123 protein-coding genes and 4 tRNA genes (2 of these 127 running past the window's edge) are annotated in these 111482 nt (G+C 69.7%); 99 read left to right on the forward strand and 28 right to left on the reverse strand.

What is annotated here, in order from left to right; all coding sequences use genetic code 11:
• From nuoB to NE234_RS14625, 6 genes are all read left to right on the forward strand, one after another.
• On the forward strand, positions 1-637 hold the 3' portion of the coding sequence (gene nuoB / locus NE234_RS46250) for an NADH-quinone oxidoreductase subunit B (RefSeq protein ID WP_305886691.1). 620 nt of this gene lie to the left of the window's left edge; only the last 637 of its 1257 coding nucleotides appear in the window; the start codon falls outside the window, past its left edge; the stop codon is at positions 635-637.
• The gene (locus NE234_RS14605) at positions 627-1289 is read left to right on the forward strand and encodes an NADH-quinone oxidoreductase subunit C (RefSeq protein WP_252780003.1); all 663 of its coding nucleotides are present in this window, start codon (positions 627-629) and stop codon (positions 1287-1289) included. Before nuoB ends, NE234_RS14605 begins: the two co-directional genes overlap by 11 nt.
• A complete protein-coding gene (nuoH, locus tag NE234_RS14610) occupies positions 1282-2247 on the forward strand; it encodes an NADH-quinone oxidoreductase subunit NuoH (RefSeq protein ID WP_252780005.1) in 966 nt (321 codons plus the stop codon). Before NE234_RS14605 ends, nuoH begins: the two co-directional genes overlap by 8 nt.
• 458 nt (positions 2248-2705) lie before the next feature.
• Positions 2706-3632 (forward strand): hypothetical protein, encoded by a 927-nt coding sequence (locus NE234_RS14615; RefSeq protein WP_252780007.1) that lies wholly within the window; start codon positions 2706-2708, stop codon positions 3630-3632.
• 10 nt (positions 3633-3642) lie between these two features.
• A complete protein-coding gene (locus tag NE234_RS14620) occupies positions 3643-4008 on the forward strand; it encodes a DUF6317 family protein (protein ID WP_252780010.1) in 366 nt (121 codons plus the stop codon).
• A gap of 109 nt (positions 4009-4117) precedes the next feature.
• The gene (locus NE234_RS14625) at positions 4118-5074 is read left to right on the forward strand and encodes a hypothetical protein (RefSeq protein ID WP_252780031.1); all 957 of its coding nucleotides are present in this window, start codon (positions 4118-4120) and stop codon (positions 5072-5074) included.
• A 119-nt stretch (positions 5075-5193) separates the two neighbouring features.
• Here the strand turns inward: NE234_RS14625 and NE234_RS14630 are convergent, their stop codons facing one another.
• Positions 5194-6078, reverse strand: coding sequence for a LysR family transcriptional regulator (locus tag NE234_RS14630; RefSeq protein ID WP_252780053.1), 885 nt, complete (start codon positions 6076-6078; stop codon positions 5194-5196).
• A 95-nt stretch (positions 6079-6173) separates the two neighbouring features.
• On the opposite strand from NE234_RS14630, the gene NE234_RS14635 reads away from it, so the two are divergent.
• From NE234_RS14635 to NE234_RS14645, 3 genes are all read left to right on the forward strand, one after another.
• A complete protein-coding gene (locus tag NE234_RS14635) occupies positions 6174-7580 on the forward strand; it encodes an MFS transporter (RefSeq protein WP_252780055.1) in 1407 nt (468 codons plus the stop codon).
• A 66-nt stretch (positions 7581-7646) separates the two neighbouring features.
• Complete coding sequence (locus NE234_RS14640) at positions 7647-8480, forward strand: alpha/beta fold hydrolase (RefSeq protein WP_252780058.1); 834 nt, start codon at positions 7647-7649, stop codon at positions 8478-8480.
• A 40-nt stretch (positions 8481-8520) separates the two neighbouring features.
• Positions 8521-9102, forward strand: a complete 582-nt coding sequence (locus NE234_RS14645; protein WP_252780070.1) for a TetR/AcrR family transcriptional regulator — start codon at positions 8521-8523, stop codon at positions 9100-9102.
• 9 nt (positions 9103-9111) lie between these two features.
• Here the strand turns inward: NE234_RS14645 and NE234_RS14650 are convergent, their stop codons facing one another.
• From NE234_RS14650 to NE234_RS14665, 4 genes are all read right to left on the reverse strand, one after another.
• Positions 9112-9750 carry a response regulator transcription factor gene (locus tag NE234_RS14650; protein ID WP_252780072.1) on the reverse strand — a complete coding sequence of 213 codons (639 nt, stop codon included), beginning with the start codon at positions 9748-9750 and terminating at the stop codon, positions 9112-9114.
• 10 nt (positions 9751-9760) lie between these two features.
• Complete coding sequence (locus NE234_RS14655; RefSeq protein ID WP_252780085.1) at positions 9761-11062, reverse strand: sensor histidine kinase; 1302 nt, start codon at positions 11060-11062, stop codon at positions 9761-9763.
• Positions 11050-11511 (reverse strand): hypothetical protein, encoded by a 462-nt coding sequence (locus NE234_RS14660; RefSeq protein WP_252780088.1) that lies wholly within the window; start codon positions 11509-11511, stop codon positions 11050-11052. Before NE234_RS14660 ends, NE234_RS14655 begins: the two co-directional genes overlap by 13 nt.
• Before the next feature lie 118 nt (positions 11512-11629).
• On the reverse strand, positions 11630-12316 hold the full coding sequence (locus NE234_RS14665) for a ComEA family DNA-binding protein (RefSeq protein ID WP_252780091.1): 687 nt from the start codon (positions 12314-12316) through the stop codon (positions 11630-11632).
• 107 nt (positions 12317-12423) lie between these two features.
• On the opposite strand from NE234_RS14665, the gene NE234_RS14670 reads away from it, so the two are divergent.
• Genes NE234_RS14670 through htpX form a run of 7 tightly spaced genes read left to right on the forward strand, consistent with a single transcriptional unit; the run spans position 12424 to position 19917 of the window.
• A complete protein-coding gene (locus NE234_RS14670; RefSeq protein WP_252780093.1) occupies positions 12424-12915 on the forward strand; it encodes a NuoI/complex I 23 kDa subunit family protein in 492 nt (163 codons plus the stop codon).
• Complete coding sequence (locus NE234_RS14675; protein ID WP_252780096.1) at positions 12912-13574, forward strand: NADH-quinone oxidoreductase subunit J family protein; 663 nt, start codon at positions 12912-12914, stop codon at positions 13572-13574. The genes NE234_RS14670 and NE234_RS14675 overlap by 4 nt, the downstream gene beginning before the upstream one ends.
• Entirely contained in the window at positions 13574-13939 is a 366-nt protein-coding gene (gene nuoK / locus NE234_RS14680; protein ID WP_252780099.1) for an NADH-quinone oxidoreductase subunit NuoK, read from the forward strand. Before NE234_RS14675 ends, nuoK begins: the two co-directional genes overlap by 1 nt.
• Positions 13936-15978 carry an NADH-quinone oxidoreductase subunit 5 family protein gene (locus tag NE234_RS14685; protein WP_252780131.1) on the forward strand — a complete coding sequence of 681 codons (2043 nt, stop codon included), beginning with the start codon at positions 13936-13938 and terminating at the stop codon, positions 15976-15978. The genes nuoK and NE234_RS14685 overlap by 4 nt, the downstream gene beginning before the upstream one ends.
• 43 nt (positions 15979-16021) lie before the next feature.
• Complete coding sequence (locus NE234_RS14690; protein WP_252780143.1) at positions 16022-17545, forward strand: complex I subunit 4 family protein; 1524 nt, start codon at positions 16022-16024, stop codon at positions 17543-17545.
• Positions 17542-18999, forward strand: coding sequence for an NADH-quinone oxidoreductase subunit N (locus NE234_RS14695; RefSeq protein WP_252780145.1), 1458 nt, complete (start codon positions 17542-17544; stop codon positions 18997-18999). Before NE234_RS14690 ends, NE234_RS14695 begins: the two co-directional genes overlap by 4 nt.
• Positions 19000-19059: 60 nt before the next feature.
• Positions 19060-19917 carry a zinc metalloprotease HtpX gene (gene htpX / locus NE234_RS14700; protein ID WP_252780148.1) on the forward strand — a complete coding sequence of 286 codons (858 nt, stop codon included), beginning with the start codon at positions 19060-19062 and terminating at the stop codon, positions 19915-19917.
• 257 nt (positions 19918-20174) lie between these two features.
• Here htpX and NE234_RS14705 read toward each other — a convergent pair whose 3' ends face one another.
• Positions 20175-20666, reverse strand: coding sequence for a YajQ family cyclic di-GMP-binding protein (locus NE234_RS14705; RefSeq protein WP_252780151.1), 492 nt, complete (start codon positions 20664-20666; stop codon positions 20175-20177).
• A gap of 159 nt (positions 20667-20825) precedes the next feature.
• Here NE234_RS14705 and NE234_RS14710 point away from each other — a divergent pair.
• Positions 20826-20907 (forward strand) — tRNA-Tyr (locus NE234_RS14710).
• 211 nt (positions 20908-21118) lie between these two features.
• Here NE234_RS14710 and NE234_RS14715 read toward each other — a convergent pair.
• Complete coding sequence (locus tag NE234_RS14715; protein ID WP_252780153.1) at positions 21119-21307, reverse strand: site-specific integrase; 189 nt, start codon at positions 21305-21307, stop codon at positions 21119-21121.
• A gap of 647 nt (positions 21308-21954) precedes the next feature.
• On the opposite strand from NE234_RS14715, the gene NE234_RS14720 reads away from it, so the two are divergent.
• The 3 genes from NE234_RS14720 (at position 21955) to NE234_RS14730 (ending at position 25053) form a co-directional block, all read left to right on the forward strand.
• Positions 21955-22806, forward strand: a complete 852-nt coding sequence (locus tag NE234_RS14720) for a maleylpyruvate isomerase family mycothiol-dependent enzyme (RefSeq protein WP_252780164.1) — start codon at positions 21955-21957, stop codon at positions 22804-22806.
• A gap of 653 nt (positions 22807-23459) precedes the next feature.
• A complete protein-coding gene (locus tag NE234_RS14725) occupies positions 23460-23741 on the forward strand; it encodes a hypothetical protein (RefSeq protein WP_252780174.1) in 282 nt (93 codons plus the stop codon).
• A 958-nt stretch (positions 23742-24699) separates the two neighbouring features.
• A complete protein-coding gene (locus tag NE234_RS14730) occupies positions 24700-25053 on the forward strand; it encodes a hypothetical protein (RefSeq protein WP_252780177.1) in 354 nt (117 codons plus the stop codon).
• A gap of 103 nt (positions 25054-25156) precedes the next feature.
• On the opposite strand, the gene NE234_RS14735 is transcribed toward NE234_RS14730, so the two are convergent.
• Positions 25157-26143, reverse strand: coding sequence for an alpha/beta fold hydrolase (locus NE234_RS14735; protein ID WP_252780179.1), 987 nt, complete (start codon positions 26141-26143; stop codon positions 25157-25159).
• A 1054-nt stretch (positions 26144-27197) separates the two neighbouring features.
• Between NE234_RS14735 and NE234_RS14740 the strand changes: the two genes are divergently transcribed.
• Positions 27198-27746: a YciI family protein gene (locus NE234_RS14740; RefSeq protein WP_252780181.1), complete on the forward strand. Its 549-nt coding sequence runs from the start codon at positions 27198-27200 to the stop codon at positions 27744-27746.
• 19 nt (positions 27747-27765) lie between these two features.
• Here NE234_RS14740 and NE234_RS14745 read toward each other — a convergent pair whose 3' ends face one another.
• On the reverse strand, positions 27766-28128 hold the full coding sequence (locus tag NE234_RS14745) for an STAS domain-containing protein (protein WP_252780184.1): 363 nt from the start codon (positions 28126-28128) through the stop codon (positions 27766-27768).
• Positions 28129-28248: 120 nt separating this feature from the next.
• On the opposite strand from NE234_RS14745, the gene NE234_RS14750 reads away from it, so the two are divergent.
• Both NE234_RS14750 and NE234_RS14755 read left to right on the forward strand, forming a co-directional pair.
• Positions 28249-28602, forward strand: a complete 354-nt coding sequence (locus tag NE234_RS14750; RefSeq protein WP_252780187.1) for a helix-turn-helix transcriptional regulator — start codon at positions 28249-28251, stop codon at positions 28600-28602.
• Positions 28599-29054 (forward strand): response regulator, encoded by a 456-nt coding sequence (locus NE234_RS14755; protein WP_252780191.1) that lies wholly within the window; start codon positions 28599-28601, stop codon positions 29052-29054. Before NE234_RS14750 ends, NE234_RS14755 begins: the two co-directional genes overlap by 4 nt.
• A gap of 6 nt (positions 29055-29060) precedes the next feature.
• Here NE234_RS14755 and NE234_RS14760 read toward each other — a convergent pair whose 3' ends face one another.
• Positions 29061-31511, reverse strand: coding sequence for a HelD family protein (locus NE234_RS14760; RefSeq protein ID WP_252780202.1), 2451 nt, complete (start codon positions 31509-31511; stop codon positions 29061-29063).
• Positions 31512-31743: 232 nt separating this feature from the next.
• The gene (locus NE234_RS14765; protein WP_252780204.1) at positions 31744-32964 is read right to left on the reverse strand and encodes an MFS transporter; all 1221 of its coding nucleotides are present in this window, start codon (positions 32962-32964) and stop codon (positions 31744-31746) included.
• 106 nt (positions 32965-33070) lie between these two features.
• Between NE234_RS14765 and NE234_RS14770 the strand changes: the two genes are divergently transcribed.
• On the forward strand, positions 33071-33562 hold the full coding sequence (locus tag NE234_RS14770; protein ID WP_252780206.1) for an Lrp/AsnC family transcriptional regulator: 492 nt from the start codon (positions 33071-33073) through the stop codon (positions 33560-33562).
• Positions 33563-33711: 149 nt separating this feature from the next.
• Here the strand turns inward: NE234_RS14770 and NE234_RS14775 are convergent, their stop codons facing one another.
• Positions 33712-34623: an amidohydrolase family protein gene (locus NE234_RS14775; protein ID WP_252780209.1), complete on the reverse strand. Its 912-nt coding sequence runs from the start codon at positions 34621-34623 to the stop codon at positions 33712-33714.
• 126 nt (positions 34624-34749) lie between these two features.
• Positions 34750-35562 (reverse strand): MerR family transcriptional regulator, encoded by an 813-nt coding sequence (locus tag NE234_RS14780; RefSeq protein ID WP_252780230.1) that lies wholly within the window; start codon positions 35560-35562, stop codon positions 34750-34752.
• A 110-nt stretch (positions 35563-35672) separates the two neighbouring features.
• Here NE234_RS14780 and NE234_RS45315 point away from each other — a divergent pair, with 110 nt between their 5' ends.
• The 7 genes from NE234_RS45315 to NE234_RS14815 all read left to right on the forward strand — a co-directional run bounded on the left by NE234_RS45315 (position 35673) and on the right by NE234_RS14815 (position 39455).
• Positions 35673-36800: an acyl-CoA dehydrogenase family protein gene (locus NE234_RS45315; RefSeq protein WP_252780239.1), complete on the forward strand. Its 1128-nt coding sequence runs from the start codon at positions 35673-35675 to the stop codon at positions 36798-36800.
• Positions 36801-36880: 80 nt separating this feature from the next.
• Positions 36881-36953: transfer RNA gene (locus tag NE234_RS14790), tRNA-Thr, on the forward strand.
• A gap of 102 nt (positions 36954-37055) precedes the next feature.
• Positions 37056-37132, forward strand: a tRNA-Met gene (locus NE234_RS14795).
• A 73-nt stretch (positions 37133-37205) separates the two neighbouring features.
• A complete protein-coding gene (gene rpmG, locus NE234_RS14800) occupies positions 37206-37370 on the forward strand; it encodes a 50S ribosomal protein L33 (RefSeq protein ID WP_252780260.1) in 165 nt (54 codons plus the stop codon).
• Between the two features lie 146 nt (positions 37371-37516).
• Positions 37517-37954, forward strand: coding sequence for a MaoC family dehydratase N-terminal domain-containing protein (locus NE234_RS14805; protein WP_252780273.1), 438 nt, complete (start codon positions 37517-37519; stop codon positions 37952-37954).
• A 2-nt stretch (positions 37955-37956) separates the two neighbouring features.
• A complete protein-coding gene (locus NE234_RS14810; RefSeq protein WP_252780275.1) occupies positions 37957-38382 on the forward strand; it encodes a MaoC family dehydratase in 426 nt (141 codons plus the stop codon).
• A complete protein-coding gene (locus NE234_RS14815; protein ID WP_252780278.1) occupies positions 38382-39455 on the forward strand; it encodes a UDP-N-acetylmuramate dehydrogenase in 1074 nt (357 codons plus the stop codon). The genes NE234_RS14810 and NE234_RS14815 overlap by 1 nt, the downstream gene beginning before the upstream one ends.
• A 50-nt stretch (positions 39456-39505) precedes the next feature.
• Here NE234_RS14815 and NE234_RS14820 read toward each other — a convergent pair whose 3' ends face one another.
• From NE234_RS14820 to NE234_RS14840, 5 genes are all read right to left on the reverse strand, one after another.
• Positions 39506-40519: a sensor histidine kinase gene (locus tag NE234_RS14820; RefSeq protein ID WP_252780281.1), complete on the reverse strand. Its 1014-nt coding sequence runs from the start codon at positions 40517-40519 to the stop codon at positions 39506-39508.
• Positions 40516-41715, reverse strand: a complete 1200-nt coding sequence (locus NE234_RS14825) for a DUF418 domain-containing protein (RefSeq protein ID WP_252780284.1) — start codon at positions 41713-41715, stop codon at positions 40516-40518. Before NE234_RS14825 ends, NE234_RS14820 begins: the two co-directional genes overlap by 4 nt.
• 73 nt (positions 41716-41788) lie before the next feature.
• Positions 41789-42433 (reverse strand): LuxR C-terminal-related transcriptional regulator, encoded by a 645-nt coding sequence (locus NE234_RS14830; RefSeq protein WP_252780286.1) that lies wholly within the window; start codon positions 42431-42433, stop codon positions 41789-41791.
• Positions 42434-42446: 13 nt separating this feature from the next.
• Positions 42447-43367 (reverse strand): GNAT family N-acetyltransferase, encoded by a 921-nt coding sequence (locus tag NE234_RS14835; RefSeq protein WP_252780289.1) that lies wholly within the window; start codon positions 43365-43367, stop codon positions 42447-42449.
• A 9-nt stretch (positions 43368-43376) separates the two neighbouring features.
• Positions 43377-44432 carry an adenosine deaminase gene (locus NE234_RS14840; protein WP_252780292.1) on the reverse strand — a complete coding sequence of 352 codons (1056 nt, stop codon included), beginning with the start codon at positions 44430-44432 and terminating at the stop codon, positions 43377-43379.
• A 163-nt stretch (positions 44433-44595) separates the two neighbouring features.
• On the opposite strand from NE234_RS14840, the gene NE234_RS14845 reads away from it, so the two are divergent.
• From NE234_RS14845 to NE234_RS14855, 3 genes are all read left to right on the forward strand, one after another.
• Positions 44596-45543: a hypothetical protein gene (locus NE234_RS14845; protein WP_252780296.1), complete on the forward strand. Its 948-nt coding sequence runs from the start codon at positions 44596-44598 to the stop codon at positions 45541-45543.
• Between the two features lie 81 nt (positions 45544-45624).
• Complete coding sequence (locus NE234_RS14850; RefSeq protein WP_252780298.1) at positions 45625-46140, forward strand: SigE family RNA polymerase sigma factor; 516 nt, start codon at positions 45625-45627, stop codon at positions 46138-46140.
• 3 nt (positions 46141-46143) lie between these two features.
• Positions 46144-46896 carry a hypothetical protein gene (locus NE234_RS14855; RefSeq protein WP_252780300.1) on the forward strand — a complete coding sequence of 251 codons (753 nt, stop codon included), beginning with the start codon at positions 46144-46146 and terminating at the stop codon, positions 46894-46896.
• Positions 46897-47257: 361 nt separating this feature from the next.
• On the opposite strand, the gene NE234_RS14860 is transcribed toward NE234_RS14855, so the two are convergent.
• Complete coding sequence (locus tag NE234_RS14860) at positions 47258-48460, reverse strand: pyridoxal phosphate-dependent aminotransferase (RefSeq protein WP_252780302.1); 1203 nt, start codon at positions 48458-48460, stop codon at positions 47258-47260.
• 187 nt (positions 48461-48647) lie between these two features.
• Here NE234_RS14860 and NE234_RS14865 point away from each other — a divergent pair.
• The 60 genes from NE234_RS14865 to truA all read left to right on the forward strand — a co-directional run bounded on the left by NE234_RS14865 (position 48648) and on the right by truA (position 100392).
• Positions 48648-48721, forward strand: a tRNA-Trp gene (locus tag NE234_RS14865).
• A gap of 101 nt (positions 48722-48822) precedes the next feature.
• Complete coding sequence (gene secE / locus NE234_RS14870) at positions 48823-49065, forward strand: preprotein translocase subunit SecE (RefSeq protein ID WP_252780304.1); 243 nt, start codon at positions 48823-48825, stop codon at positions 49063-49065.
• Positions 49066-49114: 49 nt separating this feature from the next.
• Positions 49115-49846 carry a transcription termination/antitermination protein NusG gene (nusG, locus tag NE234_RS14875; protein ID WP_252780308.1) on the forward strand — a complete coding sequence of 244 codons (732 nt, stop codon included), beginning with the start codon at positions 49115-49117 and terminating at the stop codon, positions 49844-49846.
• 209 nt (positions 49847-50055) lie between these two features.
• Entirely contained in the window at positions 50056-50487 is a 432-nt protein-coding gene (gene rplK, locus NE234_RS14880) for a 50S ribosomal protein L11 (RefSeq protein ID WP_252780321.1), read from the forward strand.
• A gap of 113 nt (positions 50488-50600) precedes the next feature.
• Positions 50601-51323 (forward strand): 50S ribosomal protein L1, encoded by a 723-nt coding sequence (gene rplA, locus NE234_RS14885; RefSeq protein WP_252780323.1) that lies wholly within the window; start codon positions 50601-50603, stop codon positions 51321-51323.
• Between the two features lie 224 nt (positions 51324-51547).
• Positions 51548-52384: an LppX_LprAFG lipoprotein gene (locus NE234_RS14890; protein ID WP_252780332.1), complete on the forward strand. Its 837-nt coding sequence runs from the start codon at positions 51548-51550 to the stop codon at positions 52382-52384.
• A gap of 227 nt (positions 52385-52611) precedes the next feature.
• Positions 52612-53448: a LolA-like protein gene (locus NE234_RS14895; protein ID WP_252780333.1), complete on the forward strand. Its 837-nt coding sequence runs from the start codon at positions 52612-52614 to the stop codon at positions 53446-53448.
• 327 nt (positions 53449-53775) lie between these two features.
• Positions 53776-54351 carry a 50S ribosomal protein L10 gene (gene rplJ / locus NE234_RS14900; protein WP_252780334.1) on the forward strand — a complete coding sequence of 192 codons (576 nt, stop codon included), beginning with the start codon at positions 53776-53778 and terminating at the stop codon, positions 54349-54351.
• Between the two features lie 75 nt (positions 54352-54426).
• Positions 54427-54813, forward strand: a complete 387-nt coding sequence (rplL, locus tag NE234_RS14905) for a 50S ribosomal protein L7/L12 (RefSeq protein ID WP_252780336.1) — start codon at positions 54427-54429, stop codon at positions 54811-54813.
• Between the two features lie 532 nt (positions 54814-55345).
• Complete coding sequence (locus NE234_RS14910) at positions 55346-56368, forward strand: ABC transporter ATP-binding protein (RefSeq protein ID WP_252780339.1); 1023 nt, start codon at positions 55346-55348, stop codon at positions 56366-56368.
• Positions 56368-57162 (forward strand): MlaE family ABC transporter permease, encoded by a 795-nt coding sequence (locus NE234_RS14915; protein ID WP_252780343.1) that lies wholly within the window; start codon positions 56368-56370, stop codon positions 57160-57162. The genes NE234_RS14910 and NE234_RS14915 overlap by 1 nt, the downstream gene beginning before the upstream one ends.
• Positions 57162-58013, forward strand: a complete 852-nt coding sequence (locus tag NE234_RS14920; RefSeq protein WP_252780356.1) for an MlaE family ABC transporter permease — start codon at positions 57162-57164, stop codon at positions 58011-58013. The genes NE234_RS14915 and NE234_RS14920 overlap by 1 nt, the downstream gene beginning before the upstream one ends.
• A 50-nt stretch (positions 58014-58063) precedes the next feature.
• On the forward strand, positions 58064-59371 hold the full coding sequence (locus NE234_RS14925) for an MCE family protein (protein ID WP_252780369.1): 1308 nt from the start codon (positions 58064-58066) through the stop codon (positions 59369-59371).
• Entirely contained in the window at positions 59368-60387 is a 1020-nt protein-coding gene (locus NE234_RS14930) for an MCE family protein (protein WP_252780371.1), read from the forward strand. The genes NE234_RS14925 and NE234_RS14930 overlap by 4 nt, the downstream gene beginning before the upstream one ends.
• A 40-nt stretch (positions 60388-60427) precedes the next feature.
• A complete protein-coding gene (locus NE234_RS14935) occupies positions 60428-61507 on the forward strand; it encodes an MCE family protein (protein ID WP_252780374.1) in 1080 nt (359 codons plus the stop codon).
• 1 nt (position 61508) lies between these two features.
• On the forward strand, positions 61509-62783 hold the full coding sequence (locus tag NE234_RS14940) for an MCE family protein (protein WP_256528768.1): 1275 nt from the start codon (positions 61509-61511) through the stop codon (positions 62781-62783).
• A complete protein-coding gene (locus tag NE234_RS14945) occupies positions 62780-64216 on the forward strand; it encodes an MCE family protein (protein ID WP_252780377.1) in 1437 nt (478 codons plus the stop codon). Before NE234_RS14940 ends, NE234_RS14945 begins: the two co-directional genes overlap by 4 nt.
• On the forward strand, positions 64180-64704 hold the full coding sequence (locus NE234_RS14950; protein WP_252780380.1) for a hypothetical protein: 525 nt from the start codon (positions 64180-64182) through the stop codon (positions 64702-64704). The genes NE234_RS14945 and NE234_RS14950 overlap by 37 nt, the downstream gene beginning before the upstream one ends.
• A complete protein-coding gene (locus NE234_RS14955) occupies positions 64701-65327 on the forward strand; it encodes a hypothetical protein (RefSeq protein ID WP_252780383.1) in 627 nt (208 codons plus the stop codon). The genes NE234_RS14950 and NE234_RS14955 overlap by 4 nt, the downstream gene beginning before the upstream one ends.
• 372 nt (positions 65328-65699) lie before the next feature.
• A complete protein-coding gene (gene rpoB / locus NE234_RS14960) occupies positions 65700-69170 on the forward strand; it encodes a DNA-directed RNA polymerase subunit beta (protein ID WP_252780386.1) in 3471 nt (1156 codons plus the stop codon).
• A gap of 139 nt (positions 69171-69309) precedes the next feature.
• A complete protein-coding gene (locus tag NE234_RS14965; RefSeq protein WP_252780388.1) occupies positions 69310-73185 on the forward strand; it encodes a DNA-directed RNA polymerase subunit beta' in 3876 nt (1291 codons plus the stop codon).
• Between the two features lie 274 nt (positions 73186-73459).
• Positions 73460-76096, forward strand: a complete 2637-nt coding sequence (locus tag NE234_RS14970; protein ID WP_252780391.1) for a hypothetical protein — start codon at positions 73460-73462, stop codon at positions 76094-76096.
• 457 nt (positions 76097-76553) lie between these two features.
• A complete protein-coding gene (gene rpsL / locus NE234_RS14975; RefSeq protein WP_019632621.1) occupies positions 76554-76928 on the forward strand; it encodes a 30S ribosomal protein S12 in 375 nt (124 codons plus the stop codon).
• A 1-nt stretch (position 76929) separates the two neighbouring features.
• On the forward strand, positions 76930-77400 hold the full coding sequence (gene rpsG / locus NE234_RS14980) for a 30S ribosomal protein S7 (protein WP_252780395.1): 471 nt from the start codon (positions 76930-76932) through the stop codon (positions 77398-77400).
• Between the two features lie 42 nt (positions 77401-77442).
• Complete coding sequence (gene fusA / locus NE234_RS14985) at positions 77443-79554, forward strand: elongation factor G (RefSeq protein ID WP_252780397.1); 2112 nt, start codon at positions 77443-77445, stop codon at positions 79552-79554.
• 80 nt (positions 79555-79634) lie between these two features.
• Complete coding sequence (tuf, locus tag NE234_RS14990) at positions 79635-80828, forward strand: elongation factor Tu (protein WP_252780400.1); 1194 nt, start codon at positions 79635-79637, stop codon at positions 80826-80828.
• A gap of 89 nt (positions 80829-80917) precedes the next feature.
• The gene (gene rpsJ / locus NE234_RS14995; RefSeq protein WP_141956729.1) at positions 80918-81226 is read left to right on the forward strand and encodes a 30S ribosomal protein S10; all 309 of its coding nucleotides are present in this window, start codon (positions 80918-80920) and stop codon (positions 81224-81226) included.
• Between the two features lie 14 nt (positions 81227-81240).
• The gene (rplC, locus tag NE234_RS15000; RefSeq protein WP_252780411.1) at positions 81241-81888 is read left to right on the forward strand and encodes a 50S ribosomal protein L3; all 648 of its coding nucleotides are present in this window, start codon (positions 81241-81243) and stop codon (positions 81886-81888) included.
• Entirely contained in the window at positions 81889-82500 is a 612-nt protein-coding gene (rplD, locus tag NE234_RS15005; protein ID WP_252780423.1) for a 50S ribosomal protein L4, read from the forward strand.
• A complete protein-coding gene (gene rplW, locus NE234_RS15010) occupies positions 82497-82796 on the forward strand; it encodes a 50S ribosomal protein L23 (RefSeq protein ID WP_252780425.1) in 300 nt (99 codons plus the stop codon). Before rplD ends, rplW begins: the two co-directional genes overlap by 4 nt.
• Positions 82797-82834: 38 nt before the next feature.
• Positions 82835-83668, forward strand: a complete 834-nt coding sequence (gene rplB / locus NE234_RS15015) for a 50S ribosomal protein L2 (RefSeq protein ID WP_252780427.1) — start codon at positions 82835-82837, stop codon at positions 83666-83668.
• A 9-nt stretch (positions 83669-83677) separates the two neighbouring features.
• Entirely contained in the window at positions 83678-83959 is a 282-nt protein-coding gene (rpsS, locus tag NE234_RS15020; RefSeq protein WP_252780430.1) for a 30S ribosomal protein S19, read from the forward strand.
• Positions 83960-83987: 28 nt separating this feature from the next.
• Positions 83988-84368: a 50S ribosomal protein L22 gene (gene rplV, locus NE234_RS15025; protein ID WP_252780443.1), complete on the forward strand. Its 381-nt coding sequence runs from the start codon at positions 83988-83990 to the stop codon at positions 84366-84368.
• Complete coding sequence (gene rpsC / locus NE234_RS15030) at positions 84368-85213, forward strand: 30S ribosomal protein S3 (protein WP_252780446.1); 846 nt, start codon at positions 84368-84370, stop codon at positions 85211-85213. Before rplV ends, rpsC begins: the two co-directional genes overlap by 1 nt.
• A gap of 8 nt (positions 85214-85221) precedes the next feature.
• Positions 85222-85641 carry a 50S ribosomal protein L16 gene (gene rplP / locus NE234_RS15035; RefSeq protein WP_252780460.1) on the forward strand — a complete coding sequence of 140 codons (420 nt, stop codon included), beginning with the start codon at positions 85222-85224 and terminating at the stop codon, positions 85639-85641.
• Positions 85641-85889 carry a 50S ribosomal protein L29 gene (gene rpmC / locus NE234_RS15040; protein ID WP_252780978.1) on the forward strand — a complete coding sequence of 83 codons (249 nt, stop codon included), beginning with the start codon at positions 85641-85643 and terminating at the stop codon, positions 85887-85889. Before rplP ends, rpmC begins: the two co-directional genes overlap by 1 nt.
• Positions 85882-86154 carry a 30S ribosomal protein S17 gene (rpsQ, locus tag NE234_RS15045; RefSeq protein ID WP_252780482.1) on the forward strand — a complete coding sequence of 91 codons (273 nt, stop codon included), beginning with the start codon at positions 85882-85884 and terminating at the stop codon, positions 86152-86154. The genes rpmC and rpsQ overlap by 8 nt, the downstream gene beginning before the upstream one ends.
• A gap of 79 nt (positions 86155-86233) precedes the next feature.
• Positions 86234-86602: a 50S ribosomal protein L14 gene (rplN, locus tag NE234_RS15050; RefSeq protein WP_252780494.1), complete on the forward strand. Its 369-nt coding sequence runs from the start codon at positions 86234-86236 to the stop codon at positions 86600-86602.
• Positions 86602-86916, forward strand: a complete 315-nt coding sequence (gene rplX, locus NE234_RS15055) for a 50S ribosomal protein L24 (protein WP_252780505.1) — start codon at positions 86602-86604, stop codon at positions 86914-86916. The genes rplN and rplX overlap by 1 nt, the downstream gene beginning before the upstream one ends.
• Complete coding sequence (gene rplE, locus NE234_RS15060; RefSeq protein ID WP_252780508.1) at positions 86916-87488, forward strand: 50S ribosomal protein L5; 573 nt, start codon at positions 86916-86918, stop codon at positions 87486-87488. The genes rplX and rplE overlap by 1 nt, the downstream gene beginning before the upstream one ends.
• Positions 87489-87491: 3 nt before the next feature.
• Complete coding sequence (locus NE234_RS15065) at positions 87492-87677, forward strand: type Z 30S ribosomal protein S14 (protein ID WP_252780511.1); 186 nt, start codon at positions 87492-87494, stop codon at positions 87675-87677.
• Between the two features lie 110 nt (positions 87678-87787).
• A complete protein-coding gene (rpsH, locus tag NE234_RS15070; protein WP_252780523.1) occupies positions 87788-88186 on the forward strand; it encodes a 30S ribosomal protein S8 in 399 nt (132 codons plus the stop codon).
• 16 nt (positions 88187-88202) lie between these two features.
• Complete coding sequence (rplF, locus tag NE234_RS15075) at positions 88203-88739, forward strand: 50S ribosomal protein L6 (protein WP_252780526.1); 537 nt, start codon at positions 88203-88205, stop codon at positions 88737-88739.
• Between the two features lie 2 nt (positions 88740-88741).
• Positions 88742-89128 carry a 50S ribosomal protein L18 gene (gene rplR / locus NE234_RS15080; RefSeq protein WP_252780529.1) on the forward strand — a complete coding sequence of 129 codons (387 nt, stop codon included), beginning with the start codon at positions 88742-88744 and terminating at the stop codon, positions 89126-89128.
• 46 nt (positions 89129-89174) lie between these two features.
• Positions 89175-89783: a 30S ribosomal protein S5 gene (gene rpsE / locus NE234_RS15085; protein ID WP_252780543.1), complete on the forward strand. Its 609-nt coding sequence runs from the start codon at positions 89175-89177 to the stop codon at positions 89781-89783.
• The gene (gene rpmD / locus NE234_RS15090) at positions 89780-89962 is read left to right on the forward strand and encodes a 50S ribosomal protein L30 (RefSeq protein ID WP_252780546.1); all 183 of its coding nucleotides are present in this window, start codon (positions 89780-89782) and stop codon (positions 89960-89962) included. The genes rpsE and rpmD overlap by 4 nt, the downstream gene beginning before the upstream one ends.
• Before the next feature lies 1 nt (position 89963).
• A complete protein-coding gene (gene rplO, locus NE234_RS15095; RefSeq protein WP_252780548.1) occupies positions 89964-90416 on the forward strand; it encodes a 50S ribosomal protein L15 in 453 nt (150 codons plus the stop codon).
• A gap of 156 nt (positions 90417-90572) precedes the next feature.
• Positions 90573-91874 (forward strand): preprotein translocase subunit SecY, encoded by a 1302-nt coding sequence (secY, locus tag NE234_RS15100; RefSeq protein ID WP_252780551.1) that lies wholly within the window; start codon positions 90573-90575, stop codon positions 91872-91874.
• The gene (locus tag NE234_RS15105; protein ID WP_252780554.1) at positions 91874-92527 is read left to right on the forward strand and encodes an adenylate kinase; all 654 of its coding nucleotides are present in this window, start codon (positions 91874-91876) and stop codon (positions 92525-92527) included. Before secY ends, NE234_RS15105 begins: the two co-directional genes overlap by 1 nt.
• 236 nt (positions 92528-92763) lie before the next feature.
• Positions 92764-93564, forward strand: a complete 801-nt coding sequence (map, locus tag NE234_RS15110; protein WP_252780556.1) for a type I methionyl aminopeptidase — start codon at positions 92764-92766, stop codon at positions 93562-93564.
• Positions 93565-93800: 236 nt separating this feature from the next.
• The gene (locus NE234_RS15115; protein WP_252780558.1) at positions 93801-94238 is read left to right on the forward strand and encodes a DUF1707 domain-containing protein; all 438 of its coding nucleotides are present in this window, start codon (positions 93801-93803) and stop codon (positions 94236-94238) included.
• A gap of 176 nt (positions 94239-94414) precedes the next feature.
• Complete coding sequence (locus NE234_RS15120; RefSeq protein WP_252780560.1) at positions 94415-94978, forward strand: HD domain-containing protein; 564 nt, start codon at positions 94415-94417, stop codon at positions 94976-94978.
• A 330-nt stretch (positions 94979-95308) separates the two neighbouring features.
• Entirely contained in the window at positions 95309-95530 is a 222-nt protein-coding gene (gene infA, locus NE234_RS15125) for a translation initiation factor IF-1 (RefSeq protein WP_067912209.1), read from the forward strand.
• 106 nt (positions 95531-95636) lie between these two features.
• Positions 95637-95750: a 50S ribosomal protein L36 gene (rpmJ, locus tag NE234_RS15130; protein WP_252780562.1), complete on the forward strand. Its 114-nt coding sequence runs from the start codon at positions 95637-95639 to the stop codon at positions 95748-95750.
• 164 nt (positions 95751-95914) lie between these two features.
• Entirely contained in the window at positions 95915-96295 is a 381-nt protein-coding gene (gene rpsM, locus NE234_RS15135; protein ID WP_252780566.1) for a 30S ribosomal protein S13, read from the forward strand.
• Positions 96296-96355: 60 nt separating this feature from the next.
• Positions 96356-96757, forward strand: a complete 402-nt coding sequence (gene rpsK, locus NE234_RS15140; RefSeq protein ID WP_252780568.1) for a 30S ribosomal protein S11 — start codon at positions 96356-96358, stop codon at positions 96755-96757.
• A gap of 16 nt (positions 96758-96773) precedes the next feature.
• Positions 96774-97403 (forward strand): 30S ribosomal protein S4, encoded by a 630-nt coding sequence (rpsD, locus tag NE234_RS15145; RefSeq protein ID WP_252780715.1) that lies wholly within the window; start codon positions 96774-96776, stop codon positions 97401-97403.
• 94 nt (positions 97404-97497) lie between these two features.
• Positions 97498-98511, forward strand: coding sequence for a DNA-directed RNA polymerase subunit alpha (locus NE234_RS15150; RefSeq protein ID WP_252780730.1), 1014 nt, complete (start codon positions 97498-97500; stop codon positions 98509-98511).
• 149 nt (positions 98512-98660) lie between these two features.
• Positions 98661-99182 carry a 50S ribosomal protein L17 gene (gene rplQ / locus NE234_RS15155; RefSeq protein WP_252780745.1) on the forward strand — a complete coding sequence of 174 codons (522 nt, stop codon included), beginning with the start codon at positions 98661-98663 and terminating at the stop codon, positions 99180-99182.
• A 358-nt stretch (positions 99183-99540) separates the two neighbouring features.
• Entirely contained in the window at positions 99541-100392 is an 852-nt protein-coding gene (truA, locus tag NE234_RS15160) for a tRNA pseudouridine(38-40) synthase TruA (protein WP_252780759.1), read from the forward strand.
• 88 nt (positions 100393-100480) lie between these two features.
• On the opposite strand, the gene NE234_RS15165 is transcribed toward truA, so the two are convergent.
• From NE234_RS15165 to NE234_RS15175, 3 genes are all read right to left on the reverse strand, one after another.
• On the reverse strand, positions 100481-101851 hold the full coding sequence (locus NE234_RS15165) for a hypothetical protein (protein WP_252780762.1): 1371 nt from the start codon (positions 101849-101851) through the stop codon (positions 100481-100483).
• A 221-nt stretch (positions 101852-102072) separates the two neighbouring features.
• Entirely contained in the window at positions 102073-103284 is a 1212-nt protein-coding gene (locus tag NE234_RS15170) for a hypothetical protein (RefSeq protein ID WP_252780984.1), read from the reverse strand.
• Positions 103285-103322: 38 nt separating this feature from the next.
• Positions 103323-103682 (reverse strand): CAP domain-containing protein, encoded by a 360-nt coding sequence (locus tag NE234_RS15175; protein WP_252780777.1) that lies wholly within the window; start codon positions 103680-103682, stop codon positions 103323-103325.
• Between NE234_RS15175 and NE234_RS15180 the strand changes: the two genes are divergently transcribed.
• The 5 genes from NE234_RS15180 (at position 103669) to NE234_RS15200 (ending at position 107192) form a co-directional block, all read left to right on the forward strand.
• Positions 103669-103812, forward strand: coding sequence for a hypothetical protein (locus tag NE234_RS15180; RefSeq protein ID WP_252780780.1), 144 nt, complete (start codon positions 103669-103671; stop codon positions 103810-103812). The genes NE234_RS15175 and NE234_RS15180 overlap by 14 nt on opposite strands.
• A 536-nt stretch (positions 103813-104348) precedes the next feature.
• A complete protein-coding gene (gene rplM / locus NE234_RS15185; protein WP_252780793.1) occupies positions 104349-104792 on the forward strand; it encodes a 50S ribosomal protein L13 in 444 nt (147 codons plus the stop codon).
• Between the two features lie 34 nt (positions 104793-104826).
• Positions 104827-105333 carry a 30S ribosomal protein S9 gene (gene rpsI, locus NE234_RS15190; RefSeq protein ID WP_252780809.1) on the forward strand — a complete coding sequence of 169 codons (507 nt, stop codon included), beginning with the start codon at positions 104827-104829 and terminating at the stop codon, positions 105331-105333.
• Positions 105334-105515: 182 nt separating this feature from the next.
• On the forward strand, positions 105516-106856 hold the full coding sequence (gene glmM / locus NE234_RS15195) for a phosphoglucosamine mutase (protein ID WP_252780821.1): 1341 nt from the start codon (positions 105516-105518) through the stop codon (positions 106854-106856).
• A 129-nt stretch (positions 106857-106985) separates the two neighbouring features.
• Positions 106986-107192, forward strand: a complete 207-nt coding sequence (locus tag NE234_RS15200) for a dodecin family protein (protein WP_252780824.1) — start codon at positions 106986-106988, stop codon at positions 107190-107192.
• Positions 107193-107246: 54 nt separating this feature from the next.
• On the opposite strand, the gene NE234_RS15205 is transcribed toward NE234_RS15200, so the two are convergent.
• The 6 genes from NE234_RS15205 to NE234_RS15230 all read right to left on the reverse strand — a co-directional run.
• Complete coding sequence (locus NE234_RS15205) at positions 107247-107927, reverse strand: ABC transporter permease (protein WP_252780834.1); 681 nt, start codon at positions 107925-107927, stop codon at positions 107247-107249.
• Between the two features lie 32 nt (positions 107928-107959).
• Positions 107960-108871, reverse strand: coding sequence for an ABC transporter ATP-binding protein (locus NE234_RS15210; protein WP_252780835.1), 912 nt, complete (start codon positions 108869-108871; stop codon positions 107960-107962).
• 46 nt (positions 108872-108917) lie between these two features.
• Positions 108918-109808 carry an ABC transporter permease gene (locus NE234_RS15215; protein WP_252780837.1) on the reverse strand — a complete coding sequence of 297 codons (891 nt, stop codon included), beginning with the start codon at positions 109806-109808 and terminating at the stop codon, positions 108918-108920.
• On the reverse strand, positions 109805-110695 hold the full coding sequence (locus NE234_RS15220) for an ABC transporter ATP-binding protein (RefSeq protein WP_252780839.1): 891 nt from the start codon (positions 110693-110695) through the stop codon (positions 109805-109807). The genes NE234_RS15215 and NE234_RS15220 overlap by 4 nt, the downstream gene beginning before the upstream one ends.
• A gap of 205 nt (positions 110696-110900) precedes the next feature.
• Positions 110901-111170, reverse strand: a complete 270-nt coding sequence (locus NE234_RS15225) for a DUF6295 family protein (RefSeq protein WP_252780853.1) — start codon at positions 111168-111170, stop codon at positions 110901-110903.
• A 1-nt stretch (position 111171) separates the two neighbouring features.
• A protein-coding gene (locus NE234_RS15230) for a dienelactone hydrolase family protein (protein ID WP_252780855.1) crosses the window boundary here: on the reverse strand, positions 111172-111482 show its final stretch. 433 nt of this gene lie beyond the right edge of the window; the window shows 311 of its 744 coding nt (coding positions 434-744); its start codon lies beyond the right edge, outside the window — the gene reads right to left on this strand; the stop codon is at positions 111172-111174.

Consider the following 111482-nt stretch of genomic DNA (forward strand, 5'->3'; position numbering starts at 1 on the left):
CGAGCAGCCCACGCAGAAGTTCACCGCGCTGAGTGAGGACGTCGCGGTGACGGGAACACAGGAGCTCCCGCTGGCCGCCGTACCGGCGCCCGAGGAGGATCGGGCCGTGACCCGGGACTCCACCGAGACGCAGGACCTGCCCGTCCCCGAACTCCCGGCCTCCGGCGAGTCCTCCTCCGCTGCGGCGGAGACCCAGGAGCTCCCGACGGTGGATCCCGATCCCACCCCGGCTCCGCCTTCGCCGGGCGATCCCGACGTCGCGGACAGGCCGACCGAGGTACTGCCGCCGGTCCCCGACGCGAGCACCACCCAGGACCTCCCCACGCCGAAGGATCCGGGGACGACCCAGGAGCTGCCGGTCCCGGACGAACCCGACCGGCCGGCCGAGACGCCGCCGTCCGCGAAGGGCCCCGACGAGCCGACCGAGGTCCTGCCCACGGTCGACGAGACCGCAGCGGAAGAGCCGGCCGCCGACGCCGTACGCGACGGAGCGGGGACGGAGCGACCCTCCGGCGGTTCACCGGCCGAGGGGCGGAGACGTCGGCTGGGCGGCCGGTTGCGGAGGATCGCCGAGCCGCCCCCCGTACTGGGCGACACCGACCACACCATCATTCCGGGGTTGAGCGATGACGATTGAGCTCGCGGTGTCGTGGGCGCGCCGGTTCGGCGACGACGTCCGCGCGGAGGAGTCCTTCGGCCTGCTGACCGTCGATGTCCCGCCGGAGCTGTGGGAGGAGGCGCTGACGTTCGCGCGCGACGAGCTGGGATGCGGCTTCTTCGACTGGCTCAGCGCCGTGGACGAGCTGGAGCGCGGATTCGCGATCGTGACGCACCTCCACTCGCTCGAGCAGGGGCATCACCTGCTGATACGTACGACGGTGCCGCGAGAGGACCCGCGGCTGGTGAGCGCGACCGCGGTCTACCGTGGCGCGAACTGGCACGAGCGGGAGACGCACGAGATGTTCGGCGTGATCTTCGACGGGCATCCGGACCTGACTCCGCTGCTGCTTCCGGATGAGTTCGAGGGACATCCGCTCCGCAAGGAGTTCGTCCTGGCGGCGCGGGTGGCCAAGCCCTGGCCGGGCGCGAAGGAGCCCGGCGAGTCCGGGCACGGGGCGCCGAGCCGCCGCCGCATGCTGCCGCCCGGCGTACCCCAGGACTGGGGCCCGGCGGCCCGTGCCGCCGCCGAGGCGCGCCAGGGCGCACGCCGCAGCGCGGGAGAGGCCCCCGGAGACCAGCCGGCGCGCCGCCGGGCGCGCGGCATCGACCCGGAGGGCGGCGATGTCTGACGTCCTGGTCGTCGTCGTCAAACTGCTGCTGGTCGTCGGCGCGTTCGCCGTGCTGCCGCTGCTGGTGGGGCAGGCCGAACACAAGGTCATGGCCCACATGCAGGGCCGCCTCGGCCCGATGTACGCGGGGGCGTTCCACGGCTGGGCGCAGCTCGTCGCGGACGGGGTGAAGTTCGCCCAGAAGGAGGACGTGGTCCCGGCCGCCGCCGACCGGCGGATCTTCTCGCTCGCGCCGGCGGTCGCGCTCATCCCGTACCTCGTCGTGCTGATCGTGATCCCGGTCGGACCGGGCGGTCAGGTGGCCGTGTCGATGGACCCGGGGCTGTTCTTCGCCCTGGCGATGATCGGCGTCGGCGTGCTGGGCGCGATCATGGCGGGCTGGGCGAGCGCGAACAAGTACAGCCTGCTCGGCGGCATGCGGGTCGCCGCGCAGCTGCTGTCGTACGAGCTGCCGATGGTGCTGGCCGCCTCCTCGGTGGCGATGGCGGCGGGCAGCCTGAACCTGTCCACGATCGTCGACCAGTGGCGGTGGTGGTGGCTGCCCTGGCAGGTGATCGGCGGAGTGGTGTTCTTCGTCGCGGGCCTCGCCGAACTGCGCCGCCCGCCGTTCGACATGCCGGTCGCCGACTCCGAGATCATCTTCGGCCCGTACACCGAGTACGCCGGACTGCGGTTCGCCCTGTTCCTGCTGGCGGAGTACGCCGGGATCGTCGTGCTGTCCGCGCTGACGACCGTGCTGTTCCTCGGCGGCTGGAAGGGGCCGGTACTCGACACACAGCTCGGCTGGCTCTGGACGCTGATCAAGGTGTTCGTGCTGTCGTTCGTCGTGATCTGGCTGCGGGTGAGCTACCCCCGGCTGCGCGAGGACCAGCTCCAGAAGCTCGCCTGGGCAGGCCTCGTCCCCCTCGCCCTCGTCCAGCTGGCCCTCACCGGCGTCCTCAAAATCGCCATCGGCTGACCGCCCGACCAGCCAGGCGTGGTCGGCGTAGCGGCCGCCAAGGCCTCGGCCCGGTAGGGAGCTCTCGCAGCAGAGTGACTCGGAACAGCGCACCGGTCAGGGACTGGCTGGTCGATGCCGCGAGGGCGGGAGTCCTGTGCCGTGTTCAGTCGGATTCGGCCGGCTCTGCCCTGACTACTAACCCGGTGGGGTGGTGCTGTCAGGGTGTGGTCAGCGTTGTGGCGGGCGCAACGCTCGGTGAAGCCGCAACGAGTCCTAATTCCGGGGCAGAATGCGTCGATAGTCAGATACCGACAGAAACGTCTGCGACGTAGTTGGTTGACGAGCACTTTACGGAGAACTACTGTGAGCTTCACTCATTCAAAGTGATGACCTGCGATGAGTCACGGGGATGAAAGAGCAGGTCTGGGCGCTGATGGGCGGGGTGACTGTGACGTGCGTTGGCTCTCCCTGCCTCGGTGCGCGACTCGGCAATCCGTGAGTTGATGTCCTCAGCGGCGTCGATGGAAGCTAGCGAAGTCGTTCCAGAGTGGACAGTGGGCGCATTGGATCACGATAACGGTATTGGAATGGCCGATAATCTAGAAACGGCCTGGCGCGAATCCGAATGCAGAGAGTCTGCCACCTCCTCGTCTCTGGCTACCGGCGCCGCGCGGCGCGCTGGCGGTCGACGTTCTCGAAGGATGGCCGCGTCGATCGCCATGGTGGGTGCCTTAACGTCGGGCATGCTCGCCTCTTGCTCGGATGATCCCTCGCGGCACGGAACCTCTCCGACGCCCACCCCGACCGCCCTGAAGACCACGGGAGTGGCCCTCCCGCTGAAAGCGACACACGACGCCCACGGGCTGATCGTCACACTGCCCGAGATCACCAGTGTGCTCGGACGTACACCGCTTCCCGACGTGACCCTGTTCGCTGATCGGACATATCCCGAGAATCTTAACGGCATTCAAGTGATCAAGGAAGAAGGTGGTGGCCTCAGCCGAACCTCGGAGAAATACAGGATGCTAAATATAACATTGCTCAGGTATCCGTCAGCTGGATTGATTGGTAAGTCATGGGGCATCGAAGGTCCGGGCCCGTATCGCGAGGATGCGCATCATTGGTACGGGGTGTCGGGTCATATCGCTAACCTCGGTGATGCGGCCATCGTCTTCCAGACGGGGGATGCTTCGTCCGGTTATGTCGCCGGACGGTCGATTGACTTCGACGTCATCGGCGGGAAAATAGAAGCGCGATACAAGAATGTAATGATCGATATTGCTCTAAACGGTGCTGATTATGATGTTTCGGTGAATGGGAAGGTTCGCGTTACTCACGAATCATTCGCGCAAACGAAAAGGAAACTGATGATGGTGGCCAAAGAAATAGTCGAACATCTCTAGGGCGGATATCGTGTCGGAGCCGAAGGGGCGTCTCCATGTCGTGGTGGAGGATCTCGACGCGGCGAGCGGCGAATTCTCAAAGCTGGCGGGGGAGTACAGTCAAGGAATGCCCTATGACGGCGCCCAGTGTCCATTCGGGTGCCCCCGGGGCGGGACTGAGCTTTTCGATAAGATCCTCGAAAATACGCTTCGCTTGATCGGCCAAGTCCACGTCGAGATCGGTCAGGCCATGGGTAATCACGGTGTGAAACTGGGGCAGGCCGCCGCGCGCTATGCTTCGAGCGAAGCGCAGGCGTTGGGGATCATCGCCGACGTGTTCTTGGCTGCCGACACCGCTCCCCTTCCGCCGGATCAACCACTAGATGGTGGGCATTAAGGGGATTCTAATGACGGGCAATACACCTGGCCCTGCGGATTATCCTTATAGGGCCACACTCAACTTCCCGCCGCCTAAGATCGCGAAGGCTCGGCCGACCCTCTATCCCATGCAGGCGAATTTTATATCCGGTGACCCGCAAGGTCTTTATCGGTTGGCGGGAGAGATGTATGGCTATGTCGCAGGGCGGTCGGGTGACACGGTCCGGCTCTTAGCGCGGACGGTCGACCACCTGGTGAAGGACGACGGCCAGCCAGGCGGCTACACTCCGGGGCCGGATGGTAAAGGGTGGATCGGGTACACCGCGTTCGTCTTCCGTCAGACGTTCATCTCGGACGCTGCGATGATGAACGGCCTCAACTCGGTGATATGCTCGATCGCGAAGACAGTCGATGATCTGGCGGTCGGTCTCTCTTATCACGAACTTCAGCTCGAGCTGGCGTTGGAGAAGTTCGCGAAGGGAAATCCGCACGCCGCCGGTTTCAGCCTCAATTGGCTCGCTACCTCCGGGAAGGGAACGAGCCCTACGTTCGATTTCACCAATCTCGCCCCTCCCGCCGTACGTAACGACTCGACGGGCTTCTATAACTTCATCGGCAACTGTAACGTCATCGGCCAAGTCTTCTTCACTCGGGCGGACAAGCTGCGGCACACTGCGGCGTCGCAGCTCGTCGCGGTCGGGAAGGTGCTGGAAGAGGCGCTCAGCTATTACGCGAACTACTCCGCATCTCCTGGCTCTCCCACGGCGATGGACCCGAGCGTCCTGATCACCTCGAGTCAGGCCAAATCGAACTCTCAGGCACAGAAGGACCTGGAAGGCCAGTACGACAAGCTCGTGGGGCAGCTGAACGCGTCCTCGCTCAACCAGGACTCCGCCGAGAAGGTGCTGAAGGATCTCAACCTCGGTCAGGAGAAGGCGACCAAGATCGTCGGAAGCATCAAGAGTGCCAAGGGTGACCTCGACGACCTTAAGGGCGCCAAGGATGTGCTGGGCAAAGGGAATGCGCTCCTCTCCTTCGTCGGCAACGCCATGCCGCTGCTGATGGAGATCGGGTTGCTCGGATGACGCCTGCCGGATCACTCGAGGGTCTCGTCGGCTGAGTTCCGGAGGCGGTGGCTCCCGCCCCTGCGGCCGCAGATGATCGCCCCGGATCCGTTCGTGACTCCGGCCCCTGCCGTGTGGACTCAGGCGAGGGCGCGGGCGTGCTCCACGAACCGGTGGACGGTGGGGTCCGGGTCGTCGCGTCGCCAAGCCACGCCGACGGGGACGGTCGGCACGGGGTCGGCGAAACGCCGAATGGCGACGCCGGGCATCCGCAGGTTGTGCGCCCGGCCCTCGGTGACGAGGGTGAGGCCACGTCCCTGGGCGACCGCCTGGAGCATGCGCTCCTCCTCGGGTTCCCAGTGTGCGACAGGCGGGCGTACGCCCTCACCGAAGACCTGGTCGAGCATCCGGTCCCACATTCCCGGACCATGCTCGCGCGGCCACCAGATGAGCGGCTCGCCGGCCAGGTCGCCGCGTCGGATGCGGCGCTTGCGGGCCAGCGGATGTGTCGAGTGCACGGCCGCCACGATCGGCTCCAGGCCGATCTGCACGCAGGCCAGGTCGTCACGCAGGTCGATGGGCGGGCGGACGAAGGCGATGTCGATCTCGCGGTCGCGTAGCCGCTGTTCGTGCAGGGCCGTGTAACCGCTGGTGAGCTGCAGCTCCACGGCGGGATGGCGGTCACGGAACCGCTCGATGAGGTCCGTGACGACCCCGCCGGGAGCCGACCGGGTCAGGCTGACGACCAGACGGCCGGCCTGGCCCGCGCCGTGGCGCCGCGCCAGTGCCACGGCCGCGTCCGCGCGGGCGATGACGTCCTTAGCCGCGGGCAGGAGCGCCGTGCCGGCCTCGGTGAGCGAGACGCCGCGCCGGTTGCGGTCGAACAGGGTCACCCCGAGCTCGCGTTCGAACGCCTTGATCTGCTGACTGAGGCCCGGCTGTGCGACGTGCAGGCGCTGCGCCGCTCGCCCGTAGTGCAGCTCCTCGGCGACAGCCACGAAATACCGCAGATGCCGCAGTTCCATAGGACTACAGGCTACCAGCGGTGAGAAGTCCCGCTTATCACAGCAGAACATCCTGGACTTGGACGGTGCGGCCGGCCGTCTGGCCGAATGAGGTCATGGCTGTTCTGACGACACTTCCGACCACGCCGGCCCGGGTCGGCGCGAAGCAGTGGATCGCGCTGGCGTCGGTGTTGCTGGCCACGTTCATGGGGCTGCTCGACGCGAGCATCGTGACGGTCGCCGCTCCCTCGATCCAGCGGAGCCTGGGGGCGTCGTTCGGCGAGGCGCAGGCGGTGATGGCGGGTTACACGCTCGCGTACGCCGTCGGCCTGGTCACGGGCGGCCGGCTCGGCGATCTGTACGGCCGCCGGCGGATCTTCCTGACCGGCGTACTGCTGTTCATGATCATGTCGGCCGCGTGCGCGGCGGCTCCCACGGCACCGGTTCTGATCCTCGCCCGGGTGGCGCAGGGGCTGGCCGCCGCCGTGATGCTGCCGCAGGTGCTGGCGATCATCCAGAGCTCGTTCACCGGCCCCGAGCGGTCGAGCGCACTCGGCCTGTACGGCGCCACCATCGGCCTCGCCTCGATCGCGGGCCAGATCGTTGGGGGCGCCCTCCTCGCCTGGAACCCGCTGGGGCTCGGCTGGCGCGGGGTCTTCCTCGTCAATCTGCCGATCGGTCTGGCCGCCATCGTGGTGGCGCGATGCACGGTCGGCGAGAGCCGGGGGCCGAGGGCCCGTCTGGACCTCGCGGGTGCGGCGGTCCTCGCGCTCGCGCTGACGGGGCTGCTGCTGCCCGCGGAACTCGGCTGGCCGCTGTGGGGCTGGCCGGTCCTCCTCGCGGGCGCCGGGCTGCTGGCGGGATTCGGGTTCCTGGAGCGCGGCAGGACGAACGCGCTGGTGCCGATGCGGCTGCTGGCCCGCCGGGCGATGGTGCGCGGGCTGGGCACGGTCCTCGCCTTCTACGCCGGCAACGCCGGGTTCTTCCTCCTGCTGGCCTACCACCTCCAGGCCGGGCTGGGGGAGAGCGCGCTCGGCAGCGGGTTGATCTTCGCACCCCTGGGAGTCGGCTTCGCGGTGTCGAGCCTGCTCGGCAAGCGGCTCGGCGCCCTCGTGACCGGAACGGTCCTGATGGTGGTCAGCCTCGCGGCGGTGGTCCTCGTCGTGATCGCCGTGCCGTCGTCGTCCCAGGTCGTCTGGCTGCTGCCGGTGCTCGCGCTGTCCGGCGTCGGGGAGGGGCTGGTCGCGGCCCCGCTGGTCGGCCGGATTCTCGCCGGGGTCGACCCCGCGGACGGCGGCGCGGCGAGCGGTGTGCTGCTCACCGCGACGCAGGTGGCCAACGCCTCCGGCGTCGCGCTGATCGGTGGGTTGTTCGCCGCCGTGCTCGGCGGGACGCCCGGCGCTCCGGGGTCGGATTTCGGCCGCTACGTCCACGCGACCGGCGTCACCGGCGTGGTCGTCCTCGTTCTCGCGGCCCTCACCGGAGCGCTCGCCCGCACGCTCGGCCGTGGGCGGCGCGGGTAGGCGGTTGACGCGCTCGGCTAATTAGATTAGCTTTATGGCTATCAAGATTAGCCAAAGGAGATGGCGATGACCGAGTTCCTGGATGTTGACGGTGGGCGGATCGCGTACGAGGTGGCCGGCGAGGGGCCCCTGGTCGTGCTGGCGCACGGGATGGGGGATCTGCGCAGCGCCTACCGCTTCCTGGCGCCCCGGCTCGTCGAGGCCGGGTTCCGGGTGGCGAGCGCCGACCTGCGCGGGCACGGCGAGTCCAGCACCGGCTGGGCCTCCTACAGCCGTACGGACACGGCCGGGGACCTGCTGGCGCTGATCCGCCACCTGGGCAGCCCCGCGGTCGTCGTCGGCCACTCCTTCGCCGGTGGGGCCGCCACGATCGCGGCGGCCCAGGAGCCGGATCTCGTCAACGCCGTCGTCGAGATCGATCCGTTCACCCGGGCGCAGAAGCTCGACCTCGGTGGACTCCTGCGGGTCGGGCGCTACCGCAAGGGCCTGACCCTGCTCATGCGGGCGGGGATGTTCGGCAGTCTGGAGGCGTGGGCACGCTACCTCGACCACGCCTACCCGGTCACGAAGCCCGCCGACTTCGCCGACCAGGTCGGCGCGATCCGCGCGAGCCTGAGCGACAAGGACCGGATGGCGGCCCTGCAGAAGATGGGGCAGTCCAAGCCGACCGACGCCGGCGCACAACTTCCGAACCTCTCCTGCCCGGCCCTGGTCGTCATGGGCACGCTCGACCCCGACTGGGCCGACCCGAAGGCCGAGGCGGACGGTGTCGTGGCCATGATGCCCGCCGGGCGCGGCACCGTGGCGATGATCGAGGGGGCCGGGCACTACCCTCACGCGCAGTTCCCCGAGGAGGTCGCAGCGGTCATGGTGCCGTTCCTCAAGGAGCACACGGCCTGATCGAGGAGCGTACGGCCGCCTGACCCGAGAAGGAGGAGCGATGCCACGGGGCAGACTGACCGCGGCCGACGTCGTGCGGGCCGGCGCGGAGCTGGCCGACGAGGTCGGCTACCAGGACCTGGCGATGGGCGCGCTCGCCCAGCGGCTCGGCGTCCGCGCGCCGTCCCTGTACAAGCACGTCGACGGCCTGGACGACCTGCGGCGCAGGGTCGCGGTCCTCGCGGTGACCGAGCTCGGCGAGGCGGTACGGGCCGCGATCCAGGGCCGGGCGGGCTCGGACGCGCTGGCGGCCTTCGCCCGGGCGTTCGCGGCGTACGTCACCGCCCACCCCGGCCGTTACGCCGCGACGATCGGAGCCGAGGTCACCGGCCCCGGCGACGAGCTCTACGACGCGAGCGCCCGGGTGCTGGAGTCGATGGCCGCCATCCTGCGGGGATACGGCGTCGATGATGACGAGATGGTGCACGCGCAGCGCACGCTGCGGTGCCTGTTCCACGGGCTCGCCGCGCTCCAGGCCGCGAACGGCTTCCAGTGGACCGGCGACACCGACGAGAGCTTCGACTGGATGATCGGCTTCGTCGACCGCGGCCTCCGAGGCGAGAAGACCACGGTCTCCGGGTGAGAAGGCCGGTCAGGACCTGAGATAGCGCAGGACGGCCAGCACCCGGCGGTGGTCGTCGCCGGACGGCGCCAGGCCGAGCTTGGTGAAGATGTTGGCGATGTGCTTCTCCACCGCCCGGTCGGAGACGACGAGGGTCTTGGCGATCGCCGCGTTGGCCCGGCCCTCGGCCATCAGGGCCAGGACCTCCCGCTCGCGCGGGGTCAGCGCGTCGACGCCCCGGTGGCGGGAGCCGAGCAGCTGGGCGACGACCTCGGGGTCCAGGGCGGTTCCGCCGGCGGCGACCCGCCGCAGCGCGTCGACGAAGTCGTCCAGGTCGGCGACGCGCTCCTTGAGCAGGTAGCCGACGCCGGCGGGCGACCCGGCGAGCAGGTCGGCGGCGAACCGCGTCTCGACGTACTGGGAGAACAGCAGGATCCCCACGCGCGGATGGTCGCGCCGCAGGTCGATCGCCGCGCGCAGCCCCTCGTCGGTGTGCGTCGGCGGCATCCGTACGTCGATGACGGCGACGTCGGGGCGATGCTCCGCGACCGCCTCCCGCAGCGCGGCGGCGTCCCCCACCCCCGCGATCACCTCGTGGCCGCGCGCGGCGAGCAGCTGGGCGAGCCCCTCCCGCAGGATGACGGCGTCGTCGGCGATCACGATGCGCATGGGCTCGTCCTCAGGCGTGGGAAGGGAGTTCGATGCTGATCACCGTAGGGCCACCGGCCGGGCTGTCGACCTCCAAGCGGCCGTCGACGGGCCGGATCCGCTCGGCGAGGCCGGACAGGCCCGACCCCGCGCCGACGACCGCGCCGCCCGCGCCGTCGTCCCGTACGCGCAGGCGCAGCCGGTCGTCGCGCTGCACCACCTCGATCTCGGCACGGGTGGCGCCGCTGTGCTTGATCACGTTGGTCAGCAGCTCCGCCGCGCAGAAGTACGCGATCGACTCGATCGCCGCCGTGGGCCGTACGGGAATGTCGGCGCGCAGCTCGACGGGCAGGCCGGCGCGCGCCACGAGCGAGGCCAGGGCGGCGTCCAGGCCGCTGTCCAGGACCGGCGGGTGGATGCCGCGTACGAGCTCGCGCAGTTCGGTGACGGCCTCCCGGGCCGTCGCCTGGGCGGCGGTGGCGAGGTCCCGGACCGGGCCCTCCGGTGCCGTCTCCCGCAGCAGGGTGAGCTGCATCGTCAGCGCGACGAGGCGGGCCTGCGCGCCGTCGTGCAGGTCGCGTTCGATGCGGCGGAGCGTCGCGGCGGCGTCGTCGACCGCCCGCGCGCGGGTCTCCTCCAGCGTGCGGATGCGTTCGGCGGGGGAGGAATCGCCCAGGAGCCGCCGGATCAGCGTCCGGTCCAGCAGCACGACCGCGCGTACCGCCGTGGGCGCGACGAACAGGAGGACCGCGCCGACCACCGAGACGAGCAGGGCGCGGGGCCAGGTGTCGAGGTGGAGTCCGCCGACCGCGAAACCGTGCCTGATCATGCCCTGCTCGTCACGGGTCGTGACCTCGTTCAGGCCGAACGCGTGCTGCAGCGGATAGGTCAGCGCGACGAAGCCCCATCCCCAGGTGAAGAGGATGACGTAGAGGTGGAGGAGGGCGACGGGCAGCCGCAGGAGGAGATACGCCATCGCCCGCCAGCCGGCGGCGTCGCCGAGCACGGCCTGGACCCGGCCGTAGAACCCGGTGCCGGGGCGGTGGGGCGCCGGCGGCGGCACGCGCTCGCCGAGGAGCCGCCCGGCGAGCCCGCGGTACAGGCCGCCGAACCGCCGGGCGCCGATCAGGGCCACGGCGAGGAGCGGAATGCCGGCCGCGGTGACGGCCAGGCCGGTGCCGAACACCAGCGTCGCCATCGCGTAGCCGAAGCCGAGGACGGCCACCGGCATGGTCACCACGGCGTACAGCAGCTCGCCCGCCGCCCGCCGGCCGAAGGCCGCCCACATGGCGGTCGCCGGACGGGACGCCGCGCCGGGGATCAGCCGTGCCATCGCCCCAGGACCCGGACGTGCAGGGCGGTCAGGCCGCGCAGGATCCACGGCATGAGGTACAGGAAGGTCAGCCCGCCGAAGACGGCGTGGAAGGCCCACACCCCGGCGAACGTGGGGCCGCCCCACGCGTGCTCGTACGATCCGCCCATGCCGATCAGCCAACGTACCGGGTAGCCCAGGTTGAGGGCCACGAGCGACCACCCGTAGCCGATGATCACGAGGCTGACGAGGGCGAGCGGCAGGACGGCGACGCCGCGCAGCCGGCCGGCCCGCACGCCGCGGCCGAGGAGCGCGCCCGCCAGCCGGCGCTGCACCCGCCCGCCGTCGGCGACCGCGACCACCGCGGCGACGGGCGCCAGCAGAACGTAGGCGGTGCGCCGCCACGGCTCGGCGGTGAACGGCGTCCGCCACCAGCCGGTCATCAGGGAACCAGAGGTCAGAGCGGTCATCGGGGATCTCCTCCGTCGAGCGGCGATGTCGTGCCTTCATGCTCGCGGCCGAGCGCCTCACCGGGCGATCGTGAGAGTACGGATATCCGGGGTTCGGTTCACCCCACCCCCGAGCCCCTCAGGTGAGGAACAGGCCGTACTCGGCGATGTCGGGGACGATCCGCGGCGGCAGGTCGGCCTGGATCGCCAGCTCCTCGGCCGAGATGAACCCGCCGTGCTCGGCCCGGCAGCGGACGATCCGGTCGACGAGCTCTGGCGTCACGCCCGGCAGCAGGGCCAGCGCCTGCGGCGGCGCGTGGTTCACGTCGATCAGCCCTCCGTCGTCGTACGCGCGCGCGCCGAGGTCGGGCCGGCCGATGCGCAGCTCGTGCGCCAGGCCGCGGTCCTCCAGCGCGATCCGGCGGGCCTCCTCGCGGAGCGTCCGGCGGTACCGCGCCGCCTCGACGACCCGGCGGTTCCGCTGGTCGCTGGGGTCGGCGGGCGGGTACAGGCGGGGGCGGGCGCCGATCGCGTGCATGGCGCTGACGATCCAGGTGCCCAGGAGCAGGAGCAGGCCGAGGGTGTGCGGCTCGTCGCCCGGTGCGAGGAGCGCCTCGTACGCCGCCACCAGCGCGCCGGCGTATACCGCCGCGGCGACCGCCAGCCCCGCCGAACGCCGCCGGACCGCGGCGTACAGGAACGAGACCGGCGAGCCGACGCCGAGGGTGATCAGCGGCACCACCGACCAGCCCAGGCCGTCCGAGGGAGGACGCGGCGGAAGCTGAGACGGCCGTCGTCCGGGCGGGGGCATCGGCGACCGCGTCATGGCCCGATGGTAAGCCGGTCGAGCGCCGCAGCGCCGCAACCCGTTCCGGCTGGATGGGTATACGGTCGTGTGCGAAAGACGCTCCCTATAAGTAATCATGGTGAACCGTGGCACGGCTTCCCGGAACTGGCCTGGCGAAGGGGCTCGCGGTGACGCTGCGCACGATGACGCGGCGTTCGATCACGCGGCAGTACCCCGAGGTGCAGCCCGACCTGCCGCCCCGCAGTCGTGGCGTGATCGCGCTGTTCGAGGAGAACTGCACCGTCTGCATGCTCTGCGCCCGCGAGTGTCCCGACTGGTGCATCTACATCGACTCGCACAAGGAGACGCTGCCCGCGCCGACCGGCGGCCGGGCGCGCACCCGTAACGTCCTCGACCGGTTCGCCATCGACTTCGCGCTGTGCATGTACTGCGGGATCTGCATCGAGGCGTGCCCGTTCGACGCGCTGTTCTGGTCGCCGGAGTTCGAGTACGCCGAGTACGACATCGCCGAGCTGACGCATGAGCGGGAGCGGCTCCGCGAGTGGATGTGGACGGTGCCGCCCCCGCCCGCGCACGACCCCGGCGCCGAGCCGCCCAAGGAGCTGAAGACGAGGTGACCGCGGCGGACGTCGTCATCGTGCTGCTCGGAGTGGTCGCGGTGGGCTCCGGCGTGCTCGTGGTCGCCACCCGGCAGCTCGTGCACGCCGCGCTGTGGCTGGTCGTGTCGTTCGGCGCGCTGGCCGGCTCGTACCTCGTGCTGACGGCGGAGTTCGTCGCCTGGGTGCAGGTGCTGATCTACGTCGGCGCGGTCGTCGTGCTCCTCCTGTTCGGGATCATGCTGACCCGCGCGCCGATCGGGCGCTCGGAGGACCTGGACTCGGGCAACCGGATCGTCGCCCTCGTCGTCGCGATGGCGACCGCGGCGGTCCTGGTGACGACGCTGGTCCGCGGGTTCCGCTCGGCGTACGTTCCGATCAAGGACCGGGTGGGCAGCGGGTCGTCGCACACGCTCGGCGGGAGCCTGTTCCAGACCTGGGTGCTGCCGTTCGAGGCGCTGTCGGTGCTGCTGCTGGCCGCGCTGATCGGCGCGATCGTGCTGTCCCGTACCGACATCCGCGGCGCCGGACCGGAGCCCGAGGAGGAGGACCCCGAGCCCCGCCGCCGGCCCGCGGCGCCCCGCGGCGCGGTCGCGCGGCGCCTCGGCACGGCCAAGCGGCGTACGGGTCCCGACGACGAGGACACCATCGTGCTGTCCCGCGTGGACGAGGAGATCTGATGCATCTCGTCTACCCGGTGGTGATCGCGGCGCTGCTGTTCGCCGTGGGCGTGTACGGCGTGCTCGCCCGGCGCAACGCGATCCTCGTGCTGATGTCCGTCGAGCTGATGCTCAACGCGGTCAACCTCAACCTCGTCGTCTTCGACATGCGGTGGGCCGACCGGCTGCACGGCGGCCAGATACTGACGCTGTTCGTCATCGTGCTGGCCGCCGCCGAGGTGGGCATCGGCCTGGCGCTGGTGCTGCTGATCTACCGCAACCGCCGTACGGTCGACGTCGACCGGCTCCGTACCCTCGCCGAGGGCGACCCGGACCCCGACTCCGACGTCGGGTCCATGACCGACGACGAAGGGGTGCGCCGGTGATCGTCGTGGCGGCCGTCGCGGTCGTGCTCCCGTTCGCCGCCGCCCTGGTCGGCATGCTGTTCGGGCACACCGTGTCGCATCTGCTGTCCCCGCTGGCCCGCCGGGTGCGCAAGCCCGCTCCCGGCACCGCGCGGCGCGGCGCGCTCGTGCTGGCGCGGCGGATGCCCGCGAACGGCCCGGCGCTCATCGCCGTCGTGCCGGTCGCCGTGTCCACCGTGCTCACCGCCGTGCTCGCCGTCGACCAGCTGCGGCACCCCGCCTCGCACGTCGGCACGCTGACCCGCGTTCCGACGGGCACGACGGAGATCACGCTGTCCCTGCAGGTCGACGGGCTCGCCTCGGTGGTCGCGCTCCTGGTCTGCTGCGTGGCGCTGGCGGTGCAGATCTACTCCGTCGCCTACATGCGCGACGACCCGCGCTACTCCTCCTACGCCGCGTTCGTGTCGCTGTTCACCGCGGCGATGCTGCTCGTGGTCCTGTCCGGCGACCTGCTCGTGCTGTACGTCGGGTGGGAGGTCATGGGCATCTGCTCGTACTTCCTCATCGGGCACTACTGGCACGACCGGGCCACCTCGCGCGCGGCCGTGAAGGCGTTCCTCGTCACCCGGCTCGGCGACGTCGGCTTCCTGTTCGGGATCTTCGTGCTGGGCCTGGCGGCGGACTCGTTCCAGATCCGGCAGATCATCGGGCGGGTCGGGGTCATGCCGCACACCGCGCTGCTGGCGGGCACGCTCCTGCTGCTGTGCGGGGTCGCGGGCAAGAGCGCGCAGTTCCCGCTGCACACCTGGCTGCCGGACGCCATGGCCGGTCCCACCCCGATCAGCGCGCTGATCCACGCCGCGACGATGGTCGCGGCGGGGGTGTACGTCGTCGCCCGGCTGTACCCGGCGTTCTTCTTCGCGCCGACGTCGCTGGCGGTCCTCGGCGTGATCGCGGCGATCTCCATGCTCGGCGCCGCGCTGGCCGCGCTCGCCCAGGACGATCTCAAGCGCGTGCTGGCCTACTCGACGATCAGCCAGCTCGCGTACATGGCGGCCGGCCTGGCGGTCGGCGCCCGGGACGGCGCGGTCTTCCACCTGCTGGCGCACGGGGCGTTCAAGGCGCTGCTGTTCCTCGGCGCGGGCTGCGTCATCGTCACGGTCGGCTCGAACCTGATGAGCGCCATGGGCGGCCTGCGCCTGGCCATGCCGGTGACGTTCTGGTCGATGACGGTCGGGTTCGCGGCTCTGGCCGGCATCCCGCCCGCCAGCGGCTTCTTCAGCAAGGACACGATCCTGTCCCAGGCGTGGAAGGCCGCCCACGATCGCGGAACGCCACCCGCCGGCGGCTGGTTCGCCTACACGCCGCTGACCGCGCGACCGCACCTGCCGGGACGCACTGTGTCCTTCGTGGCCGTGCAGGTGAAGGTCCCGCCGCACAGGATGGGCGCGCCCGTCCCGCACATCCCGTCGTGGGTCGCCTGGCTCGTGCTGGTCACCGGGCTCCTGACCGTGGTGATCACCGCTGCGTACGCCACGCGGACCTGGCTGGTGACGTTCTTCGGTGAGCGGCGGTCGGCGGTACGGGCGCGGGAGGCGACGCCGCTGATGCGCTGGCCGGTCGCGGCGCTGGCGGTCCCGGCGCTCATCCTGGGCTTCTTCGGGCTGGGCAGCGCCGAGCTGCGGCCCGAGTGGGGCATGGCGGTGATCTCGCTGCTGTGCGCCGCCGCAGGTGCGGGCGGCGTGTACCTCGTCTGGAACAACGACCCGGCCCTGGACCCCGTCCGCCTGCTCGGCCCGCTCCGGCCCGTGCTGCGCGAGGCCTTCTACCTCGACACCGTCTATGACGTGGCGATCGTACGGCCGGTGCGGGCCCTCGCCCGGCTCGTCGTCCACGCCGACGAGCGCGTCGTCGACGCCGGCGTCGAGGGCTCCGGCCGGGGCGCGCGGCGGCTCGGCGGCCTCCTGCGGGCCACCGAGAACGGCAACGCGCAGGCGTACGTCTCCGGGCTCTTCGCGGGAGTGGTGCTGATCGTGGTCGCGGTGGTGGTGCTGACGTGATCGTCGCGGCGAAGCGGGCGGTGTCGACATGATCCTCGCGGCGATGCTCGCGGTACCCTTCATCGGGGCGCTAGGGATGCTCGTCCCCCTGCCGGGGAGCCCGCGCCGGGTGACGCGCCTGGCGCGGCTGTACGGCCTGGCCGTGTCCGGTGTGACGCTGGTGCTGGCGGTCGCGGCCGCGGCCGCCTTCGACTACGGCCGGCGCGGCGCGCAGCTCGGCGTGAACGTCCCCTGGGCGAAGTCCATCGGGCTCCGCTTCCACCTGGGCGTCGACGGCATCTCGCTGCCGCTCGTCGTGCTGACGGCGGCGCTGACGTTCCTGTGCATGGTCTACACCGCCCGCGCGCTGCCGGTCCCGGCCGGGTCGCGGGGCGGGTCGCCGCAGGCGCTGATCGGGCTGGTCCTGCTGCTCGAGGTCGGCATGCTGGGCACGTTCGTCGCGCTCGACCTCCTGCTGTTCTTCGTGTTCTTCGAGGTCGTCCTCATCCCGATGTACTTCGTGATCGCCGACTGGGGCGGTTCGGGCAAGGACGCCGCGCCGCGCGCCCGTGCGGCGGCGAACAAGTTCATCCTCTACACGCTGCTCGGCTCCGGCTTCCTGCTCGTCGGCATCCTCATCGTCGCGGTGAACGCCCGCACCCTCGACATGACCGCCCTCACCGCCCGGCACGGCGCCGGCCTGTCGCACGGCCTGCAGGTCGCCGCGTTCGGGCTGCTCGCCCTCGGCTTCGCGGTCAAGACGCCGATGTGGCCGCTGCACACCTGGCTGCCGGACGCCCACACCGAGGCGCCGACCATCGGCTCGGTGCTGCTGGCCGGGGTGCTGCTGAAGATGGGCACGTACGGCTTCGTCCGCATCGCCGTGCCGATGGCGCCGGAGGGCGCGAAGGTCTGGGCGCCCTGGCTCGGCCTCCTCGCCGTCATCGGGATCGTGTACGGCGCGCTGGCCTGCCTCGCGCAGCGCGAGCTCAAGCGGATGATCGCCTACTCGTCCATCGGGCACATGGGCTTCGTCCTGCTCGGCATCGCGACGCTCACGCCCGTCGGGCTGAATGCCGCGCTGTTCGGCAACATCGCGCACGGCCTCATCACCGGCCTGCTGTTCTTCCTGGCCGGGGCGATCAAGGAGCGGTACGGCACCGGCGACCTAGACGCCCTCGGCGGCGGCATGCTCGCCAAGGCCCCGTACCTCGCCTCCATCCTCACGTTCGCCGCGGTGGCGAGCATGGGCCTGCCCGGCCTGGCCGGCTTCTGGGGCGAGATGCTGGCCCTGCTCGGCGCGTACGAGCCGCACAGCGGGCTGCCGAGGCCGACGTTCATCACGTTCATGGCCGTCGGCGGGCTCGGCGCGGTGCTGACCGCCGCCTACTTCCTGCGGTTGCTGTCGCGGGTCACCCACGGCCCGGTGGCCGAACGCTGGCGCACGGCGCGGTTCGCCGACGTACGCTCGCACGAACTGCTGGCCTGGACCCCGCTGATCACCGCCACGCTGTTCATCGGCCTGTGGCCGAAGACGCTCCTCGCCCTCACCGACGGGGCCGTACGCCTGCTCCTGGGGGGACGATGATCCATTCCATCGGCTACCTGGCGATCCTCCCGGCCCTGATCGTCTCGGTGGCGGCCGTGGCCGTGCTGCTGGCCGACGCGTTCGGCGCGCCCGCGAAGGCCGTCGGCGGGCTCACCGCCGTGTCGCTGATCGCGGCGGCGGTCGCGCTGCCGTTCGGGCACGGGCGGTCGACGTTCTGCGCGGCCGCGACGCGGGCCGGCGAGCACGTCTCCTGCTCCTACGTCGCCGACGACTTCACCGTGCTGTTCCAGGCGGTGGTGCTGCTGGCGGCCATCGTGGTCGTCCTGCTGTCCCACGGCGAGATGCGGCGGTCGGCGCTGCCGGTGGGGGAGTACCACTTCCTGCTGCTCGCCGCGATCCTCGGGGCGCTGCTGCTCGCGGCGGGCCGGGACCTGATCACGCTGGTCGTCGCGCTGGAGACGCTGTCGCTGCCGGTGTTCGCGCTCGTCGCCCTGCGGAGGTACGACGGGACGGCGTCCGAGGCGGCGCTCAAGCTGTTCCTCGTGTCGGTCGTGTCGTCGGCGGTCACGCTGTTCGGGATCAGCCTCGTGTACGGCGTCACCGGCGCGATGCACCTCGACCGGGTGGCCGCCGGGCTGACCCGCGTCCACGGCGACCTGCGGCCCGTGGCGGCCGCGGGCATCGTCCTGACGGTCGCCGGGTTCGGCTTCAAGATCGCGGCGGTGCCGTTCCACTTCTGGGCGCCGGACGTCTACCAGGGCTCTCCGCTGCCGGTCGCCGCGTTCCTGTCCGTCGTGTCGAAGGCGGGCGGCTTCGCCGGGCTGACCCTCGTGCTGACCGCCGGCTTCTGGCCGTACGGCCACACGTGGGGCCCGCTGATGGGCGTGCTGGCCGCGGCGACCATGACACTCGGCAACCTCCTCGCGCTCCGCCAGACCGACGCCGTACGGCTGCTGGCGTGGTCCTCGGTGGCGCAGAGCGGCTACATCCTCGCTCCGATGGCCGGGGGAGCGCACGTTCGCCCGCACCAGTGGATGACGGCCACGGCCGCATACGTCGCCATGTACGCGATCATGAACATCGGCGCGTTCGCGGTCGTCACGGTCGCGGCCCGGCGCGGGATCCGCGACCTGGAGTCCTACCGGGGCCTCGCCCGCGCCAACCCGGGCAGCGGCCTCGCCCTCGCGTTCTTCCTCCTGTGCCTGGCCGGGCTCCCACCGGGCGTCATGGGGCTGCTCGCCAAGGTCGTGGTGTTCCGCGCGGCGGTCGGCGGCGCCGCGACCTGGCTCGCCGTGATCATGGCGGTGAACACCGTCATCGGCCTTTACTACTACCTGACCTGGGCCACGCGGCTCTTCGCCGCCGGAAAGGCCCGGCGCGTACGGGCCGGCCGCGCGGGCGGCGTCGCGATCGCGGTCGCCCTGGCCGCGGCCGTCGTGGTGTCCGCGGCCCCTGAACTGGTCCTGCACGCGGCCGCGCTCGCCGTCCCCTAACGGGGAACATTTCTCCAGGTCAGCCCGTTGATCCTACGGGGACAAGGGGAGGTGCCGCAGGTGCGTTTCAACGGTGTCAAGACGGCCGCCCTGCTGGGGGTCATGTCGGCGCTGATCCTCCTCATCGGAGGCGCGCTGGGCGGTCGTGCGGGTCTGACCATCGCGCTGGTCATCGCGGTGGCCACGAACGGCGTCGCGTACTTCTTCAGCGACCGCATCGCCCTGTCCGCGATGCGCGCCCGGCCCGTGAGCGAGGTCGAGCAGCCCGCGATGTACCGCATCGTCCGGGAGCTGTCGACCGGCGCCCGGCATCCCATGCCACGCCTGTACATCTCACCCACGATCGCGCCGAACGCCTTCGCCACCGGCCGCAACCCGCGCAACGCCGCGGTCTGCTGCACGACGGGCATCCTGCAGATCCTCGACGAGCGGGAGCTGCGCGCCGTCCTCGCGCACGAGCTGTCGCACGTCTACAACCGCGACATCCTGATCTCGTCGGTGGCCGGGGCCCTCGCCGCCGTCGTCACCTGGGTGGCCAACCTCGCCTGGCTCATCCCCCTGGGCAACTCCGACGACGAGGACGGCCCCGGCGTGCTCGGCGCGCTGCTGATGATGTTCCTCGGCCCGATCGCCGCCACGATCGTGCAGCTGGCCATCAGCCGCACCCGCGAGTTCCAGGCCGACGCCTCGGGCGCCCAGCTCAGCGGCGACCCGCTCGCCCTGGCCTCCGCCCTCCGCAAGATCGAAGGCGGCACCCGGCGGCTCCCGCTGCCGGAGGACGGCCGCCTGACCGCGGTCAGCCACCTGATGATCGCCAACCCGTTCCGCGGCGAGGGCGTCGTCCGCCTGTTCTCGACCCATCCGCCGACCGCCCAGCGCATCGCCCGCCTCGAGGAGATGGCCGGCTACCGCCGGTGACGTTCCTCACACCGTGAGACCGACGACCCGTCCGCGCAGGACGAGACGCGGTCCACTGCGGCGGCGAGGTGGCCACCGTAGGTCACCTTCACCGCGCATTTCGCTCGGCCCCGGGACGTGATCGCCAAGACCGGCACGGCTGATACGCCTGTCCGGGGCCGGCCGCCTGGCCTGGGCCCCGGATGGAGCCCAGGCGCGTCATGGCGGCGCTCAGGAACCCTCGCGGACGGCGACCGGCCGGGACGCCGACGCCCTCGTCAGCGGTAGTTCGTGAACTGGAGGGCGACGTCGAGGTCCTTGCCCTTGAGCAGCGTGATCACCGTCTGCAGGTCGTCCTTCTTCTTCGAGCTGACCCGCAGCTCGTCACCCTGGATCTGCGCCCGCACGCCCTTGGGACCCTCGTCCCGGACGATCTTGCTGATCTTCTTGGCGTCCTCCTGGGAGATGCCCTCCTTCAGCCCGATGGTGAGCTTGTAGAGCTTCCCGGACGCCTTGGGCTCGCCCGCGTCGATCGACTTCAGAGAGACGCCGCGCTTGACCAGCTTCTCCTGGAAGACGTCGAGGACGGCGTTGGCGCGCTCCTCGCTGTTGGCCTGGACCTCGATGGTCTCGCCCGACCACCGGATCCCCGCGTCGACGTTACGGAAGTCGAACCGGTTGGCGATCTCCTTGGCGGCCTGGTTCAGAGCGTTGTCCACCTCCTGCCGGTCGAGCTTTGACACGATGTCGAAAGAGCTTTCCGAAGCCACGGTTCATGTCCTCACGGATAACGACGATCTCTCTGGAGAGCCTAGTAAGCGTTCGCCCGCTCCACTGCCACCGACGCCGGTGCCCCGCCGACCGAAACCGATGTCACCCTTGGGCCCAGAGTCCGCTATCCTTCTGAGCGTCGCTACGGCGGCTTACCCGGCGGGTTGCCCGAGTGGCCAATGGGAGCGGACTGTAAATCCGTCGGCTCAGCCTACCCAGGTTCGAATCCTGGACCCGCCACAGCAGGTGGGACGGCCCCTGACCAGCAGAGATGCGGTCAGGGGTCGTTTCGTTTCTTGATCGTCCCAGGCAGCCACCGGCCACCGGATGCAGCCGCTTGTCACTGGTCCCGGAATATACGCGGAATGAATCCGGGCGTGTCTCCGCAGGTAGGCCCCGGAAACGGCGAAGGGCTCCGGCGTGAACCGGAGCCCCGACAGGGTAGATCTGATCACTCGCCGAGCGCATCGCTGATCCGCTTGTTCGCGCCGTCCTGTTGGCCCTCGATGCACTTGGCGTAGATCTGGAGCAGGACCTTGACACTGTGCCCGGCACGTTCGGCTACCTCGGTTGCCGGAACACCGGAGTTGAGCCACAGCGACACCCCCGCGTGCCGCAGGTCGTACGGTCGCTGCGCCAAGGGAGAGGCGACCTGAGCGGGCGTAAGGGCCAAGACGCGAGTCTGAGCCCACACGTCGCCGTAGGCGGTCAAGGCGGCGGCGCAAGCGCCGCCGCAGGCCGCCCGCTCCCGCACGCCCTACGGGCGTGCGGCGTGGGCGCCGGTCCCTCCGACCGTGCCGATCGGGCGGCCCCGGCGAACGAAGAACCAACCGCGGATTCCTCACAGCCTTACCAGCTCCAGACCGTCATCAGGGGACGGCGCAGGACCGCCGGCCAACTTCACTCCGTTCGCCCTACGGGTCGCCTCCGGCGATTGGCAGGCCCCCCGCTCACCACATCACGGGTCCGGGAGAAGACGCCTCCGGCAGGGGCGCTCCGGCTCCGGGATGGGACCCACACCGGGCGCAGGTTGGTCGGTGGTTGAGGTGGAAGCCTGGTCATCCCGTCCACCGTCGTCCCAGGACAAGCCGAGCAGACCAGGCCCCAGGGGCGAAGGTCGTTCGTCCGGTGGGGCGCTCCACCTTCACCCCTGGGGCCTGGCCCGCTCCCCGGAGGGTGGGCCGACGGCGAACGGGATGACCAGGCCGGGCCGTTGTGATGCAGGCCCCCGTGGCGTACGGTCGCGCCGTACCACGCGCCCATGGTCCATATCCCTGAGGTGAGCCGATGACTGATCTTTCCTGGCTGGGGCCGGCCATCGATGTTCGGCCGCTATTCGCCAAACAGCACGCCGCGTTTATCGACCTGCTTCGTCAGCTCACCAGCGATGAATGGCTCAGGCCCACGATCTGCCCTGGATGGACCGTCAAGGACGTCGCCGCGCACGTGTTGGACGACCATATCCGACGGCTGTCGATGCACCGTGACGGCTTCCATGCGATGCATCCACGTGACGCCGAACCATTCACTGTCTATCTGGACCGCACCAACGAAGAATGGGTGGTCACCGCACGCAGGATCAGCCCACAACTGCTGATTGATCTGCTCTCCACCGTAGGGGAGCAGATCGCGCGATTCTGGCCGACGGTTGACCTGGATGCCCTTGGTGCGCGAGTGCGGTGGGCCGGGCCTGGACCATGTCCATTCTGGCTTGACGCCGCCCGGGACTTCAGCGAGTACTGGACCCATCATCAACAGATCTGCGATGCCACAGGTCGACCCGGACTCACCGACCCGCAGTACCTCGGTCCCGTCCTGGACACCTTCCTACGGGCGTTGCCCCACACCATGCGCGACGTGACCGCTCCCAAAGGCACCGCTATTGAGGTGACTGTGACCGGACTTGGTGGAGGAACGTGGAGCTGTGTTCGTGGATCGGAGGCTTGGAAGCTGCAGCATCAGCCGTTCCCTGCACCTACCGCACAGATCGAGCTGTCCGCCGACACCACTTGGCGTCTGTGCACTCGCGGCATCACACCCGAACAGGCCGCGGTACGTGCTCACGTCCGTGGTGACCAACACCTGGCAACCGCAGCCCTCCGACTTGTGTCGATCATGTGGACGCCACCTAAGGGATGAGTGGCGGGGGCCGCACGCCGCGCCATTAGCGGGCCAGCGCTGGGACCTCAGCGGAAGGAGCACGGCTCAGTCGACCGAGTCCGGGCAGCAGTTTCAAGATCCGGAATATACGCGGAATGCGTTGCCGACGCCGAGGGAGCCGCTTGAGATTCCGTGCAGGTCGGTGGGGAAGTGGCTCCAAAACCCATGGCGTCCTGTAAATCCGTCGGCTCAGCCTACCCAGGTTCGAATCCTGGACCCGCCACAGCAGGGAGAACGGCCCCTGACCAGCAGAGATGCGGTCAGGGGCCGTTTCGCTTTCATGATCCCCTGTTCCCCGTGGTTCCCCCTTGATCACCGGCCTATCTGGCACGCGTGTGGCACGGAATCTAAGGGCGTCCGTACGCCACAGCACCGCCTGCCGGGTCATCCCCTCTGCCGTCGCTCCCACCCGTCAGGGAAGCGGGCCAAGCCCTCCGGGTCGGGGTGGAATGCCCCGCTGGACGAACGACCTCGACCCGGAGGGCCTGGTCTGCTTGGCTTCGCCTGGAGCGTCGGTGGAGGGGGTGACCCGGCTTCCACCTCAACCACTGACCACGGTTGCATCGTGTCGGCGCGGGGTCCATCCCCCCGAGCCTGAGCGCCCCCGCCGGAGGCGAGAAAGGACGGATTCGATGTGGCAATCTGCGGATCTTGCAGGCAGGCTTGTCGAAGTGATCGCGGAGATGCTGTGGAGCATCGAGGCTTCCGACCCCTGGGAGTTGGCGGAGGAGGCCGGCCGTCCGGAGCACTGGCAAGCGGTTCTCGCCGGGGCACTGCGAGAACTGCCCGAGGAAGAGCGTCAACAAGTCCGTACGGCTCTTGAGAAGATCACGGCAACGAGGACTGGCCAGTGCCGGGCATTCATGGCGGGCGTACCAGCAGCCATAGGTCTAGCCGATTCGACGCGCGCGTGACGGTGCTACGTGTCTCGTTGCCGTGCGGAGTATCGACGACGGGGAAGCGTTCACTCGGCCGCCCGATCGGCACGGCCGGAGGGACCGGCGCCCACCCACGCCGCACGCCCGTAGGGCGTGCCGGAGCGGGCGGCCTGCGGCGGCGCCTCGCGCCATGCGCTGGGGGGTGGAGGTCGTGGCTGCGACGGCCGGGCCAGCGGCCACCGCGGTGACGGCCAGGGTCAGGCCGGCCAGTGCAACATGCTTGGTCACGGGGACTCCCTTCCGGGTGTATCGGAGTGTCTGACTCCCCATGGATATCACTCTGCGCATTCGAATAACCACTTACCGTTAAGGTCGGTGTTTCGTCGCGAACGGCCTTGCGCGCCGTGAGAAGGCGAGGATTGAGCGGCGAGCCTGCGTCAATCTTCTCCGGTGATGTCGAGAGTGACCTATGAACGGCCTGTTACTGCTAGTGAAACGGGATTTACTCCGCAACAGTGTCCGCCGCCTCGGCGAACAGCCGATAAGGCGGTCCTGGAAGCGGTCGCCGCTGCATATCGCGAACCCGGGTGGCCTGCCGAGGTCGAGGGCAACGCGTTCACGGCACAGGCGTCCATCGTTGCCGAGAGTTTCGGCTGTCAGGACCACCGAAAGTCTCGGCGCAGAGCGATGGCACCGCTCCCCGCCGAGCGCGTCCACCACCTTGCGCTCGTCGATCACTCGTCTGTCGGTGACGGTGAAGTGAAAAGGGGGGCAGGAATACCGCTGTTCGGGCAATCGGATGAGCCCAGAGGATCTCCGTCTTCGTGCAGCGGCTGCGATCGACCGGGCACGTATGGCCGGTCCGGCCCGCACCGCTGCCTCCGGCGAGCAGTGGCGGCACTGCGGCGGTGCCGTCAGTCGTGTACGGGGGCTTCACCGGAGGTCTGCCGCGATCATCTACCGCGATCTGCCGCCGGTGCGTACCGTCTCGGCCGTGACTACGGACCGGCACCCTCGTCTGGCGGACGTCTTTCCCGACCTGGTCTCCGACATCGCTCAGGCGTTGAGCGCCGAAGGTCCGGACTCCTTCGTCGAGCTCTTCAAGAACTCACTGTTCTACGGTGTCTGCCCCCCGCATGGGTTGCCGTGTCTCATGACCGCGCCGCCCGGTAGCCCGTGTCCGGCCATCACCGAGGTCGAAGTCGATGGCGAACCCATCGCCCAGCTCTACCTGGACGTGGACGAGGCCTCGGGAGCGGTGACCTCGATCACCCACGTGCTGGTCCACGACGGTCGTGACCTGGCGCGCTGCCTCGATCATTACGGACTGAGGGAAGACGGGTCATGAGGTGATGAAGGCCGGCACCGGAGCCGGGTACGGCGCGCGCCGTGCCGGCCCCGGTCCGGTGCGTCGAGATCGAAGTTCAGGAGGGGCAGTTCGGCGGACGCCGTCAGGCGGGCAGAGAGGCGAGCCAGCCGGTCAGGATCTCGTTGACCTCTGCTCGCCGTTCCTGCTGGATCCAGTGTCCGCAGCCGTCGAGGATGTGCGAGGAGACCAGGCCCGGCAGGGTGGCGGGGTAGGCCTCGATGGCGTCGGCCATCCAGGTGGTGGAGGCGTCCAGCGAGCCGCCGATGAACAGGGACGGCTGGGTGATGGGGGAGCCGTCGAAGTCGGCGAGGTCCTCCCAGTCCCGGTCCATGTTCCGGTAGCGGTTGAGAGCTCCGCTCAGGCCGGTCCGCTCGAACTCCGCGGCGTAGACGTCCAGGTCGTCCTCACTGAGCCAGGCGGGCAGCCGGTCGGCGGGGAAACGGTCGCGCAGCGTCCCGCCCGGGGAGACGAAATGCGGGTCGGGGGCGTCGGCGGGCGGCATGGTGTCCGCGGACAGGGCGGCGTAGAAGCCGGCGAGCCAGCCACGGACGTCCGGTTCGATCTCGGCCTCGGCCCGGCCGGGTTCCTGGAAGTAGCGGACGTAGAACTCCTGGTCCCCGCCCATCTGCGCGAAGATCTCGCTCGGCCGCGGTCCGCCGCGTGGGGCGTAGGGCACGCTCAGCAGCCCGACCGCGCGGAAGACGTCGGGCCGTACGAGGGCGGAGTTCGCGGCGATGGTCGCGCCCCAGTCGTGGCCGACGATCACTGCCGTCTGCTCGCCCAGCGCCTGCACGACGGCGACGTTGTCCTCGATCAGGTCCAGCATCCGGTACGCGGCCACGTCCCCGGGCTTGGAAGAGCGGCCGTAGCCACGGACGTCGACGGCGACGGCCCGGTAGCCGGCCGCGGCCAGTACGGGCAGCTGGTGGCGCCAGGAGTACCAGGACTCGGGGAACCCGTGCACCAACAGCACCAGCGGCCCCGAACCCTGCTCCACCAGGTGGATGCGACCGGCTGGAGACGAGACCAGACGATGCGTGATCTCCTCGGCCGAAGTGGGCTGCGACATCATTCCTCCAGAATTCGATCCTCATCTGCGCACGTCAGCCGGCGTGAAGCGGTAGACCGCCCGACGTCCCTGGCACCGATCTTCCAGCGGAGCGTGAGGCTGTCGTGAACACTGTTGCCGGTTCGGCAAATCCCGCCGAGCGACCGAGCCCCCGGCCACGCCCGAGGGTGAAGGCGTCCGCCGTTACCGAGACTTTCGGCTGTCAGGACCACCGGAGATCTCGGCGTAGAGCGATGGCGCCGGATCAGCGAGGAGGGCGGGTCAGCGATCGCGCCGGATCAATCGGCCCGTCGCCGAGGCGAGCTCGCTCGGGAGCTCTCTGCGGAGCACCCCGCGCTACATGTGATGAGGAGGTTCGTCCACTCCGTGAAGTCCCGCCGTGGGACGCCGACCGGTCTCGCCGGTGCCGTGCCACGGGGGTGCTGCCGAAAGGTGCGCGATGAGCGCGTCCATCTCCGTGCGCCTGCGCCGATGGACGTTGACACGGATCGGCTGGGGAATTCCCGGGCTTCGGTACCGGAACGAGCTCCAGAGAGGCCTGCGTCTGACGGCTGTGATCTCCACCGCCGCGCACGGGTCGTGGGAGACGAGTGAGATCACGTGATTGTCATATGCGGACAGCCTGTGAACGATCACTCGCCTGTCGGTGACGGTGAAGTACAGAGGGACCAGGAAGGGGAGCGCGAGCATGCCGAACGACTTGGTCAGCCAGGGCGTGGGACCGCGCAACGTCAGCATCGCCGCTATCACTCGTTCGTCGGGCGCGAGCGTGCCGGCCACCACCTGAGCCATCTGTCTGTGGAGACCCGCCCGCGTGACCGGCATTCTCGACCTCCGTTTGAACTGCCTGGTCACGGTCGGCGACCTCGGCGGGGCACATGCTCGAGCCGGAGCGCGGGCGACCGCGTGCTCACGTGATGGCGGAGGTCGCCTGCGGACCGGATGGTCCGGCGTTGCGACGCAACCATAGATCAAAATCACATGACCGGGCAGCAGTCCGTCACAAGGGCATGAAGCCGATCAAGTCGGTGCGCGTGGTGAAGACTGTCGGGGCATGGAGTTCTTCTGTTATCACCGCGACCGGTCCGGCTCCCTGGCGTTGCGCACGGAACTGGGGGAGGCGCACTGGTCCTACATGGACCGGTACGAGAGGGAGCTCATCGCCCGCGGCCCGACCTTCGCCGGCGATGGGGAGACGCCGACCGGCAGCGTGCACATCGTCGACCTGCCCGATCCCGCTGCCGCCCGTGCGTTCGCGTTCGACGAGCCGAACCACCAGGCCGGCGTGTACCGGGACGTGCTGCTGCGCCGGTGGCGGAACCTGCTGGGACGCACCATGTGGGACTTTCCTGGCGGCCGGAGCGGCGGGAGCCGGTTCCTGGTGCTCGGTCTCGGCCCGGAGAAGGGCGCCGATCTCGCCGTTCCGTCCGAGCGGGACGAGCTGATCGCGTACGGGCCGCTGCTGTCCGACGACGGAACCACGTGGCTGGGGACCGCCGTGCTGGTCAGGGCGCCGGATCCGGACACGGCGCGCGCCGTACTGACCCCGGTCCGGTACGCCGAGACCGAGGTTCACGCGTGGGAGTTCGGCGGACGCCGGTGACGCGTCGTCGTTCGACCGCTCACCGGCCGCTGAACGACGCGGCCATCCTGGTCAGCTGCAGCATCCGGCGGACGGCGGGACGTGCTTCGCCGTGCAGCCGGAGCGATCCTCCGAGGGCCTCGGCGCAGGCGGCGGCCTTCCGGATGGCGGTCAAGCCGGCGCAGTCGATGAAGGTCAGGGCGCCGACGTCGAGGACCACCCGGGTACGGCCTTCGCCGATGTGGGTGAACAGTGTCGTCCGCAGCCGGTCGGCGTTGGTCGCGTCGACCTCACCGGCCAGGGCGACACACACCTGATCACCGGCGGCGCTGATGGTGATCATGGCGGCGGTGCCGAGCGGGTGCCCGGCCGAGGTCGGCCGGGGAGCGGGGTGTGTCAGCACCTCTTGAGCCTCTCCCTCCCGGTAGTCACGGTCAAGTCTTCATGAAATAATATTCCGTAAACAAGTCTCATGAGACGAGGATCGGTTGCCGGTGGCGCCGGGGCCGGAGAGGGAGATCACGTGAGGCGGGACGGCGGAACAGCCGATGACAAGCCCTGGACCTTCTTGACCAACCACGCCCGGGTGCTGATCGTCATCGCCCGCAATCCGCACACGCGGCTCCGTGACATCGCCGACACGATCGGCATCACCGAACGCGCCGCGCAGACGATCGTGAACGACCTCGAAGAGGCCGGCTACATCGATCGGACCAAGGTCGGGCGGCGGAACCACTACAGCGTCGACCCCACCCGCCCGTTCCGGCACCCGGCGGACGCCGACCACCGCGTCGAAGGGCTCCTCACGTTGTTCACCGACCACGACGACAAGGATTCCTCCGAAGCACCCGCCGGCGAGCAGGCGGTGTCCGAATGAGCGCCGCGGAGCAGCAGGTCACCATCCTCATCGTCGAGGACGACCCGGGCGATCAGATCCTCATCCAGGAGGCGTTCGCCGATCATGACGGCGACCCGCCGCGGCTCATCGTGCTGGAGGACGGGCAGCAGGCCCTCGACTTCCTGTACCGCCGGGGCGCGTACGCCGACGCGCCCCGCCCCGACCTCGTGCTCCTGGACCTGAACCTGCCGAAGTACAGCGGGCGGGCGGTGCTCGAACAGGTCAAGTCCGACGCCGAGCTGCGGTCGATCCCGGTCGTCATCTTCACCACGTCCGCCAACCTCGACGACATCAGCGCCATCTACCTGCTGCGCGCCAACGCGTACGTGACCAAACCCGTCGACCTCGACGCGTTCACCACCGCCATTCAGCGCATCAAGGGCTTCTTCGTCCACACCGCCCGCCTGCCCCGCACCTCGCAGGCGGCCTGAAATTCGTCAGGCCCGCTCCGCGCCGGCCTCCGGCACCGAGGGCCCGGACAGGTCGGCCGGGGGCGGGCCCGGGTGGAGGATGCCGAGTCGTTGCGTGGCGCGGGTCAGCGCGACGTACAGGTCGTTCCGGCCGCGCGGGGAGGCGGCCAGGATCGCCGCGGGGTCGGCGATCAGTACCGAGTCGAACTCCAGGCCCTTGGCCTGGCGCACCGTGAGCATCACGACGGGGCGTTCGAGGTCGGGGTCGGCGCCGTGGGCCGCCTCGGGGACGGCGGCGGCCAGTTCCGTGAGCCGGGTCTCCGGGACGATGATGGCGAGGCGGCCGTCCTCCAGCGCCGCCACCTCCCGTGCGGCGCACTCGGCCAGGACCTTCGGCAGGTCGGCCGGCGTGGTGGACAGGCGCCACGGCGGTACGCCCGTCTCCCGTACCGAGCGGGGCGGCCGCAGGCCCGGGTCGAGCGCGGCGAGCAGATCGGCGGCGACGGCCATGATCTCGGCCGGGGTGCGGTAGTTCACGGTCAGCTGCGCGAGGCGCCACCGGTCACCGACGTGCGGCCGCAGCACGCTCTCCCACGAGGAGGCGCCGGCCGCGTCACCGGTCTGGGCCACGTCGCCGACGATCGTCATCGAACGGCTCGGGCAGCGGCGCATGAGCAGCCTCCAGGCCATCGCCGAGAGCTCCTGCGCCTCGTCCACGATCACGTGCCCGAACGTCCAGGTCCGGTCGGCGGCGGCCCGCTCGGCCACCGTACGATGGGTCGCGACCTCCTGCCGTTCGGCCAGCTCCTCCTCGCCGAGGAGGTCGGCGGCGGTGAGGATCTCGGCCTCCTCGCCCTCCTCCAGGTCGCTGGACCGCGAACCGAACGCGATGTCGAGCACTCCCCGCGCGTAGGCGATCTGTTCCCGGCGCTCGGCCGCCGCCCGCGCCCTGGCCGTCGCCTCCGCGCCGACCGCCCGGTCGTCGGCTCCCAGCAGTTCGGCGGCCTCGTCCAGCAGGGGGACGTCCGCGGGCGTCCAGCCGCCGCCCGGCGCTCGCAGCAGCGACTCGCGCTCCGCGTCGGTCAGGCCGGGCGCGGCCGAGGCGAGCCGGCGGGGATCGGCGAACAGGTCCTCCAGCAACCGCTGCGGAGTCAGGCTCGGCCACATCTCGTCGAGCGCGGCCCGCACGCCGGCGCCGGCGGCGAGTTCCGTACGCAGCTCGGCCAGGTCGGACTCGTCGAGCAGGGGCCGTGCGTCCTCGTCGGCGTCGAGGAGGTGGTCGGCGTCCAGCAGGTCCCGTGGGTACCCGGCCGCGAGCAGGGCCCGTACGTCAGCATCACCGAGTACGCCCCGCCCGTCGCCGCCGTCGAGGGGCCGCCCGCCGTCGTCGAGCACGACCGCCTCGATCCGTTCGGCGGCCTGCCGGGTGAGCACGTCGAGGATCTCGCGCACGAAGATCCGTCGTGCCTCGTTGTGGAGCACCCGGCCGCCGAGGGCCGACACCGCGGCACGCCGGTAATCCTCCTCCTCCAGCCGCAGCGTCCCGTCGCCGTACGGGATCTCCACGGGGCCGCAGGGCGGGGCCTGCCGGTCCCGTACGGCGGCGGCCACCACGCCGGCCATCAGCGCCCTGCCCTTGACCTCGGCGGTCGCGGGTGGCTCGGCGCGCCGCGCCTCGACGCCGGGGAACAGGCCGCCGACCGTCGACAGCAGCACGTTCGTCTCGCCGAGGCCGGGCAGCACCTGGCCGATGTAGCGCAGGAAGGTCGCGTTCGGGCCCACGACGAGGACGCCGCGCTTGGCCAGGTTCCGGTGGGTGTAGAGGAGGTACGCGGCGCGGTGCAGCGCGACGGCGGTCTTGCCCGTGCCCGGTCCGCCCTGCACGACCAGGACGCCCCGGTGGTCGGAGCGGATGATCTCGTCCTGCTCCGCCTGCAGGGTCTCGACGATGTCCCGCATCCGGCCGGTGCGTCCGGCGTTGACCGCCGCCAGCAGCGCGGCCTCCCCGATCAGCCCCTCCTCGCCGGCGGCATCGAGCGCCTCGCTGTCCAGGACCTCGTCGTCCAGGTCCACCACCCGGCGCCGGCGCGTGGTGATGTGGCGACGGCGGCGGACGCCCTCCGGCGCGGCGGCGGTGGCCACGTAGAACGGGCGCGCGGCCGGCGCGCGCCAGTCGACCAGCAGCGGGTCGCCCTCGTCGGAGTCGTCCAGGATGCCGATCCGGCCGATGTAGCGGCGTTCGCCGGTGCGCAGGTCGAGCCGGCCGAAGCACAGGCCGTTCTCGGCCGCGTCCAGTCTCGCCACCCGCTCGGTGTAGCGGGCGAACGCGGACTCCCGCTCGACGCGCGCCTGCCGGGTTCCGCCGTCCTCCCGCAGCACTCCGGCCAGCCGCTTCGACGCGTGTTCGCGCAGCTCGTCGACCCGCCGGTAGAGCATCGCGACGTATTCCTGCTCGCGCTCGAGCTCACTGTTGGACAATTTCGCCTCGCTGCTGTTATAATTCTTTTGAGAACTATCGTCATTGCCGGGAATATGAAGACAATTAGGCAATAGGGTAGTTCTTTTTTCGTCTCCGTGGAATGGCCACCGGCCGTACGGGGACGAATCCTCGGCCCGACGACCACACTGCCTCGCCGGCGCGCCGAACAACAGTCTTGTTCTTCCGCCGCCGCGTGGCTCTGCACGTCGGACCGCGGCAGCGCGGGTCAGGTCATGACGACGACCGCCGGGCGACGTCACCGCCGAACAGGACCAGGACGAGCGGCACCGCCAGGAGAACGCACGACAGGGCCGCCAGGGCCGGGTACCCGCCGACGGACAGGAGAAGGGTGGAGGCCAGGCTGGCGACGGCCGCGATGCCCCACACCGCCGCGTCGACCGCGCCCTCGACCCGGGCCCGCTCGGCCGCGGGCAGGTCGCGGGCGAGCAGGCCGCTGCCGCTGACGAAGCACAGGTTCCACCCGTAGCCGAGCAGGAACAGCGCGCCCGCCCGCAGCGCCATCTCGCCTTCCGGCGCGGCCGCGGCGAGCAGCGCGGCGACGGCCAGGGACAGCAACCCGGCGAGCATGACCGGGCGGGCGCCGGCGCGGTCGACCAGCCGCCCGGTGAGCGGCGACAGCGCGAACATGCCGAGCGTGTGCGTCGACAGGATCACCCCGACCGCGCCAAGCCCGTGACCGCGCATGTGCATGTCCATCGGAGCGGCGGTCATGACGGCGACCATGACGACCTGTGCCGTGACCATGACCGACAGCGCGGACCGGGCGGCGGGCGTGCGCACCAGGTCGCGGAGCGGCAGGGGAGAGGCGGCGACCCGTACCCGGCCCGCGGGGGCTCCCAGGGCCGCGACCGCCGCGACCGTACCGGCCACGGCCGCGGCGAGGAACGGTCCGGTCATCGCGGCCGCGCCGAGGCGGTGGGCGGCGGCGCCGGCCGGGTCGAGCAGCAGCGGGCCGCCGACCGCGCCGACCGTGCCGGCCCACACCAGCAGGCCGAGGGCGAACCCGCGCCGGTGCGCGGGGTACAGGTCGGCGGCCGCGTAGCGGGACAGTTGCGCCCCGGCGTTGCCGAGGCCGAGCATCAGCATGCCGGCGATCAGGGCCGGGACGTCCCCGACGGCCACGGCGACGACCGTGAGGCCGGCGCCGAGCGCGGCCGCCGCGTACCCGAGGACCAGCCCGGCGCGCCGTCCCCGCCGCCCCGCGAGCCAGGTCAGGACGAGCGCGCCGACACCCGTGCCGACGACGCCGGCGCTGTTCGGCACCGCGCCCCAGGCCGCACCGAGCGCGTCTCCGGCGACGATCGTGGCAACCGCGCTCGTCATGGCCATCGCCGCGTTCATCAGGGCCGCGCCGCAGAACAGCGCCGCCATCGAGCGTCCGCGAGGCACGGCCGCGGTGTCCGGGGAGTTCACGACAGGGGGTGTTCGCATGCGTAAGACGCTAGAAAGTCCGCCGCCGCGACAGAACGGACGATCAGCGGACATTCGTCCGATCCACCGCTTGTTCGTAAGGAGTTTCCCGGTGCAGGGTTTCCGGATGGACAGACCGCTGGATCAGACGGACTGGCGCATCCTCGCCGAGTTGCAGCGCGACGGACGCCTCTCGTACAACCGGCTCGCGCAGAACGTGCACCTGTCGCCGCCGGCCGTCGCCGAGCGCGTCCGCCGCCTCGAGGAGACCGGAGTGATCACCGGGTACTCGGCGCGGATCGATGCCGCGCGGGCCGGTCTGCCGTTGACGACGTTCGTGCAGATGCGGTGCGCGCTCGGCAGGTGCCTGATGAAGACGACGACGGCCGAGGACTTCCCCGAGGTCACCGAGGTGCACAAGCTCAGCGGCGGCTGGTGCACGATGCTGCGGGTCCGCGTCGCCTCGATGCGGCACCTGGAGGGCCTCCTGGAACGCCTCGGCGAGCACGGCGAGATGAACACTCACGTCGTCCTGTCCACCCAGTACGAGGGACGTCCCGTGGAGGCCCCGGCGGACGAGGAGCGCCCGGTCACCCGCTCGGCCGGCTGGACGCGCTGACCAGAAGCCCCGGATCACGCGCTCGCCGGCCCGCTGAAGGGGAGCCCCGGGTCACGCGCTCCCCGACCCACTGAAGGGGAACGCCCGGTCCCGCGCTCGCCGACCCATGGAACGCCCGGTTCCGCGCCCCTCGGGCGGACCGGATCGCCTCAGAGCGCGAACAGCCGGACGGCGTTGTCGTGGCAGACGGCGCGCAGCCAGTCGTCGCCGAGGCCGAGCCGCGTCAGCGCCGTGAGCTGGTGGGCGTACGAGTGCGGGATGTTCGGGAAGTCGGTGCCCAGCAGGACACGGTCCCTCAGGTCGGCCAGGCGGGGCGTCAGCCCGGCGGGCCATGGGTGCAGGCCCTCGGTGAAGTCGGTGAACACCATCGTCGTGTCGAGGTGGAGCCCCGGATGGCGGTCGGCGAGGCCGAGGAACTCGGCGTACTCCGGCATGCCCATGTGCGCCACGATCGCGATCAGCCGGGGATGGCGGGCCAGGACCTCCGCGAAGGCGGCCGGGCCCGTGTGCGGTCCCGGCTCGGGCCCGGAGCCGCAGTGGACGACGACCGGGGTGCGCGACTCCGCCAGCAGCCCCCACACCGGGTCCAGGAGCGGATCGCGGGGGTCGTACGCCCCGACCTGGACGTGGGCCTTGAACACCCTGGCCCCGTCCCCGATCGCCGCCGCGACGTACGTGCCCGCCTCCGGTTCGGGGAAGAAGGTGGCCGTGTGCAGGCAGTCGGGCGTACGGGCGGCGAAGCCGGCCGCCCAGCCGTTCAGCCACTCGGCCATCCCGGGACGGTGCGGGTAGAGCATCGCGGTGAACCGCCGCACCCCGAACTCCCGCAGCAGGCGCAGCCGCCGCTCCTCCTCGTGGCGGTACCGGATCTCCCAGCGCGGCCGGCCGTCCGTCTCGGCGAACCGGTCGAAGTACGCCCAGACCTTGGTCAGGACGTTGTCCGGCATGAAGTGGGTGTGCACGTCGATGAGGCCGGGCAGGCCGAGGGACCGCCAGAACGCCGGGATCTCCGCGTCGTCGCCCGGGGGTCGCACGGTGCGTTGATCACTGGGGGAGGGCATGGTCCGCATCATCCCAGGACGCGCGATTCGGCGGCCCCCGCCTCCCGCCGGCGGCTCGGCCTCCCGCCGACGGCCCCGCCTTCCGCCGGCGGCCCCTGCCTTCCGCCGGCGGGAGGCGGTCGGCGGTCAGCGCGTCACGGTCTCCTGTAGCTCCGTCACCCAGGACGCGGGGTCGCCCTCGCCGTACCGCAGGTAGACCTCGCGCGCCAGGCCGGTGCTCCGGTAGCCGTTCTCCTCGATCCACCGGGCGAGCCTCTGGAACACCACGTCGACCTGGTCCATCGGCCCGTGGTGGATGACGGTGGCCGCCTGCTCGATCGCCGGCAGGTCGACGATGGCGAAGTCGTACCGTTCGCCCGTGCCGGCGTTCACCGGCGCGCCCGCGTGGATGCGCACGCCCTCGGGCACCTGTTCGTAGTAGGCGACGGCCGGGCCGGTGACGGCCAGGCCCGCCGCCTGCAGGCGCTCGAACAGGTCCCGGTAGAGCGGCTGGATCACCGGGGTGATCTTCTCCGACTCGTAGCCCTCCACGGTCGCGGTGAGCTCGGCGAGGCGCACCGGGGGCAGCTTCTTGATGACGACGTCAGCGGGCATGGAGCCCTCCGTTTCGATCATTCGGAGCCTCGCCTCGACCCTGGCCAGGCGCGCGGTCTCCTCGGCCACGTGGGCCGCAAGCTCCGCGCGGCGCAGCCGCAGCATGCCGTCCAGCTCCGCCGGCCCGACCCGGTCGCCGAGGATCAGGCCCACCTGTTCCAGGCTGAGGCCGAGGTCCTTGAGCGCGATCAGGCGGTTGAGCCGGGACAGCTGCCCCGCGTCGTAGTAGCGGTAGCCGGTGGCCCGGTCGACCCGGGCGGGCCGGAGGAGGCCGAGTGCGTCGTAGTGCCGCAGCATGCGCACGGACACGCGGCCGAGCCGGGCGAAGTCTCCGATGGTGAACATGACACGTCCCGGTGTAGGCGCTCACACAGTGTCAGAGTCAACGCGATCAGTCTGGACTGTCCGAATAGAGTGTTTCCAGACAAGAATCCGATTCGGTTATCGGAGGACGCGTGGACGCCCAGGACTTCGCAGACGTGCTCGACGCCGTACGGACCTTCGTCCGCGAGCGGGTGATCCCGCGCGAGGACGAGATCGAGACCACGGACGGCATTCCGGACGACCTTCGGCGGGCCGCGGGCGACATGGGCCTGTTCGGCTACGCGCTGCCGGAGGCGTACGGCGGGCTCGGCCTGTCGATGCGCGAGGAGGTGCGCCTCGCGTTCGAACTCGGGTACGCGAGCCCGGCGTTCCGGTCGATGTTCGGCACCAGCAACGGCATCGCGGGCCAGGTCCTCGTCAAGGCCGGAACCGACGAGCAGCGGGACCGCTGGCTGCCCCGGCTGGCCGCCGGCGAGGCCATCGCGGCGTTCGCGCTGACCGAGGCGGAGGCGGGCTCCGACCCCAGCGCCCTGACGACCAAGGCCGTACGCGACGGCGACCACTACCGGATCGACGGCGCCAAGCGCTTCATCACGAACGCGCCCGAGGCCGACGTCTTCATGGTCTTCGCCCGGACCGGCGAGGAGGGATCGCGGGGGATCTCGACCTTCATCGTGGAGGCGGGTACGCCCGGCCTCACGGTCGGGCCCTCCGACGAGAAGATGGGCCAGCGCGGCGCGCACACCGCCGAGGTGTACTTCGACGGCGTACGGGTCCCGGCGTCGGCGATGGTCGGCGCGGAGGGCACCGGCTTCCGTACGGCGATGGCCTCGCTCGCGCACGGCCGGCTGCACATCGCGGCCGTGTGCGTCGGAGTGGCGCAGCGCCTCCTCGACGAGACCGTCGCGTACGCCAGGGAGCGGCGCCAGGGCGGCCGGGCGATCGGGGAGTACCAGCTGATCCAGGGGCTGATCGCCGACTCGCAGACCGAGCTGTACGCGGGCCGCGCGATGGTGCTGCAGGCGGCCGAGGCGTACGACACGGGGGAGGACCGCAAGCTCGGCCCCTCCTGTGCGAAGTACTTCTGCTCGGAGATGGCCGGTCGCGTCGCCGACCGCGCCGTCCAGATCTTCGGCGGCATGGGCTACATGCGCGGTGTCGTCGTCGAGCGGCTGTACCGCGACGTACGCCTGTTCCGGATCTACGAGGGCACCAGCCAGATCCAGCAGGTCGTCATCGCCCGCCGGCTCCTCCGCTGACCCCGCTGAGCTGGGGCGATGAATCGATTTCGTGTCCGGGCCGCGCAGCGTGTATGGTTACGGAGCGCGGAAGGGCGCACGCCCCCTTAGCTCAGTCGGCAGAGCGTCTCCATGGTAAGGAGAAGGTCTACGGTTCGATTCCGTAAGGGGGCTCTAGCAGCCGATATCCCGGTCCGCCGCAGTGGGCCGGGGTTTCGTCTGTTCGGGCGGGCCCGGGGAGTCCGGTATCCTTTTCTCCGGTCGTCCCGACCTCGCGGCGGAGTAGCTCAGTCAGGCAGAGCAAGCGGCTCATAATCGCTGTGTCGCCGGTTCAAGTCCGGCCTCCGCTACCACCTCACCGCCTTCCCTCTCGCAGGGAGGCGGTAGGTCGCTGTCCAGTGTCCCTCACCAGAAAGGCACTCCCTCGTGGCTGCCACCGACGTACGGCCAAAGATCACGCTGGCCTGCCAGGAGTGCAAGCACCGCAACTACATCACCCGGAAGAACCGGCGTAACGACCCGGATCGCCTGGAGCTGAAGAAGTACTGCCCGAACTGCCGTAAGCACCAGGCGCACCGCGAGACCCGCTGAGGCGGATGCGGGCTCGCCGGCCGGCGTTCCCTGACGTACACAGCCCGTCCCGGCCCAGTCGCCGGGGCGGGCTGAAGCACGTCTGTTAACGTCGCAGGATCGATCACCTGGCGCGGACACGGGTATCCCGGGAAGGGACGGATTGAATGGCGCTCAACCGCGAGTTCATCGGGCGGGCCTTCCCGCCCTCGGAGCCGTACGAGGTCACCCGGCTGAAGATCCGGGAGTTCGCGGACGCCGTCGGAGACCTGAACCCGGTCTACCGTGACCCTGAGGCGGCCAAGGCCGCCGGGCATCCCGACGTGATCGCGCCGCCGACCTTCCCCATCGTCATCTCGATCGGCGGGGCGTCCCTGACCGATCCCGAGCTCGGCCTGAACTACGCGATGGTCGTCCACGGCGAGCAGCGGTTCGAGTACAACCGGCCCCTGCACGCGGGCGACGTCGTCACGGCCGAGTCGACGATCGCGGGGATCCGCTCGATCGGCCGCAACGAGCGCCTCGACATCCAGACCGTTATCACGACGGTCGACGGCGAGCACGTGTGCACGGCCCACAACGTCATCATCGAGCGAGGTGCCTGACCATGACCGCGACGGTGAAGTACGACGAGGTCGAGGTCGGCCAGGAGCTCCCCGCCAAGACGTACCCGGTCCAGCGCCTCGACCTGGTGAAGTACGCCGGCGCGTCCGGTGACTTCAACCCGATCCACTGGAACGAGCAGTTCGCCAAGTCCGTCGGCCTGCCCGACGTGATCGCGCACGGCATGTTCACGATGGCGCAGGGCGGCCGGTACGTCACCGACTGGGCCGGCGACCCGGGCGCGGTCGTGGAGTACGGCGTGCGGTTCTCCTCGATGGTCGTCGTGCCCAACGACGGCGGCACCGAGATCGAGATCACCGGTGTGATCGAGGACAAGCGCGACGACAACACGGTCGTGGTCGCGCTGACCGCCCGGTCGGACGGCCAGAAGGTCCTCACCCGCGCCAAGGCCACGGTCCGCCTCGCCTGATGGCGGTCCGCTGCGAACAGGTCCGCCTCGCGGGCTACACGACCCTGCGGCTCGGCGGCCCGGCACGGTGCTTCGTCGAGGCCACGACCGACGACGAGCTGATCGACGCCGTCCGCCGCGCCGACCGGGAGGGCGAGCCCGTGCTCGTCCTCGGCGGCGGCAGCAACCTCGTCGTCGCCGACGAGGGCTTCCCCGGCACCGTCGTGCACGTCGCCACGCGCGGCGTGACCACGGGGGCGGGCGGCTCCGGCGACGGCCGCGTGCTCGTACGCGCCCGCGCGGGCGAGGAATGGGACCCGTTCGTCGCCCGGTGCGTCGAGGAGGGGCTGTCCGGGGTCGAGTGCCTGTCCGGCGTCCCGGGCCTGCTCGGCGCCACCCCGATCCAGAACGTCGGCGCGTACGGCCAGGACGTCAGCGAGACGATCGTCGAGGTCCGCGCGTACGACCGCGAACGCGGCGAGGTCGTCGTCCTCGATCGCGACGCCTGCCGGTTCGGCTACCGCAGCAGCGCGTTCAAGGGCGCCGACCGGCACGTCGTGCTCGAGGTGACGTTCGCCCTTGAGCACGACGACCTGTCCGCCCCGATCCGGTACGCCGAACTCGCCCGGACGCTCGGAGTCGACCCGGGGACCCGGGTGCCGCTCCGCGACGCCCGCGAGGCGGTCCTCGGCCTGCGCCGGGGCAAGGGCATGGTCCTCGACCCGGCAGATCCCGACACGCGGAGCGCCGGGTCGTTCTTCACCAACCCGATCCTGGACCCCGACCAGGTCGCCGACCTGGAGAAGCGCGTCGCCGACCGGCTCGGCCCGGACGCGGCGTTCCCGCGCTATCCGGAGCCCGACGGGCGTACGAAGACCTCGGCCGCCTGGCTGATCGACAAGGCCGGCTTCACGAAGGGGTACGGCCGGGGTCCGGTCCGGATCTCGACCAAGCACACCCTGGCGCTGACCAACGCCGACGGCGGACGCACCGAGGACCTCCTCGCCCTGGCCCGCGAGGTACGGGACGGCGTCCGCGCCGCCTTCGGCGTCACGCTCGTCAACGAACCCGTCTTCGTCGGCGTCGGCCTCTGACGCGCCCCCGTACGTCCACCTCGCGCACCGCCGTCTCCGCCCACGCTCACCTACGAGCCGTCGGTGAGCGGAACGGTGATCGTGACGACGGTGGGGCCGCCGGGCGGGCTGGAGACGTGCAGGTCGGCGTCGACGGCGTCGAGGCGGTCGATGATGCCGCGCAGGCCGGTGCCGCCGGCCGGGCTCGCGCCGCCGACGCCGTCGTCCGTGACGGTGACCCGCAGGACGTCCGGGCCGCCGGTGAAGGCGACCTCCGCGGCGGTGGCCTCGCTGTGCTTGACGACGTTGCTCAGGCACTCGGCGACCGCGAAGTACACGGCCGTCTCGAGGGCGGCGGGCAGGGCCCGCGGCGGGTCGCCGGTCACGGTCACCGGTACGGCGAGGTCGAGCACGAGCGCGCGGACGGCGTCGCCGAGACCACGGTCGGCCAGGACCGCCGGATGGATGCCGTGCATGACGGCGCGGAGATCGTCGAGCGCGGCGACGGCGGTCGCCCGGGCCTCGTCGAGCAGCCGCGCCGCGGCGTCGGGGTCGCGGCGGAGCAGCTCGCCGGACAGGCCGAGCGTGAGCGCGAGGGAGACCATCCGGGCCTGCGCGCCGTCGTGCAGGTCGCGTTCGACGCGCTTGAGCTCGGCGGCCTGGCGGTCGACCGCCCCGCGACGGGAACGGGTGAGGCGGGTGACCCGGGCGGCGAGTTCGCGCTCCCGCGCCCCGAGGGGGCGGCCGACCATCCACGCGTGGAGCGAGAACACGGCGGACAGCGCGAGGGCCTGCCAGATCGGCCAGAAATACCCACCGCCGCTCAGCACCCAGACGGTGACGTCGACGAGCACGAGCAGGCCGCAGAGCGCGCCGTCGACGGCGAGCCACCGGCGCCGGCGGGGCCGGACGCGCAGCGCCCGGCGCAACAGGAACTCCGCGGCCAGCACGGTGCCGACCCCGAAGTACACCCAGCGGGGCCAGAAGTCGTCGACGCCGGTGACCGCCCAGGCCGAAGTGGCCACGGCACAGGGCACCGCGGCCACTCCGAGGCGGGCGACGATCCGCCGCCGACCGGTCGTCATGCGGAGGTCCGCCGGGCCGGGCGGTAGGTGATCCGGCGCAGCAGCGTCTCGGCCGGTCCCCGGTACGCCGCCGCGCTCATCGCCTGCGCGGCCGCCAGCGACACCGCCCAGACGGCCACCGCGGCGAGCAGAGCGGCGTAGGTGCCGCCGAGGTGCAGTGCCCACGGGGAGAACAGCACCAGCCAGGCCACCGACTGGAACAGGTAGCCGCTCAGCGAGCGCTGGCCGAGCGCGCTCACCGGGCCGAGCAGCGCCCGTCCACGGGGCGCCCCGCTCAGTCTCAGCGCCAGCAGGCCGAACAGGGCGACGTAGCCGGGCCCGCCGTACTCGCCGGTGATGTCATGGACGCGGGCCATGGCCCCGACGGTACCGGTGTCGAGGTGGAGGACGCCCGCGGTCACGAGTGCGTAGGGCAGGGCGCCGGCGAAGGTGATGCCGAGGCAGACGACGGCGGTGCGGCGCAGAAGCCTCCGGTGCGCGGCCGGCTCTTCGAGCACGCGGCGGCGCGCGGCCCAGATGCCCAGCCACACGATGACGATGAACGGGACGACGGTCGCGGTGTGCACCGGCCATTCAGTGAGCCGGTCGAGCAGCGCGCGCCCGTACGAGGAGGCGGCCAGCGAGGGGTCGGGGGTGTTGGTGAGGACGGCGTGCCCGCCTCGGGCGCCGGCGAAGGCCAGCCCGGTCAGGACGACGGCGCTGACCGTCTGGATGCCCCACAGCCACAGGACGATCCGGTGGAACCGGTCGCCGCGGCGCAACAGGAGCAGGGTCGCGAGGATCCCCACGATCCCGTAGGCGCCGAGGAAGTCCCCCCAGTACAGGAGGATCCCGTGGACGAGCCCGAAGCCCACGAGCGCGGTGTTGCGGCGCAGCAGGACGCGCCGCTCGTCGGCGCCCGCGGCGCGCTGCCGGGAGGCCAGCTGGACGAGGCTGTAACCGAACATGACGGCGAAGACCGGGTACGCGCGGCTCTCGACGAACATCGACATCAGGAAGTTCACGACGCGCTGCGCGCCGTGGGGCGTGCCGTCGAGGCCGGGCTGGCCGGCGAAGGCGGAGTTGCTCGCGTTGGCCAGCGCGATGAACAGCAGCATCACGCCACGGGCCAGGTCGGGCGCCGGTGCGCGCTCGGCGCGTCGCACGGGGCCCGCCGGGGGCGCGGCCGGTGCGGGGAGGGAGGGTGTGGTCGTCATGAGGGCCAGCCTCGTCGCGCGCCGGCCCGGCCACGAGGAGGCTGGATCCCCCTTGATGGGGGTACTGGTACCTCTATCCGTCGAGGTACGCCAGGACGGCGAGCACCCGCCGGTTGTGGTCGTCGGACGACTGCAGGCCGAGCTTGGCGAAGATGTTGTTCGTGTGCTTCGCGACCGCCTTCTCCGTGATGAACAGAGCGGCGCCGATCGCGGCGTTGGACCGGCCCTCGGCCATGTGGGCGAGCACCTCGCGTTCGCGCGGCGTGAGCCGGTCCAGCGGCAGCACCCGCTCGCGGTTGTCCAGCAGTTTCGCCACGACCTTGGGGTCCAGCGCGGTGCCGCCGGCGGCGACCCGGCGCACCGCGTCGACGAACTCGCCGATGTCGGAGACCCGGTCCTTGAGCAGATAGCCGATGCCCCCACGGCCGTCGGCGAGCAGTTCCCGCGCGTAGAGCCGTTCGACGTACTGCGACAGCACCAGGATCGGAAGCCCCGGCACCTCGGCCCGCGCCGCCAGCGCGGCACGCAGCCCTTCGTCGGTGTGGGTCGGTGGCAGCCGGATGTCGACGACGGCCACGTCCGGCCGCCGTTCGACCAGCTCACGGAGAAGGTCCGGCCCGTTGTCGACCGCGGCGACCACCTCGAAGCCGTACGCCTGCAGCATGCGGATGAGACCGTCCCGCAACAGCGTGAGATCCTCGCCCACTACGACCTTCACGGCGCAACCCCGGTCAGGGGAGCAGGACGTGGAGGACGTCGTCGGCGCGTGTGCCGTCGGGGCGGTCGAAGCGGGACCGCTGAACGCTCTCGCGGACGAACCCGGCCTTCTCCAGCACCCGCTGCGACGCCACGTTGTCCGTCATGGTCCCGGCCACGAGCCGCTGCACGCCGATCTCGAACGCCCAGGCGCTGACCAGCCGTACGGCGCGGGTCGCGACGCCCCTGCCGCGGAACTCCGGCAGCATGCTGTAGCCGACCATCGCCTGCCGGCTCCACGCCTCGTTGTAGAGGCCGATGTCCCCGGCGAACGCGTCGCCGACCCGGATCACGAAGTCCGCGCGGTTGCCCGCCAGCCACTCGCTCGCCGCGCGCTCGCAGCGCCGGACGATGTCGGCGCGCGGCCGCTCCTGCGTGTAGAGGGACCGGTGGCGGACGTCGGGCAGGTTCATCAGGGTCCACAGGTCGTCCGCGTCGGCGGGGCCGAGCGGGCGCAGGCTCACCTCGCCGTCGCGCAACTCGCCGTTCCGCAGGTCCGGCAGCGGTCGCGGGGACGGTCCGGCCGGGTCGCCCGGCAGCCAGGCCCAGACGACCTCGTCCGGCCGGCCGCCGCCCTCCGGGCCACTGCCCCGGCGCACGGACTCGCGCGTGAACCCGGCGTTCAGCGCGACGCGCTGGGAGACCGTGTCGACGACGTCGGTGATCATCTCCAGCCGTCCGTCGGCCTGCTCGGTCAGCGTCCGCAGGGCCTTGCTCGCCACTCCGCGGCGGCGCTCCTCGGGGATCACCCAGACGCTCACCTCCCGGACGCCGGGCCGGGCCTCGATCAGGCTCAAACCGCCGGCCAGCCGGTCACCGTCGAGGACGGCGTGCGTGACGGGGAGGTACGGGGCCAGCCGTGCGGCTTCTTCGGCAGTCGCGGTACGGAGGATCACGGTGTCCGATCATTCCATTTCGTCCGCCGCCGTGCGGGCCGTTCCGCGCGGTGTCCCGAGCCAGGTGTCCACGCCTTCGAGAAGGCGTTTCTGCGTCTCGGCGGGGGCGGCCGAGCTTCGGATCGAGTAGCGCGCCAGTTCGGCCAGCTCCTCGTCGGTGAACCCGTGCTCCCGGCGGGCCAGCTCGTACTGATGGGCCAGCCGCGACCCGAACAGCAGCGGGTCGTCGGCGCCCAGCGCGATCGGCACCCCCGCCTCGAAGAGCCGCCGTAGGGGCACGTCACCGGCCACGGCGTAGACGCCGAGCCCGACGTTCGACGCCGGGCAGACCTCCAGGGTGACGCCGCGCGCCGCGACGGTGTCCATCAGGAACGGATCCTCGACCACGCGCACCCCGTGCCCGATCCGGTCGGCCCCCAGCGCGTCGAGGCAGGCCCGTACGCTCGCCGGGCCCAGGAGCTCGCCCCCGTGCGGCACCGACAGCAGCCCGGCCCGCTTGGCGATCGCGAACGCCCGGTCGAAGTCGTACGCCCGGCCGCGTCGCTCGTCGTTGGACAGCCCGAAGCCGACGACCCCGCGCCCGGCGTACTGGGCGGCGAGCCGCGCCAGCGTCCGGGCGTCGAGGGGATGCCGGGTGCGGTTGGCCGCGATGATCACGCCGATGCCCACCCCGGTGACCTCCACGGCCTCCCGCGCCGCGTCCATCACCAGGTCCGTGAAGGGCGTCACCCCGCCGAACCGCCCGGCGTACCCGCTCGGGTCGACCTGGATCTCCAGCCAGCCGGAGCCCTCCGCGGCCTCGTCCTCGGCCGCCTCGCGCAGCAGCCGCCGTACGTCGTCCTCGTCCCGCAGCACCGAACGGGCGATGTCGTAGAGGCGCTGGAACCGGAACCAGCCGCGTTCGTCCGTGGCGCGCAACCGGGGAGGCCACTCCTCGACCAAAGCGTCGGGCAGGTGCACACGGTGCTTGTCGGCGAGCTGAACGAGCGTGCTGTGCCGCATCGAGCCGGTGAAGTGGACGTGCAGATGAGTCTTGGGCAGAGCGGTGACGGGACGGGCCTCCATGCACCGATCTTGCCGTATGCGCTGCTCGGACCTGCGACGACCTCCCCCGAACGGCATCGGTGCACCGGTCGCCGAAAAAAACTTTGAGAAGCCGTGCAACCTCCCCTGGGGTCCACGCGTAGTTGAGGGGCGCGAGAGTCAAACCGCGCTGAAAGGGATAGATGTGATCGTCAACCTCAAGCTGGCAGCACTGGCCACCGGCGCCGCGGGCGCCATCGTCGCCGGCGGCGTCGCCTACGCGGCCGTCGGAAGCAGCTCGCCGGCACCGTCCGCCAAGCCGGTCGCGGACAGCGCGAAGAGCGTCGTCAAGCAGGCCGAGGCCGCGGTTCCCGGCTCCGCGCCGACCTGCCTGACCCTGCCCCAGACCAAGCTCCCGAAGGGCAAGCTGCCGAAGGCCGAGGTGCCCAAGGCCGAGCTGCCGAAGGGCGAGGTGCCCAAGGCCGAGCTGCCCAAGGCCGAGCTGCCCAAGAGCAAGCTCCCTGCGGACAAGCTGCCGAAGACCGGCGAGAAGCCGAACCTGCCGCTCCCGGCGGACAAGGCCAAGGTGCCGGCCGGCGAGGCCAAGGTCCCGGCCGGGAAGGTTCCGAGCACCCTGCCGACCTGCGCGCCCGGCAAGGTCCAGTCCGCGCAGAGCACGCCGAAGTCCGCCGTTCCCGTGGCGAAGCCGGGGCTGCCGAAGGTCAAGGTGCCTGAGGCGAAGCTCCCGTCCTGCGACTCGGTGCCGGCCGTGGTCAAGATCGAGCACTCCAAGGCGAAGGACGTCACGCTGCCCACGGGCCTGCACCTCGCCGCCTCCCACAGCCACTCGATCACCATTCAGAACGGCGAGATCTGCACCGTCGTCCAGAAGTTCGCGGCCGCCGGCGGCAAGTACCTGACGGTCGAGCGCCTGAACGTTCCGCCGCAGGTCACCGTCAAGGAGCTGGCCGCGGACCTGAAGCTGCCCGAGGGCAACCTCGTTTCGGCCGAGGGCACCCAGACGTGGCAGAGCCCGCTGAGCACCGGCATGCTGTGGATCTCGGACAAGGGCTACGCGATCTACCTGACCGGCAGCCCCGCGTACGCGGCTCAGCTCCCGGCGATCGCCACGCAGCTGCGGCAGCTGCACTGAGGCTCGGCGCGGGTGGCCCGGCGCGGTGGGCCACCCGCGACCGATCGACATGAACAGAGGGCCTACGACGGACGGAGTGCCGTGGCGCGTCGGGACGACGAGTCATTCGTCGAGTTCGTGGCGCAGCGTGGGACAGCGCTGCTTCGGACCGCCCAGCTGCTGTGCGGGGCGCGGACGGATGCGGAGGATCTGCTGCAGACGGCCCTGGAAAAGGCATATCGGCACTGGGGCAGGATGAGACCCGACGCCGATCCGGAGCCGTATGTCCGGAAGATCCTGGTCAACCTGTCCGTCAGCCGTGCCAGGCGATGGCGGGTGCTGCGGGAGGTCCAGATGGCCGCCCCGCCGGAGACGCCGACGGCGTCCGAGGCGGGCACCGTCGAGCTGCGCGGCGTCCTCATCGAAGAGCTGAAACGGCTCGGTCCGCGCCAACGGGCGGTGCTGGTCCTGCGGTACTGGGAGGACATGTCGGAGGCGGAGACGGCGGCCATGCTCGGCTGCTCCGTCGGCACCGTGAAGAGTCAGGCCGCGCGAGGCCTCGCCCGCCTCCGCGAACGAATGGGAAAGTCCGCACAGGCGGCGGCGTCAAGGGGGTGAACCATGGATCTGGAGGACGAACTCCGGCAGGCCATGGCGGATCATGTCACGGGGGTGTCCGCGCCCCGCACGCTGGCGCATGAGGCACGGCGCCGCCACCAGCGGACGGTACGACGACGGGCGACCATCGCGGTCGCGGCCGCCGGAGTCGTGGTCGCCATCGCGGTCATCCCGACCTATCAGGCGATCCGCCCGCAGCCGGTCAGCGCTCCGGGGCCCGAGGGGCGACACGCCGGGACCGGCGGGACCACGACGGCCGGATCCGCCGCGCCGTCGCCGTCCACGGCCCGGAGCAACGGATCCACGGCGCCGTCCGTGAGCCCGTCGGCCAAGACCCACGCGGGGACGCGGCCGTCGCGGCACCCCGGCACCGGATCGCCGCGCGGGACCGCGCCGGACGTCGTCAAGGCGCTACTGGCCTACCTCCCGGACGGCATCGACCCGCACGACACCTGTCACACCGGCGAGACCGGGGCCCGCCGGACGACGACCTGCCGCTGGACCGGACCGGCCGGCTGGATCGAGGTGCGGCTCGTACGCGACGACTCGCTCAAGGGGCCCGGCGACATGGGCTTCACGCCCGCCTCGGCGCAGCACGCCGAGGTGCACGGCCACGCCGCTCTGCGCGCCGCCGCGAGCGCGACGTTCGGCCAGGTCATGTGGATCGAACGCTCAGGGCTCGGCGTCTGGGTCGGGGTGAGCCCCACACTGGGCACCCGGCTCATGCGGGTCGCCGAGGGCGTCCAGGTCGACTGAGCGCCACGGATCCCGCGCCCGCGGAGGGGACCGGCCCGGCCGGCGGCGGGTCGCGGGGGATGAAAGCGGGGGTCGATCGAGCCGGGATCGATCGAGTCGGTCGGGTGTCGACTCGGCCCGCCCCGAGTCGACACCCGGTCGGCGGGGCCGTACGGCGCGGCGCGGACGTACGGCGGGACCGTACGGCGCGGGCGCACGGTCGGCCGACCGGTTGCACAGCCATATCGGAGACGCCCCACGAGCACCGTGGCACTCGTGGGGCGTCGTGGCGTCCGCTCCCGGTCCCCGACCCGGCGTGGGCCCGACCCGGCGTGGGCCCGGACTCACAGGGCCGGAGCCCGTGGGCCTCGCGGGTCCGGACTCAGTGGGCCTCGGACAGCAGCTTGGCCACCCGGCCGACGCCTTCGGCCAGGTCCTCGTCGCCGAGGGCGTAGGACAGGCGGAAGTAGCCCGGCGTGCCGAACGCCTCGCCGGGGACCAGGGCGACCTCGGCCTCTTCGAGAATCAGGGCCGCCAGCTCCACGGAGGTCTGCGGGCGCTTGCCGCGCAGCTCCTTGCCCAGCAGCTCCTTGACCGACGGGTAGGCGTAGAAGGCGCCCTCCGGCTCGGGGCACACGACGCCCGGGATGTCGTTCAGCATCCGCACCATCGTCTTGCGGCGCCGGTCGAACGCCGTCCGCATCTCGGCGACGGCGGACAGGTCGCCGCTCACCGCGGCGAGCGCGGCCGCCTGTGAGACGTTCGCCACATTCGACGTCGCGTGCGACTGCAGGTTGGTCGCGGCCTTCACGACGTCCTGCGGGCCGATCAGCCAGCCAACGCGCCAGCCGGTCATCGCGTACGTCTTGGCCACCCCGTTGAGGACGAGGGTGCGGTCGGCCAGCTCCGGCACGACCACCGGCATCGAGGAGAACTCCGCGTCGCCGTAGACCAGGTGCTCGTAGATCTCGTCGGTGACGACCCACAGGCCGTGCTCGGCGGCCCAGCGGCCGATCTCGGCGACCTGCTCACGCGAGTAGACCGCGCCGGTCGGGTTGGACGGGGAGACGAACAGCAGGACCTTGGTCCGGTCGGTGCGGGCCTGCTCCAGCTGGTCGACGCTCACCAGGTAGCCGGTGGTCTCGTCGGCGACCACGTCGACCGGCACGCCGCCCGCCAGCTTGATCGACTCCGGGTAGGTGGTCCAGTACGGCGTCGGCACCAGGACCTCGTCGCCCGGGTCGAGCAGCGCGGCGAACGCCTCGTACACCGCCTGCTTGCCGCCATTGGTGATGAGGACCTGCGACGCCTCGACCTCGTAGCCGGAGTCGCGCCTGGTCTTCTCCGCGACGGCGGCCTTGAGCTCGGGCAGCCCCCCGGCCGGCGTGTACTTGTGGAACCGGGGGTTGCGGCACGCCTCGACCGCGGCCTCGACGATGTAGTCCGGAGTCGGGAAGTCGGGCTCGCCTGCGCCGAATCCGATCACCGGACGCCCCGCGGCCTTCAGCGCCTTGGCCTTGGCATCGACGGCGAGGGTCGCGGACTCGGAGATCGCGGCGATCCGAGCGGAGATTCGAGAGCTCATACCGCCTATCGTCGCAGACGGCGCGCCAGGTCTCAGCCCGATATCCCCCTTACGGCGCCGGGGCTCCGGAGAGGCGCGGAGGGTCTGATCGGCGTTTGGTTCGACGCGGGGGCGGTTTGGGACGTAGACTGCGTGACCTAGTGGCGTCCTGCATGGTTCTCGCGTGCCATGATGGCGACACTGACGAAGGGCAGTAGCTCAATTGGCCAGAGTCCCGGTCTCCAAAACCGGTGGTTGGGGGTTCGAGTCCCTCCTGCCCTGCGGAATACGGTTCGTGCACGGCACACGTGCGCGGGCGTACTGAACGCACGCCCACACCGGAAGTTCGCGACACAACCGACTGAGGGGATGCGTCGACACCAATGGCGACCGAGACACGCGGCGAGGCCGCGACCCAGGACAAGGAGAAGTCCGCCAGGAAGCGGACCTCCCCGCTCCTCTTCTACCGCCAGGTGGTCGCCGAGCTTCGCAAGGTCATCTGGCCGACGCGTAACGAGCTCATCACCTACACGACCGTGTCGCTGGTCTTCGTGATCATCGTCGTGGCGATCGTGTTCGGTCTCGACAACGCCTTCTCCTGGGTTGTGCTGAAGCTCTTCGGCTGATCGCGTGCCGGATTCCATCAGCAACCCACAGACGAGAGAAAGAGTGACCGTGTCCGAGTCCCCAGAGCTTCACGACGAGGCCATCGAAGAGGCCGAGTCGGTGGAAGCGCCGGCTTCGGCCGAGGCTGAGGAAGTCGCCACGGAGTCCGACGCTACGTCCGCCCCAGCGTCAGAAGAGGCGTCCGACGAGGCGTCGGACCCGGTCGAAGAGTTCACCACGCAGCTGCGGCTCCTTCCGGGCGAGTGGTACGTCGTTCACTCGTACGCCGGCTACGAGAACCGCGTGAAGACCAACATCGAGCAGCGCACCCAGTCGCTCAACATGGAGGACTTCATCTTCCAGGTCGAGGTGCCGCAGCACGAGGTCACCGAGGTCAAGGGCGGCAAGCGTCAGAAGGTCAACGAGAAGGTCCTGCCGGGCTACATCCTGGTCCGCATGGAGCTCACCGACGAGTCCTGGGCCGCGGTCCGCAACACGCCGGGCGTGACGGGCTTCGTCGGCCTCTCGAACACCCCGTCGCCGCTGCACCTTCGCGAGGTGGCGACGCTGCTCGCCCCGGAGCCCGAGGAGCAGGCCAAGACCAAGGAGACGGCGAAGGCCGCGGCCACCGTCGACTTCGAGGTCGGCGAGTCGGTCACCGTCATGGACGGCCCGTTCGCCACGCTGCCCGCGACCGTCAACGAGATCAACGCCGAGGCGCAGAAGCTCAAGGTGCTGGTGTCGATCTTCGGTCGGGAGACTCCGGTGGAGCTGTCCTTCAACCAGGTCTCCAAGATCTGACAAGCAGGTCTCCGAGGTCGGAGACCGGGTCTTCGAGGTTCGGCGCCGGAGCACGACGCTCCGGCGCATAGCCTCGATGGCCTCCATAAAGCGTCCCCGCGCGCCTGCGGGGGAGACGGTCCCAACGCGGCGGTCGACGTTCCATCCGCCGCGTCGCCCGTGTGTACGGGAGTGGGGGCCGACGAACAATCGGAACGAAAGGGTGAGGCATGCCTCCCAAGAAGAAGGTCGCCGCGATCGTCAAGGTCCAGCTGCAGGCCGGCCAGGCGACGCCCGCGCCGCCCGTCGGTACCGCTCTCGGTCCGCACGGCGTGAACATCATGGACTTCTGCAAGCAGTACAACGCTGCGACCGAGTCCCAGCGCGGCAACGTCATCCCCGTAGAGATCACCATCTACGAGGACCGCTCGTTCACCTTCGTCACCAAGACCCCGCCGGCCGCGCAGCTGATCAAGAAGGCCGCCGGGATCGACAAGGGCAGCAGCGAGCCGCACAAGACCAAGGTCGGCACGATCACCCGCGACCAGCTCCGGGAGATCGCCGCGACCAAGATGCCGGACCTCAACGCCAACTCGCCCGAGCAGGCCGAGAAGATCGTCGCGGGCACCGCCCGTTCGATGGGCATCACGGTCACCGACTGACGTCCCAGACGGCGGACCGAGGCCGGTGGCGCGATCGTCGCACCGGCCGATTTCACGAGTGTGGAAGGGCCGCGCGCAGGCCCGCACCACGAGCTCCAGTTCAGGAGAAGAAGATGAAGCGCAGCAAGGCGTACCGCAACGCCGACACCAAGATCGACAAGTCGGCGCTCTACAGCCCGGCCGAGGCCGTGAAGCTGGCCAAGGACACCTCGCCGACCAAGTTCGACGCCACCGTCGAGGTCGCCCTTCGGCTCGGGGTGGACCCGCGTAAGGCCGACCAGATGGTCCGTGGCACCGTCAACCTGCCGCACGGCACCGGTAAGACCGCCCGCGTGCTGGTCATCACCGGTGGCGCCAAGGCCGACGAGGCCCGCGAGGCCGGCGCCGACCACGTCGGCTCCGACGACATGATCGAGCGGATCCAGGGCGGCTGGCTCGACTTCGACGCCGTCGTGGCGACGCCGGACATGATGGGCAAGGTCGGCCGGCTCGGCCGCGTGCTCGGCCCCCGCGGCCTCATGCCGAACCCGAAGACGGGCACCGTCACCACCGACGTGGCCAAGGCCGTGTCCGACATCAAGGGCGGCAAGATCGAGTTCCGCGTGGACCGCCACGGGAACCTGCACTTCATCGCCGGCAAGACGTCCTTCACCGAGAAGCAGCTCGTGGAGAACTACGCCGCCGCGCTGGAGGAGATCATGCGGCTCAAGCCGTCGGCGGCCAAGGGGCGCTACATCAAGAAGGCGACCCTGAGCACGACGATGGGCCCGGGCATCCCGGTCGACCCGAACGCCACGCGCAACCTCACCGCGGAGCTCGAGGACGCCACGGCGTGACGACGAGCTGACGCGACAGCGATCACGGAAGGGCGTCCCCGGTCGGGGCGCCCTTTCGCGTTGTCTCATCCTGTCGTACGACTCACGTCGCACTCGGGCGAAAGGGATCTGGTCCCCATGGGGGATGTTTACAAGATCTAGGGAGGCAAGACTCGATAGTGCTGGAACCAGGCGTTCGCGCTCTCAAGGAGCCGGGGGCCGTACGCGATACGCAGGAGGGTTCAATGGTTCGTCGATATGCCGTGGGTACGGCTGCGGGTGCCGCTCTTTTGGTCTCCCTCGCCGGGTGCGGTGGCGCCGCGAAGAACAACGCCGGCGCGGTGAACGTCTCCGCCGCCCAGGCGATCGACCTGGCGGCGCAGAAGACCAGCACCGTCAAGTCGTACAAGGTCGACATCACCGAGAGCGGTACTGGAAAGGCCGCTTCCAAGGCGCACGGGGTCGTACAGGTCCGGCTGAGCCCCGAGCTCGCCGCGGTCGGCACCCTCGACTCGGCCGGGTTCAACGGTCGTTCCGTGGACTCGGGTCTGCGGGCGATCCTTCTCGGCGACACGCTGTACGGGAAGGTCCCCTCGCAACTCTCGCAGTTCACCGGCGGTAAGCCGTGGGTGAAGTTCTCGGTCTCCAAGGCCGCGCAGCAGGCCGGCGTGAACCTGAACGACATCCTCAAGCAGGCCGACCCCGCGCAGCAGACGAAGATCTTCACCAGCTCGAAGGACGTGCGCAAGGCCGGCACGCAGACCATCGACGGCGAGAAGACCACCCACTACACCGGAACGATCACGGCGAAGGATGCCGCCGCGCAGCTCACCGGCAAGGCCAAGCAGTCGTTCCAGGATCTGTACCAGAAGAGCGGCGCCAAGAACGTCGTCTTCGACCTGTGGGTCGGCTCGGACAACCTGCCGCGCAAGCTGACGGCCAAGGGCGCCGCGTCGGACGGCACGGCCACCGCCACCATGGTCTACAGCGACTACAACAAGTCCTTCAGTGTGTCCGCGCCCCCGGCGAGCCAGGTCGCCGACGGCAACCAGCTCATGCCGAACCTGCGCGCCGGCCACTGACCTCGATCGACCGGCGCTGACGGGGCCGGCCGGCACCTCCCGGCCGGCCCCGCGCCGGAAGGCCCGGAAACGGCGGCGTACCCGGCGGCCCTCGGCGGCAGGTGCGCCGTTTTTCTCTTGTGACCGGTGGTGAAGTTGAACCGATCGGGCCGGGCCGACGTCCAACTGCTGTCCGCTGCGCGCGGCCGCCGTCCGGCATGCGCGCATCGCTACCAGAGGAGACGTTGATGATTCGCCGAAACGCCGTCTGTATCACCGCTGGGGCCGCTCTGGCCCTCTCCCTCGCCGCGTGCGGCGGAGGAGACGGTGGGAAGAAGGCGCAGGGAGGTTCGTCCACGTCCGGCAAAACGCAGCTCGCGGCAGAGCAGATCAGCACGGCCTCGCAGAAGGCCGGCACCATCAAGTCGTTCAAGGCCACCGTCTCCACGGACACCACCACGTCGGGGCAGAACGTGAAGATGACCGGCCGGATCTCCTATCGGCTCAGCCCGAAGCTGGCCATGAGGATGACCGTCCCCGGAATGTCGGTCAACGGCAAGGAGACCGGCGGCTTCGAGGAGGTCCTCCTCGGCGACTACGTCTACATGAAGATGCCCGCGCTCTCGCAGCAGACCGGCGGCAAGCCGTGGATCAAGATGTCGCTCAGCAAGATCGGCGCGAAGAGCGGCATCGACATCAAGTCGCTCATGAACCAGTCCAAGCAGGCCGACCCCTCGGCCAACACCCGGATGCTCACCGCCTCCAAGGACGTCACCAAGGTCGGCACCGAGACCGTGGGCGGCACCCAGACGACGCACTACAAGGGCACCTACTCCGTGCAGGAGGCTCTGGCCAAGCTCAGCGGCGACCAGCGCGCGGCGATGCAGCAGATGGTCGCCAAGAGCGGGTTGGACAAGATGAACTTCGACCTGTGGCTGGACGACCAGCAGCTTCCCCGCAAGATGACGGTCAGGACCCCTGCGGGTTCCCAGGTGCAGTCGACCACCACGACCACCTACACCGGGTTCAACCAGCCGGTCTCCATCTCCGCCCCGCCCGCCGGCCAGGTGACCTCCGCCGGCTGACACCTCCGGGCACCGCTTCCGCCGGGACGACCGTTGACGGTCCTCCCGGCGGACACGCGTTCGGGGCCCTCATCGCGGCCGCCGGAGACGCGGACGGGGCCTCGATTTGGTCGTCTCGGCCGGATCGCGTACGCTGTTCAACGCCGAAGACCGCCGGTCGTCACCCACAGGGTGACTGAAGGTCCCGCACAGCGGGCGGCCCGCGTAGGTGACATCGAGAGCTGAGACGTGACCTGGTGCTGGTCATGTCATCCGCCCCGTGCGCCTGCGCCGGGGCGTTCGTCGTCTCTGGGCCTTCTCCACCGGCGCACATCTGGAAGGAGGCCCATGGCGAGGGCGGACAAGGCGGCGGCGGTCGCCGAGCTCAAGAGCGAGTTCGAGAGCTCGAGCGGTGCCGTGCTGACCGAGTACCGCGGGCTCACCGTGGCACAGCTCAGTGAGCTGCGCCGATCGCTCGGTGAGAATGCACGTTTCGCCGTGGTGAAGAACACGCTGACCAAGATCGCCGCGCGCGAGGCCGGGGTCACCGAGGAGCTCGAGCAGCTGCTCCAGGGCCCGTCGGCGATCGCGTTCGTCAAGGGCGATGTGGTCGAGGCCGCCAAGGGCCTGCGTGACTTCGCCAAGGCCAACCCGAACTTGGTGATCAAGGGCGGCGTCGTCGACGGCAAGCCGATGACGTCCGAGGACATCACCACGCTCGCGTCCCTCGAGTCCCGCGAGGTCCTCCTCGCGAAGCTCGCGGGTGCGATGAAGGCGTCGATGGGCAACGCCGCCGCTCTCTTCAACGCCCTGCCGACCAAGGCCGCCCAGCTGGCCGAGGCCCTGCGGGTCAAGCGTGAAGAGGAGGGCGGGGCCACGGAGGCCGCCGCCGAGGCGCCGGCCGAGACGTCGGACGAGGGTTGATCCCGCGGTCGTAACAGACCTGAATTACCCCACCCGCACGAGCGACGCGGGTTTTCAACAGGAGGAAGCAACACCATGGCGAAGCTCAGCACCGACGAGCTGCTCGACGCTTTCAAGGAGATGACCCTTCTCGAGCTCTCCGAGTTCGTGAAGCAGTTCGAGGACACCTTCGACGTCAAGGCCGCCGCCCCCGTCGCGGTCGCCGCCGCCCCGGGCGCCCCGGGTGCCGCTGCCGAGGCCGAGCCGGAGAAGGACGAGTTCGACGTCATCCTCGAGGCCGCCGGCGACAAGAAGATCCAGGTCATCAAGGAGGTCCGTGGCCTCACGAGCCTGGGCCTCAAGGAGGCCAAGGACCTGGTCGACGGCGCGCCGAAGCCGCTGCTGGAGAAGGTCAACAAGGAGACGGCCGACAAGGCCAAGGAGGCCCTGGAGAAGGCCGGCGCGACGGTCACCGTCAAGTAAGGCACTGCCTTACCCGGTTCTCTTCACGGCGCTTTCTCAGCGCTCTTCGAGGGCGGTCACCCTTCCGGGTGGCCGCCCTTCGCCGTTGCCGCCCGGCCTACCAGGTGAGGAAGCCGGAGAGCGCGCCGCCCTCGGGGAGCGGCGTCTCCTCGGGCAGGGCGCGGATGAAGACGACTTACCTATCAAGCGCTTGGTTGATAAGATTCCGGCTCATGCACCGTGATCATTTACCCACCCTCTGTGGACATTCGCCGGCCCTGACCTGTCGGGAGCCCTCTTCCCAAGTGAACTGTTGGACCGCTAGTCTCATAAGTCCGACTTGAGTAACGATCTGCTTACGAGGCAGCCTCCGCCCCGGTGACGATGGTTTTACCTCTTCCATTCGAGCGAGGGATGACTACGGTAGGTGGACGCGGCACGCACGATGGCCCCCGGCCACTGATCAGTGGCTCTGTGTGATCCGGCAACGTAACCCATCGGTAACTCGCTCGTTGTACCGGACACCTTGGGCCGGCTTGACGAAAGGTGACGAGTGGGCGTCGAAATCAGAGTCGAAGGGCTGACCAAGTCCTTCGGGCGTCAGGTCATCTGGGAGGACGTCACCCTGACACTGCCCGCCGGTGAGATCTCCGTCCTTCTCGGACCCTCCGGCACCGGCAAGTCGGTCTTCCTCAAGACGATGGTCGGTCTGCTCAAGCCGGACCGCGGGCACTGCTGGATCGACGGCAGGGACATGCCGAACCTCCGCGAGCGCGACATGTACGAGGTGCGCAAGCTGTTCGGCGTCCTGTTCCAGGACGGCGCGCTGTTCGGCTCGATGAACCTCTTCGACAACATCGCCTTTCCGCTGCGCGAGCACACGCGCAAGTCGGAGTCCGAGGTCAAGCGCATCGTCCTGGAGAAGATGGAGATGGTCGGCCTCGCGGGAGCTCAGAACAAGTTCCCCGGCGAGATCTCCGGCGGCATGCGGAAACGAGCCGGGCTCGCCCGCGCGCTCGTGCTCGATCCGCAGATCATTCTCTGTGACGAGCCCGACTCCGGTCTGGACCCGGTCCGCACCGTCCTGCTGAACCAGCTGATCGTCGACCTCAACGCCGAGATCGAGGCGACGATCCTCATTGTCACCCACGACATCAACACCGCCCGCACGGTGCCGGACAACATCGGCATGCTGTTCCTCCGCCAGCTGGTGATGTTCGGGCCGCGCGAGATGCTGCTGTCGAGCGAGGAGCCGGTGGTCCGGCAGTTCCTCAACGCGCGCAAGGTCGGCCCGATCGGCATGTCCGAGGAGAAGGACCTGTCCGAGCTGGAGGCCGAGGCCCGCCTCGGCCGCGACCCCGGAGCGCTGCCGCCGATCCCGCCGCAGCTGATGACCAGCGACGGGCGCATCCGCCGCACGCAGCACGCTCCCGGCGAATGGCTGCGCGCGCACGGGGTCACTCCGCCGGAGGGCTCGTTCATCGACGAGATGGGCCGTGACTGGCTTGAGGAGTGGCCGCGGTACATCAGCGCGATGTCGGCCGACGCGGGGCGGCCCGCCGAAGGGGCCCGCTGATGGCGCGCGCCGGCAAGGTGGCCGACGGCGTCGCCAACGTCACGCTGCGCGAGCCGGGCCGCTTCTTCGCCCTGTCCCTGGACACCTTCCGGGCGCTGTTCAAGTGGCCGTTCCAGTGGCGGGAGTTCCTGCAACAGGCGTGGTTCATCGTCTCCGTCACGGTCGCGCCCACCATCATGGTCGCCATCCCGTTCGGCGCGATCCTGTCGCTGCAGGTCGGCAACCTGATCCGGCAGCTCGGCGCGCAGTCCCAGACCGGCTCGACGGCGGTGCTGGCGATCGTGCGGGAGGCCAGCCCGATCGTGACGGCCCTCCTGATCGCCGCGGCGGCCGGCTCGGCGATCTGCGCCGACCTGGGCGCCCGCAAGATCCGCGAGGAGATCGACGCGATGGAGGTGCTCGGCATCAACCCGCTGCACCGCCTCGTGGTGCCGCGGGTGCTGGCCTGCGCGTTCGTCGGGCTCTTCCTCAACGGCATCGTCTCGGTCGTTGGCATCGCCGGCGGCTACGTCTTCAACGTCATGCTGCAGGGCGGCACGCCCGGCGCGTACATCGCCTCGTTCAGCGGCCTGGCGCAGCTGTCCGACCTGTACCAGGCCGAGGTGAAGGCGGTGGTGTTCGGTATCACCGCCGCGCTCGTCGCCTCGTACAAGGGCCTGACCGCCTCCGGCGGCCCGAAGGGCGTCGGCGACGCGGTGAACCAGACCGTGGTCATCGCGGCGATGGCCCTGTTCGTGGAGAACTTCGTGCTCAGCGCGCTGTACTTCCAGCTCGTCCCGCAGAAGGGCATGTGATGGCGGCCGGCACCTGGGGCGGCTTCCGTACCGCCAAGCGCGTCATCGACGCTCCGCTGGAGCGCCTGGAGGGCTTCGGCCACCAGATGGCGTTCTACGTACGGGCGTTCGCGTGGGTCTGGCGGGTCGTCCTCCGCTACAAGAAGGAGGTCGTCCGGCTGCTCGCCGAGGTCAGCCTCGGCACCGGCGGCCTGGCCGTCATGGGCGGCAGTGTGGCGATCGTCGGCTTCATGACCTTCTTCACCGGCACCGAGGTCGGCCTGCAGGGCTACAACGCCCTGAACCAGATCGGCAGCGCCGCGTTCAGCGGCTTCGTTTCGGCGTACTTCAACACGCGCGAGCTCGCGCCCACCGTGTCGGCGCTGGCGCTGTCGGCCACGGTCGGCTGTGGCTTCACCGCCCAGCTCGGCGCCATGCGGATCAGCGACGAGATCGACGCGCTGGAGGTCATGGGCGTGCCGTCGCTGCCGTTCCTGGTGACGACGCGCCTGGTGGCCGGCATGCTCGCCGTCATCCCGCTGTACGTCATCGGCCTCCTGGCGTCGTTCGTCGCCACGCGGCTGATGGTGACCGTGTCGTTCGGCCAGTCCAGCGGCACGTACGACCACTACTTCTACCTGTTCCTCCCACCCCACGACGTCCTGTGGTCGTTCGGGAAGGTCCTGGTCTTCGCGATCCTCGTCATGCTGATCCACTGCTACTACGGCTTCAACGCCAGCGGCGGACCGGCCGGCGTGGGCCTGGCGGTCGGCCGCGCCGTCCGTACGAGCCTGGTGGTCGTCAACATCGTGGACCTGCTCATGGGGATGGCGATCTGGGGCGCGACCACCAGCGTACGGATCGCCGGCTGAGACGAGAGGTGTGAGTGCGCGATGTCGACTGCTGAGCGGCGGGAGGACTCATGAGTTCCGCCCCGTTCTTCGGCTCGTGGTCCGAGCGGCTGCGCTACCGCCTGTACGGGCTGGCGTTCGTGCTGGTGGTCCTCCTGCTCGTCGTCCTGATGGTGATGCAGTACAACAAGGCGTTCACGCCCGTCTACCACGTCACCGTCGACAGCGACCGGGCCGGGCTGCAGCTCGTCCCGCACTCCGACGTGAAGGTCCGTGGCCTGATCGTCGGGGAGGTCAGGAAGATCCGCCAGACGCCGAACGGCGCGGCGATCGATCTGGCGATCGACCCGGGTAAGGCCCGGCTCATCCCGGCGAACTCCTCGGCCCGGATGCTGCCCAAGACGGTGTTCGGCGAGAAGTTCGTCGACATCGTGCCTCCGGCGGGCACGCTCGGCGGCCGTCACCTGAAGAACGGCGACGTCATCCCGCAGGACCGGTCCATGACGGCCGTGGAGGTCAACCAGGTCCTCAACGACGTGATGCCGATCCTCAACGAGGTCGAGCCGGCGAAGCTCAACGCCACCCTGAACGCCCTGGCCACCGCGCTGCAGGGCCGGGGCGACCAGATCGGGCAGATGCTCGTCGACGCCGACGACTACCTCAAGCGCCTCAACCCGCACCTGCCCACCGTCATTCACGACCTGCGGCAGCTCGCCATCGTCAGCGACAACCTGAACGGCGCCGCGCCCGACCTGATCTCGATCATGCAGAACCTCCAGACGACGAACCGCACGATCGTCGACAAGGAGCCCCAGCTCGTCGAGGCCCTCGACAAGGGCATCGGCCTGACCGGCGACGCCACGGACTTCACCGCCGCCAACGAGCCGCGCCTGGAGGGCGCGATGATCGCCAACCGCAAGGCGCTCGCGCTGCTCGCCAAGTACTCCCCGAGCGTGCCGTGCGTGTTCCAGGGCATGGCCAGGCTGACGCCCCGGCTGATCGACGCGATGGGCGGCCGCCAGCCGGGCGTGCACGTCACGCTGGAACTGGTGAAGCCGCGTCCCGGCTACAAGCCGGGCCTGGACCGCCCGGAGTTCAAGGACTACCGCAACCCCCGCTGTTACGGCCTGCCGAACCCCAAGGTGCCGTTCCCGCAGTACCAGGAGCTCGACGGGACCGAGGACGACCAGTGGTGGGCCGGCGGGGCGGGCCGGTCACTGTCCAGTGTCCTGGTCAGACCGGGCGCCTCCACGGACGATGACGGTCTGCTCAAGGGCCTGATGGGGCCCGCCATGGGCACCCGGGCCGACCAGGTCTCCGACCTCGCCACGCTGCTGTACCGGCCGGCCGCGAGCGGAATGGTGGTGACCGTCAAGTGAAGACCACCTCCGCGGTGATCAAGCTGCTCATCTTCGCGGTCATCGCCACGCTGGCCACGGCGGTACTCGCCGTCACGATCTCCAACACCGAGTTCGTGCCGAGCCGGAAGTACAACCTGATCTTCACGGACGCGGCCGGGCTCAATGACGGCGACGAGGTCCGGATCGCGGGCGTGCGCGTCGGCGAGGTCAAGGGGATCAAGCTCTACCAGGGACACCTGGCGAAGGTCACGGTCTCGGTGGTCAAGGACCAGCCGCTGCCCCGCAGCACGCAGGCCCAGCTGCGGTACCGCAACCTGATGGGCCAGCGGTACATCTCCCTCACCGAGGGCTCCGGGCAGGGCGGCGAGCTGCCGGCCGGCGGGACGATCCCGAAGGAGCAGACCCAGCCGGCGCTGGACCTGACCGCGCTGTTCAACGGCTTCCGGCCGCTGCTGCGGGCGATCAAACCCCAGGACGTCAACCAGCTCGCGTACCAGATCATCCAGGTGCTGCAGGGCGAGGGCGGAACGGTCAACGGGCTGCTCGCGCACGTCGCCTCCCTGACCGAGACCCTCGGCAACCGCGACGAGGTCATCGGCCGGGTGATCGACAACCTCGACAAGGTGATCGCCACCATCGACTCGCGCGACGAGGAGGTCTCCGGGCTCATCACCAATCTCAAGAGCCTGGTCTCCGGGCTGTCCGACGACCGCCACGCGATCGGCGAGTCGCTGGTCAGCGTCAACCAGCTGATCTCCACGACCAACGGCCTGCTCACCGACGTGCGTCCGTCGGTCAAGACGGACATCGCCACGCTCGGCCACCTGTCCAAGGTGCTGGCGGCCAACGGCGGCGAGCTGGACAAGGCGTTCGCCGACATGCCGACCAACTTCATGCTGCTCGACCGGGCGGCGTCGTACGGCTCCTGGTTCAACTTCTACCTGTGCAGCCTGGACGCGCGGATCGGACTGCCCGGCCAGGTCTCCTTCAACACTCCGCAGATCCTGAACGAGAACGCCCGATGCAAGGGGTGAGTGATCAGGTGAACGAGGCAGCGACGTGGGGGGTGGAGCGGTGAGAGTCTCCTTCCGCGACCGGGACCCCCTGATGATGGGGATCATCGGCATGTCGTCCGTGGCCCTCCTCGTGGTCGCGGCGTTCAACCTGACGGTCTTCGAGGGCGGAACGACGTATCACGCGGCGTTCACCGAGGCCAGCGGCCTCAAGCCGAACGAAGAGGTGCGCATCGCCGGCGTCAAGGTCGGCAAGGTCAAGAGCGTCAGGCTGGAGGACGACCACGTACGCGTCGCCTTCACCGCCGGATCGCACGTCCGCTTCGGCACGCAGTCGCAGCTCCGCATCAAGATCTCCACGCTGCTGGGCGCGCACTACCTGGAGGTCGAGCCGAAGGGCGACCGCCGCCAGTCGCCGCACGCCGAGATCCCGGCCTCGCGCACCGCGCCGTCGTACGAGGTCGTGCCCGCCCTGCAGGACCTCTCGGGGCAGCTGCACAAGATCGATGTCCCGCAGCTGGCCACGGCGCTGGACACCCTGAACCAGACCCTGAAGTACTCCCCGGACAACGTACGCCGGACGCTGAGCGGGCTGCGGAAGATCTCCCAGGCGATCTCCTCCCGCGACGACGAGCTGACCAGCCTCCTCGGCCACACGAGCAGCCTCACCGGCCTGCTGGCCGACCGCAGCGGCGACCTCGCGCAGCTCGTCTCGAACGGCGGCCTGCTGCTGCAGGAGCTCAACGACCGGCGGCAGGTGATCACCTCGCTGCTGTCCGGCACGGTCAGCCTCTCGAACCAGATCACCGGGACGATCGAGGAGAACCGCGCCACGCTGAACCCCGCGATGCGCAACCTGCACAGCGTCGTGAACATCCTGCTGCGCAACCAGACCAACCTCGACAAGGCGGTCAAGACCCTGGGCCCGTTCGTCAGCGTCTCGGCCGACGCGACCGCCCAGGGCCGATGGTTCGACGGCTACCTGCAGAACCTGATCCCGCTCCCGGTCGCGATCGGCCCGGCCCAGCCGGACACCGGCGCCAGGAGCGGGTCCGGCACGCGCACGCCGAGCGGTACGCGGACGTCCGGCACGCGCACGCCCAGTGGTACGCCCACGTCCTCCGGAACGGGTCGCAAGTGAGATGAGAGGGACGAACGAGGTGTCTCGATCAGGGCGGCCGGCGCGCCGCCGAGCGGCGCGGATCGTTGCGACGGCGCTCACGCTCACCACGGCCGTCTCGGGCTGTACGTTCCGGGGCGTGTCGAACATGCCGCTGCCCGGCGGCATCGACACCGGCTCCGACCCGTACGACGTGAAGATCGTCTTTTCGAACGTCCTGGACCTGGTGCCGCAGTCGCAGTGCCGGGTCAACGACGTCCCCGTCGGCCGGATCACCAAGATCCGCCTGGTGAACTGGAACGCCGAGGTGACCTGCCGGCTCCGGCGCTCGGTCGACCTGCCGGCCAACGCGGTCGCCACGATCTCCCAGACCAGCCTCCTCGGCGAGAAGTTCGTGGCGCTGTCGGCGCCGCAGGGCCAGACGCCGCAGGGCAGGCTCACGCAGGGCGCGGAGATCCCCCTGGAGCGCACCACCCGCGACACCGAGGTCGAGGAGGTGCTGTCGGCGATGTCCATGCTGGTCACCGGCGGCGGCCTCGAACAGATCTCCACGATCAACCACGAACTGAACGCCGCGATGCAGGGCCGCACCTCGCAGATCCGCGACCTGCTCGACCGCGTCAACGTCTTCGTCGGCACCCTGGACCGGCAGAAGGCGCAGATCGTCACGACCATCGACAAGGTCGACCGGCTCGCCGCCACGCTCGCCCGGCACAACCAGACGATCGCCGACACGATCGACAGCACCGGCCCCGCGGTGAAGATCCTCGCCGAGCAGCGGCAGGACCTCACCAAGCTCCTGGTCAACATGGACCGGCTCGGCACCGTGGCGACCCGGGTGATCAACCGGTCGCACGACGACACGGTCGCGAACCTCAAGGACCTGCAGCAGGTGCTGCAGAACACCGACAAGGCCAGCAACGTCATCCCGAAGATCCTGGGCGGCCTGTTCACGTTCCCGTTCCCGCAGACGGTCTCCCAGGCGCTCAAGGGCGACTACGGCAACCTGTTCGCGACCCTGGACCTCAACGTCGGGAACATCGCGCACAACTTCCTGACCGGGACCGCCCTCGATGGGGTCGGGAAGGCCGCTGAGAAGCTCCAGGCGTCCCTGCCGGCCCCGCACACGAGCGTTCCGGACAATCCGCTCGGCGTGCTCCCACAGAGCGGCTCCGGGGCCGGCACGAGCCAGGGCGGCTCCCAGCAGGGCGACGGCGGCGGCATCCTGCCGCCCCTCGGGATGGGCGGCGCGCCCGGCGACGACCTGGGCGCCCTGCTGAGCGGAGGCACCGCATGATCATCAAGCGCGGCGTCAAGATCCAGCTGACGATCTTCGCGATCATCACGGTCCTGACCATGGCCTACACGCTGGTCAACATCATCGGGATCGGCCAGACCGTCCTCGACCTGCGCTACCGCGTCTACCTCGACATGGCCGACTCCGGCGGCATCTTCACGAACGCCGAGGTCACCTACCGCGGCGTCACGGTCGGCCGGGTCGGGCCGCTGCGCCTGACCAAGGACGGCGTCCGCGTCGAGCTGCGCATCAACCACGACCGCAAGGTCCCCGCCAACGGCGTGCAGGCCTACGTGCTGAACCGCTCCGGCGTCGGCGAGCAGTACGTCGACCTGCGTCCCGCCGGGAACGGCCCGTCGCTGAAGAACGGCGACGTCATCCCGCGCGACCACACCCACCTGCCGGTGCAGACGTACGAGCTGCTGCACAACATCGACGCGCTCGTGCGCACCGTGGACCCCAAGGACCTCGGCACGGTCATCAACGAGCTCGACAAGGGCCTGTCGGGCGAGGGCGCGGACCTGCAGTCGCTGCTCGACTCGAACAAGAAGATCCTGGCCGCGCTGAACGACACCTACCCCGAGACGATCGCGCTGCTCAACAACGGGCGCACGGTGCTCGACACGCAGGTCGACGAGGGGTCGGTCTTCCGTGAGTTCTCTCACAACCTCGCGTCGCTGACCGCCGAGCTCAAGCGCGACGACCCCGACGTGCGCACCTTCCTCAACGTCACGCCGGGCGCGCTCGACCAGGGCCAGGACCTGCTGAACCGCCTCGAGCCGACCCTGCCGACGCTGCTGGCCAACGGCTCGGTCATCGGGTCGGTGCTGACCTCGCGCACCGACCAGCTGCGGACCATGCTGATCACCTACCCGCTCATCGTCGGCGGCGCGTTCAGCGTCACCCCCGGCGACGGCACGGTGCACTTCGGCCTGGAGCTCAACTTCAACCAGCCGCCCGTCTGCACCAAGGGCTACGAGGGCACGAAGATCCGCTATCCGCAGGACACCCGTCCGGCGACGATCAACGCCAAGGCCTCCTGCAAGGCCCCCAAGAACGCCGGCACCGCCGTACGCGGATCGCGCAACGCGCCGCCGCCCGGGCCGTACCCGAAGCTGCCCGCCGGCGCGACCTCGGGCGCCGGGTTCCCGTACGAGACCTCGGCCGGCAGCGGCTCCGGCGACGGCGGGGGCGCCGCGAAGCAGGCGTCGGTGAGCGGGCGGTCGTCGGCGAGCGGCGGCTCGTCGACGGGGGACTCCGGCTCCGGACAGACGGCCTCCTCCGGGCTGCAGACGCTGTTCGTCAGCGGTTACGATCCCCGGACCCGCGTTTACGTGGGGCCCGACGGTAAGCAGTACCGCCTGGGCAAGGTCAGTCAACTGACGGGAGACGCTTCATGGCAGACGCTTCTGCTGAGCCCGATCGTCGGCTGAGCGGCCGCCGCCTGGGGGTGACGCTGGCGCTGCTCGGGGTCGTCCTCCTCGCCCTCCTGGTGCCGGTGGGCTACCTCGCGGACCAGACGTACGCCGCGGACACCCGCAGAGCCGACATCGAGGCCGTGCAGACCGTCGCCCGCCGGGTCGTCACCAACTTCTACTCGATCAGCTACCAGAGCTTCGACCAGGACGCCCAGCGGGTCTACGCCGACATGTCGGACAAGTTCAAGGCGCAGGCCGTCCAGCAGCTCGGTACGACCTGGAAGCAGACCGTCGTGAACAACAAGCTGGTCTCCAACGCCGCGGTGGCCGCCCTGGGCGTGATCGACATCCAGTCCACGTCGGCCGAGGTCATGGTGACCGTACGCAGGACCGCGCAGTCCGCGCAGGTCAAGACGCCGGCCTCGTCGTGGCAGAGCGCCCAGGTGCAGCTGACCAAGACCGGCGGTCACTGGAAGGTCTCCGGGATGGGAGGACTGCAGTGACCGCCCTCACCAGGCGCAAGGGCGCGCCGGCCGAGGACTCCGCCGAGGAGACGGCGGCGGAGACCCCCGCGCGGCGCTCGCCCGCCACGGCCCCGCTGGTCATCCTCGCGTGCGCCGTGCTCGTCGTGGCGATCGGCTGCCTCGACCTGTGGCACCGCCACAACGTCGACATCGCGGTGCAGCACGCCCGCGAGGACGGCCTCGCCGCCGCGCAGTCGGACGCCAAGGACCTGCTGTCGTACAACTACCGGACCCTGGACTACGACCTGAAGAAGGCCGAGTCCGAGATGACGCCGGCGATGGCGAGGTCCTACGCCGAGTACTGGAAGATCTTCCGGCCGTCCGTGGAGAAGAGCCAGACCCAGGCGCTGACGCAGGTCCAGGTGGCGTCGGTCACGGAGGCGACCGCCGACCGGGTCGACGTGCTCCTCTTCGTGAAGATGATCTCGGTCAACGCCGCGCACAAGGAGCCTCAGGTCGACACGTCGTGGCCGCGGCTGCAGATGAGGAAGAGCGGCAAGAAGTGGCTCATCGACGGCCCCCGGATGACCACCCCGCCGCCGGCGGCCTCCGTCCCGACCGCGACACCGACGCCGGCCCCCTCCGCGTCGAAGAAGCGCTGATCGTCCGCGAGCTGCGACACCTGATTTTCGAAGATCCGCGCGCCGTCCCGTGCCGGGGCGGCGCGCGGGCCTGCGCAAGGACGGCCGGGTGCCCGCTTCCCCGTAAACTATGGGCTTCCTCACGCTGGCCGATCGGGCGGAATGTCCATGTCTAGTCTTGACGTGGGGCCGCTGACGAGCGATGCTGCGGAGCAACTGTGATGCATACCGTGGCTCTGCGCTCGACAGCGGTGTGGCGTTCGGCTACACTGCCCCTTTGCGCTGCCCTCTGACTATCCACACATCGACACCCCCGTTTCGGCGGGGTCTAACGGCGTGGATCGTCTGGCGTGCGCGTCGTCAGTCCGCCGCGAGCCCTCGGAAGGACCACTCTTGGCAGCCTCGCGCAACGCCTCGACTACCGCAACCGGTCCGAACCGCGTTTCCTTCGCGCGTATCAAGGAGCCTCTGGAAGTTCCGGACCTCCTCGCGCTGCAGACCGAGTCCTTTGACTGGTTGCTCGGTAACGAGAGGTGGAAGGCCCGGGTCACTGCGGCCCAGCAGGCCGGTCGTAAGGACGTCCCGACCCAGTCGGGACTTGAGGAGATCTTCGAAGAGATCAGTCCGATCGAAGACTTCTCCGGCACCATGTCCCTCTCGTTCCGTGATCATCGGTTCGAGCCGCCGAAGTACTCCGTCGAGGAGTGCAAGGACAAGGACATGACCTTCTCCGCCCCGATGTTCGTCACGGCGGAGTTCATCAACAACTCCACGGGGGAGATCAAAAGCCAGACGGTGTTCATGGGTGACTTCCCGCTCATGACGCCGAAGGGCACTTTCATCATCAACGGCACCGAGCGTGTCGTCGTCTCACAGCTGGTCCGCTCGCCGGGTGTCTACTTCGACCGGGCGCTGGACAAGACGTCCGACAAGGACATCTTCGGCTGCAAGGTCATTCCGTCGCGCGGCGCGTGGCTGGAGTTCGAGGTCGACAAGCGCGACAACGTCGGCGTGCGCATCGACCGTAAGCGCAAGCAGAGCGTCACCGTCCTGCTCAAGGCGCTGGGCTGGGACGACGCCCGCATCCTGGAGCGCTGGGGCGACTACGAGTCCATGCGCGTCACGCTCGAGAAGGACCACACCACCGGGCAGGACGACGCCCTGCTCGACATCTACCGCAAGCTGCGTCCGGGCGAGCCTCCGACCAAGGAGTCCGCGCAGACGCTGCTCGAGAACCTCTACTTCAACCCGAAGCGCTACGACCTGGCGAAGGTCGGCCGCTACAAGGTCAACAAGAAGCTCGGCCTCGACATCGAGCTGACGCAGGGCACGCTGACCGAGGACGACATCGTCACGACCATCGACTACCTCGTGCGGCTGCACGCCGGCGAGGAGGAGATGACGGCCCCGGCCGGCCGTGACGTGCCCGTCGAGACCGACGACATCGACCACTTCGGCAACCGGCGCATCCGCTCGGTCGGCGAGCTGATCCAGAACCAGGTCCGCCTGGGCCTGGCCCGCATGGAGCGCGTCGTCCGCGAGCGCATGACCACGCAGGACGTCGAGGCGATCACGCCGCAGACGCTCATCAACATCCGTCCGGTCGTGGCGTCGATCAAGGAGTTCTTCGGCACCTCGCAGCTGTCGCAGTTCATGGACCAGACCAACCCGCTGGCGGGTCTGACGCACAAGCGGCGTCTGAACGCGCTCGGCCCCGGTGGTCTGTCCCGTGAGCGCGCCGGCATGGAGGTCCGTGACGTCCACCCGTCGCACTACGGCCGCATGTGCCCGATCGAGACGCCGGAAGGCCCGAACATCGGCCTGATCGGCTCGCTGAGCTCCTACGGGCGGCTCAACCCGTTCGGCTTCATCGAGACGCCGTACCGCAAGGTCGTCGACGGCCGGGTCACCGAGCAGATCGACTACCTGACCGCGGACGAGGAGGACCGGCACGTCGTCGCCCAGGCGAACACGCCGCTCCAGGACGACGGCACCTTCGTGGAGAACCGCGTCCTCGTCCGCCGGAAGGGCGGCGAGGTCGAGTTCATCCCGCCGTCCGAGGTCGACTACATGGACGTCTCGCCGCGCCAGATGGTGTCGGTCGCGACGGCCATGATCCCCTTCCTCGAGCACGACGACGCGAACCGCGCGCTCATGGGCTCCAACATGCAGCGCCAGTCCGTCCCGCTGCTGCGCAGCGAGGCGCCGCTGGTCGGCACCGGCATGGAGTACCGCGCGGCGACCGACGCCGGTGACGTCATCACGGCCGAGAAGGCCGGCGTCGTCGAGGAGGTCTCCGCCGACTACATCACCGTGATGAACGACGACGGCACGCGCACCACCTACCGTGTCGCCAAGTTCAAGCGGTCCAACCAGGGCACCTGCTTCAACCAGAAGCCCATCGTCGACGAGGGCCAGCGGGTCGAGGTCGGCACCGTCGTCGCCGACGGTCCGTGCACGGACAACGGCGAGATGGCGCTCGGCAAGAACCTCCTCGTGGCGTTCATGCCGTGGGAGGGCCACAACTACGAAGACGCGATCATCCTCTCCCAGCGTCTGGTGCAGGACGACGTCCTGTCCTCGATCCACATCGAGGAGCACGAGGTCGACGCCCGTGACACCAAGCTGGGCCCGGAGGAGATCACCCGGGACATCCCGAACGTCTCCGAAGAGGTCCTGTCCGACCTGGACGAGCGCGGCATCATCCGCATCGGCGCCGAGGTCACCACGGGCGACATCCTGGTCGGCAAGGTCACGCCCAAGGGCGAGACCGAGCTGACCCCGGAGGAGCGCCTGCTGCGCGCGATCTTCGGCGAGAAGGCCCGCGAGGTCCGCGACACCTCCCTGAAGGTGCCGCACGGCGAAGAGGGCAAGGTCATCGGGGTCCGCGTGTTCAGCCGGGAAGAGGGCGACGAGCTCCCGCCGGGCGTGAACGAGCTGGTCCGGGTGTACGTCGCCCAGAAGCGCAAGATCACCGACGGTGACAAGCTCGCGGGTCGCCACGGCAACAAGGGCGTCATCTCCAAGGTGCTGCCGGTCGAGGACATGCCGTTCCTCGAGGACGGCACCCCGGTCGACATCGTCCTCAACCCGCTCGGCGTGCCGGGCCGGATGAACGTCGGCCAGGTCCTGGAGACCCACCTCGGGTGGGTCGCCAGCCGGGGCTGGAAGGTCGACGGGGACGACGCCGAGTGGAAGCGCCAGCTGAAGGCCATCGGGGCCGACTCCGCTCCGGCGGGCACCAACGTCGCCACCCCGGTCTTCGACGGCGCCCGCGAGGAGGAGATCACCGAGCTGCTCGACAGCACCCTGCCGAACCGCGACGGCCAGCGCATGGTCCAGAAGACGGGTAAGGCGCGGCTGTTCGACGGGCGGACCGGTGAGCCCTTCAAGGACCCGATCGCGGTCGGTTACATCTACATCCTGAAGCTGCTCCACCTGGTCGACGACAAGATCCACGCGCGTTCGACCGGCCCGTACTCCATGATCACCCAGCAGCCGCTCGGCGGTAAGGCCCAGTTCGGTGGCCAGCGCTTCGGTGAGATGGAGGTCTGGGCGCTGGAGGCGTACGGCGCCGCCTACGCCCTCCAGGAGCTGCTCACCATCAAGTCCGACGACGTCCTCGGCCGCGTGAAGGTGTACGAGGCCATCGTCAAGGGCGAGAACATCCCTGAGCCGGGCATCCCTGAGTCCTTCAAGGTGCTGATCAAGGAGATGCAGTCGCTGTGCCTGAACGTCGAGGTGCTCTCCAGCGACGGCATGTCCATTGAGATGCGTGACACCGACGAGGACGTCTTCCGCGCTGCGGAAGAGCTCGGCATCGACCTGTCCCGGCGTGAGCCGAGCAGTGTCGAAGAGGTCTGAGGAACGGGGAGCCGACGAGTGAACGACGCAGGCGGCGGCACGGGCGCGAGACAGCGCCCGGCCGCCGGCCCGCGGAGTGAGCGAGAAGGCGTTTCGGACCTCGGAATCGGCATACGACAACAGGGGACTGGTTAACAAAGTGCTCGACGTCAACTTCTTCGACGAGCTGCGGATCGGCCTGGCGACGGCTGACGACATCCGGCAGTGGTCGCACGGCGAGGTCAAGAAGCCGGAGACGATCAACTACCGGACTCTCAAGCCGGAGAAGGACGGGCTCTTCTGCGAGAAGATCTTCGGTCCGACCCGGGACTGGGAGTGCTACTGCGGCAAGTACAAGCGCGTCCGGTTCAAGGGCATCATCTGTGAGCGCTGCGGCGTCGAGGTCACTCGCGCCAAGGTGCGGCGTGAGCGGATGGGCCACATCGAGCTGGCCGCGCCCGTCACGCACATCTGGTACTTCAAGGGCGTCCCGAGCCGGCTCGGCTACCTGCTCGACCTGGCGCCGAAGGACCTCGAGAAAATCATCTACTTCGCGGCGTACATGATCACGCATGTCGACGCCGAGATGCGCGAGCGCGACCTGCCGTCGCTGGAGGCGAAGGTCTCCGTCGAGCGGCAGCAGCTCGAGCAGCGCCGCGACGCCGAGATCGAGTCCCGGCAGAAGAAGCTCGAGACCGACCTGGCCGAGCTCGAGGCCGCCGGGGCGAAGGGCGACCAGCGCCGCAAGGTCCGTGAGGGCGCTGAGCGGGAGATGAAGCAGATCCGCGACCGGGCGCAGCGTGAGCTCGACCGGCTCGACGAGGTCTGGAACCGCTTCCGCAACCTCAAGGTCCAGGACCTCGAGGGCGACGAGCTGCTCTACCGCGAGATGCGCGACCGCTTCGGCCGCTACTTCGAGGGCGGCATGGGCGCCGCGGCCATCCAGAAGCGCCTGGAGAACTTCGACCTCGACGCCGAGGCCGAGCGGCTGCGGGAGACCATCCGCAGCGGCAAGGGCCAGAAGAAGGCCCGCGCCCTCAAGCGCCTCAAGGTCGTCTCCGCGTTCCTCAACACCCGCAACAGCCCGCGGGGCATGGTGCTCGACTGCATCCCGGTGATCCCGCCGGACCTGCGTCCGATGGTGCAGCTCGACGGTGGCCGGTTCGCCACGAGCGACCTCAACGACCTGTACCGCCGGGTCATCAACCGGAACAACCGGCTGAAGAGGCTGCTCGACCTCGGCGCGCCCGAGATCATCGTCAACAACGAGAAGCGGATGCTGCAGGAGGCCGTCGACGCGCTGTTCGACAACGGCCGCCGCGGCCGGCCCGTCACCGGGCCGGGCAACCGTCCGCTCAAGTCGCTGTCCGACATGCTCAAGGGCAAGCAGGGCCGGTTCCGGCAGAACCTCCTGGGCAAGCGCGTCGACTACTCCGGCCGTTCGGTCATCGTCGTCGGCCCGCAGCTGCGGCTGCACCAGTGCGGTCTGCCCAAGCAGATGGCGCTGGAGCTGTTCAAGCCGTTCGTCATGAAGCGGCTGGTCGACCTCAACCACGCCCAGAACATCAAGAGCGCCAAGCGCATGGTCGAGCGGGCCCGCCCGGCCGTGTGGGACGTGCTCGAAGAGGTCATCACCGAGCACCCGGTGCTGCTGAACCGCGCGCCGACCCTGCACCGCCTGGGCATCCAGGCCTTCGAGCCGCAGCTGGTCGAGGGCAAGGCCATCCAGATCCACCCGCTCGTCTGCACCGCGTTCAACGCGGACTTCGACGGTGACCAGATGGCCGTGCACCTGCCGCTGTCGGCCGAGGCCCAGGCCGAGGCACGCATCCTGATGCTCTCGACCAACAACATCCTCAAGCCGTCCGACGGCAAGCCGGTCACCATGCCGACCCAGGACATGGTCATCGGTCTGTTCTGGCTGACGACGGACAAGGAGGGCGCCGAGGGCGAGGGCCGCTCGTTCGCCGGCATGTCCGAGGCGATCATGGCCTACGACCGGGGCGACCTGCACATCCAGGCCAAGATCAACGTCCGGCTCAAGGACGTCCCGCCGCCGCGCGGCTGGACGGCCCCGGAGGGCTGGGAGGCCGGTCAGCCGTACCGCCTCGAGACGACGCTCGGCCGGATGCTGTTCAACGAGGCGCTCCCGGCGGACTTCCCGTTCGTCAACTACGAGGTCGGCAAGAAGCAGCTGTCGGCGATCGTCAACGAGCTGGCCGAGACCTACCCGAAGGTCGATGTCGCGAACGCGCTGGACGCGCTGAAGGACACCGGCTTCCGGTGGGCGACCCGCTCCGGCGTCACCATCGCGATCGACGACGTCATCGCCCCGCCGAACAAGGCGGACATCATGGCGAACTACGAGCGCCGGGCCGACAAGGTCCAGCGCGAGTACGACCGCGGTCTGATCACCGACGACGAGCGCCGTCAGGAGCTCATCGAGATCTGGACCCACGCCACGGCCGACGTCGCCAAGGACATGGAGGCGGCCTTCCCCGCCACCAACCCGATCTGGATGATGATCAACTCCGGTGCGCGCGGTAACCCGCTGCAGCTCCGGCAGATCGCCGGTATGCGTGGTCTGGTCTCCAACCCGAAGGGTGAGACCATCCCGCGTCCGATCAAGTCGTCCTTCCGTGAGGGCCTGTCCGTGGTCGAGTACTTCATCGCCACGCACGGCGCCCGTAAGGGTCTGGCCGACACCGCCCTGCGTACCGCCGACTCGGGTTACCTGACCCGTCGTCTGGTGGACGTCGCGCAGGACGTGATCGTGCGCGAGGACGACTGCGGCACCGACCGTACGATCAAGTTCGCGATCGCGACGCGGAACGCCGACGGCAGCCTCACCAAGGTCGCCAACTCCGAGAACAGCCTCGTCGGGCGCAACCTCGCGCACGACATCGAGGTGGACGGCACCGTCCTGTACCCGGCGGGTACGGACATCAACGACACGGTGCTCAACCGCCTCATCGAGGCGGGCGTCGACGAGGTGCGCGTCCGCTGCGCGCTGGTCTGCGAGTCCAAGATCGGTGTCTGCGCGATGTGCTACGGCCGCTCGCTGGCCACCGGCAAGCTCGTGGACGTCGGCGAGGCGGTCGGCATCATCGCCGCCCAGTCGATCGGCGAGCCCGGCACCCAGCTGACCATGCGGACCTTCCACACCGGTGGTGTGGCCGGTCAGGACATCACGCACGGTCTGCCGCGTGTCCAGGAGCTGTTCGAGGCGCGCGTCCCCAAGGGCGTCGCCCCGATCAGCGAGGTCGCCGGCCGGGTGCGCGTCGACGAGACCGAGAAGACCCGCAAGATCGTGGTCATCCCGGACGACGGCGCCGAGGAGATCGCCTACCCGGTGCCGATGCGGTCGCGGCTGCGCGTCAAGGACGGCGACCACGTCGAGGTCGGCGAGCAGCTCATCGCGGGTGCCATCAACCCGCACGAGGTGCTGCGCATCCTCGGCCCGCGCGCGGTCCAGCTGCACCTGGTCGACCAGGTGCAGGAGGTCTACCGGTCGCAGGGTGTGTCGATCCACGACAAGCACATCGAGATCATCGTTCGGCAGATGCTGAAGCGGGTCCAGGTGCTGGAGTCCGGCGACACCGACATGCTGCCGGGCGTCGAGCTGGTCGAGCGGCCGCGGTTCGAGGAGCTCAACCGCGCCGTCGTGGCCGAGGGCGGTCAGCCCGCGGTCGGCCGGCCGCAGCTCATGGGCATCACGAAGGCGTCGCTGGCCACCGAGTCCTGGCTGTCGGCGGCCTCCTTCCAGGAGACGACGCGGGTCCTCACGGACGCGGCGATCCACGCCAAGTCCGACCCGCTGGTCGGCCTGAAGGAGAACGTCATCATCGGCAAGCTCATCCCGGCCGGTACCGGCATGCCGCAGTACCGCAACATCCGGGTCGAGCCGACCGAGGAGGCCAAGGCCGCGGTGTACTCCGTCGGTTCCTACGACGAGGGCGCCGAGTACGCCTTCGGCCAGGGTTCCGGCGAGGCCGTGCCGCTGGAGGAGTACGACTTCGGTCAGTACAACCGGTAGTCACATCCGGTGGTCCACCACCAGGCAGGGGCCGTCTCTGGATCTTCCAGAGGCGGCCTTTCGCCGTTTCGTCACGACCATGTGGGACGGTGGTGATTTGCGGTCATGCCCGTGACCAGGCACTCTGGTGCGGTGAACCAGCGGAGGACGCCCCAGGTGGTGGCCGCCGGACAGGCCGGGAGGGCGTGATGCGACACCCGATCCCGAGCGCTGTCACAAGGCCGGTCCCCCAGAGGCGAATCGCCCGCGGAGACGGCGCTGAAGGAGTCCGACGATGACCGAGCAGAACGGCGGCCAGGGATCCCACTGGCCCCCGCCTGAGCAGCAAGGATCATCCGAGCCGCCCGGCGCCGACCAGGGCGCCGCCACGGGCGGGCAGGAGCAGCCCCAGGACCCCCCGGCCCCCCAGGGCCTGTCGGATGACGTCCTCGAGTCGGGCCGCACCGTCATGTTCGGCGCTCCGCGCCGCCCCATGACTCCGCCCGCGTCCGAGGAGAGGCCCGACGCGCCCGCCTCCGGTGAGGCGGGGACGGCTTCCGCCTCCGACGAGCAGCCGCCGTCGCCGTACGGCGCCCCCGCGCAGCCGGGAACCCCCGGCGCGCCCTCCGCGTACGGCACTCCCGGTACGCCGCCTCCGCCGCCGTACGGCCAGCAGCCCTACGGCCAGCAGGGGTACGGGCAACCGGGCACGCCGCCGCCCTACGGTCAGCAGCAGCCCTACGGCCAGGCGCCGTACGGCCAGCCGGGGGCTCCGTCCCCGTACGGCACGCCGGGCGAGCAGCCCGCGCCGTACGGCCAGCCTCCCTACGGGCAGCAGCCTCCCGCCGGTCAGCCGCCGTACGGCGGGCAGCCGGACGAGCAGCCGTCGTACGGCCAGGGCCAGTACGGCACGCCGCCGCCCTACGGCCAGCAGCAGCCCTACGGCCAGGCGCCGTACGGCCAGCCGGGGGCTCCGTCCCCGTACGGCCAGCCGTCCTACGGCCAGCCCGGCGAGCAGCCGCCGTCGCCCTACGGCCAGCCCGGCCAGCCCGCGTCGCCGTACGCACAGCCGGGCTCTCCGTACGGCCAGCCGACCGACCAGCCGGGTTCGCCGTACGGCCAGCCGGGGGAGCAGCCCGGTTCGCCGTACGCTCAGCCGGGTTCCCCGTACGGCCGGCCGGCCGAGCAGCCCGGTTCGCCGTACGGCGGGCAGGGGGACCAGTCCGGTTCTCCGTACGGCCGGCCGGAAGAACAGTCCGGCGGCTCCTCCTACGCGCAGCCCGGACAGCCGTCTGCGGCGTCCTACGGGCAGTCCGCGGGGTCGCCCTCGTACGACCAGGCCGGCGAGCAGGCGGACCGGCAGCAGCCGTCTCAGGGCGAGCAGGGGCCGTTCGGCGAGTCCGGGTACTCCCAGCCCTACGGTCAGCCCTTCGGCTCTCCCGCGGGCTCTGCCTCCTTCGGGGAGCAGGGCGGGGGCACAAGTTCCGACCTGTCCGCGCCCGAGCAGGGGAGCGGGGCGTCCGTTCCGTCGGCCGCGGAGGAGGACGCCGCCGAGCGCACCACGGTCGCGCCATCGGAGTCGACCGGCGAGCGTCCGGCGCCGTCCGCCGAGGGCGGGTTCGGTGCGCCCGCGACGACGGCCTTCCGCCCGGAGGCGGAGAGCGGGACGGGGACGGGCGAGTACCAGCCTCCCTCCTCCTTCGGAGCGGCCGCGCCCGGTGCCGACGCGCCGCAGCCGCCGTCCACGATGCTGGACCGGCCGCTGGAGACGGGTTCCTCCGGCGGCGAGGAGTCGTCACGGACCGGTGACCTGCCGGCCTTCGGCGCCCCGGCGGGAGACCCTCCGGCCTTCGGCGCGCCCACGAGCGACGCTCCGGCGTTCGGCGGTCCCGCCGGGGACGGTCCCTCCTTCGGCGGTTCGGCGAGTGAGGGCCCGTCGTTCGGCGGTCCGGCGAGTGACGCCCCGGCGTTCGGCGCGCACGCGGCGGAGGAGCCGGCGTCGGGCGGCTCGCAGGTCGGGGACGACCAGGGCGACGACGACAACGGCGGGGCCGAGCGCACGATGCTGGTGCCGCCTCCGGAGGTCGGTTTCGCGAGCCAGAGCCGGGTCGACGAGGAGCCGCCCCCGTACGGCGGCGGCAACCCGGCCGGCGGCGCGTCCGACCCGAACGGCCTCGGCGCCTCGGCCTTCGGCCGGCACGCGTCTCCGTCCTCGACCGGGGACTCCGGCCCGTACCCCACGCCGTCGAGCGGTGACTCGGGTCCGTACCCCACGCCGTCGAGCGGTGACTCGGGTCCGCTGCCCTGGGCTCCGCCGTCCGGTTCCCCGGCCTCCGGCGGACAGCAGAGCGGCGGTCCGCAGCCCTCGGGTCCGCAGGGATTCGGGCAGCCCCAGGGCTTCCCGCAGCAGGGGTACGGCCAGCCCGCCTACGGTCAGCAGCAGGGCTACGGCCAGCAGCAGGCGTACGGCGAGCAGCGCCAGGACCAGCAGGGAACCGGCCCGCAGGGGTTCGGCGAGCAGCCGGGCGCCGGCCAGCAGGGCCAGGGCCAGGGCCAGGGGCAGCAGCCCTACGGCCAGCAGCAGGGCTTCGGCCAGCAGGGGTACGGCCAGCAGCAGGGCTACGGTCAGCAGGCCGGTCAGCAGCAGGCCGGTCAGCAGCAGGCCGGTCAGCAGGGCCACCCTCAGCAGGGGTTCGGTCAGCAGCAGCCCTACGGCCAGCAGCAGGGCTATGGCCAGCAGGGGTACGGCCAGCAGCAGCCGTCGCCGTACGGCGGTCAGCAGCCGTTCGGTCAGGAGGGCGGTTTCCCCGGCTACGGCCAGGTGTCGTCGTCCTCTTCCGGGGACGAGTCCAAGCGCAAGCTCTGGATCGCTCTGGGCATCGGCACCGTGGTGCTGGTGATCCTGATCATCATCCTGTTCATGTCACTGTGAGGTAGGGACTCCGGGACCGCCTCTTTCATCGCGCGGACGGGTAGGACAGAATGCCGACGGGAACATCCGTCGGCATTCTGGCGTTCTGCGGGTGAACGTCGCCGAGCGACTTTCGGCGTGGCGGGGCTTGTTTTGACCTCGTGCTCGGGTGTTAGGTAGTCTCTCCCTTCGTGCCCGCGGTTCGCGGGTTCATCGTGCGCGCACAGGCGGTCTCGGCGGTCACCCCTCGGTGGTCGGTCCGACCGGCGTGCGGTACGGATCCGACTCCCCCCGAGTTCGTCCGGCCCAGCACGGGCCGACGGGGACGCGGCAGGCGCGACACGCCCGACCGCGGGGGCGGGGGACGAGGGAAAAACTGCAGGTCCTGGCCGCGTAAGTGGTTCGTGACCTGGAGCCGTACGAGAGTGCGGCAACCAACGAAGACTTACCGGCTCGGTACGAGGAAGACGGAGACGCGGTGCCCACGATCCAGCAGCTGGTCCGCAAGGGCCGCCAGGACAAGGTGACCAAGAACAAGACCCCGGCGCTCAAGGGGAGCCCGCAGCGCCGTGGCGTCTGCACGCGCGTCTACACGACGACGCCCAAGAAGCCCAACTCGGCGCTTCGCAAGGTCGCCCGTGTCCGGCTGACGAGTGGGATCGAGGTCACGGCCTACATCCCCGGCGTCGGACACAACCTGCAGGAGCACTCGATCGTGCTCGTGCGCGGCGGCCGTGTGAAGGACCTCCCCGGTGTTCGGTACAAGATCATCCGGGGGTCGCTGGACACCCAGGGTGTCCGGAACCGGAAGCAGGCGCGCAGCCGTTACGGCGCGAAGAAGGAGAAGAGCTGACATGCCTCGCAAGGGTCCCGCAGGCAAGCGCCAGCTGATCGCTGACCCGGTGTACAACTCGCCGCTGGTCACCTCGCTGGTCAACAAGGTCCTGCTCGACGGCAAGCGGTCGATCGCGCAGAGCATCGTGTACGACGCACTCGAGGGTTGCCGCGAGAAGACGGGCAACGACCCGGTCGTCACGCTGAAGCGCGCGCTGGACAACGTGAAGCCGACCCTCGAGGTCCGCAGCCGGCGTGTCGGTGGCGCCACCTACCAGGTGCCGGTCGAGGTGCGCCCGGCCCGCAGCACCACGCTGGCGCTGCGCTGGCTGGTGCTGTACGCCCGGCAGCGCCGCGAGAAGACGATGACCGAGCGGCTGATGAACGAGCTGCTCGACGCGAGCAACGGCCTCGGCGCGAGTGTCAAGAAGCGCGAGGACACCCACAAGATGGCGGAGTCCAACAAGGCCTTCGCGCATTACCGCTGGTAACAACCGGCATCTAGTCGTACGAGACAAACGAGGACGCGAGAAGTGGCTACTCAGACCGGCGTAGACCTGGCCAAGGTCCGGAACATCGGGATCATGGCCCACATCGACGCGGGCAAGACCACCACCACCGAGCGGATCCTGTACTACACCGGCGTCAACTACAAGATCGGTGAGGTCCATGAGGGCGCGGCCACCATGGACTGGATGGAACAGGAGCAGGAGCGCGGCATCACGATCACGTCCGCCGCGACCACCTGCCACTGGACGGTTGACGACGTCGATCACACCATCAACATCATCGACACGCCGGGCCACGTGGACTTCACCGTCGAGGTGGAGCGTTCGCTGCGCGTCCTCGACGGTGCCGTCGCGGTGTTCGACGGTGTCGCCGGTGTAGAGCCGCAGTCGGAGACGGTCTGGCGGCAGGCCGACCGCTACAACGTGCCGCGGATCTGCTTCGTCAACAAGCTGGACCGGGTCGGCGCGGAGTTCCACCGCTGCGTCGACATGATCGTGGACCGGCTGAACGCCACGCCGCTGGTGCTGCAGATCCCGATCGGCGCCGAGGCCGACTTCAAGGGCGTCGTGGACCTGGTCCGCATGAAGGCCCTGGTGTGGAGCGCCGAGGCCGCCAAGGGCGAGATGTACGACGTCCTGGACATCCCGGAGTCGCACGCCGACGCCGCCCGCGAGTGGCACGACAAGCTGGTCGAGACGCTGGCCGAGGCGGACGACGAGATCATGGAGCTGTACCTCGAGGGCCACGAGCCCACGACGGACCAGCTGATCCCGGCCATCCGCCGCGCCACGATCGCCGGCAATCTCACCCCGGTCACCTGCGGCACCGCGTTCAAGAACAAGGGCGTCCAGCCCCTGCTCGACGCGATCGTCAACTACCTCCCGTCGCCGCTCGACATCGAGGCCATCAAGGGCCACGACGTGCGCGACGAGGAGAAGGTGATCGAGCGCAAGCCGAGCGAGGACGAGCCGTTCGCGGCCCTGGCGTTCAAGATCATGAGCGACCCGCACCTCGGCAAGCTGACCTTCATTCGCGTCTACTCGGGCGTGCTGGAGGCCGGTTCCTCGGTCCTGAACAGCGTGAAGGACCGCAAGGAGCGCATCGGCAAGATCTACCGCATGCACGCGAACAAGCGTGAGGAGATCGACCGCGTGGGCGCCGGCGACATCGTCGCGGTGATGGGTCTCAAGCAGACCACCACCGGCGAGACGCTGTGCGACGACAAGAACCCCGTGGTTCTGGAGTCGATGAGCTTCCCGGCGCCGGTCATCAACGTCGCGATCGAGCCGAAGACGAAGGCCGACCAGCAGAAGCTGGGCACCGCGATCCAGCGGCTCGCCGAGGAGGACCCGTCCTTCCAGGTGCGGACCGACGAGGAGACCGGGCAGACCATCATCTCCGGCATGGGCGAGCTGCACCTCGAGGTGCTGGTCGACCGCATGAAGCGCGAGTTCAAGGTCGAGGCCAACGTCGGCCGGCCGCAGGTCGCCTACCGCGAGACCATCCGCCGCAAGGTGGAGAAGGTCGAGTACACCCACAAGAAGCAGACGGGTGGCTCCGGCCAGTTCGGTCGCGTGATCATCGACCTGGAGCCCCTGGGCGGCGGCAGCGACGGCTACGAGTTCGAGAACAAGGTCACCGGTGGCCGCATCCCCCGGGAGTACATCCCGTCGGTGGACGCGGGCTGCCAGGAGGCGGCCGAGTTCGGCGTGCTCGCGGGCTACCCGATCGTCGGCGTCAAGGTGACGCTGCAGGACGGCGCCTACCACGACGTCGACTCCTCGGAGCTGGCGTTCAAGATCGCCGGGTCCATGGCGTTCAAGGAGGCGGCCCGCAAGGCCGACCCCGCGCTGCTGGAGCCGATGATGGCCGTCGAGGTGACCACGCCCGAGGACTACATGGGCGACGTCATCGGCGACCTGAACGGCCGGCGCGGCCAAATCCAGGAGATGGGCGAGCGCTCCGGCGTCCGCGTCATCAAGGCGATCGTGCCGCTGTCGGAGATGTTCGGCTACGTGGGCGACCTGCGCAGCAAGACCCAGGGCCGGGCCGTGTTCACGATGATTTTCGACTCCTACGCCGAGGTTCCGGCGAACGTCGCGCAGGAGATCGTCGCCAAGGCGCGGGGCGAATAACCGCATCGCGGCGCACAAGACCAACCACTGAAAGCAATGCGGTCGTCTAGACGGCCGAGGATCGCAGCAAGGAGACACCGGTGGCCAAGGCCAAGTTCGAGCGGACGAAGCCGCACGTAAACATCGGCACCATTGGACACATCGACCACGGTAAGACCACGCTTACCGCGGCGATTACCAAGGTGCTCCATGACAAGCACCCCGACCTCAACCCCTTCACGCCGTTCGAGGACATCGACAAGGCGCCGGAGGAGCGCGAGCGGGGCATCACGATCTCGATCGCCCACGTCGAGTACCAGACGGAGAAGCGCCACTACGCCCACGTCGACTGCCCGGGTCACGCCGACTACATCAAGAACATGATCACCGGTGCCGCGCAGATGGACGGCGCGATCCTGGTGGTGGCGGCGACCGACGGCCCGATGCCGCAGACCAAGGAGCACGTGCTCCTGGCCCGCCAGGTCGGCGTTCCGTACATCGTCGTGGCCCTCAACAAGGCCGACATGGTCGACGACGAGGAGATCCTCGAGCTCGTCGAGCTGGAGGTCCGCGAGCTGCTGTCCGAGTACGAGTTCCCGGGCGACGACGTGCCGGTCGTGCGCGTCTCGGCGCTCAAGGCGCTCGAGGGCGACCCGGAGTGGGGCGCCAAGATCGGCGAGCTCATGGACGCCTGCGACGAGAACATCCCCGAGCCGCAGCGCGAGACGGACAAGCCGTTCCTGATGCCGATCGAGGACGTCTTCTCGATCACCGGCCGCGGCACCGTGGTCACCGGCCGCATCGAGCGTGGCGTCGTCCACGTCAACGAGACCGTCGACATCATCGGCATCAAGGAGACCGCGACCAGCACCACGGTCACGGGCGTCGAGATGTTCCGCAAGCTGCTCGACGAGGGCCAGGCCGGTGACAACGTCGGTCTGCTCCTCCGCGGCATCAAGCGCGAGGACGTCGAGCGCGGTCAGTGTGTCATCAAGCCGGGCACCAACACCCCGCACACCGAGTTCGAGGCTCAGGTCTACATCCTGTCCAAGGACGAGGGTGGCCGCCACACGCCGTTCTTCAACAACTACCGTCCGCAGTTCTACTTCCGGACCACGGACGTGACCGGCGTCGTGCACCTGCCCGAGGGCACCGAGATGGTCATGCCGGGCGACAACACCGAGATGCGCGTCGAGCTGATCCAGCCGATCGCGATGGAGGAAGGCCTCCGCTTCGCGATCCGCGAGGGCGGCCGCACCGTCGGTGCCGGTCGAGTGACCAAGATCATCAAGTAGTAACCCCGTGCGGCGGGCGCAGAGCCCGGCCGCCGCACCACGATGAGAAGACCCAGCGGCACTAGGAAGTAAAGGACACCGAGGCCACCATGGCGGGACAGAAGATCCGCATCCGGCTCAAGGCCTACGACCACGAGGTCATCGACACTTCGGCGCGCAAGATCGTCGAGACGGTGACGCGCACGGGCGCGAAGGTCGCCGGCCCGGTGCCGCTGCCGACCGAGAAGAACGTGTACTGCGTCATCCGCTCGCCGCACAAGTACAAGGACAGCCGCGAGCACTTCGAGATGCGCACGCACAAGCGCCTGATCGACATCATCGATCCGACGCCCAAGACGGTCGACTCGCTCATGCGGCTCGACCTGCCGGCCGGCGTCGACATCGAGATCAAGCTCTAAGGACGCTTCGAGAGATGAGTAAGCAGAGAAAGGGCGTCCTGGGCGAGAAGCTCGGCATGACCCAGGTTTTCGACGATGAGGGCCGGATCGTTCCGGTGACCGTCGTCCAGGCCGGGCCGTGCGTCGTCACCCGGGTCCGCACGCCGGAGAATGACGGCTACTCCGCCGTCCAGCTCGGCTACGGGCAGATCGACCCGCGCAAGGTGAACAAGCCCCTCACCGGGCACTTCGAGAAGGCCGGCGTCACGCCGCGCCGTCACCTCGTCGAGCTGCGCACCGACGACGCCACCGAGTACGAGCTCGGCCAGGAAGTCACCGTTGAGGTCTTCGAGGCCGGCCAGCGGATCGACGTCACCGGCCGCAGCAAGGGCAAGGGCACCGCGGGTGTCATGAAGCGCCACGGCTTCAAGGGCCTCGGCGCCTCGCACGGTACCCAGCGCAAGCACCGCTCGCCGGGTTCGATCGGCGGTTGCGCCACCCCGGGTCGCGTGTTCAAGGGCCTGCGCATGGCCGGTCGGCACGGCAACGCCCGTATCACCGTCCAGAACCTCACCGTGCACGCCATCGACACCGAGAAGAACCTGCTGCTGATCAAGGGCGCGGTTCCCGGTCCGAACGGCGGCCTCGTCCTGGTTCGCACCGCCGCGAAGGGGGCGAAGTAAGTGAGCAAGCTGGACGTCGAGCTGGCCCCGGAGATCTTCGAGGCCAAGGTCAACGTGCCGCTGATCCACCAGGTGGTCGTGGCGCAGCTGGCCGCGGCCCGCCAGGGCACGCACAAGACCAAGACCCGCGGCGAGGTCTCCGGCGGTGGCAAGAAGCCGTACCGCCAGAAGGGCACCGGCCGCGCCCGTCAGGGTTCCACCCGTGCGCCGCAGTTCGCCGGCGGTGGCACCGTCCACGGCCCGCAGCCGCGCTCGTACGAGCAGAAGACGCCGAAGAAGATGAAGGCGGCCGCGCTGCGCGGCGCGCTGTCGGACCGCGCCCGGTACGGCCGCGTGCACGTGGTGTCGAACCTGCTCGAGGGCGACACGCCGAAGACCAAGACGGCGCTCGCCGCGCTGCGCGAGGTCACCCCGGCGGAGAAGGTCCTCCTGGTGCTCGACCGCGAGGACGAGCTCACCTGGAAGAGCCTGCGCAACGTCCCCGAGGTCCACGTGATCGTCGAGGACCAGCTGAACACCTACGACGTGCTCTGCAGCGACGACGTGGTGTTCACCGAGGCCGCGTACCAGGCCTTCGTGGGCCGTGTCAGCGGGAAGGAGAGCGCGCAGTGAAGATCGCCGACCCGCGCGACATCCTCATCGCGCCCGTGATCTCTGAGAAGAGCTACGGGCTGCTCGATGAGAACAAGTACACGTTCGAGGTCCGCACGGACGCCAACAAGACCCAGATCCGGCAGGCCGTCGAGGCCGTCTTCGGGGTCAAGGTGACGGGCGTGAACACCATCAACCGGCAGGGCAAGCGCAAGCGCACCCGGTTCGGTTACGGCAAGCGCAAGGACACCAAGCGGGCCATTGTGAGCCTGGCCGACGGTGAGCGGATCGACATCTTCGGTGGTCCGGTCTCCTGACCGGGATCACCGAAGCAGACAAGGGATGAACGAAAAAGATGGGCATCCGTAAGTACAAGCCGACGACCCCCGGGCGTCGCGGTTCGAGCGTGGCCGACTTCGTCGAGGTCACCCGGACCGAGCCCGAGAAGTCGCTGGTGCGTCCGCTCCCGAAGAAGGGCGGCCGTAACACCCACGGCCGCATCACCACCCGTCACCAGGGTGGTGGCCACAAGCGGGCCTACCGCGTCATCGACTTCCGGCGCGCCGACAAGGACGGCGTCCCGGCGAAGGTCGCGCACATCGAGTACGACCCGAACCGCACCGCGCGGATCGCGCTGCTGCACTACGCCGACGGGGAGAAGCGCTACATCCTCTGCCCGACCGGCGTGAAGCAGGGCGACGCGATCGAGAACGGCGCGAGCGCCGACATCAAGCCGGGCAACTGCCTGCCGCTGCGCAACATCCCGACCGGTACGGTCGTGCACGCGATCGAGCTGCGGCCGGGCGGCGGCGCCAAGCTGGCCCGGTCGGCCGGCTCCGGCGCGCAGCTGCTGGCCAAGGAGGGCAAGTACGCCACGCTGCGCATGCCCTCCGGCGAGATGCGGATGGTCGACGTTCGCTGCCGCGCCACCGTCGGTGAGGTCGGCAACTCCGAGCAGTCGAACATCAACTGGGGTAAGGCCGGCCGCATGCGGTGGAAGGGCAAGCGCCCGACCGTCCGCGGTGTCGCGATGAACCCGATCGACCACCCGCACGGTGGTGGTGAGGGCAAGACCTCCGGTGGTCGTCACCCGTCGAGCCCCTGGGGCAAGCCCGAGGGCCGTACCCGCAAGGCGAACAAGCCGTCCGATCGGCTCATCGTCCGTCGTCGTAGCAAGAAGAAGCGGTAGGAGCCCACGATGCCACGTAGCCTTAAGAAGGGCCCTTTCGTGGACGACCACCTCATGAAGAAGGTGGACGTACAGAACGAGAAGGGCACCAAGAACGTCATCAAGACGTGGTCGCGGCGCTCCATGATCGTGCCCGACATGCTCGGTCACACGATCGCCGTGCACGACGGCCGCAAGCACGTTCCGGTGTTCGTCACCGAGGCCATGATCGGTCACAAGCTCGGGGAGTTCGCCCCGACGCGGACGTTCAAGGGCCACATCAAGGAAGACCGCCGCAGCCGTCGCGGCTGACCGGAAGTACTGAGAGCGAGGAACAGCGATGGAAGCCAGGGCCCAGGCGCGGTACGCCCGCGTCACGCCCAGGAAGGCCCGCCGCGTGGTGGACCTCATCCGTGGCCTGCCGGCCACGGAGGCTCAGGCGGTGCTGCGGTTCGCCCCTCAGGCTGCGAGCGAGCCGGTGTACAAGGTGCTCTCGAGCGCCATCGCCAACGCCGAGCACAACAACCAGCTCGAGGTCGACACCCTCTGGGTGAGCCGCGCGTGGGTCGACGAGGGACCGACGCTGAAGCGTTTCCGCCCGCGGTCGATGGGGCGCGCGTACCGCATCAACAAGCGTACGAGCCACATCACGGTCGTGGTCGAGTCGCGTCCGGAGGGCGAGAAGTCCAACGGTCGTAAGAAGACGAGGAGGACCCGCTAGTGGGGCAGAAGATCAACCCGCACGGGTTCCGGTTGGGCATCACCACCGACTTCAAGAGCCGGTGGTACGCCGACAAGCTGTACAAGGACTACGTCAAGGAAGACGTGGCGATCCGCCGGATGCTGACCCGCGGCATGGACCGCGCCGGCATCTCCAAGGTCGAGATCGAGCGCACCCGTGACCGCGTCCGCGTCGACATCCACACCGCCCGCCCCGGCATCGTCATCGGCCGGCGTGGCGCGGAGGCCGACCGCATCCGCGGCGACCTCGAGAAGCTGACGGGCAAGCAGGTCCAGCTGAACATCCTCGAGGTGAAGAACCCCGAGGTCGACGCTCAGCTCGTCGCCCAGGGCGTCGCCGAGCAGCTGTCCAGCCGGGTCGCGTTCCGCCGTGCGATGCGCAAGGCCATCCAGAGCGCCATGAAGAGCGGCGCCAAGGGCATCAAGGTCCAGTGCGGCGGCCGCCTCGGCGGCGCCGAGATGTCGCGCTCGGAGTTCTACCGCGAGGGCCAGGTGCCCCTGCACACGCTCCGCGCCGACATCGACTACGGGTTCTACGAGGCCCGGACCACCTTCGGCCGGATCGGCGTGAAGGTCTGGATCTACAAGGGCGAGGCTCCGACGAGCCGCGCCGAGCGTGAGGCGCAGCAGGCCAAGGAGCGGGCCGCCGGTGGCGGTCGGCGCGAGCGGCCGCAGCGTCGCGGTGGCGGCGGCGGTGGCCGTCGTGGCGAGCGCGGCGGCGACCGCGGCGGCCGGCAGCAGCAGGCCGCTTCCGCGCCGAGCGGCGCCGAGCAGCAGCAGTCCAACGAGGCGGCCGCGCCGTCCAGCACGGGTGAGGGGAGCTGAAGTAACCCATGCTGATCCCTCGCAGGGTCAAGCACCGCAAGCAGCACCACCCGAAGCGGCGTGGGATGGCCAAGGGCGGTACGAAGGTCACCTTCGGCGAGTACGGCATCCAGGCCGTCGAGGGCGCGTACGTGACCAACCGGCAGATCGAGGCCGCTCGTATCGCGATGACCCGGCACATCAAGCGTGGCGGAAAGGTGTGGATCAACATCTACCCCGACCGTCCGCTGACCAAGAAGCCGGCCGAGACCCGTATGGGTTCCGGTAAGGGCTCGCCGGAGTGGTGGATCGCCAACGTCAAGCCCGGACGCGTGATGTTCGAGCTGGCCGGCGTTCCGGAGCCGCTGGCTCGCGAGGCGCTCCGCCGCGCGATGCACAAGCTCCCGATGAAGTGCAAGTTCGTGAAGCGTGAAGTGGGTGAGGCGTGATGGCCAAGGGCCTTACCGCTGACGATCTGCGGACCCAGCCCGAGGCTGAGCTCGTCACCAAGCTCAAGGAAGCGAAGGAGGAGCTGTTCAACCTCCGCTTCCAGGCGGCGACGGGCCAGCTCGAGACTCACGGACGGCTTCGGGAAGTGAAGCGGGAGATCGCCCGCATCTACACCGTGATGCGGGAGCGTGAGCTCGGCATCGTCGAGTTCGCCGAGGAGCCCGTGGAGGAGTCCACCGATGAGTGAGCAGAACACCGAGACGCGGAACTACCGCAAGATCCGTGAGGGTCTCGTGGTCAGCGACAAGATGGACAAGACCGTCGTCGTCGCCGTCGAGGACCGCGTCAAGCACCCGCTGTACGGCAAGATCATCCGCCGTACCACGAAGTACAAGGCGCACGACGAGGCCAACGCCTGTGGCGTGGGCGACCGGGTTCGTCTCATGGAGACCCGGCCGATGTCCGCCACCAAGCGGTGGCGCGTCGTGGAGATCCTTGAGAAGGCCAAGTAGCTGGCAGCCGCCGCCAAGCGGCTGAGGATCGAATCCGCCAGGCTCACAACGAGAACCGGCGTGAAATACAGGAGTTGACGTGATCCAGCAGGAGTCGCGACTCAAGGTCGCCGACAACACGGGTGCCAAGGAGATTCTGTGCATCCGCGTTCTCGGCGGCTCGGGTCGGCGCTATGCGGGCATCGGTGACATCATCGTCGCCACCGTGAAGGACGCCCTTCCCGGTGCCGGCGTCAAGAAGGGTGATGTCGTTAAGGCCGTCGTCGTGCGCACCCGCAAGGAGCGGGGCCGTCCCGACGGCTCCTACATCCGCTTCGACGAGAACGCTGCCGTCCTGATCAAGGACGGTGGCGACCCTCGCGGCACGCGTATCTTCGGCCCGGTCGGCCGGGAGCTGCGCGAGAAGCGGTTCATGCGCATCATCTCGCTGGCGCCGGAGGTGCTCTGATGAAGATCAAGAAGGGCGACGACGTCGTCGTCATCGCCGGCAAGGACAAGGGCGCGACCGGGAAGGTCATCTCGGCAGACCCCAAGCGCGAGCGCGTGGTCGTCGAAGGCGTGAACATGGTGAAGCGCCACACCAAGGAGACGAACCAGGGCCCGCGTGGCGCCAAGGAGGGCGGGGTCGTCACCAAGGAGGGGCCGATCCACGTCAGCAACGTGATGCTGCTGGAGAACGGCAAGCGCACTCGCGTCGGCTACCGCATCAACGACGACGGCACGAAGGTCCGCATCTCGCGCCGTACCGGTAAGGAAATCTGATGACCGCCGACACGACTACGCAGGTCCCCCAGCCGCGGCTCAAGCAGCGTTACCGCGAGGAGATCGCGAAGAAGCTGCAGGACGAGTTCGGCTACGCCAACGTCATGCAGATCCCGGGCGTGACCAAGGTCAAGGTCAACATGGGCGTCGGTGACGCCGCCCGCGACTCGAAGCTCATCGAGGGCGCGGTGCGCGACCTGACCACCATCACCGGACAGAAGCCGGCCGTCGCGCGGGCGAAGAAGTCCATCGCGCAGTTCAAGCTGCGCGAGGGCATGCCGATCGGCGCGCACGTGACGCTGCGCGGCGACCGCATGTGGGAGTTCCTCGACCGCCTGCTGTCGCTGGCGCTGCCCCGGATCCGTGACTTCCGCGGCCTGTCGCCGAAGCACTTCGACGGCAACGGCAACTACACGTTCGGGCTCACCGAGCAGGTGATGTTCCACGAGATCGACCCGGACAAGGTCGACCGCCAGCGCGGCATGGACATCACGATCGTGACCACCGCGACGACCGACGACGAGGGCCGGGCGCTCCTGCGGCACCTGGGCTTCCCGTTCAAGGAGAACTGAGAGATGGCGAAGAAGGCTCTGATCGCCAAGGCGAACCGGAAGCCCAAGCACGCCGTGCGCGCCTACACTCGGTGCTCGCGGTGCGGGCGTCCGCGCGCGGTCTTCCGCAAGTTCGGCCTGTGCCGGATCTGCTTCCGGGAGATGGCGCACCGCGGCGAGCTGCCCGGCATCACCAAGTCCAGCTGGTAACCCACCGGCTTTTCGATAAATGACCGACCGGGCGCCTGATGACAAGGCGCCCACGACCACGTCGTAGGTCCGCAATCGGCGGAAACCGCGGCGAGGAGGGCCAGTAGGCCATGACGATGACCGACCCGATCGCAGACATGTTGACGCGTCTGCGGAACGCGAATTCGGCGTACCACGACACCGTGGGCATGCCGTACTCGAAGATCAAGGCGCACATCGCCGAGATCCTCCAGCAGGAGGGTTACATCTCGGGGTGGAGCGTGGAGGACGCCGAGGTCGGCAAGAAGCTCGTGATCGACCTCAAGTTCGGCCCGAGCCGTGAGCGTTCGATCGCCGGACTCAAGCGGGTGTCCAAGCCGGGCCTGCGGGTCTACGCGAAGAAGGACAACCTGCCGAAGGTCCTCGGTGGTCTCGGCGTCGCGATCATCTCGACGTCCTCCGGCCTGATGACCGACAAGCAGGCCGGCAAGCACGGTGTGGGCGGGGAAGTCCTCGCCTACGTGTGGTGAGGGGAGGGACCCAAGAATGTCGCGCATTGGACGTTTGCCCATTCCCGTCCCCAGCGGCGTCGACGTCAAGGTCGATGGCCAGGAGGTCACGGTCAAGGGCCCCAAGGGCGAACTGAAGCACACGGTCGCCCGGCCGATCGAGGTCGCCCAGGAGGGCGGCGAGATCAAGGTCGGCCGCCCCAGCGACGAGGGACCGGTGCGTGCGCTGCACGGCCTCACCCGCTCGCTGATCAACAACATGGTCATCGGCGTGACGCAGGGCTACAGCAAGACGATGGAGATCGTCGGCGTCGGCTACCGCGTTCAGGCCAAGGGCAGCAACCTCGAGTTCTCGCTCGGCTACAGCCACCCGATCACGGTCGAGCCCCCGGCGGGCATCACCTTCCGTGTCGAGCGGCCGACCCAGTTCGTGATCGAGGGCATCGACAAGCAGAAGGTCGGCGAGGTCGCCGCGAACATCCGCAAGCTGCGCAAGCCGGACCCGTACAAGGGCAAGGGCGTGCGGTACCAGGGTGAGCAGATCCGCCGCAAGGTCGGAAAGGCTGGTAAGTAGACATGGCTGCGAGCAAGACTCAGGTCCGCAAGCGGACCGCGTCGCGCGCCGCGTCGCGGACCCGCCGGCACCTGCGCGTCCGCAAGAAGGTCCAGGGCACGCCGCAGCGGCCGCGCCTGGTCGTGACGCGTTCGACCAAGCACATGTTCGCGCAGATCATCGACGACCTGGCCGGTCACACGCTGGCGTCGGCGTCCACGCTGGACCCCACGCTCCGTACGGCCGAGGGCGACAAGACCGCCAAGGCGCGCAAGGTCGGCGAGCTCCTCGCCGAGCGTGCGCGCGAGGCGGGCATCAGCGCGGTGGTCTTCGACCGCGCCGGGCACCGCTACCACGGCCGCATCGCGGCCCTGGCGGACGGCGCCCGAGAGGGCGGGCTGGACTTCTGATGGCTCGTCAATCGCATCTGATGACGCACGAGAAGAGGAACCACTAATGGCAGCACCACGTCGTGGCGGCGGCGAGCGGCGCGACCGGCGTGATGACCGCCGCGGTGGCGCCGACAAGGGACAGTCGTACATCGAGCGCGTCGTAGCGATCAACCGGGTCGCTAAGGTCGTCAAGGGCGGCCGGCGCTTCAGCTTCACGGCGCTGGTCGTCGTGGGCGACGGCAACGGCACCGTGGGGGTCGGTTACGGCAAGGCCAAGGAGGTGCCCGCGGCGATCGCCAAGGGTGTCGAGGAGGCCAAGAAGCACTTCTTCAAGGTGCCGCGGATCCAGGGCACCATCCCGCACACCACCCAGGGCGAGGAGGCTGCGGGCGTCGTCATGCTCAAGCCAGCCAGCCCCGGTACCGGTGTGATCGCGGGTGGCCCGGTGCGCGCCGTCCTGGAGTGCGCGGGCATCCACGACGTCCTGTCGAAGTCGCTCGGCTCGTCCAACGCCATCAACATCGTCCACGCGACGGTGGCGGCCCTCAAGCAGCTCAACCGGCCCGAGGAGATCGCGGCCAAGCGGGGTCTGCCGATCGAGGATGTCGCCCCGGCCGCGATGCTCCGCGCTCGCGCGGCGGGCAGCGAGCCCCGGCAGGAGGTGGCATCGTGACGAACCTGAAGATCACGCAGGTGAAGTCCAAGATCGGTGGCAAGCAGAACCAGCGTGACACTCTGCGTACGCTCGGGCTCCGGCGGATCGGCGACAGCGTCGTCCGCGAGGACCGCCCCGAGGTGCTCGGGATGATCAACACCGTTCGCCACCTCGTCACCGTCGAGGAGGTCGACTGACATGGGTGCAGAGACTCCGCTGCGGCCGCACCACCTGCGGCCGGCGCCGGGCGCCCACAAGGCCAAGACCCGTAAGGGCCGCGGCGAGGCGTCCAAGGGCAAGACCGCCGGACGCGGCACGAAGGGCACGAAGGCCCGTACCACCGTGCCGACCGGCTTCGAGGGCGGCCAGATGCCGCTGATCCGCCGGGTTCCGAAGCTGAAAGGTTTCAAGAACCCGTTCCGGGTCGAGTACCAGGTCGTCAACGTGGCCAAGATCGCCGAGCTCTTCCCCGAGGGCGGCGAGGTCACGCCGGAGAGCCTCGCGGCGAAGGGCGCCGTGCGCGCCGGCCGCCTGGTGAAGGTGCTGGGCACCGGTGACATCTCCGTAACGGTTCAGGTCAAGGCGCACGCCTTCTCCGGTTCCGCGAAGGAGAAGATCACAGGTGCCGGAGGCACTGCGGAAGAGCTGTGAGTCAAAGCCCTTGCGGGATTCGCCCCCGCCTTGCGGTGGCGGGGGCGGCAATCCCCGCAAGGGCTGTTAGAGTTCGACCGGCGAGACTGTCGCCGCAACTTGAGGATCGACCGAGGCCGTGAGCGGCCGCTGGCCGGAAACCGCGCAGGAGGAATGGTGCTGACCGCGTTCACTCGGGCGTTTCGAACACCCGACCTGCGCAAGAAGCTTCTCTTCACGCTGTTCATCATCGCGGTGTTCCGGCTGGGCTCTCAGCTGCCGGCACCGGGCGTGAACACCGGGGCCGTACACCGATGTGTGGACGTCGTGAGCAAGGGGGCCAACGCCAACGTCTATGGCCTGGTCAACCTGTTCAGCGGCGGCGCGCTGCTGAAGCTTTCGATCTTTGCACTGGGCATCATGCCCTACATCACGGCGAGCATCATCCTTCAGTTGCTCACCGTGGTGATCCCGCGCCTGGAAGCGCTCCGCAAGGAGGGCCAGGCGGGGACGACGAAGATCACGCAGTACACCCGTTATCTGACGATCGGCCTCGCGATCCTGCAGGGCACCGGCATCGTCGCCATGGCGAGCACCGGCAACCTGCTCCAGGGCTGCACCGAGGACCTGCTGTGGGACAAGGGCTGGTTCACGATCGTCACGATGGTCATCACCATCACGGCGGGCACCTCGGTGATCATGTGGCTCGGTGAGCTCGTCACCGACCGCGGCGTCGGCAACGGCATGTCGATCCTGATCTTCACCCAGGTCGTGGCGGTCTTCCCGTCCGAGTTCTGGAACATCTACAAGACCAAGGGCGGCTTCGTCTTCGCGATCGTCCTCATCGTGGGCATCGCGATCGTCGCCGGCGTGGTCTTCGTCGAGCAGGCCCAGCGCCGCATCCCGGTGCAGTACGCCAAGCGGATGGTCGGCCGGCGGATGTACGGCGGCACCTCGACCTACATCCCGCTCAAGGTGAACCAGGCCGGCGTCATCCCGGTCATCTTCGCCTCGTCCCTGCTGTACCTGCCGTCGCTGATCGTGCAGATGTGGCACAGCTCGAACCCCGTGGCGACGTTCATCAGCAAGTACCTGGTCAAGGGCGATCACCCGATCTACATGGCCCTGTACTTCCTGCTGATCATCTTCTTCACCTACTTCTACGTGGCGATCACGTTCAACCCGACCGAGGTCGCGGACAACATGAAGAAGTACGGTGGGTTCATTCCGGGTATTCGCCCGGGACGGCCGACCGCCGAGTACCTCGACTACGTGCTCACGCGGATCACCGCTCCCGGCGCGCTGTACCTGGGACTCATCGCGCTGGTCCCGATGGTGGCGTTCGGCATCATCGGAGCGAGCCAGAACTTCCCGTTCGGCGGCACCAGCATCCTGATCATGGTCGGCGTCGGGCTGGACACGGTGAAGCAGATCGAGAGCCAACTTCAGCAGCGTAACTACGAGGGCTTCCTGCGGTAGTGCGAATCGTGCTCGTGGGCCCCCCGGGAGCGGGCAAGGGGACTCAGGCCCAGTTCATCTCATCGCATCTGTCGGTCCCGAAGATTTCGACAGGTGACATTTTCCGCGCCAACGTGAGCGGCAACACGCCCCTCGGCCGCAAGGCCAAGGAGTACATGGACCGAGGTGATCTCGTCCCCGACGAGATCACCATCGCGATGGTGCGTGACCGGCTGGCCGAAGACGACGCGCAGGAGGGCTTCCTGCTCGACGGCTTCCCGCGCAACGTTCCGCAGGCCGAGACTCTCAAGAAGATCCTCGCCGAGATGGACCAGCGGCTGGACCTCGTGCTCGAGCTCGTGGTCGACGACGACGAGGTCGTACGCCGGCTGTCCGGGCGCCGGACCTGCCGCAAGTGCGGAAAGATCTGGCACGTGGCGTTCGACCCGCCCTCCAAGGAGGGCGTCTGCGACGTCTGCGGCGGCGAGCTGTTCCAGCGCGACGACGACCGCGAGGAGACCATCAGGCACCGCCTGGAGGTCTACCAGGAACAGACTGCGCCCCTCGCGTCGTTCTACGCCGATGAGGGCATCCTGGTCGGCATCGACGCGACAGGGCCCGTCGAAGAGGTCACCGAGCGGGCTCTCGCCGCGCTCCGCCCATTCACCGACTGACCGCGCAAACCGACGAGCGAGCGCAGTGGCCGGTGAGGTACGAGCCGGCCGCGTAGTGAGTGAGGAGGTTGTGCGCGGCGATGAGTGCTGCGCAAACCGACGAGCGAGCGCAGTGGCCGGTGAGGTACGAGCCGGCCACGAAGCGCGTGTGCGAATGAGCGCGGCAGCGAGTCCCGCGGTGGCGAGGTGCGCCGGATCCCTCCCGACGCGCTCGGATCTACCTGCGGAGCATAAGAGTGTGGAAGAAGCGTAAGCCGGCCATTCAGATCAAGTCCCGTGGCGAACTGGAAGTGATGCGGGAGGCCGGCCTGGTCGTCGCCCGTACGCTGCAGCGGCTCACCGAGGCCGTCAAGCCGGGCATCACGACGGCGGACCTGGACGCGATCGCGGAGGAGTCGATCCGGTCCGAGGGCGCGACGCCGTCGTTCAAGGGCTACCAGGGGTTCCCCGCCTGCATCTGTACCTCGATCAACGAGGAGATCGTGCACGGCATCCCGAGCCCGTCCAAGGTGCTGGCCGAGGGTGACGTCATCTCGATCGACTGCGGCGCGATCGTCGACGGCTGGCACGGCGACTCGGCGGTGACGGTTCCGGTCGGGGAGATCACGCCGGAGGAGCGCAGGCTGCTGGAGGTCTGCGAGGAGTCGATGTGGCGGGGGCTGGCGGCCGGGAAGGTCGACGCTCGGCTCAGCGACATCGGTCATGCGATCGAGACCTACATCCGCGGGCAGGGCGAGTACGGCATCGTCGAGGAGTACGTCGGCCACGGCATCGGCACCGAGATGCACATGGACCCGGCGGTGCCCAACTACGGGCTGCCGGGCCGTGGACCGGTCCTGGTGCCGGGCATGTGCTTCGCGGTCGAGCCGATGGTCAACCTCGGTACGGCGGAGACGCTGCTGCTCGACGACGAGTGGACCGTCATCACCGGTGACGGACGCCGCTCTGCGCACTTCGAGCACACCTTCGCCGTCACGGAGGACGGCCCCTGGGTGCTCACCGCACTCGACGGCGGCGCCCGCCTCAAGGGCGCCTGACCGCTCGCAGGGCCGCAGGTCACGTCAAAGACCGTTCGACGGCCGTACGTCACGTCAAAGAGCGCACGACGGCCGCGCGCAACGTCCGAGACCGTTCGACGGCCGCGCGTCCGGCCTGGCGGGCGCGCTGCGGGGCGGCCGGCAAGATCGGCCGGGGCGGTGGTCGTGGAAAGCGGCGTTCTGCGGCGTAGCCTCTGATTAAGGAATCCGGGGGTTCCTGAGGGAGAGGATCGACGATGCCGCTCAATCCTGAGATCCGCGCCTCCGACGCCGATCGCGATCGGGTCGCGGCGGCGCTGCGGGAGCACTGTGCTCAGGGACGGATCGCCGTCGACGAGCTCAACGAGCGCCTCGACCTCGCCTACCGCGCCCGGACGCTGGGTGACCTGCAGAAGGTCACCAGCGACCTGCCCGAGGAGGACATGTACGAGCTGCCGGTGCCGGCGTACCGGCAGTCGACTCCGGCCCGCCGTCCCGGGAACGGTCTCTACCGGAAGGGCATGCGGGCGGGCTGGGCGACGTACGCGTCGGTCAACCTGGTCTGCATCGTGATCTGGCTGCTCACCGCCGTGACGGCGGGCGCCTGGTACCCCTGGTGGATCTGGGTGGCCGGTCCGTGGGGCGCGCTCATGCTGGCCGGGCAGCTCTTCGGCGGCTCCGAGGAGCACCGCTAGGGCCTGTCCGGTGGATCTTGTGATGTTCCGCAGGACTGTACGAGATCAGGCTGATCACTGCCTGATCGTGCGGCCGTGCTGCCCTGGCCCATGATCCGCCGGACGCGCCCTAGATTCCCGAGACCGACCTCGTCCGCGCGGCGACCGAGGTCACCCGGGACGCCGCGGACGACCCGGTGGTCGGGGACACGGTGTTCCACCACTCTCGGCGCGTCTTCCTGTGGGGAATGCTCAAGTCCCGGGCGCGGGGGGTGGACGTCGACCCCGAACTCGCCTACGTGGGCGGCGTGTTCCACGACCTCGGACTGACCCGGAAGTTCCGTACCACCGGGCAGCGCTTCGAGATCGACGGCGCGGATGCCGCGTACGGGTTCCTCCGCGATCACGGCCGGTCCGAGGGCGAAGCCCGCGACGTCTGGCTCGCCATCGCCCTTCACACCACGCCCGAGGTGCCGCTGCGCCTGGGACCCGAGGTGGGCGTGGCCACGCTCGGGGTGGAGACCGACGTGCTCGGCCTCGACCTCGACCAGATCAGTGACGCCGACAGGCGGGCCGTAGTCCTGGCCCACCCTCGACCGGATTTCAAGCGCCGAATCCTGCGCGCGTTCTACGAGGGCATGGCGGACCGGCCCGACACCACCTTCGGCACCATGAACGACGACGTCCTCGCGTACTTCGACCCGGCCTTCGAGCGGGCGGACTTCGTCCAGATCATCCAGAGCAACGCCTGGCCGGAATGAGATTGGCCGCCGCGGACGAGGACGGACGGCACCTCGTCGCGCGCAGGGTCGTCCTGCGTCGCCCGGGCGCCCGCGACCAACGGGCCGCGACCAACGGGTTGAGATCAACGAGTTGGGGTCGGTGGGATGAAACGCGGTCGTTCCGGTGTTGGACGGTGCGGGGAGTGGGTCCCGCGACACGAGGCCGGTGCCGATTTCGGATTTCGTGTCGCGTGACGTAGACTCTTTTGTCGGTCCCGTGTTGGCTCATGCCCGCATGCCTCTCAGGCGTGTTCGGGTGTCCCGCGGTGGCCGTTCTCCTGACGAACCGATCAGCGAAGCGCGGAGGACATGCCCAAAAAAGAAGGGGCCATCGAAATCGAGGGCACCGTCGTCGAGTCGCTCCCGAACGCCATGTTCCGGGTAGAGCTCGACAACGGGCACAAGGTGCTCGCCCACATCAGCGGGAAGATGCGGATGCACTACATCCGGATCCTGCCCGACGACCGCGTCGTCGTGGAGTTGAGCCCCTACGACCTCACGCGCGGTCGGATCGTCTACCGATACAAGTAACCACCCACTGGGGTTGCCTTCCCCGCGTATAGTCGGTTGGTGAGCCGCTTGTGCGTGTTCGCCTATGGCTCGGCAGCGCGGGGGTGACCCTGTACGAGGAGACCCAGTGAAGGTCAAGCCGAGCGTCAAGAAGATCTGCAGCAAGTGCCGCATCATCCGGCGGCACGGCCGGGTCATGGTCATCTGCGATGACCCGCGCCACAAGCAGCGTCAGGGCTGACAACTGAACAGGCCGCGCCACGGGTGACCTGGCGCGGTCGCGCATATTCCGACGTTCCGCGGCTCCGATGAGGAGCAACCCCCGGTCGGAGGCCGGGGCCCCGCCCGGGCAGGGGCGGGGATGCGGGGCGCAGACCTCCGTGAAACAGAAGGGAACTGCCCGAGATGGCACGCCTCCTCGGCGTCGACCTCCCGCGCGACAAGCGCCTCGAGGTCGCTCTCACCTACATCTTCGGCATCGGCCGTACCCGTGCCCTCGAGACGCTGAAGGAAACCGGCATCAGCGGTGACCGTCGCGTCCACGAGCTCGGTGACGACGAGCTGATCCAGCTCCGTGACTGGATCGAGGCCAACTACCGGATCGAGGGCGACCTGCGCCGCGAGATCCAGGCCGACATCCGTCGCAAGATCGAGATCGGCTGCTACCAGGGCATCCGACACCGCCGGGGCCTGCCGGTGCACGGTCAGCGGACGCAGACCAACGCGCGTACGCGCAAGGGCAAGAAGAAGACCGTCGCCGGCAAGAAGAAGGCCGGCAAGAAGTAGTAGTCCTCGGCCCCCGCCCGGGGCCGACGGATCGACGACCTCCAGGAGATTTGAGAGCAGATGCCGCCAAAGAGCCGCGCCGGCGCCAAGAAGGTGCGCCGGAAGGAAAAGAAGAACGTCGCTCACGGGCACGCCCACATCAAGAGCACGTTCAACAACACGATCGTCACGATCACGGACCCCGTGGGCGCCGTGATCTCCTGGGCCAGCGCCGGTCACGTGGGCTTCAAGGGCTCGCGTAAGTCGACGCCGTTCGCCGCTCAGATGGCTGCCGAGGCCGCCGCCCGCCGCGCCATGGAGCACGGCATGCGCAAGGTCGACGTCTTCGTGAAGGGCCCCGGTTCGGGCCGTGAGACCGCGATCCGGTCGCTGCAGGCGACCGGCCTCGAGGTCGGTTCGATCCAGGACGTCACCCCGGTGCCGCACAACGGCTGCCGGCCGCCCAAGCGCCGCCGCGTCTGAGTTAGGGAAGAGAGAGATGGCTCGATACACCGGCGCCGACTGCAAGCTGTGCCGCCGCGAGAAGATGAAGCTGTTCCTCAAGGGCAGCAAGTGCGAGGGCCCGAAGTGCCCGATCGAGATCCGCCCGTACCCGCCGGGTGAGCACGGTCGCGGCCGTCCCAAGGAGAGCGAGCACATGCTCCAGCTCCGGGAGAAGCAGAAGGCCCGCCGCATCTACGGCGTCCTCGAGGCCCAGTTCGTCAACTACTACAAGGAGGCGAACCGCCGGACGGGCAAGACGGGTGACAACCTGCTGAGCCTGCTCGAGCGCCGCCTCGACAACGTGGTCTACCGCGCGGGCTTCGCCAAGAGCCGCGACATGGCCCGGCAGCTGGTCAAGCACGGCCACTTCCTGGTCAACGGCAAGAAGGTCGACATCCCGTCGTACCGCGTCAGCGAGCGCGACATCATCGAGGTGCGCCAGAAGTCCCTCGAGGACACCCCCTTCGTGGTGGCGCGCGCCGAGGCCGGCGACAGCCGGGTCCCGGCGTGGCTCGAGGTCGTCCCCGACCGGATGCGCATCCTCGTGCACTCCCTCCCGGTCCGGCAGCACATCGACGCGCCGGTCCAGGAGCAGCTCATCGTCGAGTGGTACGCCAAGCGCTGACGTCCACTCGTGCGGGCGCACGCCTCACGGCGTGCGCCCCGCAGTGCGAGATCGCGGCAGTCAAATAGCGGGCGCCGCGGGAAGGAAGTAAGAAATGCTCATCGCCCAGCGACCGACTCTCACCGAAGAGCAGGTCGACGAGTTCCGGTCGCGATTCACGATCGAGCCGCTGGAGCCGGGCTTCGGCTACACCATCGGCAACTCGCTCCGCCGTACGCTCCTGTCCTCCATCCCGGGTGCCGCCGTCACGAGCATCCGGATCGAGGGCGTGCTGCACGAGTTCTCCACGATCCCGGGCGTCAAGGAGGATGTCACCGACATCATCCTGAACCTCAAGGAGCTCGTCGTCTCCTCCGAGCACGACGAGCCGGTCGTGATGTACCTCCGCAAGCAGGGCCCCGGTGAGGTCACCGCCGCCGACATCGCGCCGCCGGCCGGTGTCGAGGTGCACAACCCCGAGCTCCACATCGCCACGCTGAACAACAAGGCGAAGCTGGAGATGGAGCTCACCGTCGAGCGTGGTCGTGGCTACGTCTCCGCCGCGCAGAACAAGCAGCCGGGCCAGGAGATCGGCCGGATTCCGATCGACTCGATCTACTCCCCGGTCCTGAAGGTCACCTACAAGGTCGAGGCGACGCGTGTCGAGCAGCGCACCGACTTCGACCGGCTGATCGTGGACGTCGAGACCAAGCCCGCCATGCTGCCGCGCGACGCGGTGGCGAGCGCCGGCAAGACCCTGGTCGAGCTGTTCGGCCTGGCCCGGGAGCTCAACGTCGAGGCCGAGGGCATCGACATGGGCCCGTCCCCGACGGACGCCGCGCTCGCGGCGGACCTGGCGCTGCCGATCGAGGAGCTCAACCTCACGGTCCGGTCCTACAACTGCCTCAAGCGCGAGGGCATCCACACCGTGGGTGAGCTCGTGGCCCGCAGCGAGCAGGACCTGCTCGACATCCGCAACTTCGGCGCCAAGTCGATCGAAGAGGTCAAGCAGAAGCTCAACGACATGGGCCTCACGCTGAAGGACTCCCCGCCCGGGTTCGACCCGACGGCGGCGGCGGACGCCTACGGCGACGAGGACCAGAGCTACGCCGAGACCGAGCAGTACTGAGCGGCACCGGGCAGTACTGAGTCTGACTGATGGTCGGTGGCGGCCCGCGGGCCGCCACCGGTCACCGACACTCGGCGGGGCCGTGGCCCCGCCGGACCGACACCGGTACCTCGTACGGCCGGTGCGGGTTGAAACAAGGAGAAGGATCAATGCCCACGCCCACCAAGGGCCCTCGTCTCGGCGGCAGCCCGTCGCACCAGCGCATCATCCTGGCGAACCTCGCCACCGCGCTGTTCGAGCACGGCCGCATCACGACGACCGAGGCCAAGGCCCGGCGGCTGCGCCCGCTGGCGGAGAAGCTGATCACCAAGGCCAAGCGCGGTGACCTCGCCGCGCGGCGCCAGGTCCTCACCGTCGTGCGGGACAAGGGCGTCGTCCACACGCTCTTCACCGAGATCGGCCCGCGGTTCGAGAACCGCCCGGGTGGCTACACCCGGATCACCAAGCTCGGCCCGCGCAAGGGCGACAACGCCCCCATGGCGCTGATCGAGCTGGTCGAGGAGGCCGCGCCGTCCGCGGTGACGACCCGGACGACGGCCGCTCCGGCCACCGAGGCCCCGGCGCCCGCCGCCGAGGAGACCGAGGAGACCCCGGCGGCGACCGAGGAGCCGGCGGCCGAGGCCCCGGCCGCGGAGGCCGCGGCGGACGACACCGAGGCCGAAGAGAAGTAGTAGGCAACGTTTACGACGAAGCCCGCCGTGCCCCTACGGGACGGCGGGCTCGTTGTTTGAAAGACTTGGGTCCGACGAGCTCGGCCGCCGGTTCCGGCGCCACCCGGCCGCCGGCAGGCGGGAGCCGTCGATCCGCATCGCGACGTTCACCCCTCAGGGACGTTCGCTCTTCAGTGAAGGAGAAGCCGGTGGTCCGCCGTCCGCGCCTCCGCCCGAAGGCCGAGGGGCTCGGCGTGCCCGCGTGGCACGCCGGGACGCGACTCCGCCGCGCCGTCACCGACTCGCTCACGGTAACAGAAGGGGGGAGGCGGCGTTCCGCGTTCGGTCCGAGGGCCGAGACCGACGCGCCGCGATCCCGATGACCGCTCTCGTACGACTCCGGCTCGACCTCGCCTACGACGGGTCGGGTTTCGCGGGCTGGGCGCGGCAGCCGGGGCGGCGCACCGTCCAGGGTGTCATCGAGGACGCGCTGGGCCGGGTGCTGCGGCTGGACCCACCGCCGGTCCTCACGGTCGCGGGCCGTACGGACGCCGGGGTGCACGCGCGCGGCCAGGTCGCGCACGTGGTGGTTCCCGTGGCGGCCTACTCCCAGGTGGGCGGCACGCTGCCGCGCCGGATGGCCGGAGTGCTCCCGCCCGACGTACGGATCTGGCGGATCGCGCAGGCGCCCGACGGCTTCGACGCGCGGTTCTCCGCGCTGTCGCGTCGCTACGCGTACCGGGTCTGCGACAACCCGGTGGGCGTCGACCCGATGCGCCGCCACGAGGTGCTGTGGCACCCCCGTCCTCTCGACCTGGACCGGATGAACGCCGCCACCGCGCTGCTGCTCGGCGAGAACGACTTCGCCGCGTACTGCCGTAAACGTGAGGGCGCGACGACGATCCGGCGGCTGCTGCGGTACGACTGGGAGCGCGAGTCGGCCGACGTCGCCGTCGCCACGGTCGTGGCCGACGCCTTCTGCCACTCCATGGTGCGCGCCATCGTGGGCGCGCTGCTGTCGGTCGGCGACCGGCGGCGTCCGGTCGACTGGCCGGCCGAGGTCCTGTCCGCCGGTGTCCGGGACTCGGCGGTGCAGGTGCTCCCGCCGCACGGCCTGACGCTGGAGGAGGTCACGTACCCGGAGGCCGGCCTGCTGGCCAGCCGTGCCCAGGAGACCCGCCGCGTCCGGGTCCTCGGCGGGACCGCCCCCGAGGAGCGCCAGGCCGGCTGACGCCCCTCGTGCGGTGGGGAAGTCCGGGGCACGGAGCCGAGGCACGTGTTCCGGCTCCCAGTGCGGGACGGCACGCGTGGCCGGTGGGTCAGCTCTTCTCGCGGACCTCGATCGGCTTGACGGTGTCGTCCCGGAAGCCGTTCGCGACGTCCCTGAGCGTTTTGTCGCCCGACTTGAACCTGTGCCCGTCGGCGTACATCGCGTACGCGTAGATGATGTACCGGCCGCGCTGGACGCTCACCGCCCAACCGCCCGCCTGGTCGATCTTCGGAGCGCCGCTGGCCTTCATCCCGCGGAACCATTTGTCGTAGTGGGCGGGGTCCTGGGCTTTCATCGCCGCGGCCGCGGCGGCGTCGGTGGGCATCGCCGCGATGCCCGTCGTCACCGCGATCTTGTTGTCGTCCGAGACGAATGTCGCCCGTACGACCCGGCGGCAGTGCTGACGGGTCAGCTCCTTGCTGAAGGTGCCGTTGGCGGTCAGGTCGCAGTGGTCGTTCGGGACGGTCTTCATCCGGATGAACGAGTGGCCCGCGATCTGCAGCGTCGGGTCGGGGAACACCTCGGTGACGCTGAGCGGCTTGGGGTCCTTCTTCTCGTCCCTGATGTCGATGGGCGTCGGCTTGGGCTTCGGTTTCGGCTTGGGCTTCGCCGACGTGTTGGTGGGCGTCGGAGCGGCCGCGCTGGGCGTGGGCGGCGGCTGCGAGACATGGGTCGGGCGAGCGGCGGCCGTGTGCTCCTTCGGCGCGTCGTTGGACACCGTGGTGTAGGCGATGACGCCACCGCCGCCGAGCACCAGCGCGGCGAGCGCGCCGGCGCCGATGAGGAGCGCCCCACGGGCCCCGGCGGCGCCCGCGGCGCCGCGCGAGGGCCGGCCGGGACCACGCGGGCCGTCGGGTCCTCCGGCGTGCGGGCCCGGGCCAGGGTCGCCGGAGCCGATCTGCGGAGTGGGACGCGTGGCGCCCATCTCCGGCTCCGGGTCGGGCTCCGGCGGGGCCTCGGGGACCGTGCCCGGCGGCAGGATCGCGTCGGGGGTGAGCGGCGGCAGGGTGTTCTCCGCCGCGGAGGACGGCGGGCCCTCCGTCCGCAGCGGTACGGGCAGTTTGGGCAGGGCGCCGCCCGTCTCGGGCTCCAGGACGTCCGTCACGGTCTTCTCGGCGGCGCCCTGGATCAGGCCCGGCTCGGGCGAGGCCGGGCCGTCGGCGGGGCCGTGGGCGGCGTTCGAGACGTCCGTGGCCCCGCCGGACGTGGAGCCCGGGCCGGACGTGGAGCCCGGAGCGGCGTGGTGCTGCTGGGAGGCGTCTGCCGGACGCTGGGGAGACGCGCCCGCCGTGCTGGGGCCGGTCGGCCGGTCGGAACGGAGGTCCGAGGGCGTCGCGGCCGTCGGTCGCTGCGGCGGGGCCGTCGTCCGGTCCTCCGCGTCGGGCGCGGGCGATCCGGGACGAGGGGGTGGCGGGGTCATGCTCTCCTCGGCGTCGTCGGGCGTCGGGGGCGGTCCGGAACGGGCCGGGTCGTCCGGCGACGCATCGGCGGCCTGGGGGGTCGCGAGGGGATTCTCAGCCGGTGCGCGGCGGCCTGGTGGTGCCGGTTGCGGCGGAGGCTCCGACCCTTCCGTTACGGACGGTACAAAAGTCACGTCACGGCCAGACATGGGTCACTAGAGTATTAGCGCGCGGTTGTCCATTATGCGGGTTTGCCGACCATTGACCGGTAGTTCAGGGCCGGTCGCAGATTGCTACCGATCGTCACATTCTGCACGAATGCGGTCACGCCGCTGTAGTCACTCTGCGCAATCTTCTTGCCATTCGGGTACTGCACCCAGCTCATGATCAGGTAGTGGCCCTCGGGGTCCGCGGTCGTCAGCGACAGGCCCTTGCCGACCTTGCTGGTGCTCCCCGCCCCGGGCAGGGGCAGGATGTACGCGTCCTTCGGGCGGGACGCCCGCTGCGCGGCCTTGGCCGTGGTCTCGGTCTTGAGATTGACCACGCCGATGGTGCCGACGAACTTGCCGTTGGTGTACGTCGCTCGCAGCACCTGCGTGCACCCCGCCTTGACGAGGGCCTTGCGGAAGGTGGTGCCATGTACGCCGTTCGCGCACTTGGTGTCCGAACGCCGCGTGGTCAGCACGTAGGTGCGCCCGCCGGCCTTGAACCTCTTGTTCTTGAAGACCTCGGCCAGGGTGAGCGGCTTCGGGTCCGTCGTCCGTGAGGCGAGCTGCTGCCCCTTGCCGGTCTCGGTCGGCGTGGGGGTGGGGACCGCGGTCGGGGTCTGCGGGGGCGCCGCGGCGGGCTTGGAGGCCATCGCGGTCGGCTTCGGCTTGGGGTCGCCGCCGCCCGAGGACAGCGCGAGCGCCGATCCGCCGCCGATGACGACGACGCCCGCGGCGACGGCCGCGCCGATGATCAGCGGCTTCTTCTTGCTCCCGCCCGACCGCTCGTCGCCGCCGGGCGCGAACGCGAGCGCGTCCTGGCCGCCCCCGCCCGGCACCGCGCCGTACCGGCCGGGTCCGCCGGGTCCACCGGGCCCGCCGTCGTAACCGCCCGGAGCGTCATAGCCGCCCGGAGCGTCGTACCGGCCCGCGCCGCCGTACGGGTCGTCCTCGGGACCGCCGGGTCCGGCGCCGTAGCCGCCGGCACCGTAACCGCCGGCGTCCTGGCCGTAGGACCGCGTCTCCGGCCCGTAACCGCCCTGCTGCTCGGCGGCGTACCCGTCGTAGGAGCCCGGACCGCCGTACGGGCCGGCGGGGTCCGCGTCCTGGGACGGGCCGGAGCCGTACGAGGGATCGAAGAGCGAACCGCCGCGGGAGGCCTGGTCCTCGGCCGGGCCGTACGGCGACTGCGGCGGCTGCGGAGATGCCCAGCCGCCGGGTTGCTGTTTATCACCCGGAAAAGCCATGAACGCGACCCTACCTGCTCATATGCGTGTTCAGGCGGTTACTTAAAGCCGAAGTCCTGCGTCCACCAGGGGCCGCCCGAGCCATAGGCGACGCCGACTCCGATGGCTTTCAGACTGCAGTTCAGAATGTTCGCCCGGTGGCCGGGACTCTTCATCCAGCCTTGTACGACGGCCTCCGGGGTGGCGTAGCCCTTGGCGATGTTCTCCGCGCCGGGGCTCGTGTAACCGGCCGCCTTGATGCGGTCCCAGGGGGTCCGCCCGTCCGGCGAGTTGTGGTCGAAGTAATTCCGGTCACGCATGTCCGCGGAGTGCAACCGCGCCGCCGTCCGCAGCCCGGTGTCGATCCGCAGGGCCGTGCAGCCGTGCGCGGCCCGCTGGGCGTTGGTGAGGCGCACCACGGCGTTCTCCGCCGCCGCCTGCCTGCTCGTGGTCTTCGACGGCGTGGGGGCGGCCGTGGAGGACCGGGTGGCGCGCGGGGTGGCGCTGTGCTTGGGCGTCTTCCGCTTCGCCGGGCTCTTGGACCGGTGAGCCGACGTGGCCGGGCGGGCCGACGGGCTCACGTCGGCGGAGGGACGTACGGCCGATCCCTCGGGGCTGGGGAAGACGGCGACGTCGCGCGCGGGCGTGGTGGCCGGTGTCGGATTGTGCTGCTGCGCGGCACTCCAGAGCGATCGGGCGGCGATGCCGCCGGAGACGAAGACCGCGATGGCCAGCAGAACGAATGCCTGGACGCGGCGTTTGACGCGCTTCGCGGACAGGGGATCCTCCCGGGGGGCTGCGGAGGACCAGCACTATATGCCCGCCAAGCGGGTCAAGTCCGGCGTTCTCCGATAGTTCCCGGTATAGGGTGTCCAAGAGGACAGCCGTACGATCGTCGCGTCGTGACGATGGAGGACGGTCCCGGACGCTCGCTTTGCCCGCTGGCGTGTGGACCGGTATTCTGCTAGTTCGTTGTGTGCGTCAGCGTGCCCGTCAGCGGGTCGCTCGACCCACCGGGCCTGCGGCGGCAAGGCCGTCCGGCGGACCCATCTCTGTTGTCAGACACGAAACGAAGGCTTACGACCGTGCGCACCTACACCCCTAAGCCTGCTGACGTCCAGCGTCAGTGGCACGTCATCGACGCGACCGATGTCGTGCTGGGTCGGCTGGCCAGCCAGGTCGCAACGCTGCTTCGGGGTAAGCACAAGCCGATCTACGCCCCGCACCTCGACACGGGTGACTTCGTCATCATCATCAACGCCGACAAGGTGGCGCTGTCGGGCAAGAAGCTCGAGCAGAAGAAGGCCTACCGCCACTCCGGTTACCCGGGTGGTCTGCGGTCCGTCGCCTACTCCGACCTGATGAAGAAGAACCCCGAGCGTGCGGTCGAAAAGGCGATCAAGGGCATGCTTCCCAAGAACACGCTGGGCCGCAAGATGTTCGGCAAGGTGAAGGTCTACGCCGGCCCCGACCACCCGCACCAGGCTCAGCAGCCGGTGCCCTACGACATCAAGCAGATCGCGCAGTAACGCGCGGCATCCGAAAGAGATCCTGAGGAGTACCGTGGCCGAGCCCACCGGTGTCGAGACGTCCTTCGAGGGCGCCGAGTTCGAAGAGTACGTGGGGGACTACACCACCGAGTCCCCGGAGGTCGTCGCCGACGAAGCTCCGCGCCCGGTGCTGACCGGCCCGGCCGCCGGCACCGGCCGTCGCAAGGAGGCCATCGCGCGCGTCCGCATCGTCCCGGGCTCCGGGAAGTGGACGATCAACGGTCGCTCCCTGGACACGTACTTCCCCAACAAGGTCCACCAGCAGGTCGTGAACGAGCCGTTCGTGACCCTGGGCCTTGAAGACCAGTTCGACGTCATCGCCCGCGTGGGCGGCGGCGGCGTGACCGGCCAGGCCGGTGCGCTGCGCCTCGGCATCGCGCGCGCCCTGCAGCTGGTCGACCCGGACAACCGCCCGGCCCTGAAGAAGGCCGGCTTCCTGACTCGTGACGCGCGGGCCAAGGAGCGGAAGAAGTACGGCCTCAAGAAGGCCCGTAAGGCTCCGCAGTACAGCAAGCGTTGATCGCGCCTGTCCACCGGCCCGGTTCCGCCCAGGTGGCGGCTCAGAGCTTGTTCCGGGCTCGTGGACAGGATTTCGGCGGTCCCGCCCTCCGGCGGGACCGCTGATCGCTTTTTTCCGGGGTCGCGGCCCGGCGGGCGTGTCCGGACGCGACCGTTTCGTGCGTTCGATCGTGGGGTGTTGTGGTGGCGCGTCTGTTCGGAACCGACGGCGTACGCGGAGTCGCGAATCGCGACCTGACGGCTTCCCTGGCGCTGGACCTGTCGGTCGCGGCCGCCCGCGTCCTCGGTGAGGTCGGCGCGTTCGAGGGGCACCGTCCCGTCGCCGTCGTCGGCCGGGATCCACGCGCCTCCGGTGAGTTCCTGGAGGCCGCCGTCGTCGCCGGGCTCGCCTCCGCCGGGGTCGACGTGCTCCGGCTCGGCGTGCTGCCGACGCCGGCCGTGGCGTACCTCACCCAGTCGCTGGGCGCGGACCTGGGCGTGATGCTGTCCGCCTCGCACAACCCCGCCCCCGACAACGGCATCAAGTTCTTCGGCCGGGGCGGGCACAAGCTCGCCGACGAGATCGAGGACCAGGTCGAGGCCCACCTCGGCGAGGACTGGTCCGGCCCGACCGGCCCCGGCGTGGGGCGGGTCCGCGACGCGCACGGCGAGGTCGAGAGTTACATCGCGCACCTGCTGTCGACCCTGCCCGGCTCGCTGGACGGCCTGAAGGTCGTCGTCGACTGCGCGCACGGCGCCGCCTCGGGCGTCTCTCCGGAGGCCCTGCGCCGCGCCGGTGCGACGGTGATCGCGATCGGCGCCTCGCCCGACGGCCTGAACATCAACGACGGGTACGGCTCGACCCACCTGGAGCGCCTGCAGCGCGCCGTGGTGGAGAACGGCGCAGACGCCGGCATCGCCCACGACGGCGACGCCGACCGTTGCCTCGCGGTCACGGCCTCCGGCGAGGCCATCGACGGCGACCAGATCATGGCGATCCTGGCCCTGGAGCTGCGCGACACCGGAAAGCTGCCCGGCGACACGGTCGTCGCGACCGTCATGTCGAACCTCGGGTTCAAGCTCGCGATGCGCGACCAGGGTCTCAACGTCGTTGAGACCGCGGTCGGCGACCGGTACGTCCTGGAGGCGATGAAGGCCGGCGGGTACGCCTTCGGCGGCGAGCAGTCCGGCCACGTCATCATGCTCGACCACGCCACCACCGGGGACGGCGTGCTCACCGGGCTGCACCTGCTGTCCACGATCGCCCACCGCCGTCGCCCGCTCGACGAGCTGGCGAAGGTCATGAACCGCCTCCCGCAGGTGCTGATCAACGTCAAGGGCGTCGACAAGTCCAAGGCCAAGACCTCTCCCGAGCTGGCCGCCGCCGTCCAGGCCGCCGAGACCGAGCTGGGGGACGGCGGCCGGGTGCTCATCCGCCCGAGCGGCACCGAGCCCATGGTGCGCGTTATGGTCGAGGCCCAGACCGAGGACCAGGCCCGTGCCGTCGCCGAGCGCCTCGCCGAGGCCGTCCGCACCGCCCTCTGACCGCGGACCGCACGACCTTCGTCATCGCTTTACGCGACCGGTCGATACCGTCCGTCACCATGCGGGTACGCCGATCACGACGGCTGCGCCGCCCAGCGGCGGTTCCCACGAGGCGAAGGTCGAGTACCCATGGCATCAGTGGCGCGTGTCACCGAGATCAGCGCGATCTCGGAGTCGAGTTTCGAGGACGCCGTGAAGGTCGGCATCAGCCGGGCCGCGGAGACCCTGCGCAAGCTCCAGTCCGCCTGGATCAAGGAGATGGAGGTCCAGCTCTCCGAGGACGGGAACATCAGCGGCTACAAGGTCAACATGCTGGTCACGTTCGTCCTCGAGTGACACCGCGGGTCGATCGCCCGATCCGATGACAGGCGATCGACCCTGAGCGCGGGATCAGTCGGTGCCGGTGATGGAGAGCGTGCGCAGCTTCCACCCGGCGTACGCGACGCCGACGACGGTGACGACGATCAGCAGCGGGACCGCCGTGGACGAGCCGACGCTCGCCTTGACCGCAGTGGCGTTGCTCACCATGTCGGTGACGCTGATGCCCCACTGGCGGATCGACAGGGTCTTGGCGCCGGAGGCGTACCGGGCGATGAGGTTCTCCCAGACCAGCGCGTAGATCAGGCCGATCGTCACCGCGAACCGGCTGAGCACCGCGATCGCGAGGAACAGCGCGCAGTAGGCGACGCCGGCGACCAGCGCCCCCATCGCGAAGCCGGTCGCCAGGCCCGCGGTCAGCCCGGTCATGATGACGCCCGCGACGAACATCGGCACGACGCCGAAGGCGACCACGAGGACGACCGCGACCACGTACTTCGTCGTGGAGATCACCGGCCGCGCGATCGGCTTGGTCATGATGTACATGATCTGGCCGTCGTCGATCTCCGGCCCGATCACGCCGGTGCCCGCGAGCAGCGCGAGCAGCGGCAGCAGCGCCCCGAGCCCGAACTGCGTGAGCAGCATCGTGGCGTTGTCCAGGTCGGCGTGCCCGCTGACCCGCAGGCCGATGCTGAGGACCAGCAGCAACGCGGGCAGGAGGAACAGCAGCAGGATCCGCCGCCTGCTCAGCATGGCGCGGAACGTGATGGAAGCAATGACAGGGTTCACGACGCCACCAAGTACGAGAAGACGCTTTCGAGGGACTCGTCGGCGGGGGCGACCTCCCACAGCCGGATGTCCGCCTCACGCGCCACCTGCGGCAGCACGAGGGAGAACCGCCGGAAGTCGACGGCCTCGATCTCGAGACCGCCGGAGGTCAGCTCGACCCCGCGCGTCGACGAGTCGGCGATGAGCGCCGCCGCCAGGCGCCGGTCGTCGCTGGAGCGGACGAGGAACATGTGCGGCCGGTCGGTCATCAGCCGCCGGATGGCGCGGAAGTCGCCGGAGGCGGCGTGCCGCCCGGCGATCACCACCTCGATGTGGTGCGCGAGCCGCTCGACCTCCTCGAGGATGTGCGAGCTGAACAGCACCGTACGGCCCTCGGCGGCCATCTTCCGGATCAGGTCCATCAGGTGCAGCCGCTGGCGCGGGTCCATGCCGTTGAACGGCTCGTCGAGCAGCAGCACCGGCGGGTCGTGGACCAGGGCGGAGGCCATCTTGACCCGCTGCTTCATGCCCTTGGAGTAGTTGCCGATGATCCGGTCGGCCGGGCCGGTCATCTCCACCATGGCGAGGGCGCGTTCGGCGGCGGCCTCGGGGTTCGGCAGGCGGTGCAGCTTGGCCATCGCGCGGACGAACTGGCGGCCGGTGAGGAAGTCGTACGCGGTCTCCCGCTCGGGCACGAGCCCGATGTGGCGGTACACCGACGGGTTCTTCCAGATGCGCTGCCCGTCGACGGTCACCTGTCCACTGGAGGGGGCGAGGAAGCCGCCCATCATGTGGATCAGGGTGGACTTGCCGGCGCCGTTCGGCCCGAGCAGGCCGGTGACGCCCGGCCCGATCGTCATCGTGACGCCGTTGACGGCGACGACGTTGCCGTACCACCGGGAGACGTCCCGGAGTTCGAGCACGCTCACGCTTCCTCCTCGTCCGCGTCGCGCGGGAACGATCGTTGCGGTCGGCTCACTTGGCGCCCGCCTTCCGGAAGCGCAGGTACAGGATCGCGACGCAGCCGACGATGAGGGCGGCGCACACGAGGGTGAACACCGGCCCGCCGAGGCCGGAGGGCGGTGGTTCCGGCGCGGACGCCTTGGCGCGCAGCGCCCAGACCTGCACGCCGTCGACCAGGTTGAACGGGGCGAACATGCCCGCCCACTGGGCGACTCCGAACTGCGTCTGGTTCTCGGCGATGCCCTGGACGGCGGCGACCGCCGTGGTGCTGAGCAGGTACACCGCCATCACCGCCGTGACACCGAACCCGCGGCGCGGCGTGAACGCGGCCACGACCAGTCCGAGACCGGCGAGCACCAGCGCGAAGATCAGGCATCCGGCGAGGGCGGCGAGCCAGTGCACGGTGTGGGAGCCGATGTGCTTCTGCTTCGTGACGAGCGCGCCGATGTACAGGATCGTCACCGGTGTCGCCAGCAGCATGTACAGCGCGGTCGCGAACGCGCCGTACTTGGCCAGGACGTAGTCGAGACGGCTCATCGGCCGGGAGAAGTACAGCGGGGTGACGTGGAACCGCAGGTCGCGGGAGGCCAGCACCGGCGCCTGCGCCGCCAGGAAGATCGCGATCAGCGGCTGCAGGTAGATGGCGTAGGCGGAGTAGCGGATGAGCTGGATGTCCCGGCCGGCTCCGACCTGCGCGGCGATCGCCGTGACCGCCACGCTGATCGCCGCGGGCATCAGCATGATCGCGCACAGCAGGAACGGCATGATCTTCGCCTTGACCGGCCGGCCCAGGCCGTACGTCGCGCGCAGGTTGTGCGTGAAGAGGGACCGGACGGCGTACGCCCGGCCGAGGCGCTTGCCGTCGTAGTGCCGGTACCCGATGTCGTGGATGACGCTCGTCACGAGAACACCTCTTCGATGCGGTGGCGGCGGTTCTCCATGCGGACGAGCGCCAGGCCGAGGTCGGCGACCGAGTCGCGTACGACGTCGTAGGTGGACTCGTCGGCGATGTCGATGAGCAGGAGGCGGCCGTCGGGGCGTACGTGCAGCCCGGTCCGCGCCAGGTGCTCGCCGAGGCGGTCCATCTCCTCCTCGACCTCGACCACGAGCACGCCGCTGACCTGCGTGAAGGCCGAGACCGCCTGGGACCGCAGCAGGCGCCCGCCGTCGATGATCACCAGGTGGTCGGCGACGCGTTCGAGCTCGCCGAGCAGGTGGGACGTGACCAGGACGCTGATGCCGAACTGGCCGCCGATCCGCCGTACGAGGGCGAGCATCTCGTCGCGCCCGGCGGGGTCGAGCCCGTTGGTGGGCTCGTCGAGGAAGACGAGCTTCGGGTCGTGGACGAGGGCCTGGGCGAGCTTGACGCGCTGTCGCATACCGGTCGAGTAGCCGCCGATCGGGCGGTACCGCTCCTCGTACAGCCCGACATGGCGCAGGGTGTCGGCGGCGCGCTCGCGGGCGGCGGTGGGCGGCAGGCCGGAGATCCGGGCGACGTGCACGATGAACTCGGTCGCCGACACGTCCGGCGGAAGGCAGTCGTGCTCGGGCATGTAGCCGACCAGCTCACGGATCTTCATGGAGTCGCGCGCCGCGTCGAAGCCGAGCACCTGGGCCTGCCCGCTCGTGGGTTCGAGGAGGCCGAGGAGGATCTTGATCAGCGTCGACTTGCCCGCGCCGTTGGCTCCGACGAGCCCGACGACACCGGGCTCGATGTCGACGGTCAGCTGATCCAACGCGAGCACGCCGGGGAACCGCATGGACAGCCCCCGGGTGGCGATGATGGACATGCTCCGAACCTAGTGGAGCGGCTTTGTGCCCGTCGTCACTCTTCGGCACTACACCCCGCCCCCCTTGGGGATGAATGCGCGCGTCTTCCGGATGATGCCCGAACGCCCGACGGGGGACGGCGACGCCCGTCGCCGTCCCCCGTCGGGCGGATCGTGCCGTTGAGTGGGCGGTGCCGTCATCGGCCCCGCCCGGCCGTCGGGGCGGTCAGCCGGCGGCGGCGATGCCGGGAGGCGCGGCGGCGAGGGCCGCCTTGATGGCGTCGATGAGCGCCAGCGCCGACTCCTCGGTGAGCTCCACCGCGACCCGCGCCGCCGGGCCGAGCTCCGGCGCGGCGAAGTCGATGTTCACGGTGTGCTCGAAGGGCGCGTGGAACGGGTGGTCGACGTACACGGACGCCTGCGTCAGCGGGAACCAGCCGTCGGGCCCCTTCCCGCTGCCCGCCATCCTCACCGTCTCGGTGACGTAAGTGCACATCTCAGGCTCCCAGGTAACGGTCGAACCAGGAGAAGACGCGCTGCCAGCCGTCGTTCGCGGCCTGCGGCCGGTAGGACGGCCGGTCGACGGCGAAGAACGCGTGGCCGGCGCCCTCGTACACGTGGAAGTCGTAGGTCTTGCCGTGCTGCTTGAGCGCCTCCTCCAGCTCCTTGACCTGGTCGGGGGAGGGGTACTGGTCCTCGGCGCCGAACAGGCCGAGCAGCGGGCACGACAGGTTCGGGGTGAGGTCGACGATGGGCCGCACCGCCATCGGGAAGTTTTCGGGCACCTCCCCGACGACGAACGCGCCGT

The organism is Actinoallomurus rhizosphaericola, assembly GCF_024055675.1.
GTDB classification, from domain to species: Bacteria; Actinomycetota; Actinomycetes; order Streptosporangiales; family Streptosporangiaceae; genus Actinoallomurus; species Actinoallomurus soli.

Excerpts from the sequence above, each read along its gene's own strand:
- rplE (WP_252780508.1), top strand. The coding sequence starts at position 86,916 with ATGACCGCCGACACGACTACGCAGGTCCCCCAGCCGCGGCTCAAGCAG.
- rpsQ (WP_252780482.1), top strand. The coding sequence starts at position 85,882 with ATGAGTGAGCAGAACACCGAGACGCGGAACTACCGCAAGATCCGTGAG.
- NE234_RS14840 (WP_252780292.1), bottom strand. The coding sequence starts at position 44,432 with ATGGAGGCCCGTCCCGTCACCGCTCTGCCCAAGACTCATCTGCACGTC.
- NE234_RS14815 (WP_252780278.1), top strand. The coding sequence starts at position 38,382 with ATGGCGGTCCGCTGCGAACAGGTCCGCCTCGCGGGCTACACGACCCTG.
- NE234_RS15200 (WP_252780824.1), top strand. The coding sequence starts at position 106,986 with ATGGCATCAGTGGCGCGTGTCACCGAGATCAGCGCGATCTCGGAGTCG.
- truA (WP_252780759.1), top strand. The coding sequence starts at position 99,541 with ATGACCGCTCTCGTACGACTCCGGCTCGACCTCGCCTACGACGGGTCG.
- NE234_RS14780 (WP_252780230.1), bottom strand. The coding sequence starts at position 35,562 with ATGTTCACCATCGGAGACTTCGCCCGGCTCGGCCGCGTGTCCGTGCGC.
- NE234_RS14770 (WP_252780206.1), top strand. The coding sequence starts at position 33,071 with ATGGACAGACCGCTGGATCAGACGGACTGGCGCATCCTCGCCGAGTTG.
- NE234_RS14765 (WP_252780204.1), bottom strand. The coding sequence starts at position 32,964 with ATGCGAACACCCCCTGTCGTGAACTCCCCGGACACCGCGGCCGTGCCT.
- rplR (WP_252780529.1), top strand. The coding sequence starts at position 88,742 with ATGGCTGCGAGCAAGACTCAGGTCCGCAAGCGGACCGCGTCGCGCGCC.
- NE234_RS15220 (WP_252780839.1), bottom strand. The coding sequence starts at position 110,695 with ATGTCCATCATCGCCACCCGGGGGCTGTCCATGCGGTTCCCCGGCGTG.
- rpmC (WP_252780978.1), top strand. The coding sequence starts at position 85,641 with ATGGCCAAGGGCCTTACCGCTGACGATCTGCGGACCCAGCCCGAGGCT.
- rpsG (WP_252780395.1), top strand. The coding sequence starts at position 76,930 with ATGCCTCGCAAGGGTCCCGCAGGCAAGCGCCAGCTGATCGCTGACCCG.
- rpsH (WP_252780523.1), top strand. The coding sequence starts at position 87,788 with ATGACGATGACCGACCCGATCGCAGACATGTTGACGCGTCTGCGGAAC.
- NE234_RS14735 (WP_252780179.1), bottom strand. The coding sequence starts at position 26,143 with ATGTCGCAGCCCACTTCGGCCGAGGAGATCACGCATCGTCTGGTCTCG.
- rplC (WP_252780411.1), top strand. The coding sequence starts at position 81,241 with ATGAGTAAGCAGAGAAAGGGCGTCCTGGGCGAGAAGCTCGGCATGACC.
- infA (WP_067912209.1), top strand. The coding sequence starts at position 95,309 with ATGCCCAAAAAAGAAGGGGCCATCGAAATCGAGGGCACCGTCGTCGAG.
- NE234_RS14825 (WP_252780284.1), bottom strand. The coding sequence starts at position 41,715 with ATGACGACCACACCCTCCCTCCCCGCACCGGCCGCGCCCCCGGCGGGC.
- rplX (WP_252780505.1), top strand. The coding sequence starts at position 86,602 with ATGAAGATCAAGAAGGGCGACGACGTCGTCGTCATCGCCGGCAAGGAC.
- NE234_RS14810 (WP_252780275.1), top strand. The coding sequence starts at position 37,957 with ATGACCGCGACGGTGAAGTACGACGAGGTCGAGGTCGGCCAGGAGCTC.
- rpsK (WP_252780568.1), top strand. The coding sequence starts at position 96,356 with ATGCCGCCAAAGAGCCGCGCCGGCGCCAAGAAGGTGCGCCGGAAGGAA.
- rplK (WP_252780321.1), top strand. The coding sequence starts at position 50,056 with ATGCCTCCCAAGAAGAAGGTCGCCGCGATCGTCAAGGTCCAGCTGCAG.
- NE234_RS14820 (WP_252780281.1), bottom strand. The coding sequence starts at position 40,519 with ATGACGACCGGTCGGCGGCGGATCGTCGCCCGCCTCGGAGTGGCCGCG.
- NE234_RS14775 (WP_252780209.1), bottom strand. The coding sequence starts at position 34,623 with ATGCCCTCCCCCAGTGATCAACGCACCGTGCGACCCCCGGGCGACGAC.
- rplP (WP_252780460.1), top strand. The coding sequence starts at position 85,222 with ATGCTGATCCCTCGCAGGGTCAAGCACCGCAAGCAGCACCACCCGAAG.
- NE234_RS14650 (WP_252780072.1), bottom strand. The coding sequence starts at position 9,750 with ATGCGCATCGTGATCGCCGACGACGCCGTCATCCTGCGGGAGGGGCTC.
- NE234_RS14665 (WP_252780091.1), bottom strand. The coding sequence starts at position 12,316 with ATGACGCGGTCGCCGATGCCCCCGCCCGGACGACGGCCGTCTCAGCTT.
- NE234_RS14805 (WP_252780273.1), top strand. The coding sequence starts at position 37,517 with ATGGCGCTCAACCGCGAGTTCATCGGGCGGGCCTTCCCGCCCTCGGAG.
- NE234_RS14695 (WP_252780145.1), top strand. The coding sequence starts at position 17,542 with ATGATCCATTCCATCGGCTACCTGGCGATCCTCCCGGCCCTGATCGTC.
- NE234_RS14920 (WP_252780356.1), top strand. The coding sequence starts at position 57,162 with ATGGCGGCCGGCACCTGGGGCGGCTTCCGTACCGCCAAGCGCGTCATC.
- NE234_RS15170 (WP_252780984.1), bottom strand. The coding sequence starts at position 103,284 with ATGGCTTTTCCGGGTGATAAACAGCAACCCGGCGGCTGGGCATCTCCG.
- NE234_RS14895 (WP_252780333.1), top strand. The coding sequence starts at position 52,612 with ATGATTCGCCGAAACGCCGTCTGTATCACCGCTGGGGCCGCTCTGGCC.
- rpsM (WP_252780566.1), top strand. The coding sequence starts at position 95,915 with ATGGCACGCCTCCTCGGCGTCGACCTCCCGCGCGACAAGCGCCTCGAG.
- NE234_RS14950 (WP_252780380.1), top strand. The coding sequence starts at position 64,180 with ATGGCAGACGCTTCTGCTGAGCCCGATCGTCGGCTGAGCGGCCGCCGC.
- NE234_RS14740 (WP_252780181.1), top strand. The coding sequence starts at position 27,198 with ATGGAGTTCTTCTGTTATCACCGCGACCGGTCCGGCTCCCTGGCGTTG.
- nuoH (WP_252780005.1), top strand. The coding sequence starts at position 1,282 with ATGTCTGACGTCCTGGTCGTCGTCGTCAAACTGCTGCTGGTCGTCGGC.
- rpsD (WP_252780715.1), top strand. The coding sequence starts at position 96,774 with ATGGCTCGATACACCGGCGCCGACTGCAAGCTGTGCCGCCGCGAGAAG.
- NE234_RS14755 (WP_252780191.1), top strand. The coding sequence starts at position 28,599 with ATGAGCGCCGCGGAGCAGCAGGTCACCATCCTCATCGTCGAGGACGAC.
- rplJ (WP_252780334.1), top strand. The coding sequence starts at position 53,776 with ATGGCGAGGGCGGACAAGGCGGCGGCGGTCGCCGAGCTCAAGAGCGAG.
- rplV (WP_252780443.1), top strand. The coding sequence starts at position 83,988 with ATGGAAGCCAGGGCCCAGGCGCGGTACGCCCGCGTCACGCCCAGGAAG.
- NE234_RS15150 (WP_252780730.1), top strand. The coding sequence starts at position 97,498 with ATGCTCATCGCCCAGCGACCGACTCTCACCGAAGAGCAGGTCGACGAG.
- NE234_RS14690 (WP_252780143.1), top strand. The coding sequence starts at position 16,022 with ATGCTCGCGGTACCCTTCATCGGGGCGCTAGGGATGCTCGTCCCCCTG.
- rplB (WP_252780427.1), top strand. The coding sequence starts at position 82,835 with ATGGGCATCCGTAAGTACAAGCCGACGACCCCCGGGCGTCGCGGTTCG.
- nuoK (WP_252780099.1), top strand. The coding sequence starts at position 13,574 with ATGCATCTCGTCTACCCGGTGGTGATCGCGGCGCTGCTGTTCGCCGTG.
- NE234_RS14635 (WP_252780055.1), top strand. The coding sequence starts at position 6,174 with ATGGCTGTTCTGACGACACTTCCGACCACGCCGGCCCGGGTCGGCGCG.
- NE234_RS14720 (WP_252780164.1), top strand. The coding sequence starts at position 21,955 with ATGACTGATCTTTCCTGGCTGGGGCCGGCCATCGATGTTCGGCCGCTA.
- NE234_RS14945 (WP_252780377.1), top strand. The coding sequence starts at position 62,780 with ATGATCATCAAGCGCGGCGTCAAGATCCAGCTGACGATCTTCGCGATC.
- NE234_RS14970 (WP_252780391.1), top strand. The coding sequence starts at position 73,460 with ATGACCGAGCAGAACGGCGGCCAGGGATCCCACTGGCCCCCGCCTGAG.
- NE234_RS14660 (WP_252780088.1), bottom strand. The coding sequence starts at position 11,511 with ATGACCGCTCTGACCTCTGGTTCCCTGATGACCGGCTGGTGGCGGACG.
- rplQ (WP_252780745.1), top strand. The coding sequence starts at position 98,661 with ATGCCCACGCCCACCAAGGGCCCTCGTCTCGGCGGCAGCCCGTCGCAC.
- NE234_RS14630 (WP_252780053.1), bottom strand. The coding sequence starts at position 6,078 with ATGGAACTGCGGCATCTGCGGTATTTCGTGGCTGTCGCCGAGGAGCTG.
- NE234_RS15065 (WP_252780511.1), top strand. The coding sequence starts at position 87,492 with ATGGCGAAGAAGGCTCTGATCGCCAAGGCGAACCGGAAGCCCAAGCAC.
- NE234_RS14855 (WP_252780300.1), top strand. The coding sequence starts at position 46,144 with ATGGATCTGGAGGACGAACTCCGGCAGGCCATGGCGGATCATGTCACG.
- NE234_RS15115 (WP_252780558.1), top strand. The coding sequence starts at position 93,801 with ATGCCGCTCAATCCTGAGATCCGCGCCTCCGACGCCGATCGCGATCGG.
- NE234_RS14725 (WP_252780174.1), top strand. The coding sequence starts at position 23,460 with ATGTGGCAATCTGCGGATCTTGCAGGCAGGCTTGTCGAAGTGATCGCG.
- NE234_RS14860 (WP_252780302.1), bottom strand. The coding sequence starts at position 48,460 with ATGAGCTCTCGAATCTCCGCTCGGATCGCCGCGATCTCCGAGTCCGCG.
- NE234_RS15165 (WP_252780762.1), bottom strand. The coding sequence starts at position 101,851 with ATGACCCCGCCACCCCCTCGTCCCGGATCGCCCGCGCCCGACGCGGAG.
- secE (WP_252780304.1), top strand. The coding sequence starts at position 48,823 with ATGGCGACCGAGACACGCGGCGAGGCCGCGACCCAGGACAAGGAGAAG.
- rplA (WP_252780323.1), top strand. The coding sequence starts at position 50,601 with ATGAAGCGCAGCAAGGCGTACCGCAACGCCGACACCAAGATCGACAAG.
- NE234_RS14890 (WP_252780332.1), top strand. The coding sequence starts at position 51,548 with ATGGTTCGTCGATATGCCGTGGGTACGGCTGCGGGTGCCGCTCTTTTG.
- rplO (WP_252780548.1), top strand. The coding sequence starts at position 89,964 with ATGGGTGCAGAGACTCCGCTGCGGCCGCACCACCTGCGGCCGGCGCCG.
- rpsJ (WP_141956729.1), top strand. The coding sequence starts at position 80,918 with ATGGCGGGACAGAAGATCCGCATCCGGCTCAAGGCCTACGACCACGAG.
- rpsS (WP_252780430.1), top strand. The coding sequence starts at position 83,678 with ATGCCACGTAGCCTTAAGAAGGGCCCTTTCGTGGACGACCACCTCATG.
- NE234_RS14640 (WP_252780058.1), top strand. The coding sequence starts at position 7,647 with ATGACCGAGTTCCTGGATGTTGACGGTGGGCGGATCGCGTACGAGGTG.
- NE234_RS15205 (WP_252780834.1), bottom strand. The coding sequence starts at position 107,927 with ATGCTGAGCAGGCGGCGGATCCTGCTGCTGTTCCTCCTGCCCGCGTTG.
- rplF (WP_252780526.1), top strand. The coding sequence starts at position 88,203 with ATGTCGCGCATTGGACGTTTGCCCATTCCCGTCCCCAGCGGCGTCGAC.
- NE234_RS14915 (WP_252780343.1), top strand. The coding sequence starts at position 56,368 with ATGGCGCGCGCCGGCAAGGTGGCCGACGGCGTCGCCAACGTCACGCTG.
- rpsE (WP_252780543.1), top strand. The coding sequence starts at position 89,175 with ATGGCAGCACCACGTCGTGGCGGCGGCGAGCGGCGCGACCGGCGTGAT.
- NE234_RS14645 (WP_252780070.1), top strand. The coding sequence starts at position 8,521 with ATGCCACGGGGCAGACTGACCGCGGCCGACGTCGTGCGGGCCGGCGCG.
- NE234_RS14625 (WP_252780031.1), top strand. The coding sequence starts at position 4,118 with ATGCAGGCGAATTTTATATCCGGTGACCCGCAAGGTCTTTATCGGTTG.
- rplL (WP_252780336.1), top strand. The coding sequence starts at position 54,427 with ATGGCGAAGCTCAGCACCGACGAGCTGCTCGACGCTTTCAAGGAGATG.
- NE234_RS14605 (WP_252780003.1), top strand. The coding sequence starts at position 627 with ATGACGATTGAGCTCGCGGTGTCGTGGGCGCGCCGGTTCGGCGACGAC.
- NE234_RS14925 (WP_252780369.1), top strand. The coding sequence starts at position 58,064 with ATGAGTTCCGCCCCGTTCTTCGGCTCGTGGTCCGAGCGGCTGCGCTAC.
- NE234_RS14655 (WP_252780085.1), bottom strand. The coding sequence starts at position 11,062 with ATGGCACGGCTGATCCCCGGCGCGGCGTCCCGTCCGGCGACCGCCATG.
- NE234_RS15225 (WP_252780853.1), bottom strand. The coding sequence starts at position 111,170 with ATGTGCACTTACGTCACCGAGACGGTGAGGATGGCGGGCAGCGGGAAG.
- NE234_RS14940 (WP_256528768.1), top strand. The coding sequence starts at position 61,509 with ATGAGAGGGACGAACGAGGTGTCTCGATCAGGGCGGCCGGCGCGCCGC.